The following is a 115,343-nucleotide window of genomic DNA, read 5'->3' on the forward strand; positions in this document are numbered from 1 at the left end:
TGCGTGGCGTTCCATAGCGCTCGAGGTACGCGACAGACGCACAGACGACCATCCGGCATGGTGCAAGCCGTCGCATCACCAGTCCGGGGTCCTGCAGCCGTCCGATCCGGATTGCCACGTCGACACCCATATCCATCAGGTCGACATAGCGGTCTCCGAGCACCACTTCCACATTGACGTGCGGATGATCGTCAAGGTAGCGGGCAACAACCTCGCCCAGGTGCATTGCACCGAACGTAACTGGCGCTGCGACCCGCAGTACGCCGCGTGCCGTCCCTTGTGAATCGCCAGCTTCCCGATTGGCATCGTCGAACGCTTCGAGAATCCGCTTACTGCGCTCGTAGTAAGTCTGGCCGGCATCGGTCAGACTTAGGCGCCGGGTAGTGCGCTGAAGTAGCCGAGTATTCAGCTGGGCCTCGATTGCGCTTACATGCTTGCCGGCCATCGCGGCCGATAGCCCGAAACGGCGCGCCGCGGCTGCGAAACTGCCTTCCTCAACAGCAGCGACGAACACGCCGAGACTCGTCAGCCGGTCCATTTGCTCCTCCGATTCGATAACACGATTATCGACTGAGTAGACCATTCTGGCAATTATCAAGCCGACGACTTGAATCTACCATTCAGACACTACGCAATGATTAGGGAAGGAAAATGGAAATCAGATCGAACGGTACGCGGATTCATGTCGCACAGCGCGGCAGCGGCGAGTTGGCGCTCGTGTTCCTGCACTACTACGGCGGCTCGTCCCGCACATGGGACGGTGTGGCAAGCGAATTGGCCGACCGCTATCGAATTGTTGCCATCGATCACCGAGGCTGGGGCCGTTCCGAAGCGCCCGCTGACGGCTACCGGATCGCCGATCTTGCCGACGACGCCGAAGGTGTCATCCATGAGTTGGGTCTGCAGCGCTACGTTCTGGTCGGCCATTCGATGGGCGGCAAGGTTGCTCAGCTCATCGCATCGCGTCGGCCGGCTGGGCTTGAGGGTCTTGTACTCGTCGCGCCGTCGCCCCCGTCGCCAATGCACCTTTCCGACGAGCAACGTGCGACGTTGACCGGCGCGTATCAGTCGCGTGAGTCGGTCGAATTCGTTATCGATCACGTGCTCACAGCTAAAACACTTGACGCTGCTTGCCGGGAGCAAGTCATCGAGGACAGCCTGAGGGCCGCGCCGCAGGCCAAGGCGGCCTGGCCAAACATCGCCATGCGCGAAGACATCACCGCCGCGGTGGCATCAATCGACGCGCCGACCGTTGTCATCTCCGGTGAGCTTGATCAGGTGGATCGCGTCGCAACGCTGCAGGCGGAACTGATGCCTCGTATTCCGCATGCGCGGATGCATATTCTCCCCGGAATTGGACACCTGTCGCCGCTAGAGGCACCGGCCGAAGTGGCGCAGCTCATTGCGCGATTCGTCACAGCGGTCGAAGACAAGTCCGCCGTGTGCAGCGCGCCTGAGCAGGTCCCGGCCGCTTTCGATACGGCACTGAACGCCGGCGACCTTGACGTACTGCTCGGTTTGTTTAGCAGTAAAGCCACGATGCGAATGACGGACGGCGAGACGACACACGAGGACCCCGCCGGCTTGCGCAGCGGTCTGGCTCAGTTGCTGCAACTGCGCCCGCGCATTCACAACGAAATACGTCGTGTGATAACGAGCGGCGACATAGCACTCGTCCTGCTTGACTGGTCCCTGAGCGTGACGCTACCGGACGGCCACGAACAGGAGCAGCGCGGCACCGCTACGCAGGTTATGAAAAAGGGCCGCGACGGCGGGTGGAGACTGCTGATCTCCAATCCGCTCGGGTTGAACTGAACAGATCTGGGGAATGACGCCATGAACAGCCGACAGGGACACACATCATGAACACACCCTCCATCATTACGATTCTTATCCTGCCGTTCGGCATGGTCCACTGCCACCTGATCATCGGTGAAGCGGGCTGTGTTCTCGTGGACACGGGCACGCCGGGCTCAGAGGACAAGATTGAGCGCGCTTTGGCGAAGCACGGGCGCGGTTTTCGTGATGTCAGCTTGATCGTGGTCACTCATGCGCATACGGACCATGCCGGCGCGGCTGCGCGACTGCGTGAACTGACGGGGGCCCCGATCCTCGCGCATGCCGGAGATCTGGACTACTACGAGCGGCGCAAGGAGATGACATACTGCGTCGCCCATTGGTGGGGACCGCTCTTTCTGCGATCGGGCGTGCCCGGCGAGGCCTACCTGCCCTTCACGCCGGATATCCTGCTGCAAGACAATGCCAGTTTCGATCTCAGTCGCTTTGGAATCGACGGCGTGGCAAGGTACACGCCCGGCCACACGGCTGGCTCCGTATCGGTTGAGCTGGGCAGTGGCGACGCGCTGGTTGGCGACCTCGTCGCCTCCGGAGTATTTCTCGGGGGATTGATCCGCACGAGCCATGCCCTGCGGCCCCCGTTCGAGGATGATCCGCAGGCTGTCAGTGTTGAATTGATGAGCATGGTCAACGCGGGCATGCAGCGTTTTCACATGGGCCACGGCGGTCCGCTGCCCGCAAAAGAAGTGCGCCGGCACGCTCTTTCATTGCGGAATCTGAAGCCAGGACGCAAATACGGGATGCAGACCATCGGATGCGCCTGCTCTGAGCGCAAGCTTGCTGAGGTTGTTGACTAAGGTATGGCTTGCCCTTAGCCCGGAGTCGCCGCCTGAATTCAGGTCTGTTCGGCTTCGCCATCTTTCAGGAGTGGATTGTCATGCCTCTTGTTCATCCGAAATACAAGGTCGCTGTTGTTCAGGCAGCTCCAGTCTGGCTCAATCTTGAAGTCAGCATCGACAAGACGATTGAATTGGTTAATGAGGCCGCCGCCAATGTGAAGCGGTATCCGGCTAGTCGGGGAGATCTCAAATGGTGGCCGCGGTTGGGAACCGTTCCCCAGTCCTCAGGAAGTCTCGGGTTCGGTCCCGCCTAAGTGGTTGTGGCCAGGATGCTGCTCCATCGTCGGCCGGCAACCTGCAAGTGGATAGACGCACCATGATCCATCGCTGTGCCCCTACGACGGGACGTGCCGACGCGCGGCACGCGGCCGCGCCGACCGAAGGGGCGCGGCCGCACGCGCGGACAATCGCGTGCCACTTATTCGCGGCTGCTTATTTGCCGTAGTCGTACACCCCGCGCCCCGTCTTGCGCCCCAGCCGCCCCGCCGTCACCATCTCGCGCAGCAACGGGCACGCGCGATACTTCGGATCACCGAAGTCCTTCTGGAACACGTCCATCACCGCGAGGCACACGTCGAGGCCGACGAGGTCCGCCAGCGCGAGCGGCCCGATCGGATGGTTCGCACCGAGCTTCATCCCAGCATCGATCTCCTCGGCCGACGCGATGCCTTCGGCAAGCACGAAGAACGCCTCGTTGATCATCGGCACGAGGATCCGGTTCACGACGAAGCCCGGCGCGTTTCGCACGCCGATCGGCGACTTGTCGAAACGCTCGGTCAGCGCACGCACCGCGGACGCAGTCGCATCGCTCGTCTGCAGCCCGCGAATGATCTCGACAAGCGGCATCAGCGGCACTGGATTGAAGAAGTGCACGCCGACAAAACGCGACGGATCAGCCAGCAGCGCGGCGAGCGCGGTGATCGAGATCGACGACGTGTTGGTCGCGATGATCGCATCGGGGCGCGCGACGGCCTCGATCTGCTTCAGGATGCGCCCCTTCAGCTCGACGTTTTCGGTCGCGGCTTCGATCACCATGTCGACCGCGGCAAGCTTCGCGTAATCAGTCGACGTATTGATGCGCGCGAGCGCGGCGTCGCGTGCGCCGGCGTCGAGCTTCTCCTTCGACACGAGCCGCTCGAGGCTGCCCTTCAGTGCGGCGACGCCCTTGTCGAGCGCCGCGTCGCTGACGTCGATCATCACGACGTTCAGTCCTGCAACGGCAGCGGTCTGCGCGATACCGTTGCCCATGGTTCCGGCGCCCACGACGCCGACGGTTTGAATGGCCATGACGATTCCTTATGTTCGGTGCTGTGTGTTCGGCTGCTGAGCGGTCGATTATCAGACGTTCTCGAAGATCGCCGCAATCCCCTGGCCGCCGCCGATACACATCGTTACGAGCGCATAACGCCCGCCGATGCGCTTCAGTTCGTACAGCGCCTTCACCGTGATCAGCGCGCCCGTCGCGCCGATCGGGTGGCCGAGCGAAATGCCCGAGCCGTTCGGGTTGACCTTGGCCGGATCGAGGCCGAGCTCCTGCGTGACCGCGCAGGCCTGCGCGGCGAACGCTTCGTTGGCTTCGATCACATCGAGATCCGTGATCTTGAGACCCGCTCGTTCGAGCGCCTTCCGCGTGGCCGGCACCGGGCCGATGCCCATGTAGGCCGGGTCGACGCCCGCGTGCGCATACGCGACGAGCCGCGCGAGCGGCTTCGCGCCCTGCGCGCGCGCGGCGTCCGCGCTCATCATCAACACGGCGGCGGCCGCATCGTTGATGCCCGATGCGTTGCCGGCCGTCACGGTGCCGTCCTCCTTCGCGAACACCGGCTTGAGCTTCGTGAAATCGTCGGAGCCCGCGTCGTGACGCACGTGCTCGTCGGTGTCGAACGCGACCTCGCCTTTCTTCGTGCGAATCGAGATCGGCAGGATCTGATCCTTGAAGCGGCCTTCCGCGATCGCGCGCGCCGCACGACGATGCGATTCGAGCGCGAGCGCATCCTGCGCCTCGCGTGAAATGCCGTATTTCCTCGCGACGTTCTCGGCCGTCACGCCCATGTGGATCGCCTGGAACGGGTCGTGCAGCGCGCCGAGCATCATGTCGACGAGCCTGGCGTCGCCCATGCGCTGGCCAAAGCGTGCGGACGGCACGGTGAACGGCGCACGGCTCATGCTCTCCGCCCCGCCGCCGATCGCGACGTCGGCATCGCCGAGCATGATGGTCTGCGCGGCCGACACGATCGCCTGCAGGCCGGAGCCGCACAGACGGTTCACGGTCAGCGCGGGCGCATGCTGCGCGACGCCGCCGTTGATCGCCGCGACGCGCGCGAGATACATGTCCTTCGGTTCCGTGTTCACGACGTGGCCGAAGACGACGTGCCCGACCGCATCACCCGGCACGTTCGCCCGCGTCAGCACTTCGCTCACGACCTTCGCACCGAGATCTGTCGGCGAGAAATCCTTCAGGCTCCCGCCGAAATCGCCGATCGGGGTACGGACACCGCTCACCACCACGACTTCCTTCGCTGCATTGCTCATCGTCTCACTCCGGTTCGTTCGCGCCCGCAGGCGCAGGATGCGTTTGCGTCACATGTTCGGATAATTCGGCCCGCCGCCACCTTCCGGCGTGACCCACACGATGTTCTGCGTCGGGTCCTTGATATCGCAGGTCTTGCAGTGCACGCAGTTCTGCGCGTTGATCACGAGGCGTTCGCTGCCGTCGTCGTTCTTCACGAACTCATAAACCGCAGCGGGGCAATAGCGCGACTCCGGCCCGGCATACGTCTGCCAGTTCACATTCACCGGCACGGACGGATCTTTCAGCGTCAGGTGAGCCGGCTGATTCTCTTCGTGGTTGGTGTTCGAGATGAACACGGAAGACAACCGGTCGAACGTGAGCTTGCCATCGGGCTTCGGATACACGATCGGCTTGCATTGGGAAGCCGGCTTGAGCATCTCGTGATCCCAATGCTGGTGATGCAGCGTCCAGGGCACATTGCCGCCCAGCAGCTTCTGCTCGATGCCGACCATCAGCGTGCCGAGGTACAGGCCCTTGCTCATCCACTGCTTGAAATTGCGCGCGCGGTGCAGTTCGGTGTGCAGCCACGAAGTCTTGAAACTCTCCGGATACGCGGTGAGTTCATCGCTGGTGCGACCTGCCTGCACGGCTTCAAATGCCGCTTCGGCAGCCAGCATGCCGGTCTTGATCGCCGCATGCGAGCCCTTGATCCGCGACGCGTTCAGGAAACCCGCATCGTCGCCGACCAGCGCGCCGCCCGGGAACACCAGCTTTGGCAGCGACATCAGGCCGCCGGCCGTGATCGCGCGTGCGCCGTACGACACACGTTTGCCACCTTCGAGCACCGCGCGAATCGCCGGATGCGTCTTGTAACGCTGGAATTCCTCGAACGGCGACAGATACGGGTTCGTGTAGCCGAGGCCGACCACGAAGCCCACCACCACCTGGTTGTTGTCCATGTGATACAGGAACGAGCCGCCGTAAGTATCGTTCTCCAGCGGCCAGCCGGCGGTGTGCATCACCAGACCCGGCTTGTGCTTCGAAGGATCGATTTCCCACAGTTCCTTGATGCCGATCCCGTAGACCTGCGGATCGGCGCCTTCGCGCAGCTTGAATTTATCGTTCAGCTGACGGCCCAGATGCCCACGCGCGCCTTCGCAGAAGAGCGTGTACTTCGCGTGCAGCTCCATGCCGAGCTGGAAGTTTTCGGTCGGCTCGCCGTCCTTGCCGATGCCCAGATTGCCGGTCGCGACGCCTTTGACCGAGCCATCGTCGTTATACAGAATCTCCGCCGCCGGAAAACCCGGGAAGATTTCCACGCCCAGCGCCTCGGCCTGCTGACCCAGCCAGCGCGTGACATTCGCGAGGCTGATCACGTAATTGCCGTGATTCTTGAAATTGTCCGGCAACGCCCAGGTCGGCACGCTCTTCGAGCCGGTTTCGGTCAGGAACAGGAATTTGTCTTCGGTCACGTCCACCGTCAGCGGCGCGCCTTTTTCTTTCCAGTCCGGAATCAGTTCGGTGATCGCGCGCGGATCCATCACCGCGCCCGACAGGATATGCGCCCCGATCTCCGAGCCTTTTTCCAGTACGCACACGCCAAGCTCGACGCCTTTTTCCGCTGCCAGCTGCTTCAGGCGGATCGCCGCAGACAGGCCGGCCGGGCCGCCACCGACGATCACGACGTCGTATTCCATCGATTCGCGCGGGCCATATTGCGCCAGCAAGTCCTGTGTGGTCAAAATCCTGTCTCCTCCTGCGCCTCGACCGTGACGGTTAGAACTGGCCTTCCGACAACGCAAGCACGCTGTTGTTGCCCTTTGCGCTGACGATCGACGCTTCGAGCCCGCCTGCCTGCACGAGGACGTGTTCCGCATAGCATTGTGCGATCGCGATCTTCGCATCGAAGAACGCCGTGTCGCTCGCGCGGTTCGCGTGCGCTGCCAGCAGTGCGCGCGCCATCTGCCATCCGCACAGCACGATGCCCGCCAGCTTCAGGTACGGCACACTGCCCGCGAACACCGCGTTCGGGTCCTGTTTCGCGTTCGCGAGCACGTAGTCGATCACCGTCGACAACGAGTGCGCGCCCTTCTCCAGCTGCGCCTTCATCGACGCGGCCGCCGCGCAGTCGACCTTGCCGAGCGCCGCGACCGTGTCGCCGATCTCGGCGATCAGCGCCTTCGCGACCGTGCCGCCGTCGCGCAGCGTCTTGCGGCCGACCAGATCATTGGCCTGAATCGCTGTCGTGCCTTCGTAGATCGCCAGGATCCGCGCGTCACGGTAATACTGCGCGGCGCCGGTTTCCTCGATGAAGCCCATCCCGCCGTGCACCTGCACGCCGAGGCTTGCCACGTCGTTCACCATCTCGGTGTTCCAGCCCTTCACGACCGGCACCAGATATTCGTAGATTGCCTGATGACGTGCCCGCGTCGCCTCGTCCGAATGGTGGTGGGCAATGTCGCTGTGCGCGGCCGCGACATACGCGAGCGAGCGTGCGCCTTCGGTCAGCGCGCGCATCGTGCCGAGCATCCGGCGCACGTCTGGGTGATGGATGATGGTGACTGACTGCCTGGCCGATCCGTCGACCGGGCGGCTCTGCACGCGCTCCCTCGCGAATGCGGCGGCCTTCTGGTATGCACGGTCGGCGACGCCGATCCCCTGCATCCCGACGCCGAAGCGCGCGGCGTTCATCATGATGAACATGTATTCGAGGCCGCGATTCTCTTCGCCGATCAGGTAGCCAATCGCGCCGCCGTGGTCGCCGTATTGCAGCACTGCGGTCGGGCTCGCCTTGATCCCGAGCTTGTGCTCGATCGACACGCAGTGCACGTCGTTGCGTGCGCCGAGCGAGCCGTCTTCGTTGACCAGGAACTTCGGCACGATGAACAGCGAAATGCCCTTCACGCCTTCCGGCGCGGTCGGCGTGCGCGCAAGCACCAGGTGGACGATGTTGTCCGCCATGTCGTGTTCGCCCCACGTGATGAAGATCTTCGTGCCGAACACCTTGTACGTGCCGTCGCCCTGCGGCTCGGCGCGCGAGCGCACCAGCGCGAGATCTGAGCCGGCCTGCGGCTCGGTCAGGTTCATCGTGCCCGTCCATTCGCCCGAGATCAGCTTCGGCACGTAGCGCTGCTTTTGTTCGTCACTGCCGGCCGTCAGCAGCGCCTCGATCGCGCCGTCGGTGAGGAGCGGACACAGCGCGAACGACAGGTTCGATGCGTTCAGCATTTCGATGCACGGCGCCGCGATCAGCTTCGGCAACCCCTGACCGTCGTACTCGGCCGGATGCTGCAATCCCTGCCAGCCGCCCTCGACGAACTTATGGAACGCCTCCTTGAAGCCCGGCGTGGCGGTCACGACGCCGTCCTTCCAGCTGCTCGGATTGCGGTCGCCTTCGACGTTCAGCGGTGCCAGCACCTCGCCGCAAAGTTTCGCCGACTCATCGAGCACAGCATGCGCGGTGTCGTGACCGGCATCCTCGAAGCCCGGAAGCTGCGCAACGGTGTCGATGCCCGCGAGTTCCCTGAGCACGAACAGCATGTCCTTGACGGGGGCGGTATAGCTCATGGTCGATGTTCCAATCAGGCGGTAAATGAAGTGCCTCACAAGGTCCGATACGGCAAAACCGGCCAGATCCAGGAGACGTAGTGACGCATCCTACCGCCGCCGTGACGAATTCCCATTGTCATATCCGGCCCTCATGGTGACAAAACCGGCCACGCGATGCACGGGCGATGCTGAAGGCAGCCGGCCGCGTCGGGTTTCCCCGAATCCGGTCTCTGCGAAAAGACATGCGCACCGTTGTGCCGATCGGCGGGGCGGAAGCGGTGGTGAGATTCGCGGAGGGGCCGGCAACGGAAGCCGGCTGTGGGTCGCATACAGGAGCCGGCCATTGGAGCGGGCGCAGTGAGTCGGCCAGGTGATTCAGCGTCGGAAAAACGGCTGTACCCGCTCCGCGCGCTATGCACGCCGCCGATAAGTCCCCGGTGTGCTGCCTGTCCAGTGCCGGAACGCGCGATGGAACGCGCTTGGATCGTCAAAGCCAATGTCGGCGCCGATCGCCGCGATCGTGTCGGGCGTGTCGGTGAGCCGCTGGATTGCGATATCTCGCCGCAGTTCATCCTTGAGCACCTGGAACGTCGTGCCTTCGGCGGCCAGGTGACGGCTCAAGGTGCGTACGGAGCAATGCAGATGCTCGGCCACCAGATCGATCATTGGCAGGTCGGGCAGCGCCGCCGACAGGTATTGCCGCACGCGATGGCACACAAGCTGCTCGCTGAATGATTCAAAGATCCAGTCGCCTGGCGCGCGAGCGAGGAACTTTTGCAGGTTGCGCTTGCTCTGCCGGATTGGCGCGTCGAGGTAGTCCACGCTGAAGCGCAGAAGCGTGCGCTCGCAGTCGAACTTCACGGACCCGGAGAAGAAGTACAGGTGATCGACCGCATGGCGCGGTCGCGGGCACGCAAGCTCGATCTGCAGCAGCGGGATCTTCTGCCCGATCAGCCATGAACACACGCCGTGAACGAGCTTGAGCATCAGCTCCTGGCCGAGCGGGCTGATTGGGCCCATGGCCGCATCCGGCCGCAGCATTACCTGCACGATGAGACCGTCGTTCCTCGATTCGACGAAGAAGTCGTCGAGCAGGATATGGAAGAACTGGCCGAAACGATGGAGCGCCGTTTTAAGGTTGCGCGCATCGAGCAGGCTCAGGCACAGGTACTTCAGCGTGCCGCCGCGCAGCGGGCGCGAGAAGATGCCGGGCATCTCGTCGTCGAGGTCAATCGCGAGCGTGCGGTACAGCGTCGAGAATTGCTCTTCCGTCACGCGCGAATGCGGCTCGCCGAGCAACTCGATTGCAATGCCGGCTTCATACAGATAGCCTTCGATCACATCGCGCCCCACGCCCGCGCTCGCCAGGAAACCGTTGACGAGCGAGATCGGCACCGTGGCGCCCGGCGACGGCAGTGCGCGCCCGCGCTGGGCGGAACGGGAATGTAAGCCGGTCATCGCGTGCCCGTAGACTAAACCGTTCGGATTGTACAGCGGCCCGGAACGCCCTCGACTTGCAAGCTTCCGGCCCGACCTCCAGAAAAGCGTCGGTGCAATAGGAGAGGTCAATGGAGGTCGGATGAGTTGCGCGAACGCACTTCATCTGTCCTTTGACGATCATGTGCATAACTTCGATGCCTCCCGGCAGGATCAGGACGCATCGAATAGACTTGAATCCCAGCATGGCCCGGATGCGCCGCTTGACCGTCCGATGATCCTGCTCGAACGGGACCGCGACTACAAACCGAGTTCCGCTTTCATCATGCTCAAGTGATCGGCTACACGTCGCGCGTAACCCTTGGCGCCTCCACTGTACCGATATAATGCGTCGTCGAGGTTTCCACCTGACGCTCTTATGTAGTCTTGCAAAATTGCGCACCCGATACGGATGTTTGTGCGCGCGTCTGTCAAATCAGACGTGCGAAGGACACGGTCTGCGTGTTGAGACGGAAGCACCTGCATGAGTCCCATGGCGCCAACCACACTTACCGCGAAACGGTCGAAACTGGATTCGACGGCGATCACTGCAAGCAATAACAGCGGTGAGATTGTGGAACGCTTCGCAGCATTCAGCACCGCGTGACCGATTTGCAACGCATCGTGCAATCCGATGTGAAAGCGGGTACTCACAACAGTTGCGATTTCCTCCGCAGTAGGCATTCCCCCTTGCGGCACGTCGACAGCTTGAGTGGATGTTGGCCAAACTGGAAAATCAGCGCCATAGCACAGTCCCGTTAGCGACCCGAACATCACAACTGCCGCAAAGACATTACCGCGGAGTCGATAAGCAATTGTTCGTGGCTTACCGATACGCTCTTGTTTCGCGTTCGTTAGCATGACTAAGCTCCTTAAATTCACGTAGTCACGAACGGTTCAGGCGGAGTCTTCCCTGGAACGGTCTGACGAAGTTAGATCACAACGACAAAGGTGAAAAAATAGAGTAGAAACAGGATATTCCGTCCTGACCACTCACTCGAAAAAAAACAGAGGCGTACTGTCCAGCAACAACAACAGCATTAACACCGTGGATCAAATTAAAGATTCCGGCGCCCGATTAATGCGGACACCGCACGTTTCGCTCGCGACCAACTCGCGGACGCTGTTGGCAAAGCGCTGAAGAGCTTGCAAGGATCCGTACACGCTCTTGTACTCTTCGCGGCCGATCCGCCCATCCAGCACGACCAGCATGCCCGAATCGCTTGCAATCTTTTCGATGTCCATCGCAATTCCCCTTCAATCCCGACGAATACGCCTGCCTTCCTCATTCGGCCTTCAGCCAGGCTCGCATCGCCGGCCGCTCCGAAGAAGGAGGAAATACACACCACGATCCGTCGTCGTGCTGGAAAAAGATGAGCGCCAAGGAGCCTGACGCCAGAAGAGATTCTGCGCGGACACATCGCGTGGGTCTGGGTGCCGCATAACGGAACCGGGTCAAGCGGACCGGCGAGGCCGGTGTCGGGGCCAACCATTTGTCGATCAGACTCCGCAAAGAAACTACATTGCTGCTCATCTCGCACTCCTTCATCCTCAGCCCCGTAACCATCCTCTCATCAAGCCAATTTGTCCATGTGATGGACCTAGATTTATTTTATTCATGACCTAAGAATAGCTGTGCACCGGCCTAAAATCAAGCTTGGTAAACGCAGGGGAAACACCGACTGGTGTGAACAATTCTCCAGTTACGTGCCGTTCCTCGGCCTCGTGCAAATCCGCCCCTAATTATTCAGACAGGGCGATTGTCACAAATGCGAGCAGGTGTCCGAAACTTGCTTCACCGAGATCGCATCGACGACGCTTTTGCATACCATCGAACCGACCTATAATCTAAAGTAGTTCTATTGAGGAGAGCCGACGTGCAAGAGAGATCGCCGGAGCGAGGAACCTTGGAGAGAGCAAGGCCCGACGGCGGGCCAGTTGCAGGGCGAAACCGGGAACTGCGCATCACGCAGATCATCGTTGCCGCTCGGCAGACGTTTCAGGAAGATGGGTACGCTGGATTCGCGACGCGTCGCGTAGCGCGTCGGGTCGGAATCGCACAAGGAAACCTCCAATACTACTTCCGCACGAAAGATGAATTGCTGCGTACGGCGCTGCGGGCGTATATGCGCCAGACGCTCAACGACTACGCGGAAATCGCAAGCCGGCCCGGCACCAGCGCCGAGCGGCGTTGCTCTGCGCTCGTAGAGCGCATATTTCGCGATATCAACGAAACCGATCTACCGAAGTTCCTGTTTGAAGTCTGGGCTTTCGCTCAGCATGAACCCTATGCTGCGGAACTCCTCGACAATATGTACGCGGAATATCGGGGCATGTTTGTGAAGCTGCTCTCGGAAATCCACCCGGCTTTGACAAACGAAGAGTGCTTCGTGCGTGCATCCGTTCTTATCGCGCAGACCTCCGGAATGATGATTCTCTCCCATCAAGGCGGGGGCTCGGATAAGGACCATACAGAATTTATTCGCGTGACAAAGCGAGCTATAAAATTGATTGTCAGCTTGTCAGGACAGGTGCTCGAATACGGTGGCCCCCTTCACAGCTCGCGCAAACCCCACGCACAGGGTAGCAGCAATACTCACGTCGGCGTCTTTGGGTCCGAAGGGCATATCCAGCACGGATTGCTCGAGTTGAGCACGCGCCAAACAGGAAAGGACGTCCTCGACTACCGGCCAACGCTCCAAGGGAAGCGTCGAGAGATAAAGACCAACGAGATAATCTCTTCTGCCGCTAACCTCCTGGCGTCGGAAGGATATGCGAACTTCACACAGGCGCGAGTTGCGAGGGAACTCGGTATCCTGCCGGCCGCGCTCCAGCACTATTTTCCCACGCACGATGACCTGCTTCACTCGACCATTAGCGCACTGCTGAAGGCCTATCTGGATCGCTATGTAGAAATGGGCAGGCCAAGCGGCAAACCTGCGCTCGAGCGCCTGCGTGAAATCGTCGAGGACGTTTTCGAGGAAGCCTGCGATCCGAGGGTATGTCGATTCGCGGTCGAAATGTTCGCGCTAGCCCAGCACTCAGATGTCACCCGTAAGCTCGTAAGACGAATCTACGCTGCTTATCGGGCGATTTACGCCGACCTGGTGCGCGAGATAGATTCGTCTGCTACCGCGCGTGAATGCCTCGCTCGCGCGACACTCATCGCGGCACAGATGGAGGGCGTAGCGACCCTGATGTTCGGTCTGCCGAAGCAATGGGGGGACATTGACCGCGTTTTCGACCTGATGATGGCCATGGCGATTCGCATTGCGCACGGAAGAATTGACGCCAAGGATGCAGCGTAGGGTCCCGCGCTTGAATTCGTTGATGGTCAGCAGACTTGCGGCGCAGACATCGGCCTGGCGCAATAGTCCCGTCAAGCCTGCTTTAGACGGTTTCTCGCTGGGTAGAAAGGCGTCGTCAGGAATTGCTCCCCGTGCGCCATCAGGGCGTGCGCGTTCCGAGAAAACGTCACGAATCGTGCGCAAGTCGGGGCGCAGTTCCGCCCCGATCTCGCGGCAAGTAAAATGGACAATCAGACCGCCAGCGCGCCAAAGATTTCATTGAGCATCGACTTCGCATCCCCGAACAACATGCGGTTGTTGTCCTTGTAGAACAGCGGATTGTCGACGCCTGCATAGCCGGAGGCCATGCTGCGCTTCATCACGATCGAGGTCTTCGCCTTCCACACTTCCAGCACCGGCATCCCCGCGATCGGGCTCGTCGGATCGTCCTGCGCGGCCGGGTTCACGATGTCGTTCGCGCCGATCACCATCGACACGTCGGCCTCCGGGAAGTCGCCGTTGATCTCGTCCATTTCCAGCACGATGTCGTACGGTACTCTCGCTTCGGCCAGCAGCACGTTCATGTGGCCCGGCATGCGGCCCGCGACCGGGTGAATGGCGAAACGCACGTCGACACCCTTTTCACGCAGCAGCTTCGTGAGTTCGAACACCGTGTGCTGGGCCTGCGCCACGGCCATCCCGTAGCCCGGCACGATGATCACGCGCTTCGCCTCGCGCAGCAGCTCGGCCGTCTCCGCCGCGCTCACCGCCACCGCTTCAGCGGCCGGCTGCGCAGCGCCGCCGCCGGCTGCCGCCGGTGCGCCCACGCCGCTGCCGAAACCGCCGGCGATCACGCTGATGAAGTTGCGGTTCATCGCGCGGCACATGATGTACGACAGGATCGCACCGGACGAGCCGACCAGCGCGCCGATCACGATCAGCAGGTCGTTGCCGAGCATGAAGCCGGTCGCCGCCGCCGCCCACCCGGAGTAGCTGTTGAGCATCGACACCACGACCGGCATGTCCGCGCCGCCGATCGCCATCACCATGTGCACGCCGAACAGCAGCGAGATCACCGTCATCACGACGAGCGGCAGCATGCCGTCCTGAATGCTTTCCGCATGCAGGAACGCGCGGCCGTAGTAGATCACGATCAGCAGCGCGGCCAGGTTCATCCAGTGCCGCGCCGGCAGCAGCAGCGGCTTGCCGCCGATCTTGCCCGACAACTTGCCGAACGCGATGATCGAGCCTGTGAACGTGATTGCACCGATCAGGATGCCGACATAAATCTCGACCTCGTGAATGGCCTTCTCGGCGCCGGTGAACTGCACCGACGTGTCGATATAGCTCGCGAAGCCGACGAGGCAGGCCGCGAGACCGACCAGGCTGTGCATCAGCGCGACCAGTTCCGGCATCTGCGTCATCTGCACTTTCTTCGCGGCGTACAGGCCGCCGGCGCCGCCGACCACGAGCGCGGCGCTCACATACGGAATGCCCGCGGCCGACACGCGCGGGCCGAGCACGGTGGCCAGCACGGCGGTCAGCATGCCGACCATGCCGAACAGGTTGCCGCGACGCGCGGTTTCAGGGTTCGCGAGGCCGCCGAGGCTGAGGATGAACAGGATCGCGGCGCCGATATAGGAGACGGTAGTCAGGTTTGAAGTCATCTTTTTCGTCCCCTTATTTGCGGAACATCGCCAGCATGCGTCGTGTCACCGCGAAGCCGCCGAACATGTTGACGGCCGTGAGCGTGAGTGCGCCCACCGCGAGGCCGAGGATCAGCCCGGACGGACGGTCGCCGGCGTTGGCCAGCTCGCCCAGCGGCGGCGCGACCTGCACGAGCGCGCCGATCGCGATGATCGACGAGATCGCGTTGGTCACGCTCATCAGCGGCGTGTGCAGCGACGGCGTGACGTTCCAGATCACCATGTAGCCGACGAAGCACGCGAGCACGAACACCGTGAAATGCGACAGGAAGCTGGCCGGCGCGAACTGGCCGACGCACAGGAACGCCAGCGCGCCGATCGCGAATACGATCGCGAGCGACTTGGCCGACATCGGCTCGCCGCTGTGACCGTGGCCTTTCGATTTCGCCGGTGCGGCGGCTGCGGGTGCCGCTGCCGCGGGCTTGGGCGCGACGACCGCCTGCTTGATCGGCGGCGGCCACGTGACGTTGCCTTCCTTGATGACGGTGAGGCCGCGGATCGCATCGTCGTCGAAGTCGACGTTGATCGTGCCGTCCTTGCCCTTGCACAGCTCCTCGATCACACGCAGCAGGTTGGTCCCATACAGCGTGGAAGATTGCCGCGACAGGCGCGATGCGAGATCGGTATAGCCGACGATCGTCACGCCGTGGCGCACGACGGCTTCGCCGGGCACCGTGAGTTCGCAGTTGCCGCCCTGTTCGGCGGCCATGTCCACGATCACGCTGCCGGGCTTCATCGACTGCACCATCTCGGCGGTGATGAGCTTCGGCGCCGGCTTGCCGGGGATCAGCGCGGTGGTGATGATGATGTCGGCATCCTTCGCCTGCTGCGCGTACATCGCGCGCTGCGCCTGCTGGAAACCTTCGCTCATCACCTTCGCGTAACCGCCGCCGCCCGAGCCTTCTTCTTCGTAGTCGACCTTGACGAACTCGCCGCCGAGCGACCTGACCTGGTCGGCCACTTCCGCCCGCGTGTCGTTCGCGCGCACGATCGCGCCGAGGCTGGCCGCCGTACCGATCGCGGCCAGACCGGCCACACCGGCGCCGGCGATGAACACCTTGGCCGGGGGGACCTTGCCGGCCGCGGTGACCTGCCCGTTCAGGAAGCGGCCGAACGCATGCGCGGCCTCGATCACTGCACGGTAGCCGCTGATGCCGGCCATTGACGTGAGCGCGTCCATCTTCTGTGCGCGCGACAGCGTGCGCGGCAGCGAATCGATCGCGAGCACGGTGGCACGCTTCGCGGCCAGCTGCTGCATCAGTTCGGGATTCTGCGCGGGCCACACGAAGCCGATCAGCGTGCCGCCTTCGCGCATCAGCGCGACTTCTTCCGTGCTCGGCGGGCGCACCTTGAAAACGATATCGCTGCCCGACCACAGCTCGGCCGCCGTAGCGGCGATGCCCGCACCGGCCGCACGATACGCGTCGTCGTCAAAGTTGGCGCCGGCACCGGCGCCGCTTTGGACGGCGACCAAAAAGCCCAGCTTGATCAGCTTCTCGACCACTTCGGGCACGGTCGCAACGCGCCGTTCGCCGGCGGCAGCTTCTAGAGGAATTCCAATCAATAGTGTCATCGGAAATTCTATTTTTCACATGGCATCGTTTATCCCAGGGATTGCAGGCCCGACGGTAGTGACGAAGTCGGGCCAGCCGAGCGATCCGTCAATCGTCCGCGCAGAAAATCGTCGGAGTGATAGTGGTGAAGTTTTTCACGTCACCCATTACCTCGGCAGTTTTAGCGGAAGAAAGGACCCTATTAATCGCGGCCTGATCGTTGAAACGCAGTATCGCAACGCATGCGAACGGTTGTGCTTTCGTTGATGGAAACAGGACTTCGGCCGATTGCAGACCGAACTCGCTCCACGCCGAGCCGACAAGGGGAGCATGCTTCGAAAGGTAATACTCACGGTCAAAGGTCGCACCTTCCGTGCTTGGGTAGTTCACGATCAGGGTAGTCATATTCAATCCTGTGTTGAGATACGTTTGAGAGTTGGCTTTAGGTGGTCGCTCTAACACCTTGCAAGCGTGCCGGCTGCTTTCGTGCGCGGCCCAGCAACTGCCCACCGAACAACAACATCCACAGAGGCAGAACCAGCACGATGACCACCTCGCTGGCGTTCGAGAGCGCGTCGAGAAGACAGGTCAGCTGCGGTACGGTGTGGGCGATTTCAGCACGGCCCCGCCGCTTTTCGTTCCCTCGATAGCACAATAGCCGTGATAGATCGCCGCCATGAGGTAGGCCCACGAGCACAAAGCAAGGGTGTAGAAATTGAAAAACACGTTCGTTTCGTCGCCCGGGATCTTGTAAAAATCATAAATACCCGCAATGCCGAGTGAAGTCACCAGGCCTAACGCCAAGGCCAGCGCACGGAGCGTCTCACCTATTTCCAGAAGCCTTTTAATGAAGTACGCGAGATAGATCGACAGCAGGATCCACATCGTCAGATAGAAGTAGGGCAAAACCGGAGCGATGAGGTCCGATCCCACGAGGACGAATGTGAGTGCAGCCGGGACGACAAATGCCGCGACGTCCTGGCGAACTGTCGGCTTGTACCCGTGCGTAATCGCCATCAGACCCGCAACGGCGATGATAGGCATGCCGAATCCACGGGAGAACGCGTCAAAGAAATGCGCTACCTCATAGGAAACGGCGTTCCCGGTGGCAAAGTATCCGATAGCGTTCGTCGCGGAGATACCCACAATCCACATCTCCAGCCCGAGAAGAAAGTTGCGTCTTTTGACGAACTTCCAGCCGTGGAAAAATGAACTCCACGCGAGCAACGCACTAGAGAGAACGAGAACGACAGATCTGAGGTCCATGACTAACTCCAAACTCCGGTTGTATCTGATAGGTTAATTTTTCTTCGGGTCAAGGCTTGCCAGATAGATGGCAATGGCCTTGCGGTCTTCTGGCGAAAAACCAGTCGCCAGATTTTTCATGACGCCTGTGGGTTCACTGCGGATGCCGGAAGCGAACTCGTCGAACTGCGCAAGCAGATAGTCGTATCCCTGACCGGCCAACCGCGGAAACTGGTCGTGGCCCATCAGTTGGGCACCATGACATGCGACACAGTTGCCCGCGGCCACCAGGCGCTGTCCCTTCTCGCGCAACCGTGCATCCGGCTTGAAGTAGTGATTCGCGACCGGAGTCACACTTGCGAAATACGCAGCCAGCGATTTGATCTGCGGATCGCTCATCGTCTTAGCGAGAGGTCCCATGTTCGGATTGCGCCGCGCCTCACTCGCGAAATTGTGGAGCTGTGTTTCCAGGTAAGGCGCGGGCTGCCCCGCCAGGCTCGGATATCCCTGATGGAGCGAGTTTCCTTTGACTCCATGGCAGACGGTGCAGGTGTCGACCACGTGCGGCCACGGCCCGCCATCGGCAACGTAAGCGGCCGCCGACGTCGTGACATAGCTCTGAAGTCGATAAAGGCCCAGCAGATCGGAACCAAAAATGGCGAGCAGCAGGACGGCAACCAGAGGAATGCCAAATAATAGAATTTTTTTCATTGATATCCTCCTACGCTCGACGCAGGGAATTCAGCGCCTGAAGTGCGCTATGATGGCCGGAACGCACCGCGCCATCCATGTAACCGGCCCAGATATCTGCCGTCTCCGTTCCCGACCAGATCAGCTTGCCGCACGACGGGCGCAGCGCCTCGCCGTGCGCGCTCCAGAAGCCCGGCGGAATTGCGGAAACGCAGGTAATCGTCCAGGGATCGGCCTTGCTCCAGTCCTGATCGTGATAGGCGATGGGAGAAAGCGCTTCGTCGCCCCATGCCTGCGCGTAGAACTGCTTGTGCATGGCCATTGCAGCGTCCCGCTCGGACGGGACCATCGCATTCCCGACGAACGCGTTGATGACCCCGATCTCCCCACCGGGCGGGGAGTTGTCGAAGGCCCAAAGAATGGGGCCATTGACCTGGAAGATGCTGCCGTTCATGCCCTTGTCGCGCCAGAACGGGCGGCGATAAACCATGGCCGTCTTCCGCGCGGGGGAATGCGCGGGCCAGGCGCCCTGCAGGGCCGCACGCTTTTCGGGCAAGGGCGGATCGAACTGCATCTGATGACACAAGGCCGGATGAATGGCCATGATGACCGTACGCGCCCGTACTTCTTCATGGTCGGTATGCAAAGTGGCGACGTCGCTGTCCCATCCGGAAATCTGGCGAACCGGTGAAGACAAGCGGACCTTGTCGCCGAGTTGCTGGGCCATCTTGATACTGAGGATTTGCGAGCCGCCGATGAAGCGGGTTTCCTGGGCGCTGTGCTTGATGGCGTCGAGTTGAGAATAATCGCAATCCGCCGAATTGATCATCGAAAGGAAATGCAGCAACCCCATCTTTGCCGGCGCCGCGCCACCCGAGAGAATGATGCTGGCATTCCAGCTCACCTGGTCTTCCGGCTTGATATCCTGCTTCGCCAGCCAATCCCCGATCGAAAGCCTGTCCAGTTCGCCGACCTTCGAAGACTTCCACGGCGCACCACCGGGGACGTCGCGCGAGAGCTTGCTGAGCTTGGCCGCGACCGCCTCGTCGGTACCGAAGGTGCCCTTCAGATCGACTGTCACGCGCCCTTCACCGCCCAGAACGACTGTCTTCCCGTCGTAATAGGTTGGAAAAGTTCCGACGCCCAGTTCGCGCGCGAGATCGGCGACGGCAGTCTGGCCCGGACCGATCCATTGTCCGCCGACTTCCGAAACGTACCCACCGGGAATGTTGTAATTGAGCGTTCGCCCTCCCACGCGGTCCCGGGCTTCGAGCACCAGAAAGGACTCGCAGCCCGCCTTACGCAGGTCTCGCGCGGCAGTCAGGCCGGCCAGTCCAGCACCGATGATGGCGACATCGAGAATGCCGTCAGTGCTTCGCGCGCCCGTGGTGACTGCGGCATACGACTGTTGGGCGCTCATGGCGAGCGTGCCCACGGCAGCCGAGGCCCCCGCATATTTGAGCCATTGCCTGCGCTGCAGGTTTGCCGTACTGGTTGGAGAAGATTTTTTTGCCATACAGCCTCTATCTACATGATGACGGCGCCCGCCCTGTGCGGTTCACCGCTTCGGCTTGCCCGCTCAAATTGACGACGTCAGCTCCGGCACGAGCGTGAACAGATCGCCGACGAGGCCATAATCGGCCACGCTGAAGATCGGCGCTTCGGGATCCTTGTTGATCGCGACGATCACCTTCGAATCCTTCATGCCCGCCAGATGCTGGATCGCACCCGAGATGCCGACCGCGATGTACAGCTGCGGCGCGACGATCTTGCCGGTCTGGCCGACCTGGTAGTCGTTCGGCACGTAGCCCGCATCGACCGCGGCACGCGATGCGCCGAGCGCTGCATTCAGTTTGTCCGCCAGCGGTTCGAGGACCTTCGTGTAGTTCTCGCCGCTGCCCAGACCGCGGCCGCCCGACACGATGATGTTGGCCGACGTCAGTTCCGGACGGTCCAGCTTCGTCACTTCACGGCTCACGAACTGCGACTTGCCGGCATCTGCCGCCGCTGCGATCTTGTCGACCGACGCGCTGCCGCCTTCCGCTGCAACCGGATCGAAACCCGTTGCACGCACCGTGATGACCTTAATCGGATCGCTCGACTGCACCGTCGCGATCGCGTTGCCGGCGTAGATCGGGCGCTCGAACGTGTCGGCCGAATCGACCGCCGTGATGTCCGAGACCTGCGCGACGTCCAGCTTCGCGGCGATACGCGGCGCGATGTTCTTGCCATACGCGGTGGCCGGCGCGAGGATGTGCGAATAGTCCTTCGCGATGTTCAACGCTGTCGCTTCGACGTTTTCCGCCAGGCCTGCGGCCAGTTGCGGCGCATCGGCCAGCAGCACCTTCGACACGCCTGCGATCTTCGCTGCCGCGTCGGCCGCCGCTTGCGCGTTGTGGCCCGCGACCAGCACGTGGATGTCACCGCCAATCTTCGCTGCCGCCGCCACCGTGTTCAGCGTCGCGGCCTTGATCGACGCGTTGTCGTGTTCTGCAATCACCAGAATCGTCATTTCTTTCCGTTCCCTCTTACAGCACCTTGGCTTCGGTCTTCAGCTTCTCGACCAGCGTCTTCACGTCCCGCACCTTCACGCCGGCCGCGCGCTTCGGCGGCTCGACCACCTTCAGCGTCTTCAGACGCGGCGCGACATCGACGCCGAGGTCTTCCGGCTTCACCGTTTCCAGCGGCTTCTTCTTCGCCTTCATGATGTTCGGCAGCGTCACGTAACGCGGCTCGTTCAGGCGCAGGTCGGTCGTGACCACGGCCGGCAGCGTCAGGGACAGCGTCTCCGCGCCGCCGTCCACTTCACGCGCAACCGTGGCCTTGCCATCGGCGATCGTCACCTTCGACGCGAACGTCGCTTGCGGGAGACCCGCCAGCGCGGCCAGCATCTGGCCCGTCTGGTTCGAGTCGTCGTCGATCGCCTGCTTGCCGAGGATCACCAGCTGCGGCTGTTCCTTGTCGACCAGCGCTTTCAGAATCTTCGCGACGGCCAGCGGCTCGACGCTGTCGTTCGACTCGACGAGGATCGCGCGATCCGCGCCGATCGCCAGCGCCCCCCGCAATGTCTCCTGGCATGTGCTCGCGCCACACGAAACGACAATCACCTCCGTCGCAACGCCGGCCTCCTTCAGCCGCACCGCCTCCTCGACCGCGATTTCGTCGAATGGATTGATGCTCATCTTCACGTTCGCCAAATCGACTCCCGATCCGTCAGCCTTGACGCGAACTTTCACATTCGCATCAACGACACGCTTCACCGCTACCAGCACTTTCATTTCGTCTCCTGATTCAATCCTCGACGCTGCTTACTGGCTCGCGTCAGGAAGCACTCCGTCGTCTTTCCACGCCTGCTCGAGCCGCAGATATCGCGCGCGATTCCGTGAAATCGTGTCCGCGTTCGGCGGGTAGTCGAAGCCACGCGATGGAAGCATCCCCGCCTCTCCTGCCTGCAGGATTTCCGCCTGCACTTGGGCCCGGGTTTTTCCCGAAACCGGACTGGCGCTTGCCGCCTGAGCCATGTTCACGTTTGCTTTCGCCGTCGCTGCGTCCGATTCGGCCGGATTCTCACTCGACAAAGCCAGCGAATGCGGAATCGATCGGTCAGGACGAGATACTCCGCCTCCGCGGGCGTGGGCAACAACAGCCACGGAAACCAACAGGACCGCCATCGAAACTTGTTTCGAAATACTAATCATATTCACCATGACCTCCTTAATGGAAACGTCACGTTGTGCCATGCTCCATAACTGGGCTCGCCGGGCAAGGCGCTCCACGATTCAAATACAGCGTCGTATTGCACCGGCCTCTCAAACAAATGCGGTCCGAAACGCTCGGCCGCTGCCCGTCGCGGAATCTGGAGATGCGCCGCCCGCTCCAACCCGGGAACGACGGCGCGTCCCGCTTATTCCTTCGTCCAGCCGTTCTGATAGAGCCGGCTTGCGAGCACGCCAAGGCGCATTGTGAGGTGGTAGTTTTCGCCGTCTTCGATCAACGCGGACCGGACGTCGCGGAAGAGCTTCTCGATCGGATACTCGCGCGTGGTCCCGTTGCCGCCGAAGAGCTGGAATGCCTCGTGCGTGATCTTCATGGCTTCCTCTGTCACGCTGACCTTGGCCTGCGCAGTCGCGTAGGGATGGGTTTGCGGCGACATCCGCGCGAACGCGAGACTGCGACGGGCAATGGCACGTGCCATCTCCAGCCGGCGCAGCATGTCGCCCAGGCGCAGTTGCGTCATTTGGTGCTCGATGAGGAAGCCGCCGCCCTGCTTGCGTTCGTGGCAATAGGCCAGCGCCATTTCAAACGCGGCGCGAGCCACGCCGGTAAAGACCTGGCACATATGCGTTCCACCGAATGACCACGTCGAGGTCAGGTTGCCGAGGTATTCATCCTTCATCGCAATGGCGAAACGCTTCGGAACCCTGACGTTGTCGAAGAAGATCTCGCCCTGCGGCAGCGCGCGCTGGCCGATCTTGTCCAGCGGCTTGCCTCGCGAGATGCCTGGCAGATCGAGCGGAATGATCATGCCAATACCGTTCGTTTGGGCAGCGTTCTCGCCGGTACCGTAGAAACCATCCCCATAGTCCGCTGCCATGTAGGCGAGCGCGACCTGTGCCACCGATCCGTTCGACACCCACGACGAGTACTGCCCGTTGATGATGATCTCGTCTGCACCGACCTTGGCGTAGACGTTCCCGACCGGCTGCTTGCCATGCGCGCTGATCTCTTCGCGGTAGAGAATCGCCCCGTCAGAACCGCGATCGGGCTGCGTATTCGCCCAGCAGCCGATCTTGCCGGTACACATGTCGATCAGTTCCTGATTGCCGACCGATTGAGCCATCATCAACGGCATGCCCGCAACACCGAGCGAAACCGCCAGACCGGAATCGCCCCAGCCGAGCTCTTCGCCGATAATCGACTCGATCCGAACACCCATCTCTGGCGGGAATTGCGCAATCAGTTGCGGGTCGAGCCCGAGCTTTGCGCTCTCGATCATGGCCGTCCAGTATGGCGACCCGGGGGCAATCACATCTTCCGGCGTCATGCGGTCGAGCTCCCGGCCAATCGGACGAAGCACGTCGCGCGCAAAGCGGTGGACGCTGCTCTGGATCGCACTTTCCTCTTCACTCAGCGGCGTCTCGAAACCGGTCAGCCCGGCCGCTGGCAACTCCACGTTTTTCTTCAGGCGAATCATTTTGTGCTCCTCCTTTCCTTTTGCAGTTAAAAAGCGCTTGCCTTTATGCCTTGGCGCCTCTCACCTTACTGTTGACCCAGTCGTCCATGATGGCCGCGCCAGCCAGCGCCCCTTTCATGGCACACCATCGAAATGGTTCGGGAAGCGTCGAGGGCGACTCGTGGCGCACCGCCGTGAGCAGCGGCGGCTCGGTACCGAGAATCCGTTGGGCAATCATGTGGCCGACCATGGATTGGGCCGCCACACCATGCCCCGAACACCCGGCGGAGTAGTAAATGTTCTGGTTCGCTCCGGTCGTGCCGACCACCGGGAGCGCATCGTTGGCGAAGCTGATATAGCCGCTCCAACACGCCCGCATCGCAACGTCTTTCAAGGTCGGGAAACGGTCGCGCATGGCGATCCTCAGCTCACGGTACTGATCGTAGTCAGGTACATTCGGCGTCTTCGATCCGTACGGATAGTTGAGTCGCTTGGTGGTCACCAGCAGCGTGTTTTGCGCTGTCACCCGATGGCTTTCCATGACCCAATGTGCAGTCATGATGCCTTCGCGTCGCGCCCAGCCCAACGATTTCAGTTGTGCCGCGGAAAGCGGTTCGGTCTCCATGGCTGATACCCGCAAGGGCACCACCTTGTCCGCAAGCAGGCCGAGCTGCGGGGTATAAGCGTTCGTGGCGAGCATCAGCACTGGAGCACTTGCGCTACCGTGCGGCGTTTTCACCTGAATCAGGGGCCCTTCCGTATAGGACAGCAGCGGCGTGTTCTCGTAGAGCTTCACACCCGCCCGAAGTGCTGCGCGCCGCAAACCCATCACATACTTGCCCGGGTGGAGCGTGCCGCCGCGCGGTGTGTACTCACCAAACAGGAACGCCGGGGGAATGCCCCGTGCCCGCATCTGAGCCTCGTCCAGAAACGCTGACTGGACACCAAACTCCGCGCTCGCCTGTACGCCCTCGCGTACTTTTTTTTCCTGTGACGAATCAATGCCCGCGCGAATCAACCCGGACGGGTTGTAGTCGCAGTCGATGCCGTGCTCCTTGAGCTTGCCTTCAACGAAGGGGACAGCGTCTTCGTAGTAGCGGACAATCTCCTGCGCGCGTTCTTTGCCGACATCCTTGAGGAACAGATCGTATTCAAGCGCAATAGCACCGCCCAGGTAGCCGGCATTGCGCCCGCTTGCGCCAAAGCCTGCAAACTCACGCTCGAGGACAATCACTTTCGCACCCTGCCTGGCAAGTTCCAGTGCAGCGGAAAGGCCTGCGAAGCCAGCACCCACGACGATCACATCCGCGCTGACATCGCCCTCAAGCGCGGATTGCATGTCATCGGGCTTCTCGACCCATCCGCCCAGCGCCCGATATTTTTCAAGGTCGGCCACTTCTTTGGCGTCATCCCGCGGCGCCGTGAGCGCACTCTGCATGGCTGCGGCGGCCGGCACGACAACGGCAGTCGCTACTGCACCTTTTACGAAAGTACGCCTCGTCAGTCCGGATTGACCGGCCTGCTTGGTATCGAGCCCCTTGGTCATCTCAAGCTCCGTCAATCTTTACTCAAAATATGAACGGCAAGCGCTGCTTCTTCGATTCCCTGGAAGCCTCCCCCGTTTTCCTGAATCGCATGCCGCGCGCCGAGCACCTGGCGTGCACCGGCCTCCCCACGCAATTGCGTGACCAGTTCATAGAGTTGACCGATACCGGTCGCGCCGATCGGATGGCCCTTCGATTCGAGACCACCGGACGTATTGATGGGCATACGTCCGCCGATCGTGAAATCGCCTCGTTCGGCAGCGGGGCCACCTTGACCGAGCGCGACCAACCCAAGGTTTTCGGCCTGGATGATTTCGCCCATCGCCGAGGCATCGTGGACCTCGGCTACATCCATGTCCTCGGGGCCCAGTCCGGCCTGCTCGTATGCCTGTAGCGCCGCCAAGCGACCGATGTGTTTTTCCGGCTCTTCGATGCGCCGATGCGTGAAGCTGCGGATCACACTTGCCGCGATCCGGATGCAACGCTTGCGATCGGCACCGATGCGGCGCAGGCCCTCTTCCGTGCAGAGGATGGCCGCGGCAGCCCCGTCCGTCACCGGCGCGCACATCGGCAGTGTGATCGGATAGGTGATCGGCGGCGCCGCGAGTACCTCGTCGATCGTGAACGGCTTGCGGAATTGCGAAAGCGGGTTGTGCACCGAGTGTCCGTGGTTCTTTGCCGAGACCGCAGCGATCTGACGCTGCGTCGTGCCGTAGGTCTTCATGTGATAGCGGCACATCGCCGCGTAGACCGACATGAAGCGGCTGTAGGGCCGGTCTGATTCCGAGCCGGGTGGCGGCTCAACGCCCTCGCCCATCCTCATCAGGTGAGCAAAGTTTTCCTCGACACGCGACACGTCCCACCCGCCCTCGAACAGCGCGAAGGATTTCGCCTTGTCCGGCACGTTCATCTTTTCCGCGCCGATGGCCAATGCCACATCGCATACGCCCGCTTTCAGGCTTTGCGCAGCCAGGTGCACGGCGGTGCTGCCGGACGCACACGCGTTCTCGACGTTGAAAACCGGAATGCCTTCGAGACCGATCTTGCTGAACACAACCTGTCCTGGAATCGACAGTTGACCTTGCAACGGACCATTGGTAATGCCGCCATAGTAGGCCGCACCGATCGCGTCGGCGTTGCAGCCTGCGTCCTGCAGCGCACCGCGCAGCGCGTCGCCAGCGAGGTCGTCGATTGTGCGTTCGAGGTGACGGCCAAACACCGTCATGGCGATGCCGGCAATGTAGATGTTGCTCATTCGTCTATCGCTCGTCTCAGATTTTGCGTTGCTGACCTTGCCAGTACTGCTCGCGCAAGTCTTTCTTCAACACCTTGCCGATCGTGCTGCGCGGCAGTGCGCCGACAAAGTCCACGCTCTTCGGCGCCTTGACCGAACCGAGCTTCTCCTTGCACAAGGCAACGAGTTCCTCGGCGCTTACCGTCTGGCCCACGTTGAGCTCCACGACGGCCTTCACCGCCTCGCCCCACTTGTCGTCGGGCACACCGATCACTGCGCAATCCTGCACCGCCGGATGCGCCCAGATCACCTGCTCGATCTCGCTCGGGTACACGTTGAAGCCGCCGCTGATGATCATGTCCTTCTTGCGGTCGGTGATATGCAGGTAGCCTTCGGCGTCGAGATGGCCGACGTCGCCAGTGTGCAGCCAGCCGCCGACGATGGTCTCGGCGGTCTTGTCCGGTGCCTTGTAATAGCCCTTCATGATGAGGTCACCGCGCACGCAGATTTCGCCGGTCTCGCCTTGCGGCAGCGCCTCGCCCTGGTCGTTCATGATCTCGACGCGGATCAGCGGGTTCGGTCGGCCCACCGACGAGAGCCGTTCATCAGACGCGATCTTGCCGTCGACGAAATGCTCGGCGGGCGCCATGTTAGAGATCGATGCCGCGGCCTCGGTCTGCCCGTAACCACCGGCCATCACCGGACCGAATACTTCGATGGCGCGCTTGAGCTTCTCCACCGACATCGGTGCGGCGCCGTACAGGAAATACTTGAGCGACGAGAAGTCCTGCTGCTCGATGCCGGGGATGTCGAGCAGGCGATAGATAACCGTGGGAGGCAAAAAGAACTCGGTGACGCGATGCCTGGCAATGGCGGCGAGCAGCAGCGCGGGATCCGGCTTCGAGAGCACGACCACCGTGCCTCCGCGTGCGGTACACGGCAGCGACATCATCCCCGCGGTATGCGTCATGGGCGCAGCGGCAAGATTCACCGGGCGCTGCGTTCCATATGGGAACGCGATCATGAATTGCGCGAAGTACGTCTGGAACGCACGGTGCGTGTTCATGACGCCCTTCGGGGCACCCGTGGTACCACCCGTTGCCGACAACGTGACGATATCGTCCATGTCGTACTCCACGCGCGGCATGGTGGTCAGGTGACCGTCGCTCCAGGTGGCGAGCGACGGTGCCCACGGAAGTTCAGCGTCAACGCACACCCACAGCTTGACCTTCGGCAGGCTGGACCGCAGTTCTTCCAGAATCGGTGCACATGCCTGGGTGAAGAACAGCGCTTCACAGTCGAAAGCGTCCAGCACGTATTGGTTCTCGGCCGCCGCGTTGCGCCCGTTGACGGGGATGTACACCATGCCGGCGCGCCACATGCCGAGCGCGCAGCCCCACCCCATTACGTCGTTGTCCGCCCACACCGCTGCCTTGGCTTCCTTTTCGAACCCGGCAGCCAGCAGCCCGTTGGCGATGCGGCACGAAAGCTCGCCGATCTCCTGAAACGAAAAGCTGCGCTCGCCCTGGATATAAGCGATGCCGTGGGGGTTGATGCGCCACCCGCGGTCGAAAAAATCAATGATTGCCATTTTTGTATTCCTCTGGAGCCGTACCAGGTCGATGACGGAACGACACATGCCTGCCGCAAACGGGTCGAAATTGATTTTCGGTGCCGCCCCGAGATCGCATCCGGGGCGTGCTTCGTGTGTCCTGCTACGGCCTGACGTTAAAGTCAGAGTCGCATGACGACTTAACTACAGCTGCGAGATCGTGGCGCGCGCCAAGCCGCGCTGCTCAAGGAAGCCGAGCAGGTAGCGATGCCCGAACGCCTGCGAGCCGGACGCGAACCCGACCTTGGCGGCATCGCCGTCGATCAGCTTGATCGCGCCGGCGGCCTGGATAGCACCCGTCGAGATATACGGCGTGATCCCGTGCACGGTCGCGCGCACCGCAGCGAGCTGACCCCGGCCAATTGCAAAGTCAACGGTACGGTGAGACGACGTGCGCTCGCGCGGCGGCATGATCGGCGTAGTCGAATCGACGAGCTTAGCCAGCACCGTGTCCTGCTGCTCGCGCGACAGGTGCGCGTACTCGGCATCCCACTTTTGGCCGAGCTCATGGACCATTCGCATCGCGTTGTTGTCGTAGAAGCCAACGCTCGAGATGCAACTGCGCACGCGCGAATCGTGCTGGAAGTACACCGGCAGCGAAGTGCCTCCCCACGGCAGAGCGAATACCGGTTGCAGGAAATCGGGGGAGGCGACGGAGAACGAAGCGTGCTTCTCGTGCAGCACCAGCTCCTTTTCCCACAGATAGCAGGATTCCTGACGATAGCTTTCGAAGATGGTGGCGGCGGAGCCCACGCTCACGCCGGCACCAGCGCCACGCAGTCCGCGCGCCAGGGTCGCTGTCTCCAACGCATCGACACCCGGCGTCTCGAGCGCCAGTTCGGCCGCAATTTCAGCGAACGTGTACATGTACGCGTTCGACGGCGACGCCAGCAAGCCGGCCTGACGGAACTGCTCGCCAAACTGATCGCGCACCTGGCGGATGAAGTGCTGCTCGCCGGTGGTATCAAGGTAATGGCACCCTGCCTTGAGTGCCGCCTCCACCGCAACCAGCCCAAAATTGAAGAACGGACCAACGGTGTTGCACACAACCTTTGCGCCGCTGAATGCCTTCGCGAGCGAATCCACGTTGTGTTCCACTTCGAGGATTTCGTATTTGGCCGACTCGAGGCGCACGACACGCTGCGCCATCATCTCCTTCGCCCGGCCTGCGTTGCGCGCGACCGCGGTGAACGGGATGTTCTGATCGATCAGCCAGTCCATGATCAACATGCCGGTGTAACCGCTTGCGCCATAGACGACGACGGGGTGCTTTGCCATGGTTGTCTCCTGATATCTCTGTTGTTGAACATCGGGTTAATCAAATCGATGCGGGAAGCTGCCCTGCGCGTCAGTCGGTCGAAGCCGGTGCGGCATGTCTGCTCGATCTCCAGATCGAGCGATGCGTCCCATTCTGCCTTCGCCACCACATCTCGACGTTTTTATGGCCTACAAACTGAATTTAGTTGGCCCAATATTAACGTTGATACGGCCTACAAGCAAGGTGATCGCGATAGGGAAAACACCGACCAAACGCGGCACAAAAGATGTCGCATCGAGGCAATTTCGCGTTTTGCGGGAGACGGGTGGCGCGGCTGCCGAAGCGTCCGGTACGTGGCTGGTGTGGGCGGAGGGGCGTGCAGGAAGTCCGGCTGTGGTCAACGGCTGTTCTCAGGTAACCGCTATGGACACGCCCAGGCATGGAAAATCGGCGCGGCGTTCCCCCCTTCCGTCGTATCGGCCTATAATTTGGACTGTCTTTTAACGTGATGGGAGAGCCAAAGTGCAAAATGGCGCGGTCAAGCAAAACAACCCTGACCATTCCGAAGAAACCAGGCAGCCGTCAACGCGACGAAATCGGGAACTGCGTATCCGGGAGATCCTTGGTACTGCGCGCCAGGTATTTCAGGAGGATGGCTATGCCGGATTCGCGACACGCCGCGTGGCGGATCGCATGGGCATCACACACGGAAATCTCCAGTACTACTTTCGAACGAAAGATGAATTGCTGAGCACGGCGCTGCGGGCATACATGAGCCAGGTCATGGCGGACTACACCGCGATCGCGAGTCGTCCGGGCACCGGTGCAGCGCAACGTTGCTCTGCGCTGATCAACCATATTTTCCAGACCATCAACGAGACCGATCTGCCGAAGTTCATGGTGGAACTCATGGCGTTCGCCTCACGTGAAGCCTATGCCACTGAACTGCTGCACGAGGTTCAGGTGCGGTTTCGAGGGATCCTTGCGAAGTTATTGTCAGAACTCCATCCGACGCTGACCGGCGAAGAGTGCCTGGTGCGTGCGGCTGTGATCGTCGCGCAGATCGACGGCATGACTATATTCGCCTCCCACGGCGATTACCTCGGAAAGGACTATATCGAGTTCGTTCGTGTGACGAAGCGCACCATCAAAATGGTGGTGAGCGCGCCTACAGAGATGCTGGAAAGCGAAGCGCTCGTTCGTGCCGCTCACGGCAGTGGCGATACCCAGGGCAGCATCTTTGGGGAGGGTGGGCGGTTCCCGCCAGAGTTGCTGGATCTGCGGGCGCAGCACTCGGCTCAGGACGCCTTCCATTACCGACCGACGGCGCAGGGAAAGCGTAGAGAAACCAAGATCAACGAGATCATCTCTACCGCCGGCAACCTGCTAGCGGCAGAAGGCTATGCGAGCTTCTCGTTGGCGCGGGTGGCCAGAGAGCTTGGCATCCTGCCGTCCGCGCTCCAAAACTATTTCCCGACCCACGATGACCTGCTCCGCTCGACCATTGGCGCGCTGACGCAGGCTTATCTGGACCACTACGCGGATGTCGGCAAGCCGAGTGGCAAACCGGCGCTAGAACGTCTGTGCGATATCGCCGCGTCCGTCGCTGCGGAAGCTGCAGACCCTGCGGTGTTTCGACTCTGGGCAGAGATGTTTGCACTAGCCCAGCATTCGGACATCACGCGTGAAATCGTGGGAGGCGTCTATGCCGCCTACCGGGTAAGCTACGCTGATCTCATCCGTGAGATTGATTCGTCGGCGACCGCGCGCGAATGCCTCGCTCGCGCGACACTTATCGCAGCACTGATGGATGGTGCATCGCTTCTGAGGTTTGGCTCGCAAGCCCAAGGTGTGAACATGAACCGCGTAGTGGATCTGATGATAGCGATCACGCCTCGCATCGCACGCGGACACCTTGCCACAAGCGACACGGCATCCGATTGATTGGCGGAACGCCCCATCCAGGTGGCATGCCTGCGGCGCCCTCGCAGGGTACCAGGCGTGAACATCTCAGGCCCTCCCGGCAAATCAGCGAGCAGCGATGCCCTCCCGGACCGGCGACACTCCGGCCAGGTAGTGGGCAACTGCGGAAATGTCTTCGCTCGACAGTGTTGCAGCGATGCTGTTCATGGCGGCGGTCGGGTCCTTGCGTGCGCCCGCCTTGAACTCCGCTAGCTGCTTCGCGAGATAGTCTCGCCCCTGTCCTGCCAAACGCGCCGCCGAGTCCTTGCCCATCAGGTTCGCGCCGTGGCACGCCTGGCAACTTCGGGCTTGGACCAACGCCAGCCCGCGCTTTTCGAGCTTTGCATCGGCCGGGACACCTTCGTTTCGGGCTGGCGTCTGCTGCGCGAAATAGGTTGCGAATGCGTCGATCTGCGCATCGGTGAGGCCCTTCGCGAGCGGCCCCATGTACGGGTTGGGCCGCTGGTCATTGGCAAACGCGTGCAACTGGGCTGCGATATAGGCCTTGGGCTGGCCCGACAGCGCCGGGTACCAGGCGTTGAGCGACTGGCCCCGTGGGCCGTGACAGACGAAGCAAGTCTCCTGCGGCTGCGGCCACGGGCCGGCGTTGGCCTTGCTGGCCTCGCCGATCTGGGACATGGCCTTTTCATAGCGCATGCCATCCGTCAAATCGCGTCCGTAGAGCACGCCCGCGCCGACCGCTGCCGCAACTGCCACGATGGCGACCATGAATAAGGTCCGCTGCATTTACGCCACCTCGCCTTGATGGGCCAGAGCCGCCAGTGCTTGCAACGCGGCCCGGTGGCCGGAACGCACCGCACCGTCCATCGCGCCGGCCCAGATGTCGGCCGTCTCGGTACCCGACCATATCAGCTTGCCGATCGACGGATGAAGGAACTTCCCCCACGTCGTCAGGAAGCGGGGCGGCAAAGGATGAATGCATTGCAGCGTCCACGGATCGACTTTGCCCCAGTCCAGGTCGTGGAACTGCTTCGGCTGCAGCGCCTTGCCTCCAAATGCCTTGGCGTAAATCGCCGACAGCATCTGCTCGGCCGCCTTGGCATGACTTGGCAGCGAAGCCGGCGACACGAATGCGCTGATGATGCCAACCGACAGGTCGGGAGGCGAGTTGTCATAGGCCATGGAAACGGGGCCACCGACCTGGAAGATCTGGCCGTTCAGGCCGTCGTCCCGCCAGAACGGCCTCTCATAGACGTGCACCGTCTTGCGCATCGGCGCGTTCGCCGGCCAGCGCCGCTGCAATTGCGTGCGCCCTTCGGGCAACGGGGGATCGTAGACGACCTGGTTGCACAGCGCCGGATTCATCGCAACGATGACGCGGCGCGCGCGCACCACACCCTGGTCGGTGTGGACCTCGACAACGTCACGATTCCAGCCGGCAATCTTGCGTACCGGGCTGGCCAGTCGGACCTTGTCGCCCAGGCCCTTCGCCATCTTGATGCTGAGGATCTGTGAGCCGCCGACGAAGCGCGTTTCCTGCGCGCCGCCCTTGGTCGATTCGAGCTGGTCCAGGCTGTTGCTTGCGCTGTTGATCATCGACAGATAGAACAGCAGCCCGAGCTGTGCGGGGGCACCGCCCGTCGTCAGCTTCGCGGCCAGGCCCATGAAGTATCCATCCTCATACTTCAAGCCTTGTTTCAACAACCAGTCACCGTATGTCAGCTTGTCGAGCTCGGCCGCATCCTTCGCTTCCCACGGTGCATCGGAAGGCACGCCGCGTGCGAGTTCTCCGAGCTTCGCGCCGATCGCATCGTCGGTGCCGATGCCGCCGTGAAAATCCTGCGCCACCCTGACATCACCAGCCAGCACCGTGGTCTTGCCCGCGTAGAAAGTCGGGAAGGTATCGACTTCAAGCTCGCGTGCCAGATCGGCAATGGCCGTCTGGCCGGGCCCGATCCACTGACCGCCGGCTTCCGACACCACACCGTTTCCAAGGTCATGGTTGTACGTGCGTCCGCCAACGCGGTTGCGCGCCTCCAACACGACGAACGATTCGCACCCGGCGCGCTTCAAGTCACGCGCGGCCGTCAGCCCCGCCAGCCCGGCACCGATGATGGCGACGTCCAGGATGCTTTGATCCGCCGGTGCCGCGACAGCACCTTCAGCCATCGATACCTTGCCAGCCACCAGCGATGCGGCGCCCACAGCCGCCATACGCAGGAGTTGGCGCCGGGTCGGTACATCCGGTTGGTGTTCCGGCATTGCACTCGATGCTATGTCGTCCTTCATTTTCTTTTTCACTCTTCAGGTATGCCCAGGGTGCCTGATGCGTCTGGACCAGAATCAAAAGTCTGCTCAAAGCCCAGTCAGTACACCATCCTGCGAAAACAACATCGGTTTCCCGCGCGCGTCGATCAGCGCGGCGGTGAGCGTCGCGCGATCCGCGCGCTGCGCGACATCGACCGGGCCGCCCGCGACGCGCTGCGTGAACGTCAGCCCGTCGAGCCCGACGCCGACCAGCCCGCCGCCGGTCGCGACCAGATCGGTGATCGAGCTGTGCGCGCCCGTATTCAGCGCGGCCCACGTCGTGCCGCCGTCGCGACTCTCGAACAGGCTGCCGAGCAGGCCGCCGACCACGATCCGGCCATCCGGCATCGCAACGCCCGACCACAACGTGCCCTTGCCGCCGGTCGGCAGATAGGCCCAGTTCGCGCCGGCATCGGCCGACTTGAGCACCATCCCTTGCTCGGACACGATGTAGAGCGCGTGTGCGGAGTCCGCAAACACGTGATAGAGATTGCGGTCGGCCTTGCCGCCGCCGGGCGGCTTCGGCAACGTCGTGCGTGCCCACGTCTTGCCGCCGTCGTGCGTCTGCAGCATCAGCGACCACAGGCCGACGGCAATGCCGTCCCGCGCGCTGGTGAACAGCACCGAGAACAGCGGCTGGTCGACCGACGTATCGAGCCGCTGCGCGACCCACGTGTCGCCGCCGTCGTCGGTCACGAGAATCGCCCCCCACTGGCCGACGGCCCAGCCGTGCTTCGCATCCGCGAACGACACGGCCGACAGCGTCGCCGACACCGGCACGCGTCGCGCCTGCCGCCAGGTCTTGCCGTCGTCGTCGGACAGCAGCACGATGCCGTGCTCGCCGACCGCGACGATCCGCGACCCGGCGCGTGTCGCGTCCATCAGCATCATGTGGGTCGGCGCCGCCCACACGTGCGCCGGCTTCGCCGACCAGGCTGCGATCGTTCCGTCGGGTTCGGCCAAAGCCAACGGGGCTGCGTATACCGTCGCCGCGGCAAGCACGATTCCGGCTACAAGAGTCTTGATCATGGCTATGTCTCTGAAATTGGGGCGCCGACGTCAGTGGATCAGCACGCTGGGCGCATGCGCCGGCTTGCTGCGCGGAAACCAGCGCTCGAGGACCGACGCCAGCGCCGGCAGCACCGTCATCGCCATCACCAGATTCACGAGGAACATGAACGCGAGCAGCTTGCCCATGTCGGCCTGAAACTTCAGCGCGGAAAAGCCCCACGTCGCGACGCCGACCGCCAGCGTGATCGCCGTGAAGATCGTCGCCACGCACTCGAACTCCAGCGCGCGTTCCATCGCCGTCAGCATCGGATCGCCATCGGCCAGGTGCATCTGCAACCGGTTATAGATGTAAAGCGCGTAGTCCACGCCGATCCCCACCGCCAGCACCATCACCGGCAGCGTGGCCACCGTCAGACCGATCCTGAGCTCCTTCATGAACCAGTAGCCGATGAAGGTCGCCACCGACAGCGGCACACAGCAGGCCACCATCGCGCGCCAGTCGCGGTACGCCACGAACACGAGAATGACGATCGCCGCGTACACGTACAGCATCATCGGCAGTTCGCTCTTCTCTACCTCGTCGTTGGTGGCGGCGAGCACGCCCGCGTTGCCCGCCGCGAGGCGGAGGTGGACGCCGGGGAACGGGTGCGACGCGGCGTATTGCTTCAGGTCGGCGAGGATCCGGTTGATCGTCGTCGCCTTGTGATCGGTCAGGAACAGGTGGACGGCGGTCATGCTGCAGTCCGCTTTCATGAAGCCCTTGATGCGCTGGACATCGACCGACACCGCGCCGTAGTTCTCGGCGTCGATTGGCACGACGTTCATCTTCGGGAAGTCTTCGTTGTAGCCCGCGTTGTAGGTGCGCAGCAGTCCCGAGTACGACTGCACCGACACCACGCCCGGCTCGGTGCGCATCGCCGCCGAGAATTCGTCTTCATACTGACCGACCGCCGGGTTGTCGCACGCCTTGCCGTTCGACTCGACCGCCACCGTCAGCCAGTCCAGACCCATGTCGTAGTTGCGGGCGATCGACGTCGCGTCACGGTTGAAGCGCGCATCTTCGCGCAGCTCCGGTGCGCCCGGCTGCAGCGTGCCGATCACGCGGTCGCGGCTCTGCCACACCGCTAGCGCAAACACCACCAGCGTCACGGCCAGCATCGCCTCCGCCACCTTCGGCTGGGCCACCCGCGCGAGCGGGCGCAGCAGCGCCGAGCGCCGCGCCTGACGCTTCTGGGCCTTTTCGGCATACGCCTGGGTGACGTTGAAATAGGACGCCGCGACCGGCAGCAGGATAAGGTTCGTGACGATCTTGTATCCCACGCCCAGCGACGCGGTGATCGCCAGTTCGCGCACCATCGGAATCGGGATCAGCAGCAGCGTGATGAACGACACGAACGCGGTGACGAGCGCCAGCACACCCGGGATCAGCAGGCCGATGAAACTATGGCGCGCCGCATCGAACGAGCTATGTCCGCGTGCGATCTGCCGCACGATGAAGTTGACCTGCTGCACGCCGTGCGAGACCCCGATGGAGAACACCAGGAACGGCACCAGCACCGCGAGCGGGTCGAGCCCGAAACCCAGCAGCTTCAGCGTGCCGAACTGCCAGACCAGCGACGACAGCGAGCAGACGATCAGCAGCACCGTCAGGCGCACCGAGCGGCAATACGTGTAGACCGCGAGCGCGGTCAGCAACAGCGCGATCGCGCAGAAGCCCAGCACGCCGGTCGCCCCGTCGGCGATGTCACCGATCTGCTTCGCGAAGCCGATGATCTGCACTTCGTAGCCGGCATCCTCGAACGCGCGGATCTTCGCTTCGAGCGTATGGTTGAACGCCACGTAGTCGAGCACCTTGCCGGTCGCGTCGCGCTCGTTCAGTTCGGCGGTGATCATCGCGCTGTCTTCGTTGTGCGACACGAGTGTGCCGATATAGCCGCCCGCCGTCGTCGCGTGACGGATCTTCGCGACGATCTCCGGCGTCAGCTGATCCGGCGTGACGTTGCCCGAGATGACCGGTTCCGCACGGAAACCTTCGTCGGTGATTTCGTTGACGAACGCGTTCGGTGTCCATAGTGAGCGCACCCCGACGCGATCGACGTTCGGCAGATAGATGACGGCCTGGGTGACCTTGTACAGGCGCGTCAACCCTTGCGGCGTCCAGATCGAGCCATGCCGCGCGCGCACGACGACCGTGATCCGGTTCGCGCCAAGCAGATCGTTCCGGTATTTCTGGAACGTGCGGATGTATTCATGGCCGATCGGCATCTGCTTTTCGAAGCCGGCATCCATCCGCAGTTGCACGGCAAACACCGCCATCACAGCAGTAAACAGACCGATCACGCCGATCACGAGCGCGCGATGGCCGAAGAAGGCCTTTTCCAGGCGGCTGACTAGACGTTTCAACACGACATTACCCCTTAAATCTCCCGACGACGCACGCGGTGCGCCGTCGGTCGCCAATCGATCCGTCAGAAGTTCCGGGTGACGAACAACCCGACGAAGTTCCGGTCCGAATACGGATTCCCCACGGTGTTATGGCCGCCCCAGAACATCGTGTAGTTGATGCCGGCCTGCCAGGTGGTCGGGTTCTGGTTGAACAGCACGTAGAGGTTCAACGACTTCGCGCCCTGCATGTAGTTCGCGCTGAGCGTTGGCGTGTACCCGTAAAGGCTATCGGCGAAGGTCACGCCCGGCGTAACCTGCCAGCCGTGAATCAGCGTACCGTCGTAAGTCCAGTTGAAGTCGACTGTCGCGCCCACGGAACTCGAGGTGCCCTGCGCCATGCCGATCGGATAGCCGAAACCCGAGTTGTTGTTCAGCCACGGCAGGTAGCCCGCCTGCGGCACCTGCGTCACCCCCTGTCCGTTGATCGTGTGCGTGATGCCGCTCGACCTCAGGCCCGGGTAGTAGATCCACGTCAGTTCCGCGCTCAGCGTCGCTGAATCCGCGCCGATCAGCTTCAGGAACGGATACTCGCTGCGCGTAAGGGCGAGGATGCCGTTGATGTCGTACTGAAACTTCTTCATGTCGGTCCACTGCTGGCAGTTAACACCTGGCACACCATTGGTGTTCAGATCAAGCGGGCCACCAGCGCCATAGCAACTCGACAGCGCCACGGCGTCATGAGGCCGGTACGAGAGCTCCGTGCCGATCGCCCAGTCGCCCAGCCCGAAATTCGCGCTGACGCCGAACAGTTGCCGGTTCTGCAGATACGACCACTGCTCGGTCCCGTTGGCCAGTGACGAAAGCACAGGGGACTTGTCCGTGTAGTTGATGTAGTAGAACGCGAAGTTCGCTCCGAAGGAGCGCGGCGCATAGTTAAACTTGAAGCCGAACTGCGGCTTGTACTTCGACGGCGCCTGCCAGTTGACGGGAAGACCGATATCAAAGAAGGGCGGCCCGGCGAATGCGCCATTGACGAGACCGTTGTTGATTCCGTCGAGCACATTCTGGTTGCCGCTATTCGACCCGGCAATCGTCCCCGCACTGGGACCCGCCGCGTTGAGGTTAGCCGTGCTGATCGTGAGCGGTTGCGTGCCGCGGCCCAAGCTGTTCGTCGTCGACCAGTAAGACCCGACGGGCGGATAGCGGTTTCCGTTCCAATTGAACTGGTAGTAATCCTCAGTACTGAATCCATGCGAAAGATCGGCCGCGAAGCTGACCATCGGCGCGGGAAGCAGCGCCTGCTTGAGTTGCGAACCCGGTACCAGCAGCTTCTGGATGTCGAGCGAATTCGTGGTATTGATGCCGCCCTGTGCGAACAAGCTCTCGCCCCAGTTGATCACCTGATTGCCCAGCCGAACGTGAGCGGACCGCCCGCCGATCGTGAAATCTTTCTGGCCCCACAGGTCGAGCAATTGGGCATCGTAGACGACCTGCGCCGATGCGGTGCTCGACAGTGGCGTTCTCGCTGTGTCTTTCGCGAGGAAGTCGTACATCCCTGTGCCGCGGATCATGAACTTGAGACCGGCGCTCGGCATCTTCATCAGCAGCTCGCTGGTCGCGCTCACGTAGGTACTGAAGGCCTGTCCTTTACGGTAATTCAGGTCACCGTTGTCGCCGAATCCCCATTGATTGGTGTTGGCCGCCGCGCCGCACCCCCCGGAATTGGGATCGCCTGTCAGCGAGCAGCTCGGGCTCTTGGTCCGGATCGCCACGCCTGCCGTCAGGTTGGTCACCCACGAGCCCGTGAGATCGTTGATCCCTGTCGTGAACTCGTAACCGTACGCGCTCGACGCTGCCGCTCCGAACATGGCCAGCGATACCGCAACATATCTGCCGATAATCTTCGTTTTCATGGTTCTGCCCTGCCGTCCTCCTCCAAGCCGGCACACGCGATTCGCGTGCGCCGGACCCTGACCTCCCAGCGAGCGTCAGCGCTCGCTTACCGACCGCAGCGACTCCGCCGAATAGAAGTCAACCTTGAAGCGCGGATCGTTGATCTGCTGGTACCAGTGGATGTCTTTGCCCTGACCGAAGGTGGATGAATCGACCAGGTAACGTCCGTTGGTCAGGTCGTACTGTGCCCAGACCTCGTTGTCGCAGGCGCCACCCAGCTCCCACACCGGGATCGGATAGCTCTCGCGCACCTTCCAGAGCTTGCCCTGCGCGTCATAGTCCTCGCCTACAAGCGCGAGCCAGCTATCCTCGTCCAGGTAAAAGACCTTCTTCGACGCGGCGTGACGCGCCGTCGGCTTGAGCGTCGCCTCGACCACCCAGACGCGGTGCACCTCGTAGCGACGGTGCCCGGATGCGAGGCCATTGGGCGTGGCGGCGTCATGCAGCTTGTCCTTGAAGTTGTACATGCCGAAATCGTCATACGGGACAATCATTTCCTTCTTGCCCGCCAGCTTCCAGTTGAAGCGGTCGATGGAGCCGTTGAACATGTTGAATTCATCGACCAGGTACTGGTTCTCGAAGCCGATCAGCGGCGCGTCGTGCGTGTAGGCCGGCATGCGTCTTACCCGTCGCTGTCCGGGAAAGTAGTAGTAGGTTTCCGAGTCCTTGTCGAAATACTGACGCTGCACGAAGGCCTGTCCGGCCAGCGCCGCGGGCGAATTCATCTGGAAGTAGATGGCGTTGCTGAGCTGGTCGACGTCCTGCGGGGTGGTCTTGCCAACCTTGCCCGACGGGAAGTAGTACACCTGCGGCCCGACAACATCGATCGCTTCGCCGCCACCCGGGCGAGACGAAACGGTAGTTTGATCCGTTGGCCATTCAATGCCTTCGCCCCGGTATCGCGTTTCGTAGTTCAGGATCGCTTCAGCCCCGTTCTTCGGCTGCGGGAATGCGACGCCCGGAAGCGCCGCGGTCTGCAGTTGCTCGCCCGTTGAATCGAGTTTTGCCGCCGTGAGATTCTCCCTGGAGTTCTGCGCAACGAAGTCTGGCACCTGGCATTCGCGATGCGATGGATATACATCCATCCGGTAGCCCTTCTGCTGCTTGAGCAGTGCAATCTGGCCCGGCGTCAGCTGGTCAGCGTATTTATCGACGTTCGATGCGTCAATCGAGTACAACGGCTTCTCGTTCTTGTGCTTCCAGAAATCACCGCGAACCTTGCCCCACTCCCAGCCAGGCTCCGCAGACTGCTTGCCCGTATAGGCCGGCACCGCGCCATCCTTGCTCGCCGCCCGATCGCCGCCTTCGGGCGTAAGGTCGTCCGCAACGGCCGCTCCGGCCATCAGCAGAAAGGCGGCCGCAATGGCGGACAAGGCTCCGATGGTGTGCTTTTTCATCATGACTCTCCTTCCGATCTCACTCTTATATGTAAGACGTGGTATCTGATTCATTCCTGACGCGTCGCGGCCGAACCGCTCAGCCTTCGCCGGACCCCGCCACCGCCACCGCGCGAATCTCGACGCACAGACCGGGAAGGGCCAACTGCGTCACACCCACGGCGGTCCATGACGGATAGCGGCTCGGGAAGTACTGATCCTTGATCGTCGTGAACGCTTCCAATTCGCCGCGCAAATCAGTGTGGAAGGTTGTCAGTTCAACGACGTCAGCCAGGCTCGCACCGGCTTCTTCGAGCACGAGCTTCAGGCACTCGAACGCGATCTGTGCCTGCGCCTGCATGCCTTCAGCGGGCTTTACGTCTGCGTCGACCCCGACCTGACCGGAGACCCAGATCGTGTCGCCCACGCGTGTCGCCGGCGAGAAGTGGTACGCGTCGTAGAACGCCTGAAACGGCGGCGGAACAATCGATTGACGCTTCGTGGTCACTGCCATGATGTGAACCTCTCTACCTGGATGAATTGACGAAAACAGGGGGTGCAAAACCGGCTGCTCCACCCTTCAAATTGAAATCTCGTTGAGAAACAGAGCGGCCGCCACCTTTCCAGCCATCGCCTTTCGCAAGCCCGCCTCAAACCACGTATCATCGGCCTACAAATAACGTCTATATGGCCAAATATTAGCGGCGACCCGGCCCATAAGCAAGGTCGTCACGCTAGGGAGAAACACTGACTGAACGACGCGAAAACGATTTGATTCGGTTACCGAAGCAGTCGCGAGCACGCGAGTTCTGGGTTGTCAAGGCTGACAACTCATTGCCGGGTGTGCGAGTCAAGCATGTTCTTAAGCGATTGGAGAAAGCAGGAGGCTTGTCCACATCCATGAACGTGGACAACGATTCGGAGATCGCCGGCAAGACGCATCGATGCGTGGGTCTACGAAACTGGTGTGACGCTATCGTTCATCCGCTGGCCGACAAGCATTCCATTCGGATTGCTAAAGAGTGATAAAGGAATTGATGCTTTCGCGACCTCGAGGTACACAACGAGCCCGTCTGCAAACTCCTGACGAAGGCGCGCACGAGGAAAAATTCTGCTGTTCAACCTGAAACTGCGTGGCGCGGGTCCGGTTCAGCGATTCGTTGAGCGATCGCCAGGTTCGGTCAACCGCGCATGGGCCCTGCAGCATGGCGCATCGCCAGCGCGCGGACGGTATCGGCCAAGGCTGTCGCGATTCGGTTCTGGAAGTACGTATCGCGACAGTTCATGAACGTTTCCGACCGCGCCCTGGCAGAATAAAGTTAAGTGCCGTGCGAACACGGCATCGAAAATTATGATCGTCGCGCCCGGTTCGATGTCCTGCGGGTCATCGCAGCTGCGTGCAAGAAGACGACCGGTACGGTTCGCCCGGTTCCAGCGACGGATCGTTGAGTTCACTGATGTCATAAGGGAAGTTGCACCCGCGGGTCGGCAGAGGCCGGTAATACACCTTGTCGCCGTAGAACCGGTAGACCAGCGTGTGGCGATCGGGGCAATCCGGGGTCACTGGAGCGCCGCCGTGCAGCATGCCGGAATGAAACACCAGCGCATCGCCAGGCTCCAGATCCCAGGTAAAGACATCCCACGCCGCCGGGTCCTTGGCGCGGTCGGCCTCGATATCGGGGAGCCGGGGCCACTCGCAATCGATCCACAGCGGCGCGGTGTGGTCATTCGCATCGTTGTAGGAAGTGCCGTTGTACTGAACACCGGCGTGCGAACCGCGGACGAATTCGAGTGCGTTATGCCGGGGAATCTTTTCGAAGCTGGTCCAGATGTTGAGCATCTGCGGCCCGCTCACCGGCACGTACGAGTTGTCCTGGTGCCACGGCGACCGACCGGCATTGCCGCCCTTCTTGATGAACAGTTCTTCTCCGACAAACCACAGGTTCTCAGTGTCCCAGAGAGACGCCACGAATTCATCGAGTCCCAATTCCTTGACCGTCGCGACGTGCACATCGCGGTTCTCGACGTTGCCGTAGTCGTTAAAGGTCTCATAGGGCGTCCCCTCATAGGCCAGGCCGTGCAACGGGCTCGGGTGAGCGATCCCATAGTCGAAAGCCTCCCGCATCCGCTTGAGCCGCTCCGGCGAGAACAGACCTCGGACGACGATGGCACCGTCACGCGCCAAGTCCCGCTTCATTTGCTCTGTCACTTGCATGGAAATCTCCTCCTTCCTCTTTGACAACAACGTTTGCAATACATCGGGTGTCGATGTCCGATCTGTTCAACCACGCACATGCTCAACGCCCGATAAGTGCACCGGGTCGCAGCGCAGGCCGCCGCATGATTGCCATCCAGCTTGCGGCCAGCGGCCGCTGCCCTTTCAAATCACCCTTGTCAATATTACGTATTGTCGGCCTATAAATAACGTCTTACCGGCCAAATATTAGCGGCGCATAGGCCTACAATCAAGGTGAATGAGCTAGGGGGAAACACCAACTGAATTGCGCCCAACCGATTGGGTGCGGTCACCGAAGCGCCGGTGCTAGCGCGCGCGAGTTCCCGAGGCGCTGTGCGCGGAATACGCCGATCGAGACGCAACGCCGCGCGTGGAAGTCGACCGGGCGAGACTTCCCACGCATCGCCGAGCACAGCGCCGATGTATTTCCCGTGTGCTGTTCCCGGGATCGATCGGCTCATGCGATCATCCATCACCACCGTGAATGACCACGCATTCAAAAAATAAAGTTCATCAATACCGGCGACGCCCCTAAGCTGCTTCCACCGACTTGAATCGCGGAAGAAGCAATGGCAGAACTCTTTCTGGTGCGGCACGGACAGGCGTCGCTGGGCAGCCAGGACTACGATCGTCTCTCGGATACCGGCAAACAGCAGAGCATCTGGCTCGGTGAGCATTTCGCGCGCAACGGCATCCGATTCGATCGGGTGATGACCGGCTCGCTGCTGCGTCACGCCGAGACGCTCGACGCGATCCGCCTCGCCACATCGGGTGCAGACGTCGAATGCGAGATTCATCCCGGACTCGACGAATACGACTTTCACGCCCTCTTTCGCGCCCTGTGCGATAAAGATCTCCGTCTCGTCGAATCCGCGAAACGCAGCCCGCGTGAATTCTTCAAGGCATTGCGGGCGGTCCTGCATCTCTGGTGTGAATGCGCCCTCGACGATCGCGTGCCCGAAACATGGCGCGCGTTCCAGAAGCGCGTGGCCGCCGCGCGCGCGGCCATTCAGCAATGCGGCGCACGACGCGTCCTGGTGGTCACTTCGGGCGGCGTGATAGGCGCTTTCATGCAGCAGATCTTGCAAGCCCCTGCTGCGATGGCCATCGAACTCAACATGCAGGTCCGCAACAGCAGCGTCACGCATTGCTTCTTCAACCGCGAAGCGATTCAGCTATCGAGCTTCAACGGCATCGCGCATCTCGACGATCCACTGCGTCGCGCGTTTCAAACCTACGGTTAGTCCATCTGTCATGCACGGAAGCATATGAACAGCGAACGATCCAGCTCGTCTCTCGACATCGACCGGCTCACGCCTTATCTCGAGCAACATCTCCCTGGCTTTCGTGGGCCGGTGCATGCGACGAAGTTCGCGGGCGGCCAGTCCAACCCTACGTGGCTACTCGACGCACAAGGCCGCCGCTATGTCCTGCGCCGCCAGCCGCCTGGGACTTTGCTCAAGTCCGCTCACGCAGTCGATCGCGAGTTTCGCGTGCTGAGCGCGCTCGCGCAAACGCCGGTTCCCGTGGCGCGCGTCTGGCATCTCTGTGAAGACCGCGACATCATCGGCAGCCTGTTCTATGTGATGAGCTACGAGCCCGGCCGCATCTTCTGGAACCCTGCCCCGCCCGAAGTCGATCGCGACGCGCGGCGCGACTACTACACATCGATCGTTTCGACACTCGCGGCACTCCATGACGTCGATCCGGAAAGCGTCGGTCTCGGTGACTATGGCCGGCCCGGCAACTACTTTCAGCGACAGGTCGAACTCTGGACGAAGCAGTATCGCGCTTCCGAAACGGAGCGGATCCCGCCGATGGAAGCGCTCATCGACTGGCTGCCGAGCCATTGCCAGACCGATTCGCCACGCCCGGCGCTCGTGCACGGCGATTTCCGCATCGACAACCTCATCTTTGCCGACGTCGCGCCGCGCGTGCGTGCCGTGCTCGACTGGGAACTCTCGACCCTCGGCAATCCGCTCGCGGACCTCGCGTACTTCTGCATGTGCCTGCGCCTGCCGTCGAAGGGGCATATCACCGGGCTTCGCGGTCACGATCGCACTGCGCTGGGCATCCCCGAGGAGGAGGAGATCCTCGCACAGTACTGCGCATTGCGCGGTCTGAGCGACATCGGCAACTGGAACTTCTGTCTCGCATTCAGCTTCTTCCGCCTCGCCTCGATCGCTCAGGGCGTGAAGGCGCGCGCGTTGCAGGGCAATGCATCGAGCGCGGATGCGCACGAGGTCGGCCGCATGGTCGAACCGCTCGCCCGGCTCGCCGAGGACCTGCTCGCGTAGCGGACGATCTTTCTCAACCCGTCAAAAGGAACGACATTGACTACGAAACTCTTCGACCTCACGGGACGCGTCGCCCTCGTGACGGGCGCGAGCCGCGGCATCGGCGAGGCCATCGCGGCGCTGCTGGCCGAACAAGGTGCACATGTCATCGTATCGAGCCGCAAAGTGGAAGATTGCGAATCGGTCGCCGCGCGCATCCGCGTATCGGGCGCCAGCGCTGAAGCGTTCGCATGCCACGTCGGCCGCATGGAAGATATCGCGCTCATGTTCAGCCATATCCGCGAGAAGCACGGCCGGCTCGACATACTCGTCAACAACGCCGCGGCCAATCCGTACTTCGGCCATATCCTCGATACGGACCTCGCCGCCTACAACAAGACCGTCGATGTGAACCTGCGCGGATACTTCTTCATGTCCGTCGAAGCCGGCAAGATGATGAAGGCGCAGGGCCGCGGCAGCATCGTCAACACGGCTTCCGTCAACGCGCTCCAGCCGGGCGACATGCAGGGCATTTACTCGATCACCAAAGCGGCCGTCGTCAACATGACGAAGGCGTTCGCGAAAGAGTGCGGCCCGTTCGGCATCCGCGTGAATGCGATTCTGCCGGGCCTCACCAAAACGAAGTTCGCCGGCGCGCTGTTCGATGACAAGGCGGTCTACGAGCGCTGGATCAACGCGATCCCGCTGCGCCGCCACGGCGAACCCGACGAAATGGCCGGCACCGTGCTCTATCTCGTATCCGATGCGGCGAGCTATACGAACGGCGAATGCATCGTCGTCGATGGCGGCCTGACGATCTAGCCAACCGCGCGAAAGGAACCCATCATGTATTTCGCACATTACCCGAAAGTTGAAGACCTGATGCGCCGCGTGCGCAGTTTCATGGACGAGCATATCGTGCCGCGGCAGCGTCAGTGGCACGAGGAAGTGCACGCGGGGCGCTTCCCCGTTTCGTTCATGGAAGATCTCAAAGCCATGGCCAAGGCAGAGGGCCTGTGGAATCTCTTCCTGCCGCACCTGAAGGACGGCGAGCCCGGCACGCGTCTCACGAACCTCGAATACGCGCCGCTCGCGGAGATCATGGGCCGCGTTTCGTGGGCGTCCGAGGTCTTCAACTGCAATGCGCCCGATACCGGCAACATGGAACTGCTGCACATGTTCGCGACGCCCGCGCAGCGCGAAACATGGCTCGTGCCGCTGCTCGATGGCCGAATCCGCTCCGCGTTCGCGATGACCGAGCCGGATGTGCCCTCCTCCGACGCGACCAACATCACGACCTCCATTCGCCGCGATGGCGACGACTACGTGATCAATGGCCGCAAATGGTTTATCACGAACGCTGCGCATCCGAACTGCAAGCTGTTCATCGTGATGGGCAAGTCCGATCCGGATGCCGAAAGCCATCGTCAGCAGAGCATGATCCTCGTGCCGGCAGGCACGTCCGGCGTGACGGTCGTACGCAATATCCCGGTCATGAATCACATCTCGCCGGAAGGACATTGCGAGATCACGTTCACGAATGTTCGCGTGCCCGCGTCGAATCTGCTCGGCGAAGAAGGCAGCGGATTTGCGCTCGCGCAAGCGCGGCTCGGGCCGGGGCGCATTCACCACTGCATGCGCTCGATCGGCGCGGCCGAGCTCGCGCTCGAACTGATGATCGAGCGCGCTCAGGAACGCAAGACGTTCGGCAAGTATCTGCATCAGCACGGCACGATCGGCGAATGGATCGCGAAATCGCGCATCGAGATCGATCAGGCGCGCTTGCTCGTGCTCAAGACAGCGTGGCTGCTCGACGAGGTCGGCGCGAAAGAGGCGCGCAAGGAAATCTCGATGATCAAGGCGCTGATTCCGCAGGTGCATACGGCGGTGTGCGATCGTGCGATGCAGGTATTCGGCGCGATGGGCGTGAGCCCGGACACGCCGCTCGCCGATCACTGGACCTGGGGACGGGCGTTGCGTTACGCCGACGGTCCCGACGAGGTCCATCTCCAGGCCATCGCGAAAATGGAACTGGCGCAAGGCAAGGAGCGACCCGGTGCAATGGCGGCCTATCTGAACGTGCCGCCGCGTGACTGTCCCTGACGAAATCGAGGCAAACGTACGCATCCTCACAGCGCCTCCCGTTTATGATGATGGGCAAACGGAGACTGTGAGATGCGTTCACCAAAGCTGGATCTGAACCTGTTCGTGGTGCTGGAGTCGATCTACGAGAAGCGCAACCTGACCCGCGCGGCCGAGGCGCTCTTCATCACGCAGGCCGCGGTCAGCAATGCGCTCGCACGCATGCGCAAGGCGTTCGATGATCCGCTGTTCGTCAGCACGTCGTCCGGAATGGTGCCTACGCCGTTCACGGAGAACATCATCGGGCGCGTGCGTGAAGGACTGCAATTGCTCGAGGCGAGCGCGACCGAAGGCGACGTGTTCGCCCCGGCCGCGTCCGAGCGCACCTTTCGCCTCAGCATGCCCGATTTGACCGAAGCAATCCTGCTGCCGACGCTCGGCGAACTGTTGCAACAGCAGGCGCCCGGCATGCGCATCGAGTCTTATTTCACCCCGCGAAGCGAGGTCAGCACCGCGCTCGCCACTGGCAAGATCGACTTCGCCATCGACGCGCCGCTTATCGATGATCCGCAGTTGCATCAGGCGCGCCTCGGCCGCGACCGGTACGCCTGCATGCTGCGCCACGATCATCCGTTCACCGGCGAGACACTCACGATGGACGACTACCTCGCGCTTGGCCATATTCAGGTGTCGAGCCGGCGTCAGGGCAGCGGAATCGTCGACGCCGAGCTCAAGCGGCTAGGCAAGCAGAGGCGCATACAAATGCGCGTGCAGCATTACATGGTCGCGCCGCTCGTCGCCTTGCGAACCGACCTTGCGCTGACCGCGCCGACACAGTTGCTGAAGCGTCACGACGCGCGCATGGTCGATCTGCCGTTTCCGCTCTCCGAGCTGGAATGGCATTTGTACTGGCATCGCAGCAGCGAACAGGACCAGGCGAGCTTGTGGCTTCGGGGAAAGATGATCGAGTTGATGTGCGACAAGCTCATGTGATGCGTCGCGCAGCGGTGTTTTCGCATGTTGAATCCGCTTCTACAAAGACATCTGAGCCGAGTTTCCACGGGCAGCCTTTTTCCCGTGGCCGTCCAGTATGCGTCGAGGCCACTCGGAGTGCCGCATGCGGGTCTCGCCAAGTAGTTCGGTTAAGGCGAGGTGACGAGCACCCAAGTGGATGGACTGCTGACAGACATGCTCTTGTCGCTCGATCTGTGGGGCAGCACGGACGCCGCCGAGTTGTGCATCGCAGACTGGTTGCGTCAACATCCATATTGACACGCCTGCCGTAGCATGCGCCGCGCAGCACCGCTCCGAGCCAATTCCCACTTTGCAATAGCCGGCCGCTATCGCCCTCGCGCCTTGCCTGCGCTGTTGATGCGCCGACCGACGAACGTCATCCTGGAACCGTATCGGCCCTGTCATCGTGCGATAGCGCGGTTGTCGCGGACGTCAAAAACTGCTTCGACTCTGGCATTGCTACATTGCGCGATCGAATCGACCACAACGACGCCCGCGCCCGACAATCCAGGCGTCCAATTCCTGTTTGCCAGGACCATCCGCACCAGCAGCAGTGATATGGGTGCCGTCCTGAACCCATTGGGATTTCAGCAACGCCTCGCGCGATGGCGTAGCGGTCACAATCAGATTTGAATTGATTGCAACGCCTTCTGCGGACTCGTAAGCATGAACCGAGAACCCGAACACCGACATGTCGTCTGCAAAAAATGCAGCCGCCGCTCGGCATTCGGTTCCCAGACATGCACGTCGCGGCACGATGTCACCGCGCGCAGATATTCCAACTGTAGCCGCGCCTGCACACCCGTGCCGGTGATGCCGATCCCGTGAACCTCGCGCGGAGCTAGCGCACGTGCAACTCGTTGGCCCGCGATTGCGGTGCGCACGCAGGTCAGCCAGCCTTCGTCCTGCAGCAATGCGACAGGCGCACCGGTCTTTGCCGAGAAGAGTATGACCAGCCCGTCGTTGCTGGGTAATCCCGCTGCGGGGTTGTTGTAAAAGCCGGACGATACCTTCACCGCGAACGTAGCAGCCCCGTCGACGTACGCTGACTTGATGCAGCATTCGCCGTTGCTCGCCTCGAACCGGAAGTTCTGAATCGGCGGCACCTGGGCCGTTTTGCGGGAATAGGCGATAAGGCCCTGCTCGACCATGCGTACCGCCCGTTCCGTGTCGAAGCGCGCTACGATTTCGTCTTTCGGCTCCAGGCTCCGACGGCCTGGAGAATCTGTATACAAATCATCCCGGAGCGTACCACTACCTTCTCGAGCATGATCGTGACTTCCTCCGCGAACTGGGATTTGATAGTGGAACAAAAAGAAGGAAACGTGGAGACGCGTTGACCTCTGAGACATGCAAAATGCGGATCATCAGGGTCATTAACGATCCGCGCCAGCCAAGCCGCACTGAAATTTGGCGGGCAGATAGGCCAGCGATGTTAAATGCGACCAAACATTGCTACGCATGGCTACAGGAAGTGTTGCCTCCTTCACGACGCAGCGCATGCTCACTCTGACGCAGGATGGCTGACCACAGGGTGCCGGGCCCGCAGGCCTAAATGTTCCATGGTTCGATGGGCACGCAAGTCGGGCGAGGAGAGCCACCACATCTACACTTTGTAACCGATAGCGCGCAACAGATCCTTACGCCATTGAACGTCCTCCTCGTCTTCCACGCCGAGCGGCGGGAACCCGTCAACCACTCCCACGATGCCGCGCCCTTGCTCCGTCTCGGCAACCAGAATCTGCGTGGGATTCGCTGTCGCACAGAATATCCGGCATACCTCCGGCACGGTTTTTATCGCATTCAGAATATTGACGGGGTAAAAGCCGTCGCCGAGAAAAATCACGAAACTATGGCCTGCGCCGATGGCCGTGGCATTCTGGCACGCCAACTCGACCAGGCCGGCGTCGGTGCCAGACCGGCGCACAAGACGCTTACCTGACGCTTCACAAAAGGCCACACCAAACTTGATACCCGGAACGGTACCGACCATTGCCTCGTGCAGATCCTCGACGGACTTGATGAAGTGGCTTTGCCCCAGGATGAAGTTCGTCGCTTCAGGTTTGACGATAGTTACCGTAAGCAGTTGCATATCTGACCTCGTTCTGTGCCGCCAGGAACACTGCGCAGAGGCGGTTTTGGCCAGCAGGCGGATGTTAGTTCATCACGTTTCGCCGGACAGCGACCGTCTTGGCCATAATCAAGCCTAGTACGAACCGGAGACACATGCCTGTGCATTCCTGCACTAGAATGGATTTCTCACAGTACCGGGCAGTGCTGGTGAGTCGTATCAGGCCTGCCAGGTGGATTCGTGTTGGAGAAGTGCATATGCCAACGTACCAATATCGTTGCGAGAAGTGTGGCCATTTGTTCGAGCACGCTGAACATCTCGCCGAACACGAGAGCGCCCATCCGAGTTGCCCGAAGTGCGGAAGCGAGACGTGTCAGCACGTACCCACGCCATTTATCGCCAAGACGTCAAAAAAGAGCTGAAATCTTGGTTCGCGACAACTCGTCCATGGAGCGGATGATTCACTGTCGGCGCTCCCCCTTGGCGTCCGGACGGTGGGTGCCACATGAGCGCAACAGCACAAGGACCTCATGAGTCGTCTAGTCGTCGTTTCAAATCGCACTGCCGATCCTCGCAAGCCTGCAGCCGGCGGACTCGCTGTAGCGGTAAAGGACAGCCTGCTACAGACCGGTGGGCTCTGGTTTGGCTGGAGTGGCAAGATCTGCGAAGCGGCGGATGGTGCAACAGTCGGCCGGGGCGAAGTTCATGTTCAAACGGCGGGCAACGTCACCCTCGCGACACTTGATTTAAGCCGGGAAGACCACGATACGTATTACCTGGGTTACGCCAACAATGTCTTATGGCCGGTATTCCACTACCGGCTGGACCTGGCCAACTTCGACACACGATTCGCTGCAGGCTATCGGAGGGTCAACCAGTTATTCGCGCACAAGTTGCTGTCGCTATTGAAGCCTGACGATCTCATCTGGGTTCATGACTATCATTTGATCCCGCTCGCGGCCGAGTTGCGAGCCATGGGATGTAACAACCGCATCGGCTTCTTCCTGCATATTCCGATGCCGCCGCCGCTAATCATGGCCGCGATTCCGGAACACGAATGGCTCATGCGCTCGCTCTTTGCCTACGATCTGGTGGGCTTTCAAAGCAAAGCCGACCTGACGCATTTCACTCACTACGTCGAATCGGAAGCGCAGGCACAACAGTTGAGCCCGGATCGTCTTCGGGCATTCAATCGAACGTTGCGGGTCGGCGCGTACCCCATCGGTATCGACGTCGACGACTTCATTCGTCTTGCCGACTCGAAGGAAGGGCGCGACATGTTCGTCCGGATGCGCGAGGAGTATTCGCGGCGGCGTTTGCTGGTGGGCGTCGACCGGTTGGACTACTCGAAGGGATTACCGCAACGTGTCCATGCTTTCCGCGAACTGCTGACCTTCTACCCGGAAAACCGCGATAGTGCGACGCTGATCCAGATCGCCTCCCCTAGCCGCGAGGACGTCGACGCCTACGACGATCTGCGGCGTCAGATGGATAGCCTGTGCGGCGCGATCAATGGCGACTTCGGTGAACTGGACTGGATGCCGGTGCGCTACATTCATCGCAACGTGGCCCGAAAGCGTCTGCCGGGTCTCTATCGCGCGAGTCGAGTAGCGCTCGTTACGCCGTTGCGGGACGGCATGAATCTGGTCGCGAAAGAATTCATCGCCGCACAGGACTCCGCCGACCCGGGCATGCTGGTGCTCTCGCGCTTTGCCGGAGCCGCGGAGCAATTGAAGGAAGCGCTGCTGGTCAATCCCTACGACACGCAAGGCACGGCGCAGGCCATCCAGCGGGCGCTAACGATGTCGCTCGATGAACGGATCAACCGGCATGAAGCGCTTCTTCAGCGAATCCGCAAGTTCGATGTGCACTGGTGGAGTTCGACGTTTCTGCAAGCGTTGGAAGATTGCGGGCACCAAGAAGAGGCGGCGAGCGGTATGCACCATCTATCTGGCTGAGCACGGTCGGCAGGCTCGTGCATCAGCGAACTCACACTCCCGACCGTTAAGGAACTTCCGGAATCCCCGGTGCCGGCCATTCAAATGACCATTTGAGGCTGCGCTGGACGCTTTCATGCCGTCTGGCCCGTCAAGTTCTCCGGTCGGACGCGCCCTTTTTTCTGCTGAACTAAAGAGCCGCCGCCGATGGGTCGAGTTTCATTCGACTCGTTGCTCGCTCGTTCTGCTGTCAGTGTCGTCAATCGGAAAGGCCCTTCCGGCGATGGCGTCGGAGCACTATTCTTTTCATCAAGTGGGGTGCGAGGCCAGCCTCGCGAACGAAAGTTCGGTGCGAGGCTTCTTAGGACGGCAGCGCTTCATCGCGCCTGTGCGCGATGGACCAACTATTCAAGGAGGCGGCGTCATGGATGAGTTTGCGATTCAGGGATTTCGCGGAAGGCTGATCGGTCCGTCAGACAAAGACTACGACGAGGCGCGAGCGCTCTACAACGGCATGATCGATAAGCGGCCCAAGGTGATAGCCCGCTGCACCGATGCCGCCGATGTCATGGCGGCGGTCAACTACGCGCGCGAAAACAAACTGCTTCTCGCAATCCGCGGAGGCGGACACAACGGTCCCGGTTTGGGCAGTTGCGACGGTGGGCTGGTCATCGACCTTTCGCAGATGCGCAGCGTGCGCGTCGACCCAGCGAGCCGCACCGTACGTGTCGAACCAGGTTGCACTGCAGCGGATGTCGATCACGCGACCCACGCTTTTGGCCTCGCCGTACCGCTCGGCATCGTCGGCAGCACGGGCGTCGCAGGTCTGACCCTGGGCGGAGGAACCGGCTACCTCACGCGCAAGCACGGCCTCACAGTCGACAATTTGCTCGAGGTGGATGTAGTGCTGGCCGACGGCTCTTTCGTCACCGCTAACAAGGACAAGCACGTCGACCTCTTCTGGGCTGTGCGCGGCGGCGGCGGTAACTTTGGCGTGGTCACAAGTTTTCTATTTCAGGCCCACCCAGCCAGAATGGTGTTCGCCGGTCCGATCTTCTGGGACGCCAAGGATGCCAGGCAAGTTATGGCGATGTACCGCGATTTCATCCCACACGCCCCCGAAGAGCTTGGCCTGTTTGTCGGCCTCAAAACCGTACCTCCAACCGATCCCTTCCCCAAGGAGCACTGGAACAAACGCGCCTGTGCCCTGATCGGTGCCTTCAACGGGCCGACCGCAGAAGGTCAGAAACTCATGGCCTCGCTGCTCGAGAAACTGCCCGTCCCGCTGTTCAACTGGATGGGCGAGATGCCGTGGACCGCCATCAACAGTCTGTTCGACCCGTTTTTCCCTAAAGGCTTGCAGTGGTACTGGAAGGGCGACTTTGTCAAGGCGCTGCCTGACGAGGCAATCGACGTGCACATCGCCAACGCGCTCAAGGCACCGACCCCGTTCTGCCTGATGCATCTTTACCCCATCGACGGCGCCGTTCGGCGGATCCCCAGGGATGCCACGCCGTGGAGCGCGCGGGACGCGTCTTTTTCGATGGTAATTGCCGCAGTCAGCCCGGATCCCAAGGATGCCGAAGCGCTTAAGACCTGGGGTCGTGCCTACTGGGGGGCTATCCACCCGTTCAATCTGGAAGGCGCCTACGTCAACTTCCTGGACGCCGACGAGGCCGAGAACCGAGTCGAACTAAGCTACGGCGAGAACTACACACGCCTTGCGTCGATCAAGGCGAAGTACGATCCCAATAACCTGTTCCGGGTCAACCAGAACATTAAACCGAAAGCGTGAAAATCTACGCGCGCGGCCTCGCGCGCCCGCGCCGCGTGGTGGTGTTCAGCGCGATCACGCTGCAAACATTGCCGTCGTCGTTGCCGGGTGGCTTGCTTGGGCCGCGCACGTTTGAAGAGCGTCCACGTCGCGCGAACTCCGCGGGGTTCACGTTCCCCGCACTCCATTGACTGTGCAGAGGGTTGAGACACGCTGTGCGAATATGCCCGGTCTGCGATCGGTCGTGATCGTCCTTCACCCGGGGCGTTAGCGACATGAGTTCACCGCGTCGGCATGCGAGGCGGGAATCGTGTACCGATTAGCCGCTCTCGCACTCCGGTTTTTATTTGAGGTCGACCGTGACGAAGCTTCGTGCGTGATTGCGCTGGATCAGCAACGCTGCCTTCTTGCCAGCCCTTGCCGCAAGCGATGCCAGTTCATCCTGCGACGCGACCAGTGTGCCGTTCAACGACAGCACGACATCGCCCGGCTTGATGCCGGCAGCGACCGCTGTCCCCGACACGTCGTCGACCATCAGGCCTTGAGGAAGATCCATGCTGCGCCGCTCCTGGTCGGTCAAAGAATGCATCGTGAGGCCAAGATGATCGAGCGCGTGAAACTGCCGCGAGCCTGCGTCAGAGCTTGGGCCTGCAACCCCGCCCGCACCTGCGTTCGCCTCTTGCGACGCTGGCCCGACATTCACCATCACCGTCATCGGCTTGTGATCGCGGATCAACTTCAGCGGGACTTTCGTTCCGGTCTGCAACGCCGGGTTCTGTCCGGTTAGATCGGCCGCATGGTCGATAGGCTTGTCGGCGAGTTGCACGATCACGTCGCCCGTTTTCAGATTGCTCGCCGCCGCCGGACTGCCCGGGTCGACCGACGTCACCAGCGCGCCCGCCGCGCGCGGCAGGCCGAACGCGTTCGCCAGATTCATATCGACGTCCTCTACCTGAATGCCCAGATTGCTGCGCGCATTGTCTTGAGCGCTTGGCTGGCCCTGCTGGGCTTGCTCACCCTGCAACTGCGAGCGCACCTTGTTCGCCATATTGATCGGGATTGCGAACGTCAGGCTCTGCAGGCGATCGCTATCGGCATACACCTGCACGTCGATGCCGACCACTTCGCCCGCGCGGTTGAACACGGGGCCGCCCGAGTTGTCGGGGTTCAGCGACACGTCCGTCTGGAAGAACGGAAACGTGCTGCCATCGGCGAGCGTGCGCGACGTCGCGCTGACGATGCCCGCCGTGACCGTGTTCTGATAGCTGTCTGGCGAACCGATCGTCAGCACCTGCTCGCCGACGCGCACGCGCGCCGAATCGCCGAGCTTGACGGTAGGCAGCTTCGTCGCGTCGATCTGGAGCACGGCGATGTCGCTTTGCGCATCGACAGCCACGATTTTTGCCTTGAACTCGCGCCGGTCGGTCAGGCGCACGGTCACGTCATCCGACTGATCGACGACATGCGCCGTCGTCAGAATGAGACCGTTCGGGCTCACGATGAAGCCCGATCCGACGCCGGACATCACCCGCGGCGTAGCGCCCAGGCCGTTTTGCGATTGTGGCAAGGCCTGCTTGAAGAACGAAAAGATCGGATCGTCACCGTCGACCGCTTCGGCGCTAGGACCAAAAGCGGGCGTCGCGCTCGCGGGCACATTCACCGGCACTGTCACGCGGATATTCACAACAGCCGGCCCATAACGCTCGACGATCGCGGGAAAGTCGATTGGCGCGGGCGTGCTGCCGGTTGCAGCACGTATTTCCTTCGCTCGCGCGGTGGCGGGCGCCGGTGGTGGTGCTGATGCAGGAGCAACCGCGGAAGCGGCTGCCGGAGAAGTGACGACTGCGGCCGCGTCCGCGCAGGAACAACCGGTCAGACATGCCGCTGTTACGGCGGTGTAAAACCAGATGCGAGACAGCGTTGAGTGGGTCGATTTGGTATGGTTAAACACAGCGCACCTCCCATGGTGCCTTGCACTGTGAAGAAATTATTTCGCGCGTCTGATAGCGCCGAGCGCGTTCCATTGCGCTCGCGCGCAGGGATACGATCGACCCGATACATGATCTTCGATGGATCAAAGTCGACTTGAGATTCGGCTGCAGCATGTTTGCCAGCAACGGGCCATCAGGACGCGAACGGTTTGCTCGCTCGTCCTCTTTTATTTATAGGGAAGCAGCGAGCAAATTGCAGCGAGTACAAATCCTGGCGTGCGTCAAAGGGTTGTCGTCGGCACGCGTTTCATGCGGCGATACTCGTCTAGGAACGCAGCTGATCACCGATCTACCGAAGGCGCACCTTGAGCCGCTCCATTCAGCATGCGGTGAGTAATTTGCGATCGAAGCGCCTGCAACTCCCCGCTTGCCCGCATATCCCGAATGACGGCCTCCACCCGGGGCACGAGTTCGCGGTTGCGCTCATTCAGGAAATGGTACATGTCAATATGCTGCAGGGGCGGCAACACCGCTCGCAACTGCCCGTCCAGACCCAGCCTGCGTATGACGAGCATACCGCTGAAGAGATCGTTGACGGCAACATCGATGCGATCGTGGGCAAGCATCAGCATCATTTGATCCATCGTCTCGGTGACTTCAACCTGTGGCATTCCGGCCGTCCCGCGCTCAGACGAACCTACACCGCGTATGATGCCGACGCGGTAAGGACGCAGCGATTCCCAACCGTTGACGTGGAAATTCAACTCCTTCACGAAGGCCGCTGGCTCGATATAGTTGAATGGCTCCCTGACAGCGACGAGCGTCGGATATTCTCTCTGTACATCGAGCACGCGCTGAACCTCGCCATCCAGGCGACCCGAACTCGACTCGATCAATGACCGCTTGGCCGGCACGTCGACAAATTCAACGTGAATGCCGAGCTTGGCATAGACGACCGTGAGAATCTCCGCACCAACCTCCTGGTCCGGAACATTCGCTATACGCGCGATCTGCAACACAGGCTGAGCTGGGACATTTATGCAGGCGAAACCGATCAGGCTGCATGTCAGCAGCCTTAAAACCCTCCCCGGGAGCATTGCAGCTCGGCGAAGCGCCGGACGCCTGGTCGTAAGCATGTCAGATTCCCGGAAAATGCCCAAAGTCTAGCGTTAATGCCGCTCGCTGCTGGCGGACGTCAGGCGAAAGATGGCCTCGTACACGGAAGCTTCCGGCGCGGCGGACGAATGCGTACAGGCGGCGAATTCCAGCCGTTGCCTTACCCAATGCGTCCGACGTTCGAACGACCGCTTTGCGCACCTGATGCGCCCGTGATGGAGAATGAGGCCAGCGCAACGTAAATCAAAGAGATCGTATATCGGCGATTGCGTCAGACAATATCTCGTGCTGCGTTGAGCAGAATTTGATACCTTATGGGCGCGCTCTTAAGCCAAAGCTTCGTAGCATCTCGACACGTCGCTACTCAAGTTCGCCCGCACGCCTATGATTTGGGGCACGGTGGTCCGGTCAAAAGAAGCTATCCCGCTGCGTCGAAATTGAGAAGATCGTCATTGCCATCTTGGCGGCACCATAGCTGAAGAAACGCGCTTTTTGCAGATCCTGATAACCAGAGAAAAGGGAATGCCGTGACCAAGTGCGATCGCAATCACGAGGTTCTTTTCAGCGTAGGCCGACGGCAATTTCTCGGCTACACCGGCGCCGGGATGCTCGCGGCAGTGCTGCCCGGCTGCGGCAACGGCGACATCCAGTCGACGCCCTATCAGCAGACCATTGCGCTCGGTCAACAGATGATCCAGCAAGCCATCAGCGATCCGTCGAATCCCGTCGCCGCGATCTCGATCGCGATGGTCAAGGGCAACACCGTGGTCTGGCAGCAGGCCTTCGGGTTGGCGTCGGTACCGGGGCAGATCAAGGCAACGCCGCAGACGCGCTTTAACATCGGCTCGGTCAGTAAGTTGTTCCCGGCACTGGCGGCGACGATCCTCGTCGATCGCGGTCGGATCACGCTCGACACGCCGATCGTCAAATATCTACCGACCTTCACGATGCTGTCGCCGGAATACGCGCAGATCACCACGCGTCATCTGCTGTCGCATGCATCCGGCCTGCCCGGCACGAATGGGCGCAATCTCTTCACGTTTGAGCCGGTTGCCGGATACGCCGCCGACACTCAAGCCGAACTCGCCAACTCGCACCTGAAGCACCTGCCGGGTGAGCTGGCCGTCTATTGCAACGACGGCTTCACGATGGTCGAGCAGATCGTGCTCGCCATGACGGGTCAGAGCTTCGCGGACTTCGTCCAGTCGGCTATTCTCGCGCCGCTGAAGATGACCCAGTCCAGCTATCTGACGAGCGCGCCGTCCGGAGGATCGTTCTCACTGCCGTACGTGAACGGCACGCAGCACCAGGAATTCGTCAATGCGTACGCGACCGGCGGACTGAGTTCGACGCCCGCCGACATGATGAATCTCGCGCAGATGATCTACGGCGGTGGCGTGTTCCAGGGACAGCGCATTGTGTCTGCAGCGGGCATCGCGCAGATGGGCATGGATCAGACAAAAAACCTGACGATCAACCCGTCCCCGGAATGGCGCTGGGGTCTCGGCTGGGACACTGTGGTGCAGCCGGCGCTCGACGCCGCGGGCGTGCTCGGCTGGGAAAAGGACGGCGGCACTGCGTTCTATTCGACCGAATTTTTCGTGGTGCCCAACTCGCAGTTCGCGCTGCTGGTGACCGGCAATGCGGGCTACAACGCCCGGGCGATTGCCGAAACGCTGGTACTGTCGGCGTTGAAGGAAGACGGCACGATTTCGTCGCTGCCGGCGAAGCTTGGTACCACGGCGCCGCCGGTCGCTTCGGGGCCGGGCATTGCGAGCGGCGCGGGCATCTACGGCAGTTCGGATTTGCCGTATCAAGTGCTCGCCGACGCGGATGGTAGTCTGCAGATCAACCAGTGGGACGCTGCTACGCGAGGCTGGGCGAAGATCGGCGGGTACCAGTACCGCAGCGACGGCTGGTGGTGGAGCGATAGCGATACGGCGTCGTATCGCTTCGCAGTCGTGTCGGGCAACGACAGCGAAGGAAATGCGTTCAACTATCGCTATCTGATGAAGCGGGTCGTGCCGGGCGCGGGCTACGCGTATCTGACGCTGCCGGTCGGCCAGCAACTCGCCCCGCTGGCGGCGCTCGACAGCGCGTGGCAGCAACGCGTCGGCACCCAGTGGACGTTGACCAACGATGCGCCGAGCGCCGTGCCGATTGTCGTGCTTGGCAATCCGCCGGCGTTCTTCGCGACACTCGCCGAACTCCCGGGCTACGTGCTGTACGGCAACGAAGATCTTCGCTATCAACTGATCGTGCCGCTGAGTGATACGCTCGGCGGCATGTCGATCAAGGTGCCGGGCAATTTTGGACGCGACCTCTATGAGATCCGTTTCGCGTCGACCACGGCAACTTCGCTGACGATCGGCAGTTCGATCTACGCGCGGATCTGACGGAGCGAAGGCATCCGCGCCCTACGATTGCATGGCCGCGCCCATCCCGAAGGTGGTGCCGCCGGGGCTCATGCCGACACCTGCTTTCATCTTGACGTTCTCGGTGAGACGAGCGGTTCCGCCCGACGCCACGGCCTGATAGCCACGGAAGCCCGCCGTGCCGATGCCGAATGACAAGGTCTTGTCCTTGTCGACCTCTGGAATCATCGTCAATGCGGTTGCCGCGGCGATGCCGGAATAGGCATTGCGCGCGACCGAATTGATGCCGGATTGCACCGATCCGGCACCCAGCGCAACGCTGTTTGTCATCGTCGCGCTCGCGCCGGCGCCCATTGCGATGGCATCGATGGCGCTGCTTTGCGCCCCCGAGCCGATCGCCACGCCGCCCGGCGCCGTGGCATCGACGACGGCGCCGTTGCCGATGTCCACGCCGTTGTCACCGTTAACTACGGTCGTCGGTCCAACGGCAATAGTGGTGATTGACGTCAGATTGCGATCCGCGCAAGCCAAGCCGCACTGAAATGTGGCCGGCAGATGGGCCAGCGACGTTATATGCGACCAAACATTGCTACGCATGGCTACAGGAAGTGTTGCCTCCTTCACGACGCAGCGGGGTCGCCCAAAAGACGGCGAAACTATTACAAAACCCTAAATCTGGCAAATGATACTGATTTGTTCTGCGAGGCATGAAAATTCGATTTCGTTTCCTGAAACGTTTGCTCCTATCCGGTTAAAACCCATTACGAAATGCAACAACCTCATTTTTCAGGTTAATTGCTCACGCACAGAAGGTGCGCCCCACCACGCGCCATGGCGGAAATTCGTGCGGTGCAGTACAACGGTTAAAACCGCAGCGGCACTTTCGTTTTCCCCTATGAGGTCAACGACTGCTGCGCGACCGCAGCACGGGGGTCAGCATGGCGACGGCAAAAGACATTCCCACGATCGGTCTCGCCCTCCAGGGCGGCGGCGCGCACGCGGCGTTCACGTGGGGCGTGCTCGACCGCCTGCTCGACGAAGTCGGGCGCGGAACGCTGTCGATTCTCGCGATCAGCGGCGCGAGTGGCGGAGCGCTCAACGCCGCGGCCTGCACCTACGGCCTGAGCAGAAGTCCCACCGACGCCAAACGGGCGCTCGAACAACTCTGGACGCTGGTCGGCGGCGCGTCGAAATGGCAGCCGTTCTACAACTTCCCCACGGATCTTCTGAAGTCTCCCGAGCGCTGGAATGTGGATCTCAATCCGGTGGTGCTCGCGCAAAGCATGCTCGAGCCGCTCAGTTCGCCGTACGCCATGCCGTGGCTGACCAATTCGCTCGGCTCCATCATGGAAACGGTCATTCCGGATTTCGGGGTCGTCAATCACCCGAAAGACGCCGTGCCCCAGCTCTTCGTGGCGGCGACCAACGTCAACCTGACCGCGCTGCGCATCTTCGGTCCGGGCGAAATTTCGGCGAAAACGCTGATGGCATCAGCCTGCTTCCCCACACTCTTCGAGGCGGTGAAAATCGATGGCGAGTTCTATTGGGACGGCGGCTACATGGCCAACCCGGCGCTCGCACCGCTCGTCGAGTGGGCCGACGACATCCTGAGCGTTCTCATCGATCCGCTCCGCACGAAGCACGGGCCGCCTGAACGCCCCAGCGAGATCAACAACCGGATCAACGAAATCAGCTTCGGCGCGTCGTGGGTCGCGGAAGTTCGTCAGATCCAGCTGATCAACGAACTCGTCGCCGAAAACCCTGGCCTTCAGCACCACGGAAAGCCGTACTCGACCAAGCGCTTTCACGTGATTCGCGCCGACCGCTTCATGGACGAGATCGGCGCTGCATCGAAGAACACGCCCTCCATCGAATTTTTCCGCGCCTTGCGCGAGGCGGGCCATGCGACGGCCGACATCTGGGTGCGCGATTGCCTGCCGAGCGTCGGCAAGACTTCAACTTTCGATCTCGACAAGCTCGTGAAGAACCGCGTCAAAGGGACGCCCACTGCGATGCGCACCGTTCAGCAGGCCGAGGGTGAAACGCCTTGATGCGCCTTATCTGATCGAGCCGGATGAAGGCGGCTCGTTTTCGCGTCGGAACTTTGCTGCGTAGCGCTGCGAGGAGGCCAAGGTGTGACGGCATAGGCGTCCCGCTTCAGGGCCAGCAAACAAAAGCCGGCGCCGGGTTTGACCCGCGCGCCGGCTTTATCGTCTGTCGATCACCAAGGAAAGTCGCGAACTCAGGTTTCGAGCTTCGCGTCCATCGTGATCGTGGCGTTCAATACTTTCGACACCGGGCAGCCGGCCTTGGCGTCGGCGGTCGCTTTCTCGAAGGCGGCTTTGTCGCCGCCGGGGATTTTCACGGCTACGTCGAGATGCACCGCAGTGATCGCGAAACCGCCGCCGTCCTTGTCGAGCGTGACGGTGGCCGTCGTGCCGATGCGTTCGGGCGTAATGCCGGCCTTGCCCAGTTCCGCCGAAAGCGCCATGGAGAAACACCCCGCATGCGCAGCCGCAATCAGCTCTTCCGGATTCGTGCCGATGCCGTCCGCGAAGCGTGTCGAAAACGAGTATTGGGTCTCCTTGAGGACGCCGCTGTCGGTGGAAATCGAGCCCTTGCCGTCTTGCAGGCCGCCTTGCCAGACTGCTGATGCCTTGCGCTTCATCGCTCTCTCCTGTTTGTGCCAGCTTCGCGCGCTGCACGACCGAATCTGACGCCTGCCGCAACGATCCCGCCCGGGTGGTCTGCGGTTCCGGCATCGGTCGAGAATGTCGCGCGGCGTCGCCGGCGCGGGCGTGGACCGAACTCCATCATAGGCGCTTCCGTGTGCCAGCGTCGTGACGTTGCCGGTAATCGGTCAAACAGATGCCGCCTCAGGAGCCGCCCGCGCCGAAGTTGCCGCTCGCAGCGCGCGCGATTGCACAACGGCGCTGCCATGCCGCCCGCCTATTCGGCGAACGGCAAGCTCTCCTGCCCGAGCGCGCGCATGCCGAATACGTTCAGCGTCATGGCCACCAACGCGTAATAGCCGAGCAGGCCTACCAGGTTGATGACCACCTGATGTCCGAAGCGTTCGACCGCCTTCGCATAGATTGCGTCCGAAACGCGCTTGGTGTCGTACAGCTCGCTCGCGAAGTCGTGGATCAACGCGTCGTCGGCGTCCGCGAAATTCGGGCGCTTTCCTTCGCGAATCGTCTCGGCGTCCGCTTCGGACACGCCCGCCTGCAGCGCGATCGGGTAGTGGATGTACCACTCCGCCTGCGCCTGCCAGCGCGCGGCGGTCACGAGAATCGCCAGCTCCGACAGGCGCAGCGGCAAACCCGTCCGGTAACGGCAGAACGCGCCCAGACGTTGCGCCTGCTGCGCCAGTTCCGGACTATGAATCCAGCCGAGAAACGGCCCGTTCAGATTGCCGCGCGGGCCGGACAGAATTTCGTCGAGCACCGCTTTCTGTTCAGGCGTGGCGGCGGACGGGTCGAAGTGAGGCAAACGCTCGGTCATGATCGCTCTCTTGATTGGTGGCGTCGGAATGCTCAAGCCGCGGCGAGCGCACCGCCGACCGCATCCGTGAACCGGCTGACGATCTCGTCGATGTCGCGCTCGGTGCAGATGAACGGCGGCGCCAGCAGCACATGATCGCCGATCCGGCCGTCGACGGTGCCGCCCATCGGATACACCATCAGACCACGCGCGAACGCCTCACGCCGGATTGCGGCGTGCAGCTTGAGACGGGCGTCGAACGGCGTTTTGCCGACGCGGTCCTTGACCAGCTCGACACCGACGAACAACCCCCGGCCGCGCACGTCGCCGATATGCGGATGCTGCGCGTAATGCTCGCGCAACCGTCCGCGCAACTGATCGCCGCGCGCGAGCACATTCGCCAAGAGATTGTCATCCGCGATCACGCGCTGCACTTCGAGCGCCGCGGCGCACGCGGTGGCGTGACCGATATAGGTATGGCCATGCTGAAAGAACCCCGAGCCGCAGACGATCGTCTGATAGATCCGGTCGCTCACGAGCGTCGCGCCGATGGGCTGATAGCCCGCGCCGAGGCCTTTGGCGATGGTCAGGATGTCCGGCGCCACGCCGTCTTCGTCACAGGCGTACAGGTAGCCGGTGCGGCCCATGCCCGACATGATCTCGTCGAGAATCAGCAGCACGCCGTAGCGATCGCACACCGCGCGAATCTTGCGGAAATACTCGCGCACCGGCGGCACCGCGCCGGCGGTCGCGCCGACCACTGTTTCCGCAACGAAGGCGGCGACCGTATCCGCGCCGAGTTCGAGAATCTTCTGCTCGAGTTCGTCGGCGAGACGCTGCGCGAAGGCCTCTTCAGTTTCGTCCGCGCGCTGCTCGCGGTACGCGTAACACGGACTCACGTGATGCGCTTCGATCAGAATCGGCAGGAACGGCTCGCGTCGCCACGCATTGCCGCCTATCGCCAGCGCGCCGAGCGTGTTGCCGTGATAACTCTGCCGACGCGCGATGAAATGGCGGCGCTGCGGCTCGCCCTTCTCCACGAAGTACTGGCGCGCGAGTTTCAGCGCCGCCTCGATCGCCTCCGAGCCGCCCGAGACGAAATACACGTGTTCGAGCCCCTGCGGCGCGCTCGCCACCAGACGGTCGGCGAGTTCTTCGGCAGGCGCGGTGGTGAAGAACGACGTGTGCGCATACGGCAACTGCTGCGACTGTCGTTTGATCGCGTCGATCACGCGCTGGTTGCTATGACCGAGACAGGAAACGGCGGCGCCGCCGGACGCGTCGATATAGCGCTTGCCGGTGGAATCGATGATCTCGATGCCGTCGCCCGCGACGGCGACCGGCAGCGACTGTTTAGGCGAACGATGAAAAACGGTGGACATGGTGTTCGGTTTCCTGTGATGACGGCGAGCGCTTATGCGCCGGCTCGTGCAGACGCCGCGCGGGCGATGAAGGTGTCGAATGCGCACTGCCCCTGCCGGTAAACTTTCATCGACACACCAGCATCGCCGATGTCGAAGAGCGCGGTGGCGAGTGTGTTCTCGTCGTCCGGATCGCGCGGGTCGTCGCGGTAGATCGGCAGGCCCGAAGGCGCGCGATCGTGCAAGACGTCGAGCAAGGCGGCGGGTTGCAACGAGCGCGCGACGGTGGGCAACAAGGCATCCACGCGCAATTGACGGTCTCGCGACGAATCCGTGACGATTTGCGCTTCGGCCTCGCAGCCTGGATGAATCATGTGGTTCGCGTGGCCGCTGAGATTCGCCACCGGTTGCACGGAACATCGCCGCGCAGTGGCTTCCACGCTGAAGAGGCGCGCGTCGCCTGCACAGCCGAGCGTGTGATGAAAGCCGCTCGCGGCCGGCGTGTGGCGCAGAATGTGCAACGCTTCATCGAGCGAAGCGGCATCGAGTACGGCCCGCGCGAGGATCATGCGCGGCACGCCGGCGACCGGTGTGCGAATGCGCAAATTGTTGATCGCCTGCACGATACCGGCGCGGCTCGCGGCAAAGGTGTGGCCCGGCAGCGATCCGGGGTAATAGAAACTCACGAAGCCGGGTTGGCCAGCCGGCTGCACCTCGACAAGCGCACAGCGCTCGCGCAGAAACGGATCGCCGTCTTCGTTGTGCGCGATGAAGCGCGTGTCGCCAACGGCCGCCGCCAGCGTGGTGCAACCGTCCGGCGCGTTGTGGATCAGTTCGCCGCGGCAGTTCCAGAGAAACACATCTTCCGCCGACCAGCCAAGGGCCGCCGCCATCCCTTCGAGCTCGGCGAGCAGCGCCGGGAAATGCGCCTGCGTTGCATCGCGCAGTGCCTGCGCGAACGCAGTGCCGCGCCAGCGCCGAACCGCCTGCCATGCGCTGCTCTGATTCATGTAGTCGGCGAAAACCGGCCGCGCCAGTTCAGCTAGCCGGTAGCCTATTTCATACGGCTTACCGCTCACCTGCACAAGATTCAAACCCTGCTTCGAGGTCACCATCGCACCCATTCAACAATCGGTACGCATTTATACTTTAAAACAACATTTGTTGTCAAACCAGACCATATTTATCCAGATGGAGCGGTCCCGCATTCACGCGAGACCTGAGCCGGATCAGACAGGAATGTTCAAGGCACGTATGCGCCCTTCGCGTGCAGCGACTGCTCCGCGATGGCGAGCTGTTCGACCGCATCCGCGCCTTCCAGCGCGAGCAGATGCGCGACCAGCGACTCGGCCAGCGCCGTAGCCGCCACCAGCGATGGAAAGAACGAGGGACTCTCGTGCGAAAAGATCAGCACCTTGTCGGCGTTCAAGGCGATCGGCGAGACGGCGCTGTCGGTGATGGCAATCAGCTTGCTGCCCTTTTCCAGCGCAGCTTCGGCTACGCGCGCGGCTTCCACCGAATACGGCGCGAAACTGATCACGATGGTTGCGCTGTCACGTTCGACGGAGCGCAACTGCATTTCCAGCGTGCCGGCCTCGCCGTTGAGCAGAGACACCGAGGACCGAAAGAGCCGGTAACCGTACACGAGACCGAACGCCACCGAGTAACAGGAGCGGAAGCCGGCCACATGCACATGCGGCGCACGCCGCAGCAGACGCGCGGCTTCAACGATCACACGGCCGTTATGCGCGGCGGTGACCTCGAGGTTGTGCTGCTGCGCGACCAGCAGATCGTTCGCCAGCGCGTCTTTCGATTTGACGAGCGAACGCGCACGGCTCGTGAGCGGTTCGGGCCGCGTGCGCACGCGCGCGACGAACAGGTTGCGCAATTCGTTCCAGCCGGGGAAACCGAGTTGCTGCGACAGGCGCACCAGCGAAGCCGGTTGCACCTGCGCTCTTTCCGCCACTTTGCGCATGGAGGAAACCGCGACCTCGTCGGGATGATCGAGCAGGAAACCCGCTCCCATCTGGAACTGCGGACTCAGTTCGGAAAAGCGCGCCCGGATCAGGGCGGCGAGCTGGTCGAAACTGTCTGGCATGCGGAGGTACCGGGCGAACGGTCGATAAGGATGACAACAAATGTTACCACCCGGCACCTCGCATCCAACAGCGGTTCCGTCACGCTTCGCGTGCTTTCAGTGCCTGTTTAAAGAAGCGCGACCACCCGCACGTCGCCCTGCTCCGCCGAGGCCACGACCTTATCGCCGATGCGGCGGAACGTGATCGACACCGAGGCGTCGCCCACCCGCAGGTCGCCCACTTCGAGCCAGTCGATGCCTTCGGGCAGCATGGGCTGCTCGATCACCACTTCGCGCCGCTCGGCGTCGATCGTGATGCCCAGACACGCTTCGAGCATCATGAACGGCGAGCCCGCTGCCCATGCCTGGGGCAGACAGGCGACCGGATACGCGGTGGGCGGCTCGCCGCGCCGCCGTGGGAAGCCGCAGAAGAGTTCAGGCAAGCGCATGTCGAAGTTGACCGCCGCCTGGAACAGCGCCTGCAATAGCCGGACGGCCGCCGCTTTGCCGCCGTAGCGCGACAGGCCGCGCGCGCAGAGCGCGTTGTCATGCGGCCAGACTGAGCCGTTGTGATACGCCATGGGGTTGAAACGCGACTGGCTCGCGGCCAGCGTGCGCACGCCCCAGCCGGTGTGGAACAGCGTGGAGTCGAGCGCGCGCACCACCGCTTCGCCGCGCTCGCGCGAAGGCAAACCGAAGGCCAGCAGGTGTCCCGCATTCGAGGCCATCACACGGCACAGTTCGCCGTGGCCGTCGAGCGCGATGCCGTAGAAGCCGGCCTCTTCCATCCAGTACTTTTCTTCGACGCACTGACGGATTTTCTTCGCGCGCTCGCTGTATTGCGCCGCCGCGTCATGAAGGCCGCGCAGCTTCGCGAAGTGCGCCATGGTGTCGAAGGCGGAACTCGCATAGGCCTGCACTTCGACGAGCGCAATCGGGCCATCGGGGAAGTGGCCGTCGGCGTGAAAGACGGAGTCGTGGCTGTCTTTCCAGCCTTGATTCGCGAGACCGCCGTCGGACTCGCGCTGATAGTCCAGCAGGCCGTAGCGGTTCTTGTCGCACACGCCCATGACCCACTGCGCCGCGCGCTCGAGCGCCGGCCACAATTCGTCGATCAACGCGAGGTCGCCCGTACGGGCGGCATAAGCGCCGGCCAGCACGATGAACAACGGCGTGGTGTCGACCCCGCCGTAATACAACGCGAACGGCACTTCGCCGGTGGCCGCCATTTCGCCTTTGCGCATCTCATGCATGATCTTGCCGGGCGCGGCATCGCGAAACGGCGAGTTCTCGCGCGCCTGATGTTCGGCGAGAAAGCGCAACACGCCCGCGGCCAATTGCGGCTGCAGCCACAGCGTTTGAAGCGACGTGATGACGGCGTCGCGGCCGAACGGCGTGGAAAACCACGGAATGCCGGCGTACGGATACGGGCCGGTCACGAGGTCGGTGGTCAGCAGGCCGAGATCGGCGAGCGAGCGGTCGATCCACGCATTGAAAAGCGGATTGCTCGAACGCACGCGCGCGGTAACGCGGCGACGCTCGCGCATCACGAGGTGGGCGTCGACGAGCGCGGCGCGCACAGCCGCGCGGCCGACGCGCGGACGCTCGGCGTCGATCTGCGACAGATGCGCTTCGCTCATCGCGTGTGTGGGCTGCGAGACGCCGGCAATCGGCTTGTCCGTCTGCGCGACGACCTGCACCGCCACCGACAGATAGATCGACACGCACGCCTGGGCCGGCAGCTTGACGGTGTAATCGGCGCGGTCGGCGAAAAGCTTGTCCGGTTCCGGCGAGAATGCGATCCGCACATTGCGCGCCACGTCGTCGAGGCCGACGTAGCCGAGCAGCACCTCGCCGTGCTCCACGCGCGCCGGTTCGACACGGCCCTGCTTGTCGCGCTTCAGGCCGCGCACTTCGAACATGTCGCGGAAGTCGCTCGCGAACGAGATGGACAGCGGCACCACGGCGTCGCTCGTGCCGTAGTTGGTCAGTTCGATGGCTTCGTTGAGCACGGTGCCCGACAGCACCCGCACGCGCTCGACGTGGATCACGCCCTCAGGCGTGCTATCGCCGCCGAGCGGCGGCAACGGCCGATTGGTCAGATGCGCCGTAAACGACGTGTTGTCGCTGCTCACGCTGCCCGACAACAGCGAAGGCGCGCGTCCGCCGAAAGTGAGGCGCAGTTGCGACAGAACACGGGTGTCGTTGACGAACAGGCCGTCGTCATGGCCGGTGATATCGCCAAGCGGATCGTTGACGATGAACGTGTCGCCCGACTTCAGCACATGCTGAGTGGCGCTCGCCACATTGAGGTTTTCTGTCGGGATGAATGCGCCGTCCGGCTCGGGTTCGCGGTGATCGATTCCGCCCGAAAGGCCGCCGAGGGCTTCTGGCTGCTGCATCAGGGTCACTCCTATGGGTTCGCTGCTGCGTTCACGCTGTTGCGTTCGGTCTACATCCGGCTGCTGTCTGAGTCGCTTCCGATTGTAGAGGGTCTGTCCGCGTCAGACGAACTTATCACAGGAGAGTTGCGGTTTTTTTTCAGTGGCACAGGACGTGCAGGGGAAGGGCGCGGCGCTCCTCGTGAGAGCGCCGCGCGGGCGTGAGGCGGCTGAGCGCCCCGACGCTTTAGCGCCCGGCCAGCGGCGCGGCTTCGCGTTGCGTTTCGCCGACGAAAAGCTGACGCGGACGGCCGATTTTCTGTTCCGGATCGGCGATCATTTCGTTCCACTGCGCAATCCAGCCGACCGTGCGCGCCATCGCGAAGATGCACGTGAACATGGCCGTCGGAATGCCCAGCGCTCGCTGCACGATACCCGAATAGAAGTCGACGTTCGGATACAGCTTGCGCGACACGAAGTATTCATCTTCCAGCGCGATCTTTTCGAGTGCCATGGCGAGCTTGAACAGCGGGTCGTCGTGCAGACCCAGTTCTTCCAGCACTTCGTGGCAGGTTTCGCGCATCAGCTTCGCGCGCGGATCGTAGTTTTTGTAAACACGGTGGCCGAAGCCCATCAGCTTCACGCCGGAATCCTTGTCCTTCACCTTCGCGATGAATTCGGGGATGTTGTCGACCGAGCCGATTTCTTCCAGCATGTTCAGCGCCGCTTCATTCGCGCCGCCATGCGCCGGGCCCCACAAACATGCGATACCGGCCGCGATGCACGCGAACGGGTTCGCGCCCGACGAACCTGCGAGACGCACGGTCGAGGTCGATGCATTCTGCTCGTGGTCCGCGTGCAGGATCAGGATGCGGTCCAGCGCGCGCACCAGCACGTCGTTGACCTTGTACTCTTCCGCGGGGTTCGAGAACATCATGCGCATGAAGTTCGCGCTGTACGACAGGTCGTTCTTCGGATAAACGAACGGTTGACCCACGGTGTACTTGTACGCCATCGCGACCAGCGTCGGCAGCTTCGCGATCATGCGGATCGCGGAGATATCGCGGTGCAGCGGATTGCTGATGTCGAGCGAGTCGTGATAGAACGCCGACAATGCGCCGACCGCGGCGACCAGAATCGCCATGGGGTGCGCGTCGCGACGGAAACCGCGGAAGAAGAAGTGCATCTGGTCGTGCACCATCGTGTGCTGCGTGACGGTCCGGGCGAACTCTTGCTTCTGCTGCGCGTTCGGCAATTCGCCCTTCAGCAGCAGGTAGCAGGTTTCGAGGAAGTCGGCGTTCTGCGCCAGATTGTCGATCGGATAACCGCGGTACAGCAGCTCGCCTTTGTCGCCGTCGATATAGGTGATTTCGGAGTTGCATGCCGCCGTCGACATGAAGCCCGGGTCGTACGTGAACTTGCCGGTCTGGCCGTATAGCTTGCGGATGTCGATCACGTCCGGTCCGAGCGTGCCCTGATAAATCGGCAAATCAATAGTCTGGTCGCTGTCGGAAAAGCTCAGCGTTGCGTGTGTCTTCGAGTTCATCTACACGTTCCTTTTACTTTCACATCGCACACGTGCCGGCATGCTCGATCGTCAGAAGCGAGTTGGCATGCTCAGGCTCCGCTCGGCATTTTAAGGTCCGGCGGCCCTCCGATTGCGACGATCGACCGCAACAATGCATCTCGGCTGGCGCAACATTCGTTGCCGGCGCGTCCTCCTGCAAAGGCTGGATGCCGCGGGGAACCGGCCGCGCCGCCGCCGTACCCGCGCCCACTGCCAGCAAAATGAAAGCTGAGCACTTACTGCAACAATGTTTTGCGGCAGCCAGGCTGCGAAGGCAAGGGGGCATCTGCGATACTGCATTCGTGTTTTGCTTCCCCTGCGAACACATCGCTGTGTTTGGCCCGCCGTCCTGCGGCGGGCTTTTTTAATCAGCCAGAAGAACAGGAAAGACCTTATGAACGCCTCGCTCGAAACGCTGTTTCCGGATCACGTCCACACCGACGCGAACATCGTCACCGCGCTGAATCACCAGGACATCGTCGTCGCGCTCTCAGCAGCGCTGAAAACGCAGGACGTGGCGGTGTTGCATATGCTCTACCCGCGTACCGACGCGCGCACGCATCGCAGCCTCGATGCGCTCGTGGATGTGCTGCACGGACACGGCCTGCATGAAGTCGCGGATCTGATCGCGCAGGAAGCGCACTATCTGCTGTTCAAAGACCCCGTGAAAGCGTGGAAAGCGTTCCACGAAATTCGCAACGACTCGCTCGCGATCGGCGTGCATCTGTACTATCACGGACTCGTTGGCGAGGCGGCGGAACGCGCGCTCGATAAAGACGCGCATCGCAAGGCATGAGGTCGAGCGTTTGAAGTGTTGCCGGGATCGAGCCAGCCCGCGGATCATCGCCGCGAGCGCGAGCCACCCGGCGCGGCGTCGCCGTGCATTGATTGCACGTTTATTACGCGCTCATTGCGGTTATTGCGTACGTTGCCCGCTCACTGACCGAATGAATTCGTCGACGTAGCGATTGAACGCCGATGGGTGCGCGAGGTTCATTCCGTGCGACGCACCGCGCACTGTTGCGCGACGCGCATCCGGCAGCCAGTTTTGCAGCGCGGCCGCCGTGCGGCGAAACATATCGGGACTTTTCTCGCCGTCGATCAACAGCACCGGGCAACGCACCTCGGCGGCCTGCTCGGGAACATAGGCGGGCAGCGGATCGCGGAATTGACGCGCCAGCGTGTGCGCATTGTCGGTCGCCATCCGGCGGAAACCCGGCGTGCTCATCGCCCAGAATCCGGGCCGGCTGACCGAATCGACGAACAGTTGCAGACCGGCTTCGACTTCCCCGCTTTCGATCAGTTGCGCCGCTTTCGCGCGCAACGCATTGACCGTTTCCGGCAGACTCGCGGGCGGCCGTCCGGCAATCTGCAACGGACCGCCCGGGTCGGCGAGCGTCAACGTCCGCACGTGTTCAGGATGGCGCCGCGCGCAATGAAACGCGACGCAACCGCCGCGCGAATGTCCCACCACGTGCGCCGGACCAACGCCGAAGCGCTCGATGAATTCCGCCACTTCGTTCGCGTGCTCGCTCCAGCTGAACGGCAGGCCGGGCGCGGTATCGGCCGCCGGCCAGTAGTGCGTGAGACTCACCGCGACACAACGGTAGTGCGTCGACAGGCCCGAGAGCTGCGGTTGCCAGTAGCGGTAGTCGCACAACGAACCGTGCACGAACAACAGCAACTCACCCTCGCCGGCTTCCACGTAAGGCATGCGCAAACCGCTTCGCAGTTCGATGAAAGATGCCGAAGAAGGCGAAGCGCACACAGATCGATTCACCAGTAGGTAGGGACAGCGCGGCAAGCGCCGCGTGCAAAATCATTCGTAAGCGAATTCGTCCAGCAGACCGGCGGTGGCCGCCGTGCCCGCGCCGCGCACCGCGCAGGTGAGCGGTTCATCGGCGACGCGCACGTCGAGGCCGATTTCGTCCGTCAGGCGGCGGCTCAAATTGCCGAGCAGCGCACCGCCGCCCGTCAGCACGATACCGCTATTGGCGATGTCGGTCACCAGTTCGGCCGGCGCTTCTTCGAGCCCGCGCTTGACCGCGCCGATCATCTGACGCAGCGGTCCCTCGATCGCATCGGCGATATCGTGGTTGCTCAGTTGAACCGTGCGCGGCAAGCCGTCGTCGACACTGCGGCCGGTCGCGTTCATGTGCTCGCGCGGCACATCGCGCATGGCCGAGCCGATGTTTTTCTTGACGTGCTCAGCGGTCTGCTCGCCGAGCAGCACGCCGTACAGATTGCGCACGTAGCTCACGATCGCCATGTCGAAGCTGTCGCCGCCCACGCGGATCGAACCGCTATACGCCATGCCGCCGAGGGCGATCACGCCGACTTCCGTCGTGCCGCCGCCGATATCGACCACCATCGACCCGGTCGCCTCCGACACCGGCAACCCCGCGCCGACCGCCGACGCCAGCGATTCGCCGATCAGACTCACCTTCCACGCGCCGGCCGCCACGGCCGCTTCCTTGATCGCGCGACGCTCGACCTGGGTGGCGCCGGCCGGCACGCACAGCGTGAACGCGGCGCGCCGGCTGAACAGCGGCCGAGGGCGCGCCATCTCGACGAATTGCTTGATCATGTGTTCGGCGGCGGAGAAGTTGGCGATCACGCCGTGACGCATCGGCCGCACCGCTTCGAGATTGGTCGGCGCGCGGCCCAGCATCTGGCGCGCCTGGGTGCCGACCGCGGCGACGCGTTTGGGCCGGTCGGCGGTATCTTTCTGGAAGCATACGACGGACGGCTGATTCAGCACGATGCCGCCGTCGTCGGTATAGATCAGGGTGTTGGCCGTGCCGAGGTCCACCGTCACGGATTGACGGAACAGGCGATCGAAAAGCGGGTAATGCGGCGTCGGTCTGGCCATAGGAAGGCTCTGATGTGTCGTTATCCGCCCGTACCGGGCAGTCTGGAAAATGCGCCCCCGGTCACCCGAGCCGCTTGGGCCGCCCTGTCGGGCGTTCCGCGATCCGCGCAGCGGGGGTGATTTTCATACTTATGAGCAGTTAACGGCAAGCGGTTCAGAATCTTTAGCCGTGCGACAAAGCGCCCAACGCGTGTTCGAGCGCCTCCTGGCCGAGCGCGACGCCGTCGGCGTTGATCGTGTGGCCAATGCCGGGCAGCGCATAGGCGTCGACGGTATAGCCGGCGCCGTTGAAGGCGTCGGCGGCGGATTCGAGTTCCTGTACCGGGATCACTTCGTCGTCCTCGCCGTGGATCAGCGTGAGCGCCGTGCCGTTTTGCGCGACGATCACCGAGGCGAGCCGCCCGGAATACGCGACCACACCGGCCGCGCCTTCGGCGCTGGTCGCCACGTGGTGCATCGCCATGATCGAGCCTTGCGAGAATCCGACCAGCGCCAGCCGCCCGAACGACACCTGCCAGTGCGCGAGTTCGGTTTCGAGCATGCGTCGCAACGCCGGATAGGCCGCGGCGACGCGCGCCTCGCGATTGCCTTCGTTGACGTCGCGCAGGCTGAACCACTGGCGTCCGCCGAAGCCGCCGTCGAAGGCGTCGGTGCCGTCGAGCGACGTGAAGGCCACATCCGGCAGGCTCTCGCTCCAGATGTCCGCCAGCGGCATCAGATCGCGCGCATTGCTGCCGACGCCATGCATCAGCACCACCAGCCCTCTGGCAGGCGCGCTCACCGGCGCGCGCCGCCAGCCGTGTTCGAATTGCTCCCAGACCATATTCGCTCCCTTTCTCTCTTGATTCGTGGATGGTCGTCCCGCATGCGTGAACGCGCGACGGCGTCATGTCATGGATAGCGCCGCCCGCTGCGTGCGGTCTCAGTCGCGAGCATACGCTGCCGGATTTGTTTTCGCCCCCGCCTTTGCACGCGCCGATGACGTCCAAACGTGAATGCAGGTATGCTTTTGCGAGCATTCAGCGGACCTGCGGCCTGGCGCTTCGCGCGGGCATGCAATACGACGTCGCCGCAGCAGTCCGCGGCACACCGATCCGGAGAACCGTTTGAGCCAGCCCACTCCAGCGCCCGCCGCGGCGCCGCCCGCACCACCGCCGCCGCTGAAGGGCGGCCAACTGGTGCTGGCCACGATTGCCGTCGCGCTCGCCACCTTCATGAACGTGCTGGACACGTCGATCGCGAACGTTGCGATTCCAACCATTTCCGGCAACCTCGGCGTTTCGGTCGATGAAGGCACGTGGGTCATCACTGTGTTCGCCGCGGCCAATGCCGTGTCGATTCCCCTTACCGGCTGGCTCACGCAGCGCATCGGCCAGGTGAAGCTGTTCGTCGGCGCGATCCTGATGTTCGTGCTGGCATCGTGGTTGTGCGGCATTGCGCCGACGCTGCCGATCCTGCTGCTCGCGCGGATCTTCCAGGGCGCCGTGGCCGGCCCGCTGATTCCGCTGTCGCAGGCCATTCTGCTCGGCTCGTATCCGAAGGAAAAGTCCTCGACCGCGCTCGCCTTATGGGCGATGACCGCGACCGTCGGCCCGATTGCGGGCCCGGCGCTCGGCGGCTGGATCACGGATAGTTACAGCTGGTCGTGGATCTTCTACATCAACATTCCGGTCGGCATTTTCGCGGCCGGCGTCACGTGGATGATCTACCGCACCCGCGAATCGCCGACCCGCAAGCCGCCCATCGACGTGGTCGGGCTCGGCCTGCTGATCACGTGGGTCGCCTCGCTGCAGATCATGCTGGACAAGGGCAAGGATCTCGACTGGTTCTCGTCGCCGGTGATCGTGATTCTCGGCGTTACCGCGCTCATCAGCTTCGCATTCTTCCTCGTGTGGGAATTGACCGAGGAACATCCGATCGTCGATTTGCGGCTGTTTCAGCAGCGCAATTTTCTCGGCGGCACGATTGCGATTTCGGTCGCGTATGGCGTGTTCTTCGGCAACCTCGTGCTGCTGCCGCAATGGATGCAGGAGTATCTGAATTACCGTTCCATCGACGCCGGTCTCGTGACCGCGCCGCTCGGCATATTCGCGGTGATCCTCGCGCCGGTCATGGGCCGCGTGTTGCCGCGCTCGGATGCGCGCGTGATCGCCACGCTGGCGTTTGTCGGCTTCGCTATCGTGTTTTACATGCGCTCGAAGTATGTGATCGAGATCGACACGTGGCATCTCGTGCTGCCGACTCTGCTGCAAGGCATTCCGATGGCGCTGTTCTTCGTGCCGCTGACCGCGATCATCCTGTCCGGCCAGCCGCCAAACAAGATTCCCGCGGCGGCGGGTCTGTCTAATTTCGCCCGCGTATTTTGCGGCGCGGTGGGCACTTCGATCGCCGGCAACGAATGGAACAACCGCACGGTCCTGCATCACGCGCGGCTTACCGAGCAAGCCTCCATCAACAACCCGACGTTCAATCAGCAGATCGATTCGACCCAATCCCTGCTGCATCTGAATCCGCAATCGGCCCATGCGTTATTCGATTTCAGCGTGAACACGCAGGCGGCCATGATGGGCCTGAACGATATCTTCTTCGTCTCGGCGGTCATCTTCATTCTGATCATTCCGCTGATCTGGATTACGCGGCCGGCCAAGGGCGGCGGTGGCCCGGACGCGGCCGGCGCGCATTGAGCGCGACAGTGTTTTTAACGCCGACCCGCGCACCCTGTTACCGCGGGCGACGGCGATGCGTTAGCGGAAATAACGCGCGGGTGTGTCGCCAAACGCGTCCCGAAACACCGCAATGAACGACGACACGTCGCTGTAGCCCACCTCGAGCGCCACCTGCGTGACGCTCGCGCCGGCGCCCAGGCGTTCCAATGCGACGAGCAGGCGAAGTTGCTGGCGCCACTGTCCGAAGGTTTGTCCCGTTTCCTTGACGAACAGGCGCGCCGCCGTGCGGGCCGTTACGCCGGCGGCTGCGGCCAGATCTTCGAGTACTGCGGCGTCGGCCGGATTGGCGCTCAAAGCGTCGGCGATCCGCTGAGCGCGTTGATCGCGCGGCCAGTTCAACCCTAACGGCGCAGTGCGCAGACCCGGCAGCCGGTCCAGCAACACCTGCACGAGACGCGTGGCCGGTTCATCGAGCGGTTGATCGTGCGGCAGACGGGCCGCGGCGATCAGCAACGCCGTGACCAGCGGGTCGGGCACGACGGCGCCGCTGTACGGCGGAAGCGGCGCGGCGTCCGCCACGACAAAGAGCGAATGAAATTCGACGGGATGGACGGCGGACAAGCGGTGCAGCAAACCCGCGGGCATCCAGACCGCGTGACCCGGCGGTACGACCCAGCGCTCGGTTTCGGTGCGTACGATCAGCACCCCGGCGCTCGCGTGGATCAGCCGCGCGCGACGATAAGCGCCCAAGGGTTCGTCCAGCGTCTCGTACCGCTCGCCGGTCACGAAGACCGGCTGCTCGACGCCGTCTGGATCAAAAGTCTCCCTCATGGAGTCCGTTTTGCCCGGTTGTTGCGAGAAAGGCAGCAAGATTAGCATAGCCGGTCGAGGCGCTCGCCGAACGTCGCTCGTGCCGGATTGCGGCGCACGGCGACGTAACGCACGAGCAATTCGCTCCGGCTTGCCAGTAGAATTGCGGCTCCAACGGTCCGAGCCCAATGAACTACGCATCCATCCTCGAACAGATCCGCGGCGATCTGCAGCCTTATCTGGGCGCCGGCAAGGTGGCCGATTACATTCCCGAACTCGCCACGGTGCCCGCCGACAGTTTCGGCATGGCGATCGTCACGGTATCCGGTGAAGTCTTTCGCACCGGCGACGCCGACACGCGCTTTTCCATTCAGAGCATTTCCAAGCTGTTCGCCTGCACGCTCGCGTTCCAGTTGCTCGGCGACGCGCTGTGGGAACGCGTCGGCCGGGAGCCGTCGGGCACCGCGTTCAATTCGCTCGTCCAGCTTGAAAGCGAGCGCGGCAAGCCGCGCAATCCGTTCATCAACGCGGGCGCGCTGGTCGTGACCGATGTGCTGTGCCGCCGCTTCGTGCAGGCCGAGACGGCGCTAGTCGAATTCATGCGACGGCTGACGGGCGAAACGAGCATCGACTACGATTCGCGCGTCGCTCAGTCGGAGTTGCAGCACGCCCACCGCAACCGCGCGATGGCGCACTTCATGGCGAGCTTCGGCAACATGGAGATGCCGCCGGAAGTGGTGGTCGATGCTTATTGCCGTCAATGCGCGATCTCGATGAGTTGCGTCGAGTTGGCGAAGGCCGCGCTATTCCTGACCAATCACGGCGTGGCGCCGGCCACCGGCGAGCGGATTCTCGACACGAGCTCGGCCAAGCGCCTTTCCGCGCTGATGCTGACCTGCGGCACCTACGACGCGGCGGGCGATTTCGTCTACCGGGTCGGCTTGCCGGCGAAAAGCGGCGTGGGTGGAGGGATCGTCGCCGTGCTGCCGGGCGAGATGGCGGCGTGCGTGTGGTCGCCGGCGCTGGATAGCAACGGCAACTCGGCAGCGGGGGTGCTGGCGCTGGAGTGGTTGACGACTTATACGGGGCAGTCGATTTTTTGAGTGTTGCCGCCGTGGCGGGGCGCGCGGCGCTCGCCACGCCGCCTGTCGCGATCTACCCCACCCGCGCCACCAACTCCGCCAGCACGGTCTCATAAGCGGTCGCCCCAACCACCCGCTCGTTCACCCCATCCTCGAAATCGATCCACCCCGAGTTGAACCCATCGATCATCTCGATACGCGGCTCCGGCCACGCCGTGCCTTGCGCCTGGAACAACGCTTCCCACTGATCGCGCGGCACCGCCTGCGCCTTCACCGACCGCCCCAGCACGCCGCCGAGCAGCGCGGCGATCTCATGCTGCGTGTAGCGCTGCGGACCCTCAATCTCGATCACGCGACGGCCCTGCCACGACTGCGTCAGCGTGCCGGCGATCACGCGGCCGATATCCGCGGTGGCGACCATCGGATACGCGCGCTCGAGCGGTTGCAGAAAGCTCGACATCACACCCGTGTCGCGGGCCGGGGCGATATCCCATAGCGAATTTTCCATGAACCACGCGGGCCGCAGGATCGCCGTCGGAACCGGCAGACCGGCGAGCGCCGCCTCGAGAATATGCACCTGCGTAATCAGGCCGAGGCCGGACTCGCGCTGCCCGCCAATCGACGACAACGCCGCGACGCGTTCCGGCCGCGCCTTCGTCAGCGCCTGCTTCAGCACCGCAGCGGCCTCGTGGGCGTTCGGATAGCCCGGCTGCGGCGCAAAGTTCGGCGCCACCATCACGAAGACACCCGCCGTGCCGCGGAACGCGGCGGTGAGCGCGTCGGCGTCTTCGAACGAGGCAATCGCCACGTCGGCGCCGCGCTTCGCCCACTGCTGCGCCTTGCTCTCGTCGCGCAGTACGGCGCGCACGGCATGCCCCGCGTCCAATAGCGCGCGTGCCGCCGCGCCGCCAACCTGCCCTGTCACACCGGTAATTGCAAACATGTTTGTCGCTCCTCGATTACGGCCCGTGCCGCGCTGAGAGGCATTCTCGGTGTTTCCGATCAATTTCACGAGAGCATGAATGTCATTTATTTAATGACTATTTGGCATGCGATATGGGTTCTTTGAGGAGTGGCGAAAATCACGTCGCGCGGTCCCCGCATTCCACCAGACGCGAAGCAGCCTCGCCGCGTGTCGGCGGAACCGTCGGCCACGCGATTTGCGTTGCCCCCGGGTCAGCCGCTCCGCTGCCGAACAACGCGGCTTCGCTGCGCTTGCGCTTCCTTGAGAAGGCGGTAGGACGCGTAGTACTTATAGATGTTTCGCACATACGTGGTCGTCTCGATGCCGATCTTCTCGGCCACCACGATCTCCACGTTGTTGAACCAGACATCGGGGTTGAGTCCGCGGGCAGCGGCCTCCTTGCGCATCTTCGCGATGTTCCCCGGCCCGGCGTTATAGCTGGCAAAAGCGAATAACGGCCGGTCCACCTCGGAAAAATGGGCATCCTGGAAGTAGCGGGTCATCAATTGATCAAGATACTTCGCGCCAGCCTGAATGTTCCACTGCGTAACCTTGATGTCCCCGACGTTGAGTTCTTTCCCTGTGGCCGGCATTAGTTGCATGATGCCGACCGCGCCCACCCGACTCTTCGCATCCTGATTGAGCTGCGATTCCTGAAACCCTTGAGCAGCGAGCATCAATGGATCGAAATCGTACTGCTGGCCATACTTTTCAAAATATGCCACCGTCTGTCTGAAACGTTTGAGTTCGGCACTTTCCGTGTTGTTGTGAATTTGCTTCGCACCCTGCGCGTATTGTTTGAGGCGGATCTCCGTCACGCTTTGCTTCCTGATGACCTTCTCATAGAAGCCGCCGATCACCGCCTTCAGCTGGGGGCTATTCTTGCGAATGGCCCAGCCGATGACGCCGCCCTCCCGCACCGCCATGTTCTCGTGCACCTTGACGTTCGGCAGCATCTGCGCCCACATGCGCGCCTTCCAGTCATCGACGACCAGGATCTGAAGCAGGCCGACGTTCAGCATCTCCATCGCATCTTCGTCTTCGAGCGCATCCGGTAGCAGCACGATCCGCATCGGTGGCTTGCCGGCCTGCCGGAAGCGGTTGTTCAGTGCAATCAGGCTTTCGTAATAGCTGCTATGGCGGCGAACGTCGACGGTCTTGCCCTTCAGGTCATCGAGCACAGAAAGCGCCGGTGACTTGGGACCAGTCAGAACGAGTTCACGCGTCGGCTTAAGCGCGTGTGCGGTAACAAAGTCGGCCTGCTTCAGGCGGTCCTCAGTTACCGTCAGATTGCCGGCTGCGATATCGCCGATGCCTTCCTTGAGCCCGGGCAGCAGCCGGTCGCGTGTTGTCGGAATCATGATGACCGTGACCGGGCGCTTGCCGAGGCGATCGGCGTACGTCTTGTTGACGAATTGCTCAAAGTCGCGCACGGTGTCCGCGGTCATCCCACGCTCGTGTCCGCGATCATTGAAGTACAGCGTGCGGCTAAAGGGGGCGAGAACTCGAATCATGCGACGCTCGAGCATCGCGTCGAAATCGCCGCGCCAAGGCTTGTTGGTCAGATCGATGCTGCGTGCCGCACTCTCAGGAATCGGCGCGGACGCTGTCAGTGGTGCAGACGCAGATGGCGGCGCGGATGCCGGTTGCAGCGCGGCGCAGTGTGCGCTCAATAAGTAAATCCAAGCTCCAAACAAGCCTGATAGCGGCCATGCACGAGGGAAACGCATCATAAACACCGAAATTTTCGTATTGAGCCTTGCGCCCGGTCCGTTTGGACCGGCATTACACGGACGAAATCATCTGAACTTTCGGGGTTTTGTTGCGTACGCGCCCTGGACTCTTACAGCATAGTTGCGCCTGAAAACGGTTCAAGCCTTCAGCGTGACAGCACGCCTCTGTCGGACGTGTCACCGATCGATAAAGTCGCAGAAATCGCCAGAGACGTTCCTGGGGTGATGTCCGTGACCAACAAACTGCCGCGCGTGGCGTCGCTCCAGGAAACGAGCACGGTGGTATCGGTTTGCCATTCGATGCGCCTGATCGTTGCAACGCCGTATACCGCACGCGCGGCCACTGCGCGACTGCGTCGCTTGCGGCGCGTCCCGAAGCCTGGCGAACCGTCGAAGTGGCCTCATGCCAATGCGAGCTTAGGCGTCCGATAATCTGCGACCACGGGTCGAGTCCACACATCTCCGGTTCTCATGCGATTTTCGGGAGCAGTCGCGTGCATCGCGAATCACGTCTAGCTTTCGAGTCTCATGGCTGCAGCACAGGCGCCCCCATGATTGGTTCAACCTGCTGGCGCAACGGTCCTCACGTTCACACGAAATGCGCGCGAAATTAGGACTTTGCTGCGCCATTCGGCCGCGCAAGCGCGACGACGCTCACGATCCCCTCGCGCGCCATTTTCGCGTACGGACAGAAGCGTTCCGTGTTACGCACGAGTTCCTCCGCAATACAAGGTTCGACGCCCGGCAAGTGAATGCGAACCCGTGCAACCAGATTGAACAGACCATCGACGGGATCGCGGCCGAAATCAACAGTAACTTCCACTTTCGCGTCGGCAATCGCTATCTCCGCCTTCGCGGCGAGCAGGTTCAGAGCGCCGTGAAAACATGCGGCAAAAGCGGCAGCGAACAACTGCTCGGGATTCGTCCCGCCACCCGGCCCGCCGAGTGGCTCCGGTAAGCGCAGTTCGAGGTCGAGTTCGCCGTCGTCCGAGCGGACGATACCCGATGCTCGACCATGATGCGCCTCGCCGCCCGAGACGGTTACGGTCGTCGAATACAGTGGCTGAAAGTCCTGCCCGAAGTACTTGTCGAGCAGGGTGAGCGGCGGTGGAAACAAAGGACTCGTCATGTGTGTGTCTGACAGCTGACAGCCGCTGGCCTACGCTGCGGCTCGTAACCGGCTGAACCGTGCGCGCAAGCTCGCAGTCTCCGAACACGGGATGGCCTGTGCCGCCGGCGTGTTGTCCTCAGGTTGTGCGTTCTGGTTCGGCGCAGACCACTCGCCGACAAGCCCGCTGGCGCTGAGGCCACCGCCGATTGAAACGATCTTCATGGTTTTTTTCTGTGAATGGTGTGCCGGACCGGCCTTGATGGGCCGTCAGCGTATAGGTGGATCGTAGGCGCGCGACGGTTCGTCGGGAAGGCTTGCGCCGCGATGCACTGTGTTGCCTCCAAAGCACCAATCAGCGTGCCGGCACCGCCATCACATTGGTCAGGCATTGCAGATCGAGCGCGCGCGTTTGCGCCGCCATGTAGTCGATGAACACCCGGATTCTGGCTGGCAGATGCTTGCGGCTGAAATAACACAGGTAATGACCGCGATCGTCCGGCGCATATTGGGGCAGACAGGAAATCAGTGTCTCTGAACGGCCCTTTCCCGCTTCCCGCAGACTTTGTTGTCTCCCGATAGACGTATCTGCGAACACTAAAGTCTGCGGGAAAAAATAGCTCAGAGGGCCATCGTTTCGTTAAGGTTACATCTGTGCAGAAACGCTAAAGTTTACGTGAGGACCCCATCAGCCTCTGACTGCGTGGTTTTCGGAAACATAAAGTGTGCGGGAAGCCGGCCCTAGAGGGGTTATGGAGCCACGAACTAAAAGGGCCGGGATAATTCTGTGCTGCATCACAGCAACCTGCTATTAGCGCGGGGAACCAAATCTCGTACCTTTTGGGTGCAAAGAGCGGGAAATCCTGCGCCGCAGCTGCTATCCGTCCCCCGTGAACTCAAATACCAACTCGTGATCGGTCTTCGCGGGAGGTTTGTGTTTTGCGCAGTCTAGTAACAGCAGGTCGCGGCCCCGTCTGGCCATGAGGGCGATATCGCGAATCACCCGCATTTTAGTGTTTGAGAATTATCATGGCCAAGGTTACCAAGGTTGCGATGGAGCCGATCACACCTGCCGCAACGGTTGACAACGCGACCAAGGATTCCTTGCCTTGCTTGCGGGGAAAAAGGTAGTGTGCGATGGCGACGATCATATTGCAGCCCCTTCATCAGTTCGTATTGGGATAACCGATCGCGGGGATCGGATTGCTTCGACATGCCGACCGGCACCGCACCGCTACTGCTCCTCGACCCGAGGCGTCCAGACGTCTGCAGAGCGCGGCAGGTGCAACAGACTTGGAACGACACCGTATTGCTCGGCATGGATCTTCATCTCCCGGAGCGGCTGTCGGCGCTGGCATGCCGAAACCAGACGGGGGCGGGGATTTGCGTGCCTGCCCGATCATGCTTGATGTCGGGATTGGAAGCGAGTGCTCCATGGGGCACAGGAATGACACTCTTGCGCGTTCCGAAGAAAGCGCCTGAACCATTTCAGAATTGCCGCCGTCAGCGACATGCCATAGCGATTGGCGCGGCGCCCGAGCAGGTCCAGATCGACGGTGGACGTGACCTGCCTACGGTAATCGTCGAGCGGCATCAGCAGGTAGGACGCAAACAGGTCAGCTTGCGCCTCGATGTCCTTGTCATCCTTGGACCACTTCAACATGTCGGCATCGCTGCACTGCAACGACTCCCTGAGTTGTCGGTGCAGGATGTAATGCCCAAGCTCATGAGCTTGCGTGAGCCACCCCACATGCCGCCGAAATGCGCCCTGACTGCCTGCTGACTCTCCGCAAGAAAGTTCACGCCAAACGAGACGTCGGCTTTTTCTGATTCGTTAAAGCTTGATTGCTTTCGCACCGAAACGAGAATCAGCGGTGGATCCATCGAGAAGGTTTGCGGATATCTATGTCTATCAGACCGCTGGTGCCGCTTCTCACTTTGGGCTATACGTGCTGACACCTTATGGGGCACGAAGAGGAAGGGAGGAAAGAGAAGGAGAAGGAAGGGAGACGCTCTCCCCCTCCTGTCCATTTATTCTCCTCCTCTCCTCTTCTTCGTCACTTGCTATCTGCATTACAACTTTACAACGTCGATCAATTGTTGAATGCCACCCTTGTAACGATACAAAGAAATAACACTGTTCCTCAAATCACCACGCGAATCAAACTGAATTTTCCCAAGAACCCCGCTATAGTCTGTCGCGGGCATTGCCGCCAATATTCTTGCCGGGTCTATTGAATTTGCACGCTTCATTGCTTCGACAATAATATACACAGCGTCGTAGGAGAACGGTGCGTTCAACTGTACCGCCTGGCCGAACCGGCCATCAAATCGCTTTTCAAAGGCCGCGCCACCTGCCATCTTTTGTAGTGGCTCACCAGCGATCGAACACACGACATTGTCAGCGGCATCGCCAGCGAGCTGTGATAGCGTTGTCGCACACAATCCGTCGCCACCCAATATTTTAGAGGAGATGGCGAGTTGTTCCTCCTGTTTAGCAAAAGGGCCGCCGGTAGCATCCATGCCGCCGTACATGATTACGTCAGGTTTTTCGCCTTTGATCTTGGTCAAAATCGCGCGAAAATCGACCGCTTTATCGTTTGTTGCGTCGTGCGATAACACGCTCATTCCATTCGCCTTCGCACGCTTCTCGAACTCGTTGGCTAACCCTTGCCCATAAGCTGTAGCATCATCGACGATCGCAACCGATCTCGCATGCAATATCTTCGATGCGTAATCCGCCAGAGCGGGCCCTTGCTGTGCGTCGGTCGCAACTACACGGTAAGCGGTCTTGAAACCTTGCTGAGTGTAGACCGGATTAGTCGCCGCTGGGGAAATTTGAACTATTCCAGCATCGCTGTATATTTTTGATGCTGGAATTGAAGTACCAGAAGTCATGTGCCCAACCACAGCGACTACTTTGTCGTCCACGAGTCTTTGCGCGATCTGAGTCGCCTGTCGCGGATCGCCTGCGTCGTCTTGAGGATCAAACTTCAGGAGGACTTTCTGACCACCGATGACCAGTCCTTTTGAGTTGATTTCTTCAATTGCGAGGCGAGCACCGTTTTCCGTATCTTTTCCGAGATGTGCGCTGCCCCCTGTAATGGGTCCTACATGACCTATCTTTGCGATCTCATCGGCATTTACATGGCTAACACCAAATACCAGAAACATCGATAGCGAACTGACACAGATATTGCGATATATGCGGATCAACATAATATAATTCCCCAGACATAAGAAGTACGTGCGATTGATAAGTTCACGATCTACCAGTTTTCGAGGCCACAGTTTCCGCAATATCAGCGGTGATGCGGAGGAAGGCGTCGACGTCTTCTGGCGAATTGCAGTGCAAGGGGGAAATACGGACGGCGCCTCTCAACCCAAATGACTCGAGCATCCGTTTGGAATAGAGACTTGTCGAAACCCTTTCGTAGACAATGACGCCACGCCGTTCGTATTCCCTAACGGCGTCCACCTCTGCGATATCCTCGAATGCCAGCGCGAGAATCAGGTCGCGGCGAGTAAGGTCGCTGTGGTCCATAAGTACCTGCACGCGCGGCAGCATACGAAGCCCGCGTAGCCCCTCAGTTCCGTTAAGTAGCCTCGTAAGAAGAGCTCGCTCATGGAGCCCGATGGCTTTCATGCCTGCGACAAAGCGCTTTCGGCGGTCGGACGACGGTTCGAACTGCTCGCCCAGCCAGCATACATAGTCCACAATCTCACTTACGACCGCAAATTGCGCCGGGGCTGCGCTACCTAAATCCCAGAAATCCGTTGGTTTCGCTGCAAGTTTGTGATGAGGCAGCTTAGCCGCTCGAGGCGAAAGCCATGAAATGCCGGAGCCCCTACACCCGAAAAATTTGTAGGGAGCGAAGTTGATAGCGTCAACGGGCGTCTTTTTTAAATCAATCACTCCATGTGGAGCGTGCTGCACTGCGTCGACAACGATGTACAGATCTGGCTTGATAGCTCGCGCGGCTCGGACGATTCGCTCAAGGTCAAGCTTTGCACCGGTGATGTTCGAAGCGTAGATGACGCTGAGCAGGCACGTCTCGGAATCTATCAAGCTAGTGATTTCCTCCACGTCGACTCCGCCCGTAGCCTGGTTGCTTCTTGCGACGCGAAGCTCTTTACCCAGTTTCTCGGAATACATGGTCATCGCGTCGAACGAACACGGATGCTCCAGCACCGTCGTGACCAAGTTAGTCCCGGGGACGGCTCCTGCTATCGCCTCGACCAATTGGAACATCGCTCCCGAAGCCGTCAAAGAGGCATAAACCGTCCCATCTGATGCATTAAGGATTAGCCGAGCATCTTCCACGCCGCACTTCTGGATAACCTGCAATTTGCGGGAAATCTCGTGTATTCGCTCCGGGTTATCGGGCGTGGAATCAACCTCTGCGAACCGTTCAACGGCCTTCTTTAAGCGGAATGACCCACCTGCGTTGTCAAAGTAGAGCCGCTTGCGCCCCGTGAAGTCGGAATCAACATAATGAAACTTTTCTTTAATCACGCGCATCAGCGCATCGCTGAACAGCTGCCCATCAGCATTCTCCATTGCGTCCTCCCCTGTACTTTTTGTTCGCGAACCACTCTCACGAATGAGCGGACTCACGATAAACTTCCACAAATCGGACGGAAAGCGATTTTTTTCGATGAATTTAAATCTCTTTAATTCATCTTCTAAAGTTGATGCATCGATGCAGGTCGAGTTGACACTACGGAGCATGGCGCGCGCAGGCGAGCGCGACTAAAAATTAGCGAGTACGCTCACGGACCTATCACAACCAGAATGAATGCAGCTGGCGTTCCGGCCAGCGTATGGTGCAACGTGAGCTCTTTTGCCTGCAAGTGTTGGAAGTGAGCAATATCCACGGCAGGTCATCCAAATATCGAGCAGCAGCTTCGGCCAAAGAGCCGTGGCGTCGGCCGTGCGATGGGGGGCTGCAATACCTGATAAAAAGCGATTGAAACACATATAAAAATATCGCTTTTTAACAATTTTTTCGCGTGGAAGAATGGTTAAGGGTAGCTAGGCTTCTATCAGAAAACACCCTAAGAAGCTCTGCACTGACCCGATTCATACTCTTTTGGAGATATCCAGATGAACTGTCCTCATTACATGAATGGGCATGGATACAAAACAGCGAAGATAAGGAGCGGAAAATGCACGTGAAACTCGATCATTGCGTTGTGCACGTTTCAGACTGGGAACGTTCAAATGTCTTCTATCGGGATGTCTTGTTCGCTGAGGTTGTCCCGCATAAGGGCCATTGGGCCTATCGGTTCGAACGTGGGCAACTCAACCTACATGGGCCTGGTGCGACTCCGAGACCTGTGGCACACATACCTGTTGCGCCGGGCGGCAGCGATTTGTGCTTCGAATGGGACGGTCCAATCTCGACCGCGATCAGCCATCTTGGACGCCATGATGTGGAGATCGAATTAGGACCTCTCCCGAGATTTGGATCACGCGGGAACGGAACGAGCATCTATTTTCGAGATCCCGACGGTTCGCTATTGGAGTTCATTTCCTATGCCGAAAACGCATAAGAAGCCTGGTCAGTGCCACATCTGTTGTCGATTTTCGTCAGGCTTTCAATGCACGCGAATGGGACCTGCATTGAAAAGAATCCGTTGCAATTGACCGGCCCTATGGTTTAACGATCGGATTGGATTGCCCCAGCTAGGTACTGGGTGTCTTGGCACCCACTGCCGCCCAGCGGCGCTCTCTCCGGGTCGCGTCTGGCCTCGATGGGCACCAACCTCGTGCCCTATCCAGGGGCATTCAAGGAGGCCGACATTGTCTCCGTCTACCACTCCAATGACGCCCCCTTCCGAAAACCACGCCTTGTTCAGATAATCGATTGCGTCCTGCGCCGTCGCAACGAGGGGTTTCGTCGAAAAGATCGTTGTGCGTTCTGGATCCATCACGTTGAAGAACGCAATGCTCCCTTCCCTGACGAAGTATTTATGACGTTACGTGGAGATCATTTCTGCCATGACGCGCCGCTGATCAACACGAGGCTGAACTCGATATCCTGCTGCAGATACACCGCGGCAAGGCAGCAGCGAAGCGGTTCTCAAGCGCGTGCTTGCCTCATGTGCTGCAGCACCGCGCAAGATCTTGACCGACCCGCTGCGCAGCTATCCGGCGGCGAAAGCCGAGATTCGCGCGCTGGCTCAAATCAGACACGTTTTCGTCAAAGCCAGCGCGCGGATCAATAACCAGGTTGAAAACAGTCATCAGCCGACACCCGAACGCGAGCGGCGGCATGCCTGGGTTCGCGAATGTGAGCTGAGACACGGATCATGCGCCTCGACCGCTCTGCCTTTCCGAAGTCGAGCCAGGAGGCCTACTTTAGAGCTGCACACGCCTGGACAATGCGGCGGCAGCCTTCTCGAATCGCATCTTCGGAGGTCGCAAAAGACAACCTCAGGTATGGTGCGACTCCGTATGCGGTACCGTCGAGCGTCGCGACTCCGGCTTCCTCGGAGAAGTAGCGAACGACGTCAAGGTCAGTCTGAAGTATTGAACCCGCCCGTGTTTTCTTTCCCAATAGACCCGCGACCGAGGGAAACAGATAGAACGCTCCCCGCGGAGGCTCAACAGCCATCCCTCTCGCTCCGCCTAGCAGTTCCGCCATCAGCCGTCCGCGTGCTTCAAAAATTTTCCCGGCCTGGCGGGGTGCATCTTGGCTCTCGGAGAACGCCGCAATCGCAGCAGCCTGACTGACAGAGCTAGGACACGTAGTGGTCTGAGTAATCAGCTTGGTAATCGCTTTGATAAGGGGGACGGGAGCAGCGCCAAAACCGATGCGAAATCCTGTCATGCAATATCCCTTCGACGCTCCGTTGACCACCAGACAGCGCTCCTTGATGCCAGGGATCGCTTGCACCGGCGATACGTGTCGGGCGTCACCGTACACGAAATGCTCGTAGATTTCGTCGGACATCAACCATACGTGCGGGTGCCGCTCGAGTACTTCGCCGATTGCCACGAATTCTTCGGCTGTGTACACCGCACCTGTAGGGTTATTGGGGGAATTCAGGATGAGCCACTTTGTGCGCGGTGTGATTGCCGCCTCCAGCGCCTGAGGGGAAAGCTTGAATCCGTCGCTTGCCTCTCCTGTGACGATGACCGGAATCCCCTCATTCACCATTACGATGTCGGGGTACGAAACCCAAAAAGGCGCGGGGATGATGACTTCATCTCCATGGTTCAGCGTAACGGCCAAAGCGTGGAAGATAATGTGCTTTCCACCGGTGCCCACCACGACATTCTCGGCCGAGTAGTCCAATCCGTTATCGCGGGCAAGCTTCTCGGCAATCGCCTTACGCAGCTGCGGGGTGCCGCTCGAACCTGTGTATTTCGTATCGCCATCGCGCAATGCCGTTACAGCTGCTTCGATGACGTGGGACGGTGTGGCAAGGTCAGGCTCGCCGATGGTGAAGTCGACGATGTCTCGACCTTCCGCCCGCAACTTGTCAACAAGTGCTTTGGCTGCAATGCTAGGCGACGGCTTGATTCGATTGATGCGGTCGGAAAAAAAGTTCATTTTGAAGCCTGTTTGGTTGCGATGAGAGTCAGCCACCGGGATTTACGGCTGCGTACAGTGCCTAGCCATTCCTGTTCGAGTTGCGCCGCCGCTAGTGCCGCTGCGCGCTCTCCTGATTCACAGATGCGGTTGCAGCAAGCCTGAAGCGCCGAACGCAATTGCACTGCGGGTGCGTGCATTGGCTCGCCTGATTGCCGACAACATCGCTCCGTCTGCAATTCTTCGGCCATACCGGCCACCTAATAGAGCAACGATAGATGTAAAATTAACTGAGCAAAAGCGATTTTTTTTAAAGTAATTTAATCTCTTTTATTCATGTTGTGAAAAGATGATGCTTACATTCAAGCAAGTAGAGGCGCTCTTCTGGATAGTCGAGCTCGGTTTCTTCGAAGCAGCGCGAGCAAGCTGTATGCAAGCCGGTCAGCTACTTCGAAACGCATCCAGGAGTTCGAAAGCACCTTCAATCTTGAGGTGTTCGACCGAAGCCGGCGTAGCGCTCGCTCCGAGAAGGGCGAGGAGCTATATGTGTCCGCAAACGAATTGCTGGAACGGCGAGACGAGATTGTCGAACGAGTCAGCGCAAAGGAAGTGTTGGTACGCCGGCTGCGACGGGCGTTACCGAACTGACCGCGCTGACGTGGCTTCCCAAGCTGATAGCGGCAATCAAGCGAGAGTATCCAAAAGCCATCGTTGAAGCTGAAGTGAAGCTGAGTTCGGTTCTTCCTGAGAGACTCGCAGAAGACAGCATCGATTTCATAGTCGTGCCCGGAGCAGCTCTGAGCGAGGCGTATGTATCGAGACATCTGGCGTCGGTTCCAAACTCCTGAATGTGCGCGCCAAAGCTAGTACCCCCGGGTATTCCCATTCCGCTCGCAGAAATCTCTCAGTTTCCGTTGCTCACTCAAGGTAACGCCTCCGGAACTGGGATGGTGTACGGACGCTTTCTGCAAGACCAAGGCGATCACATTCGGAAAGTGTTTTCCAGCAACAAACTGATTGCGCAGATGGGCTGACCGTCTCTGGCCTCGGTATAAGCTACCTCCCCTCCGCGTGCATGCAACAACTCGTTGCAAAGGAAATACTGGGAGTAATACAGACGAATCCGCCCTTGCCGCCCGTGGATTACAACGCCGGCTATCGTTCCGACCACCCTTACTCGCCGACTCGGGAAGTCGCACGCCTCGCAGCAGAATGCTGCGACTTCGGCACCCTGCTCTTTTCTGTCGAACAACCGCGTCGGCGAATGCGATATCTTGAGCGGACATTTCCATGCGAGCGCTGAACGAGTGAACGCCACTGACGGACCGGTACTTATCCTGCAGGACACGACCACATTCTCGTACCAACGGGAGCGTCCCGAACTCATCGGCTACACGGGCAAGGCGAACCTGCGAACGGGAAAGAATGGCGTGGGTCCGCGGCAGCCGCTCACACAGTGCGGCATCCTCAAAGATTCGAGTCTTGCGGTCGCTGCGGATGGACGCCACTTGGGTTGACCGCGGTGAAATTTCTGGACGAGAAAGCAGTTCAACGGGGCTTCTGAGCTTAAGCGCCATATCGATCGCATGCGCGCGCCGATTGAGGAAAAGGAAAGCGGGCGCTGGCTGGAGAATATGCGCCAGTCGACTCAACTTCTCGACGACACTGTGCGCTGCACCGCACGGCGCCCGCTACACGAGCGTTACGCGGGTTCCTCATGTCGAGCAGTGGCAAGGGCCTGCGACAGAAGTTTGTCCACAAGCCCTTACCGGAAGATTCAGCGGGAATGCTACGCGACCACGTTTCGAGGCCGTCCGCTTACGAATGCTTCGATGTTGTCGACGAGTTGGTCCGTCAACGACCGCACGGCTTCATCGCTCGCCCATGCAACGTGAGGTGTAAGGATAAAGTTCGGAGTATCACGGAGCTCCATGAAAGGATGGTCCTCTGGGGGAGGCTCTTGAACTGTTACGTCGAAACCCGCCCCGGAGATCTTCCCCTCTCGCAGCGCCTGCACGAGTGCATGCTCATCGACCAGCCCCCCACGCGCAGTGTTAATGATTAGCGGCTTTCTTTGCATGAGGTCGAATTCTGGTGCTGCAATCATATTGCGAGTCGCCGGGATAAGCGGACAATGCAACGTGATGATATCGCTGTCTCGCAAGACGTCTTCGAATTGAGTGTAGAGCGGCCCCATGTCGCTTCGGCCTTTGTAGGCAGCGAAAAGTACGTTAAGCCCCAACGCGCGCGCCAAGGCTCCGACCGCGCGCCCCAGCAGTCCATCCCCAATGATGCCGATGGTGGAACCCTTCAAATCCTGGATGGGATAGTCAAAGAAGCAGAACTGACGAGAATCCTGCCACCGCCCCCTCCTGACTGCGTTGGAGTACGCGACGAGGCTTCTCCGTAATGCGAATATCAAGGCAAACGTATGCTCAGGTACAGTATTCGTTGCGTAGTTCCTAATGTTAGTTACCACAACATTTCGTGTGGAACAGGCTGCCAGGTCAACTACATCCGTGCCCGTTGCCGCCACTGCTACCATTCGCAACCTCTTGGCCCCAGCGATGGCCTCGGCACCGAGCTTTGTCTTATTTGTGATTACGATATCTGCTTGAGCAATTCGGCTCGCAAGCTCTTGGGGAGATGTTCGTTCGAACACGTCGATTGAATGTTCGAACTGAAATGGCCTCAGCACCGTTTGAGGCGAAATAGTCTCTCTATCGAGAAAAACAACGTGAAGTTTCTCTTGACTCATGGATGCCTACGAAGAGTGTTTCTTTTACAAGAAGTTAGTGTTTCCGAAACGGTTAAAGCGATTCTCAGTGGGCGGCAATGGCTAGCGGCCATCGTTGACAAAGCGAGCTCGTCGATTTCGTGCACCTCATCGTCAGCTCAACCTTGAAAAGCAACGAGCATCACGCCACCAGTGGTGGCGAACGACTCAGGCGAAACCTGCACAGTGATACTGAAGACGGCGAAAATTGGCACCAGCGCGCCAGCTAACGCCCTGACCCGATTGGCGTTTTTAAATACGCGCCGTGCGGACTCCACCTCTGATAGGCAAGGCGCAGCGGAGCTTCCCAGTGTCGGGTTGAACTCTCGCGCAAAGGGGCTGGAGCTGCTTCGTATGCAGGTGGCGATATCGCGAGGTCCCTAATCCTTCGGCATCGCCAACGCGTCCACGGTCGGCCGCCGATTCAATCGTCGCAAACAGTTGCGGCCCGGATTGCACAAGGTCGAGCGCGCGAACGTTTCCCGCCGCAGTACTACACGCCTGCACAGCCCAGCAAACGTAAGCGCTGGTCAATCCAACCAGTATCGAGCCTTCCTTCCCAGATTTCAGTAATTGTAGCTTCCTCGGCGCAATGCTTTGCGCTCGCCGCTTCGTAGATTTCGTCCGCAAGTTGGAATGGCACACAAAGAAGGCCATCGGCATCGCCGATGACCAAGTCGCCGGGCTCGATGCACATGCCGCCAATGGCGACCGTAACGTTGATTTCGCCCGGACCATCCTTATAGGGTCCCCGGTGCGTGACCCCTGCCGCGAAGACCGGAAGACTCCCCTTGCGCAGAGTGTCACTGTCTCGGACGGCGCCGTTGATGACGATGCCAGCGATGCCCTTCCTTGCTGCGTATGCCGTCATCAGTTCGCCGATAATCGCGTTGGTTAGGTCGCCGCCGGCATCAACGACAATCACGTCTCCCGTCACCGCACACTCCAGTGCTTTGTGCACCATCAGATTATCACCGGGACGGCACTTAACTGTGAGAGCCGGCCCTGCCATCGCGGTTCCGTCGTGCATTGGCCGCAGCGAGGCACCGGCCGCAGTAAGTCGCGACATCACGTCGCTTACGTTAGCGACGGGTAGCGACCTGAACTGCTCTGTCAGCTCCGGACTCACGCAGCGTTCCCGGTTTTTGATTTGAAAACCAATCATTTTCCATCCCCAAACTTCAGTTTTAACCCGCCCCAAAAGGTCTCTTGACTGTTGACAACCAGCGCGAATTCGCCCGGTTCAAATGCGTCCTCAGGTAAGAGATGCTATTCCCGTCAATTCCTTACTTACCGCGACCTAAACCGATAGATGAGAAATTCCTATTTGGCATGACAGCGCGCAGCGAAAAGTACGGTTGACTATCAACCTATCAACCGCGCAATCGTGAATCGCCCCGGATTTTTTGGAAGCGCCAACACTATCGAGTAGGACAACTTTCATGGTGGTCCTTCTCAGGCAATTCGCCGGGGAAGCAGCCCCTCGACGGCTTCTGCGATTCCGAGCAGCGCATCATCCTGTCCGCGCAGTCCCATCAACATCATTCCAACAGGTAGGCCATCACGATCGTTGACAGGGAGGGTCACCGCACAACGATCGAGTACGTTTGCGACGCGTGTGTTTCGCATCAGAAGCATGCTGTAACGGTTATAGCCGTCGTCATCGGCAACAGCTCGAATGAACGGTGGCAGTATTGGGCACGTCGGCATCAACAGTGCGTCCCAGCGGCTTGTCTGCTGAGCAGCGCTCTCGACAAGCGAAGCACGCAGCGAGAGCCTGTCGAGCATATCAGCGGCTAAGAGCACACCGCCCTGCTCAATTCGCGAGTACGCGCGCGATGAAATCAGCGAACGCGTTAGCGACCCGCGAGACCTTAGCCACGCGTATAGCTCGGCCATCGAGAAGCCACCTCCTTGATAGACGTCCGGAACGCGGTCGAACGCAGGTAAGTCGATATCCTGCAGCACGGCACCGTGTTTCGACAAAACACTAAGTGTTCGCTCAAAGGCGGCCGCCACTGCGGGTTCGAGGTCATTCAGCACATAATTTTGAGGCACCGCGAACCGAAGCCCTTTAATCGAGCGCGGCACCTGGTCTGGAAAACTCGTTGCAGGATTTTGTGCAAGCGCTTCGTAGACCATGCGACAACATCGAACGGAATGGGCGATTACGCCTACCGAGTCAAGATGCTGCGAAAGCGGAACGACGCCCTCACGCGAAATCTGCGACGCCGTCGGCTTGAAACCGACAAGCCCGCAGAGCGCGGCCGGAATTTGCACCGATCCGCCGGTATCGGTGCCCAGTGCGGCGGAGGCTGCACCGACAGCGACCGACACTGCCGCACCGCATGAGGAACCGCCGGGCACGCGCTCAGGATCGAGCGGATTAGGAAGCTGTCCCGTTGCTTCGATGAGGCCGACGGACGACAACGCGAGTTCCGCCATCGCCGTTTTGCCCAGGATGATCGCCCCTGCCGTGCGCAGGCGCTTGACCACATCGGCATCGGTAGCTGCAGGAGACGCTGTCTCCGCGAGGACGCGCGAGCCCGCCGCTGTGGGCTCGCCCGCCACATCCATGTTGTCCTTGATCGTGATGGGCATTCCCGCGAGCGCAGTCAGCCTTTCGACGCCCTGCGCGCGGCGTGTGTCGACAGTAGCCGCGTGGGCTATTGCAGCTTCCGCATAGATGCGGGTGAACGCTGCGTCGTGCATGCCGACGGCATCCAGCGCGGCTTCGATGTGCGCGCTGCAGGCGTTCCTGTTTTTTGCAAGGCGCACCGCATCATCCTGGCTCTGCGAACGGGCGGTCATGCTACCCCCTCGCTACGCAACCACGGAGTTGAAGGGACGTCGATCATCGACTGCTCCTATTGGGGAAGATCACGTTGAGACTGCCCATAGGCGGGCCAGGCATCGCGGTGAACAGTTCCGCGACGGCGGGTAAAGGGCATGCACGGATGCTGCATATGCCACGCGGTCACGCCTTGATATGCTGCGGCGATGGCCAGCAGTTTCTCTTCTTCAAAGCGTCGCCCGATCAATTGCGCACCGATAGGCAAGCCGCTTGAGGACGAAAAGCCGATACAAAACGACAGCGCCGGGTGACCAGTAACATTGAAAGGCACGCGCATCTGGTTGGCCGACCGATTGATGGCCTCTTCGTCAGCAAGCAACGCGGCCGTGTGCGCGGAGACCCCCGCAATCAGAACGTCCGATGTTTCGAGCACCCGATCGATCTGGTCCGTGAGAATACGTTGTTGCCTTTTTGCTTCCAGGTATTCCTGCCCAGACACCGAAGCACCGTTTAGAAGCGTGTCGCGGCAACGGGCACCATAGCGCTCAGGTGCGTGCGCAAGAAAGTTACGGTGGACCGCATACGCCTCGAAGCGCAGAAGTGTCGAGCCGCACTGCCGAAACGACTCGAGATCGCCAGCGTCGACAGTCTCCACCACAGCACCGAGTTGCGCGAACTCAGAAGCTGCTAAAGCGATCGCGGAACGTGTCTCCTCGCTAGCTACGATATCGCGACTATGGAAATGTGCGAGCAGACCGACCCGGAGACCGCGTAGCGGCATGTTTTCCGCCGCGTGTCCGAGCACTGACCGGCTTGCGCCACACTTTAGTGCGCGAAGCACAAGCGCACAGTCTTCAGCGCTGCGCGTCATCAAGCCGACATGGTCCAGCGATGGTGCGAGCGGAAATACGCCTTCGCGACTGAGCAGATCGTAAGTCGGTTTAAGACCGGTCACGCCACACATCGCGGCGGGATTCCGGACAGAACCCGCTGTGTCGGTGCCGATAGTAAGCGGCACTTGACACGCGGCCAGTGCGACGCCGCAGCCGCTCGACGAGCCGCCGGGCGTGCGTTCGATGTCCCACGGATTACGTGCAGGTGGCCACGGCAACTTATCCGACGGTGAACCGATGCCGAACTCCTCCAGGGTCAACTTCCCGATCAGGATGGCACCCGCACTGCGCAGTTGACGCGTCACGTCAGCGTCCCGCTTTGCAACCTGACCGCGCAAGACGGCGGATTGCGCAGTGGTCGGCTTGCCCTCGACGTCGATCAGATCTTTGACCGCAAACGGCAAACCATGAAGCGGGCCACTAACTTCGCCGCGCGCCATACTCTTGTCCGCTTCACGAGCGGCGGCGAGCGCGTCGTCACGGTAGACCTCCAGAAAGGCGTGCAGCGTGTCATTTTCCGCGCCGATCGCATCCAATGAGTCCACCACGTACTCGAGCGCGGACACCTCCTTTCTGGCGATCAATTGTCGGGCTTCCTTGGCGCTCAGGAAGCGGAGCTTGGCATCTGTCATTGGATATGAGATACGATCGAGCGGGATAATCGCGAAATCAGTTGGGACGCCTTCCGGAGGTCGCTTTTACTTTCGCAATGGCCTAAAGAAAGTACGAATGTCCTCGGCAAGTTGCTCAGGCGCCTCCATCGCCGCGAAATGACCGCCGCGCGGGAGGGTTGTCCAGTGCGTCAGATTGAACGCCCGTTCTACCCAGCTACGCGGCGGCATGGGCAATTCGCGTGGCAGACGCACGATGCCGCACGGAGGCAGTATGCGCTGGCCAGGCTGGAGATGAAGCGGCGCGGAACGTGATTCGTTGTAGAAGCGGAGCGACGAATGAATCGTATTGGTGAGCCAGTAAACCATGACATTCGTAAGCAACTCGTCTTTGCTCAGTACCTCATCGGGCCTCGCGTCACAATCACTCCAGCTCTGGAATTTTTCTATCAACCACGCTGCAAGACCCATGGGCGAGTCGGTCAGCCCATACGCAAGCGTCTGTGGTTTTGTGCTCTGGATCGCGATGTAGGCACCTTCGGCGTCGCGCCACTTCGCAACACGATCCAGATACGCAGTCTCTTCTTCGGTCAGCGACGGCGTGCCCGAACCGAGATCGGGACGAAAGCCGGTGGAAACGTAGTTCAGGTGAATGCCGATCAGACGCTCCGGATGCCGCAAACCCAGCGCGGAACTGATCCACGAGCCCCAGTCGCCACCCTGAGCGCCAAATCGTTCGTAACCGAGAGCCGCCATTAGCTCTGCCCAGAGGTCGGCGACCGCGAACACACTGGTTCCGCGCCGCGACGGCCGTTCAGAAAAGCCATAGCCGGGGATCGATGGTACGACGACCGAAAAGGCGTCTGCCGGGTCACCGCCATGCGTTCCGGGATCGGTAAGCAGCGGAAGTATCTTCAGCATCTCCACGAAGCTGCCTGGCCATCCGTGCGTCATGATCAACGGCAGCGGCGCCGGTCCCTGCCCCGGTTGATGGATGAAATGGATGGCTGGCCCATCACCGCGGTGCTGGTAGTGAGGCAGTGCGTTCAGCCGCTTCTCCTGCGCACGCCAGTCGTACGTCTCACGCCAGTAACCATGGAGTTCCTGCATGAACTGAAGATCGGCACCAAAGCTCCAGCCCGCGTCCTCCAGCTCATCGGGCCAGCGAACCTGATCGAGTTTCGTCCTCAAGGAGGCCAGTTCCACGTCATCTACGTGTATTTGGAATCGATTAATCATGGCTAGTATGACGTTAGATCCGACAGGAAAGCTTTCGCTCTGGCGTGCCGAGGGGCACTAAAAAACTCAGCGGGAGAGCTTTCTTCGAGGATGACGCCCTTATCCATAAACCATACACGGTCGCTCACCTCGCGTGCGAAACCCATTTCGTGCGTCACGCAGACCATGGTCATCCCGTCACGGGCAAGTGATCGCATGACAGTCAAAACTTCACCCACCATTTCAGGATCGAGCGCGCTCGTCGGTTCGTCAAAGAGCATGACGGGCGGGTTCATCGCAAGCGCCCGGGCAATCGCAACGCGTTGCTGCTGACCGCCTGACAATTGATGCGGATAGGCGGACGCCTTGTTTGCAAGACCTACGCGATGAAGCAGCGACATCGCCTGCTCTTTCGCCTCGACGGTTCGTTTCTTCGAGACCCTGACTGGCGCGAGGCACACGTTTTCAAGCACAGACAGATGCGGAAACAGATTGAACGACTGAAACACAAAGCCGATGCCGCCACGGAAATCATTGAGTCGCATCCCGTGAGCATGAATGTCCTGACCGTTCACGTGAATGGTGCCTGACTGGATTTCCTCCAACCGGTTGATCGTGCGAATCAACGTCGATTTTCCCGAGCCTGAAGGGCCACAAACGACGACCACCTCGCCATTGCTAACTTCCGCGGTCACGTCAGCGAGCGCCTGGTACTCCCCGTACCACTTGTTAACCTTCGAGAATCGAATCACTTTCAATGCTCCTTTGCGGCACCGCCTTCGGCGAGCGCTTGCGTGTAACATTGCGCTCCAGATAATTTGCACACTTCGTGAGCACGAAGCAGACCACGAAATAGACGGTGACCAGAATCACAAACACCTGGAACGGGCTTGTCAGCAGGCTGTTGTTGACCTGATTCGCTTCGTATGTCAGTTCCTGTACGCTGATCACGTAGCCAATGGACGTTTCCTTGATGAGCGACACGAACTGGCTGATGATGCTGGGAACCATGTTGTACAAAGCTTGCGGCAGGATGACCCAGAAGTGCGTCTTCCAGTACCCCATCCCCAACGCGCGCGACGCTTCGAATTGCCCTTTCGGGAGCGCTTCGACGCCCGCGCGAATCACTTCCGACAGATAAGCCGACTCATAAACAACCAACGTACAGATCAACGCCGTAAAGGCCGTTACACTGTGCCCAACCAGAATGGGAACAAGAAAGTATCCCCAGAAGACGAACATCACCAGGGGAATGCCCCGCACCACATAGACCAGTACGGTCGAAGTCGCGTAGAAGAGCCTGATCGGCGACATTCTGCACAGCGCGAGTGCAACGCTCAACGGGAAAGACAACGCAAGTCCGAGGACGGAGAGAATCAGCGTGAGCGCGAGTCCTCCAATCGGTCCATTGGGAAATTGCCCGACGAGAAGAAGCAATCCATACTCTTGAACGATTCCGAACATGTGTTTATCTCGCCCTCATCTGGATGCGTTTTCCGATCACGGCGCCCAGTCCCATCAAGCCGAGCGACACAGCCAGATAGAAAGCAGTTGCGACCGCGTAGGCCTCGAAGGTCCTGAACGTCTCGTTCTCGATCTGGCGAATCACATATGTCATCTCCGCCGCGCCAATCGTCATCGCGAGACTGGTGTCCTTGAACATCATCACCGTGTGATTGACGAAAGACGGAAGCGCGCTCCTGACAGCCTGCGGAAATGTCACAAACCGCAGCGTCGCGAAGAAGCCAAGGCCTAGCGATCTCGACGCCTCATACTGACCGTGATGAACCGAACGTAGGCCGCTGCGAATATCTTCCGAAAAGAACGCCGACATACACAGGCCGATCGCAATCGACGCGTAGATCAACTCCCCATCGTGCGCGTTAGCCCAGGATTGCGCTGCATCGGGCAGAAGTGTGGGCATCGCGAAGTACCAGAAAAAAATCTGCGCAAGCAATGGAACGTTCTGGTGGTAAGAAACAAACGCCGCAACTCCTTTCGTCACGATGGATATTCCAGATGCCCGCAAGACGGCCAGGACCGTTCCCAGCCCGATGGCAAGAACCCAGCTTGCCGCTGTCAGCTTTAGTGTGCTGATCGCCGCGGACAGCAACAGATGCGTGAACGTTCCAGCGAACACTGTGCCAAATTCGAGGTGATTGAACACTCTTTACTCCGTCCATCGGCAAGCGCCGCTTAATGGATCAGCGCGGAATAGGCGCGTTAGCGAAGTCCCGTTTCATCTTGTAGGAAGACGCGGCTCCAAGCCACCTGTCGAAGATTTGCTGTGATTGTCCCGACGACTCCATTTTGTCGAGCGCATGGTTGACAGCTTCAAACATTTTTGGCTCGTCCTTTTTCATTCCCAGACCCCAGTATTCGCGTGAAACCGGCGGTGACAGAATGGCAATCGCGTTTGCGTTGGACCCCAACCGTTCGATGAATCGATGCATGATGCTTTCCGACATCACATAGCCGTCGACCTTCTTCTGGGCCAGCGCCATGAATGCTGAAGATGGATCGTCGTAACTCACCAACTGCGCCGTCGGGAGCACATGCTGCACCGTCGGAATATCGCTCGAACCCTTGACAGTGCTGATCCGCTTTCCAGCCAGATCATTGACCGTGTGGTATGGGCTTCCTGCAGACGTCGCGATCACTTCGTTGCTGACGAAGTACATGTTCGAGAAGTCGATTTGCTGCGCACGCTCCGGATTGTAGGTAAGCGTGGCCGTGAGAATGTCTACCCGGCCTTGCGTCAACTCTGGAATGCGCGCTTCGAGCGATAGCACTTTCAGCACCGGTTTGACACCCAGCTGTTTTGCCACGCCTTTGCAGAAATCGACGTCATATCCCACAATTTCACGCGTGTCAGGATCTTGAAATCCAAACGGGGGGTTGTTGCTAACGATGCCACACACCAGCGTGCCGCGCGCCTTGATGTCGGCAAGCCGGTCGGCCTGCGCTGCAGCCGCTCCGGTCATAGATATGACGAATACAGCAGCGCCCATGCAAGCATTGAGACGATTCATCTGCCTATCTCCAAGGTCCTTTAATATAAATACGGTCGGCGCAGCGCTTCGGGTTTGGTGAAACACTGGCTACCGGAAACCCATTGTTCCATGCAAAAAAAATGTCGGAAAACGATATTTTTATATGTGTTGAGATCACTTTTTTACATGTGTTTCGACCGTTGCATCCGTCCGAGTGCAGGCGGCACGAACCGTGCAGTTCGCATACTTGCCGCATCCCCGGGTGCCTCTATACACCCGAATTAAAGTGATGGAAATTCACTAAAAAAATTGGCATTTCTTCCAACTCTCGAGCGCTTATCGTCCGCTGGATATTCGCGAGAGCGGCACGCGAATAAGCGCCCCAAGGAACAAGCAATGGAGAATGCCGACGGCCAACTCTTCGACGATGCATTGATGCGCGTCGTCAGGGAAAAGTTTCACCTTGTCGATTCAGGTTTCACCGGCCGCAAACGACTCTATTTCGACAACGCGGGTGGTTCGTTCCGGTTGAAGAAAGCGCTCTACCGATTCGCGGAGGTCGACTCAGCGTCTGATAACGCCGAGCGAGTGCATGAAATTGCGCGCGAGTTGCAGGCGATCGAACAGCGTGGAGTCGAGGATGCGTACTGCTCGATCATGACGACCTTACCCGACGTGATCTGATCCTCGCAGTGGCATTCGAAGACATCGGCGAAATAGACCCGGTAAGAGAGTACGAACGGCGTGGCGTCATCGGCTACGAGCGCGTTTCGACCAACCGGTATCCAAGACGGATGCTCGAATCATTCGGGCTGAAGGGTGCCGTCCGGATCTCGCCGTTGCATTGCAACTCGCCGGAAGACATCGACGCTTTCCTTCGCATCACGGCGGATGTCGGCAAAGACGCCGTTTTGAAGGCCGGTACGACGAAAGTTTGACAGCGCGAATTTGAGCGAAAAATTATGTTACCGTGACGGATAGCATCTCCTGAAGGCATACATCGGACCGTCATGTTCACTTTCAAGCAAATGGAAGCGCTGTATTGGATCGTCCAGCTAGGCTCGTTCGAAGCCGCCGCCGGCAAATTGAATTCGAGCCAGTCGGCGATATCGAAGCGCATCCACGAACTCGAGTCGACGTTTGACTTCGCGGTGTTCGACAGAACGTCCCGTACCGCGCGGATTACCGAGAAGGGAAACGAACTGTTCGAGTATGCGAAGGAGCTGCTCGGGAGACGCGACGAGATCGTCGAGCGTGTGAGTGCGAATGAGGTGCTGGTGCGGCGCATCCGTATCGGTGTCACCGAACTGACCGCGCTAACCTGGCTGCCACGCCTGATATCGGCTGTCCGGGACGCGTATCCGAAGGTGATTGTCGAGGCAGAGGTGGATCTGAGCATCACGCTAAGAGAACGCCTCGCGGCCGATACCGTTGATCTGATCATCGTGCCTGAGCTGCCTACCAGCGAGCGGTTTGTCAGTGTACCAGTCGGAAAAGCCGAGCACACATGGATGTACTCGCCGTCACGGTATGCGGCGAAGAGCACTATTCCCCTTGGAGAGATTGCTCAATTTCCGCTGCTTCTACAAGGCAATCTGTCAGGATCGGGACTTATCTACACGCGATTTCTCTCCGAAAATGGTGTGAGTCTCGCCAAAGTGCTGACGGTCAATAACCTCGTCGCCCAGGTCGGGTTAACGGTCTCAGGAATGGGGGTAAGTCACTTGCCAAAATCTTGCCTGAACTACATGATTTCGGCGGGCGCACTGAAAGCTATTAGAACCCGGCCCGCTCTCCCACCTATCCACTACGTTGCGCTTCATCGAGGGGAACACAGCTATTCACTGTGCGATCAAATCGCACAACTAGCAGCGAAATACTGCGACTTCAGTGTCAACATTCTAGACCCGCGAGCGATTTCATCTGCCAGCTGATTCTCGACGCCGCTGCGCGATCGACAATCGACCGTCGTCGTGTTGGATTGCGGTAAGAGATTCGCATCGGTCGCATAGGCCCAACAATACCGGTGCTTGGCTTCCGAAATTTTCCCTTGGCGCGCGCGTGCGATGCCATCCGCGAATTCTGCGCCACTCTCGAGCGCTGACGCCGCGCGCAGCCGACATGACGGGCACATACGTTCAACAAGACAGGTCTTTCGAGGACTGTCGTTCATTCGCAAAACCATGACACAAGAATTCCAGCGGTCGTCGATTCCCTTATCGATATCCGGAACGTCAGTGACCATTTCGGCATTGTGCCGCCAAGGTCCGAAAGCGCCAGTCCTGTTGCTGCACGGATTCGGCTCTACCAAAGAGGACTATGCCGACATCGTCCGACACGGCGTATTCGAGGGGCGCGCGTTTGCCGCATACGACGCACCGGGTTGCGGCGAGACCGACTGTGCCGATCTCACGAAGGTCGACATTCCATTTCTCCTCGATACCGCCGCGGCGGTCGCCGGCCATTTCGGGTTTGAACGCTTTCACCTGGTCGGGCATTCGATGGGTGGTCTTACAGCATTGATGCTCTCGTCGCAATTGCCCCAACGCGTCTTGTCTTTTATCAACATCGAGGGAAATATCGCCCCCGAGGACTGCTTCCTCAGCAGGCAGATCGACCAATACCCGTCCGACAGCGCAGAGCAGTTCTTTGCGGAATTCATCGAACGCGCGCTTCACGCGCCTGCATATGCAAGCGCTCTCTATTCGTCCAGTCTGCGCCACAAAGTGCGCGCCGATGCAGTTCCCAGCATTTTCAGATCAATGGTGAGCCTGTCGGACAACGGAGATTTGATGCGGAAGTTTCTTGGGTTCCCATTTCCGCGAATGTTCATGTACGGCGAGCAGAACTCGAACTTGACCTATCTAAGCCATATCGAGAGCAAGGGAGTCGAACTGGCGGAGATTCCCAACTGCGGACACTTCCCGATGTACTCCAATCCGGTGGCGATGTGGAAGGCCATTGGTGATTTCATTGAAAGAGCGGAATCAACTTCCCGCAAAGTCCTCCGTGTAACAACGACACCACGTTGAGGTGCCGTTCTTTTCGCGAACCAGTGCTCGCAAACCCGCAGCTCTTCGATAGATCGGTGTAAGGAGCGTCTGCAGCGTCGAGTCCAAATTGGTTTTGATTTAGACCTGCGGCTACGCTCGCGCACTCGAGTCGATCTGTCGCCAAGTACTTTTCGCCACCTGCCCTCTTTTTTGGCGTCATGGTGCCGTAAGTTGACGACAAGCCCTGCCACATTTCCGACGAAGAGGGGTAAAATCATATGATCGTAAACACCCTTGCTTGCCTGTTTGGATACGCTGAAACTGATCATATTATCAATCTGTTCAAATCCAGAACCGGTTCGTTCCCAAACATTCCATAAATACAATGAAAAGCGAAGACGAGAATTCTCTCCATCCCGAATTTCGGGTGAAAAATTGGCGCAACGCGAGATTCGTTTTTCTGGGGAATAAGCTGACCCTGGCGCTTGCGGAAATGTACGAGGCAGAATTTGATCTCTCACAAACGGAGTGGAGAATTATTGCTGCCGTGGCTGAGCATGCCCCTATGTCCGCCAAAGACCTCGCTGAATTTATCGCCATTGATATTTTTTCGATTACTCGGGCCACATCCGTTCTTGTAAAAAGAGGTCTTCTGACCCGGCGCGTAAACCAAAAAGATAGAAGAAAGATCGAGTTAAGGCTTTCTGTGCGCGGGCGCAAAGTTTATGAGCAGATAGTTCCGGTAGCACTCGGAGTTGAGCGGGCTGTGTTCAGTGTCCTGTCGAAGAAGGAGTCAGATCAACTGGATGTGATTCTTTTGAAACTGGAGGAGCATATCGGCAAACTACTCACTCCAGATCGCTCCTGGAAGTCGTTTTTGGATGATCCAGGGGCTTAATGAACGTAGCGCGCCGCTATTTCCAGTAAGGGTGAGCTGCATTTGGCGTTCCATTGAGAACCCTCTCCACCCAACGCTCCGGAACCATCCGCATGATGCGTTCTGGCAACTCCGGCGAATACTTCAGTGCCGGGTTGCTTTGTACTTCATTTTGGTCTTCAAAGTTTCCACGACTCCGTTCCCCCAGAATCGGAGTCTCAGCGAAATCCCTTGACGACCCGGTGAACGGTGGCAGTTCAAGCGCAGGCAGAGCTGGCTTTTCCGGCTTGCGACTACAGGTCTAAGGTGATTTCTTTCGACTCACTCCATGAGACGCATGTACACATGTATTTCTCGGACTTCTTTTCCTCTTCCGACAAAAACGTGTCGCGATGAAGCGGAGTGCCACTCGTCACCGAGACAGCACATATGCCACATTCGCCGCGCTTGCACCCATAAAGCGGATCTAGCCCATTGCGCACCATGGCATCAACTATAGTTTCTGGCTGCTCTACCACAATGGTCTTGTTTCTCTTTGCAAGATGCACCGTCAACTTCGGGTTGGGAACGCCCCGGATACCACCAAAGTTTTCGGATCGTACTGTGCCGCGATTCCATTGCTGCCGGTCGCAAATTCGCGAAATTGCCCGGATGAACGGCTCAGGACCGCATACGTAGATACGTTGCCGGTCCACCGGGTCGCGTAGCAAATTCTCGAAATCGTAATAGCGCTGTGCCTGTCCCTCATCCGCGTGACATTCAACATCGGCAAAGGCGCTCTGTTTCAAACGTTCGAGAAGCGGGGCATCGTCCAAATCACGTACACAATAAATAACACGATGCTTGATCTTCAATCTGGAAAGTTGACACGATAGCGAGTAAATCGGAGTAATACCGATCCCGCCTGCCACGAGCAGATGACCGGTAGCGCTTGCGTCCAGCGAGAAACCGTTGATTGGCCTGCGTGCCTCCAATATTTCTCCCGCGGATAATACGTCATGCAAGTACCGCGACCCGCCCCGCCCGCTCTCTTCCCGCTTGATCGCAATCTCAAAGGCCGATCGATCGGCTGGATTTCCGATCAGTGAATAGGCATTCCATGCCTGCTGGCCGTCGGGGAGTGTGACTTTGACCTCGATGTGCGCACCCGCTTCATACCGCGGAAGAATTCGGCCGTTCATATCGCGCAGCCGCAATAGCTTCGTGCCGCCAGTCAACGAGACAACTTCGCTGACTGTAAGGCACATCGTATCCACGTCGACCTTGCAGTCGAATCCATTCATCGTTGATATTGACATGTGCTTTCCCCTTTCAACTTGCCTGTTTTTCTGTTCTCGTTTGAATCCCCATGATATCGAGCACCTCCGGAACATGGTCGAAATCCGTCGGATCTTCATGCAACCCGGAATAGCTTTGCACCTTGTATATATCCCCACCTGCACTGGTGCGCGGTAACACGCCTTTCGCAACTTCCCTGGCTGCGCGAAGCATTACATTGCGCATTGCCACAATCGAGGTGTCACTCGAGGCCAGGTGCTCACGCGACCGGTCCACAATAGGGCCGCAACTTTCAGTTACCACCGCATCTTGCCCGCGGACACCATGAATGCCCGTGAACGAAACCTTCTGCTGAACGTTGCGGTCCAGCAGATAATCATTGCTCCTGTTCTCTATCGGCGTAGTCGTTCCTGGGATTACGCTGCGATGAGCAACAACACCTTCTTGCCATAAGCCAAGTTCAGCTGCATCAGGAGGTCCATCTTTGCGGTAGGTCACACATATCGACCAAAGGCTTTCATTGTCACGTGGAATCCATACACGCCACACCCGTGAATTCTGATCGTCACTTGGTGCGATCATGGTGTAAAAGGGCATCAAGAATAAATCTACACGCCAGAAAAATGGCTTGTCATCCTTTACGCGACGGCGTGCCCCACAGGCAAGACCGAAATCAGTTTCCAGGATTTTCCAGCGCGGCGCCTGGTCCTCCTGAAAATATGAGCCGAACAAAGATTCTTTATGTACTTGAGGGTTGTCAAGGCGCCGATGCAAAAAGGCGACGTGTGCTTCGTCTACCTCTCCCTCTAGCGCTTGCAGGAAGTTGCAGTCTTGCTGCCAACGCGACATGTGTCGATGCGATGCCGGATATTCCATCCACTCGAATCGCGGCAATTCGGGTGCGGGTGTTGCGCTGCCCATATATACCCAAGCCAGGCCTACAAATTCGCGAACAGGATAAGACTTGATCTTCATGCACTCCCGGAAGGTGCTTGACGCTGGCTCCGATGGCATGTCGACACAGCTTCCATTGATGTCAAATTTCCAGCCGTGGTAGATACAGCGTATGCCGCTTTCCTCATTGCGGCCATAAAATAAACTCGCGACCCGATGCGGACAGAACTCGTCAATGACGCCCAGCCTGCCCTCACTGTCCCTGAACACAATCAAGTCTTCTCCTAGCAACTTGATGCGCTGCGGTGGAGCGTCAGCCGCTGGCAATTCGCTTTCGCAGAGAAATGGAATCCAATGGCTCCTGATCACTTCTCCCATTGGACTGTCCGCGTCCGTATTCGTAAGCAATACGTTCTCTTGTTTTGTAATCACGGGAGTTACTCCTTACTTTGATTGATGAGTCCACCATCGTGGGACATGCGCTTCGATATTCCGGTATTGGCAGGCTGCGGCGATTCGCTCGTTTGAATGAGCCTAAAAAACCTCATCCGCGATTTCTCCGGGTTGACCAGATAAAGGCCGATCAATCCGGATAACACGAGCAGCGCTCCCAATAGCTCAAATCCTTGCTCGAAGCCCGCGGCGGGACTCAGCGCATCATTGATAACCAAACCCATGACTGCCGGGGCTACCAGGCCGGCCACGGTACCGACCGAGTTGTGTATCCCGAGTAGCGCCCCTCGTTGTCGCGTCGGTACGATTTCACCCAGCATCAGCGGACCGAGCCATCCAATGAGCTGAATCATCGCGCTGCCAGCAGCAAGGCACGCGACCTTCGCTCCCGGACTCCCGATTGAGCCGATACTCCAGAAAATTGCGCCAGCCATGACGATCGGGCCGCCAGCCAGCACTCCTCTTGCCAGTCTGGACGACACACCGCTAGCGAGCAGTTTTTTTGAAACCCATGACAGCGCAATCGCAACCGGAATCTGCGCAGTCACGATCATCGAAAACAGCCACCCCGTAGTTGTCGCCGAATAGCCCAAGCCCAAGCGCAGATAGGCCGGAATCCACGTGAAGCAGAGCGCCACCACGGCGAATGCAGCGAACCACAAGATGAAATTACCGACGACTGTGGGATCGGTCAACAGCGTTCCGTAAGGCACGGTTTCTTGATGGTCTTCCTTCTGCGTTGCTCCATCGGCGTCGACGGTTCCTTCTTTCCCCAACAACAACCACAGCACGATCCACACGATGCCTATCACACCAAGCGCGAGAAATGCCGAATGCCAACCGTAACGTACGATAAAGAACGTCAAGATCGGTCCGGCCAACATCATGCCGACAAAGGGTCCTTGAGCAATGATCGCATTAGGAACACCTCGCTCGCGATCATCGAACCATTTGTAGCAGGCATGTAACGCAATCGGATAGGCCGGACCTTCACCCACCCCAAGCAATATCCGACACGTAATTAACATGGGCAGGCTCACGCTGCCCACCATGGGAAATTGCACGATGGCCCATGTCGCGGCCAGAAAGACCAGGATCCATTGTGTCTTCACACGATTGGCGACGAATCCGAATACGATTCCTGAAACGGAGTACAACAAGAAGAAACTGCTGCCGACTAACCCAAACTGCCTGGGCGTCAGAGACAAATCGTGCATGACGGACACGGCTACTAATCCGATGACCGCTTTGTCGGCATAGTTAATGACCATAAATAGGAACAGCAGGGCCACCACGACCCAAGCCCGCCACTTATCGTTGAATGAAAACATGTCTCCGCCCATTATTTATGTGATTACGATGATTCAATCACTCAAAATTTCGTCGTTTTTCTATTATTTAGACCAATAGCCAAAGCGGTGCGCTTTCTTCTTCCGCCCGCGCTGCTACCCAGCGAAATACACATTCCGCAGGACAACTTACACGTCATGTCGTGGTCCACGTACGGACCCACTCCTGGTCCAGCGAGCAGAATTTCGTTTCCCTGAAGAATTCATCCACTCTCGTTCTCCACGCGAGCACCGACCCGATTGATCAGTACACGCCATCAAGGCACGTGATCAGCATAGTATAAGCAAATTTTAATTATTGCAAATTGCAATTAATTGATGCCGACGGACTGGTGGACCACAGCGCTCCTCGGCCGTGAAGGGATGCGGCCAGATCGGCCTTAGTGATAGCGCCTGGCGCCTATTCGGAGGGGGACGATGCAAGTCAAGGTGGCGGAACACCATGCAGTTGATGCAGATGCGAAACCTCAGCTGGAATGCCAAAACCTGTTCCTGCGCGTAGTTCGCTGAGACATTCGCGGTTACTGACGCCACCCGTGGTCGGGTCGGCAAGGCCCATTCAGACGTCGCCGGGCCGCTGTGGCACAAGAAGTGGTGAACCTATGAGCTCAATACCCAGTTCGTCGGAGCAATCGAATCAGGTTCAGGAAGCCCGGCAGACTCGAATTCTGCTCACTCTTCCGGTACACACAATACACGCTGCTAGTGGGCTTCGGCTTGATTGCTTTCACAAAAGAGACCTCCGGCAGATGAATGCTCATGGCCGAGATCGGTACGAGTGCCAGACCAATCCCGGCAGAGACAAGGGCCAGACAAGCCATCAAATCTTCGGTTTCCTTGACGATATTGGGGGTGAACCCGGCCTCTTCGCAAAACCGTAGCACCTCGTCAGCGAAGCTCGGCCTCGACATGGCGGGGAAAACCACCATGGGTTCATCGCGCAACGCAGTCATTGGCAATCCCGTCCGCCTGGCAATTGGATTCGACGACGCAACGGCGAGAACAACCGGTTCGCACACCACCTCTTCACACTCAACATCCGGTTCCTTGGGGTATTGCCTGCTGAAACCGATGTCTAGCCACCCCTCACGTAGCGCACGAATCTGGCGGTCCTTCGGCAGATTGTGAAGATCCACAGTGACCTGCGACTGCAACTTTCCGAATTCCGTGATCAATTTCGGTAACACGCGAAAGATCGTCGAGCCATAGTACGCGATCTGCAGGTGGCCCAGCTCGCCACGGGCTGCCCTACGAGAACGCTCGACTGCGTCGTTGACGGCACGCAGTGCTCTTCGCGCGTCGTCCAGAAACGCTGCTCCCGCATCAGTCAACTCCACGCCCCTAGCCGTTCGCTCGAATAACTGTGCGCCTACCTGCTCCTCCAGCTGTCCGATCATCCGGGAAAGCGGGGGTTGCGAAATGTGGAGGCGCGCCGCGGCGCGTCGGAAACTATGTTCCTCCGCGACTGCCACGAAGTAGCGAAGATGTCGAAGTTCCAATCTGAGTCCTTGACAGCACGTAGGGGCGATACCTTTTAGGTCTTGGCGATTTCAAAAACAGTATTGGAAGATAGCACCGGTTCTCCCTATAGTCGAGGCGAATTATGAAGCGAACGATTATCAATATCCCCGCCCATCAGCTATAAGGAAACCGGCATGTCGACCCGCTCCGCAGTAGTGATCCACGATATTCTGAAATCTGTCCGTGAGGCGCTGTGGCATCACGACGTGACTTTTGAAGAGTACCGTGCCGCAGTAGGCTTTCTGAGGAAATACGCTCAGAGCGCGGAGTTTGAAATTCCGCTTACATGCGACATGCTGTTCAACGCAACCATCTCGGACATCGAGATGAAGCATCGAAAGGGTTCGGTCAGCAATCTTGAAGGGCCGTATTTCCTCGAAGCCGCACCAACGATCACGGACCGCATCAGTACGCGTGACGAGGAGGGTGACGGACTGATCATCGAGGGCCAGGTAAGAGATCTGTCGGGGAACCCCATTGAAGGTGCTGAGTTGTACATCTGGCACTCCGATTCGCAGGGGCTTTACAGCGGCTTCAGCGGTGATTTTCCGATCGACCTCTACCGTGGCAAGAAAATAATCGGTCCAACAGGTGAGTACAGTGTGCGCACGACGATGCCTGCTCCTTACATGATCCCGCACGACGGACCCAGCGGCGAACTTCTTGGTTTCATGGGACGCCACCCCTGGAGACCCGCCCACGTGCATTTCAAAGTGCGTGCACAGGGCTTTCTTGAATTCACCACTCAAGCTTACTTCGCCGGTGGCGACTGGGTCGACAGCGACTGCGTTGAAGGCGTCCGTGCCCCCCTCGTGCACGATCCGGAAATTCGCGGGAACGCCAAGGTGCTCAAAATGGACTTCGTGCTCGATCCAGCGTAACCAGCCTCAGACGCGGTACGACTACGAACGGCGGACATTACTGTTCTCCGTAAGCCGGGAGCCCCACATTGGCTCCCGCACCGCCCGTTCACGTCACGCGTTGTGCGCCAACTGGAGGCTGAATTTCAGCAGCGCCCACGGGGGCGCTAGCGAACCGGTATTTGGCTTCTAGCCTCATCAGATATGCGGATAGCTGCAGCCTCCCTGCCAAAGCGGTCCAGCGGAGGAAAGTGAATAAAAAAATTGAGAGTTTTGCTGGCGCGATTGTGACAGCGCTGCAAGAAATTGCGCGTGTCGAAAATATCTGCGTCTTTATTGAGCTTGCGCTTACGCGGAGGGGAGCATACACATGAAGATCGATTCCATCGAGGCAGTGATCGTAGATGTGCCGACCAGGCGGCCGATCCAGATGTCGATCACTACGGTGCAACGACAAAGCTACGTCATTGTTCGGGTTTTTTCTGAAGGACTCGTTGGTACCGGCGAAGGAGGAAGCGTTGGTGGTCCTGTCTGGAGTTCGGAGTGTGCCGAGACGATCAAAATTATCGTCGATCAGTATCTCGCACCTCATCTGCTTGGAACCGACGCGTTCAACATTTCCAGTGCGCTGCAAACCATGTCGCGCGCCGTCACCGGAAATGCCTCCGCAAAAGCTGCGGTCGAAATGGCACTCCTCGACCTGAAAGCGCGAGCATTGAACGTATCCATCTCCGAGATACTTGGCGGGCGGCTGCGCAGTTCGATTCCGATTACATGGACATTGGCAAGCGGCGATACCCAGCGCGATATCGATTCTGCTGTCGAGATGATTGAAAGCAGACGACACAATCGTTTCAAGGTCAAGCTTGGCTTCAGATCACCAACAGAAGATCTCATCCATATGGAGGCGTTGTCAAATAGCCTCGGATCAAAGGCTTATCTTCGCGTCGACGTGAATCAGGCGTGGGACGAACAGGTAGCGTCGGTATACATCCCGGAACTGGAATCGCTCGGGGTGGAACTCGTCGAACAGCCGGTCGCTCGCGACAATCCGCATGCTTTGAGACGGCTCTCCCACAATAACCGGGTAGCTATCATGGCCGATGAGAGTCTAAGTACATTGGCCTCGGCATTCGACCTCGCACGCGACCGCAGTGTCGACGTCTTTTCGTTAAAGCTTTGCAATATGGGCGGAATTGCGGCGACGCAAAAGGTCGCTGCGATCGCAGAAGCCAGTGGAATTGCTTCGTATGGCGGAACGATGCTTGACTCGACGATCGGCACTTCGGTTGCACTTCAACTCTATTCGACGGTTCAATCGCTTCCGTTCGGTTGCGAACTGATCGGACCGTTCGTTTTGGCGGACACGCTAAGCCATGAATCGCTCGAGATCCGGGACTATGAACTGCAAGTTCCCTCGGGCATTGGTCACGGTATGACGCTTGACGAGGACAAGATACGCCAGTACGCACGTGTTAGCTAGGCCGGTCACGCACCAGAAGCTGCGGGCCAAAATATGGAATATCGCAAGGGAGACTCAATATGTTAACTAACGGCGTCAAGATCACCTCGAGTTCGGGTGAGGCGATTGGTGCTTACCTCGCAAAGCCGGCGATCGCTTCTGCACCAATCGTCGTGATCGCACAAGAGATCTTCGGGATCACGCCTTTCATCAAAGGGGTCGTGGACTGGCTCGTTGACGCAGGTTTTGGATGTGTGTGTCCTGACCTGTACTGGAGACAGGCGCCGAATATCGAACTTGATGCGAACATACCATCGGAGCGGGAACAGGCGCTTACCTTGTTTCGCAACTTCGACATGGAAGCAGGGGTCGATGACCTTAAATGCACCATCGAACACGCGCGTGCGCTACCTTTCTCGAATGGTCGTGTCGCTGTAGTCGGATACTGCCTGGGGGGTGCACTGGCGTTTGATGTAGCCGCGCTATCGTTGGCCGATTGCGCAGTTGGCTATTACGGCGTGGGGCTTGAAAAAAAGGTCTCACGTGTGCCGGCCATTTCACGACCAGCGATGTTTCATATGGGCACTCAGGATCACTATGTTACGGCGGAATCCTCCAGCATCCTCGACGAACACTTTGGAAAGAATAAGAATGTAAGCCTGCACTGGTATTCAGCGGGACATTCATTTGTACGATCGTCCAGTCCGAATTTCGACCAAACGGCAACAACTTTGGCGAATGCCCGGACGCTCGAACTACTTGCTACGCTGAAAGACGCGACGTGACGAGGTTCAGGTTTGAGTACGTGAGCCCATGAATTATTTCCGGCGAAGGTACTGTGTCTGCAGTGCCTGACGAAACGGAGCGCTTTGACCGCGCGTAAAATCGTCAGGTACTGCTTCTGCATTTCGAAAGCGGTCCGGGGCGCAACGTCAACGAGGCGCAACGCCCTCATACGCGTCCCGGAGAAGAGCGAAGATGGCCTCGCGTTCTACTGGTCGCGGATTCCAGTAGGAGTTGGCAATTGCGATGTCGGCGGCCTTTTCCACGTCTTCCGCCCGCATCCCGATGTCTTTGAGCGCCGTGGGTGCGCCGTTTTTCTTTGCCAACTGATACAGCCCCACCGCGGCATCTTCGGAACCCAGCGCGCGAGCAATCCGCTTCATTGCCTCGGGAGCCGCGTCGCGGTTGTACGCGAGAGCATGTGACAACACAATGGTGTGTGTCTGCGCGTGCGGCAAGTTGAAGCTGCCACCCAATGTGTGGCAAAGCTTGTGATGCAAAGCCATGCCAACGCTGCCGAGCACCGTTCCGCACAACCATGCGCCATAGAGTGCATGCGAGCGGGCTTCGATGTCCGCCGGGTCTGCGACAATTCCAGGAATTGCGCGAACGAGCGCCGCGATGCCCTCCTCTGCCATCAAACTCGTGACTGGATTCGCATCCTTCGAGTAGAGCCCTTCCGCGGCGTGCGCGATTGCGTTGATACCGCTGGTGACCGACATCTCGACCGGAAGGCTCGTCGTCAAGGTCGGGTCGTATATGACGGTCTTCGGAAGCACCCGCAGGTCGACTCCCGTGCGCTTCAGCCCTGCTTCAGTGATTCCAAAAATCGGCGTCATCTCGCTGCCGGCATATGTGGTCGGGATCGCGAGAATGGGGAGGTCTGATTCGAGCGCAATGGCCTTACCGAGGCCGACAGTCGAGCCGCCACCGACAGCGATAGCGCAATCGGCATGCAACTCGCGAGCAAGCGCTCGTGCTTCCTTGGCCAATTCCACCGGAACATGCATGACCGCCCGGTCAAACACTGCCGCAGCACGGCTGCCCAACCGGGCCGCCACGGCTTCGCCAGTTTGCTTCTGTTCCGCGCTACAGAGAATGAGCGCGCGTTCCGACTTCAGATTCAGAACTTCCCGCTCGAGATGCTCCAGGCTGCCGGGGCCGAAAATTACCCGGCCAGCCCGAGCCTGGTAGACGAAGTCAAGCTTTTGCATGAGCGCACTCCCTGATTTGTTCTGTATTGCCTGAAGCTTCGATGGCGTAGTCCACCTGGAAGCGAGCCGTACGCAAGTCACCGAGTTCCTTGCGCACCCGCAGATGCTCGGGGTGCGAGGTATAAGCCTCCAGTGCTTCGGTGGACTCGAACTCGGAGACGAGCACCACGTCGCAGGCGTAGTCGACTTTGCTAGAGTCCAAGCCCACTTCGATGTACTTCATGCCCGGAATCAGACCGCGCAACCCCTCGAAGCTGGCCTTTACCCGATGAGATGCCGTGGCGCGCTCGGCCGGCGTGTCACCACGCATGCGCCACATCACGATATGTCGAATCACGCTTGTGCCTCCTGTTAATTCAGAACAAAGTCATGGGAGTGACGAACGCACACCAGCGACAACATCAGGAGTCTTGCCTTTTTCCGTCGACGCAATGACGCTTGCGTGATGGTGTCTTGGCTGATGTTGCGCATTGCTTGTCCCCGTCCCTCTCCCCACCGCATTGCAGACTCCCGAAGTTACTGGTTCACTCCATGCAGAAAAATGCCCCTCGAGGAAAGCACATTTCCACCTGGTGGAAAACTCCGTGGCTACAAGATGTGACTTCTTCATTCGCGCATGATGTGCGCGCGGCACGGGCTTGCTACCGTCATCCAGCGCTTTTCCAGATGCAGACGCTTCACACGCTCGATGAGAAATTCGGTGAAAACCCTGATCTTCGCCGGCTGATAACGTCTGCTCTGATAAGCCAGGTTGATGGTCAGTGTCGGCAATTGCCAATCCTCCAGAACGGGAATCAGCCGTCCGGAGATAACGTCATCGTGAATGATATAGAGCGGTTGAATCACAATACCCAGGCCGGCACGGCCGGCGGCCACGATGACTTGACCTTCGTTCGAGTCGAGCGCGCTCGTTATTGCGATATGGCGCTGCTCGTCGCCCTGCCGCAAATGTAGGAGATACGGGTCCGCCGCGAGGTTGTAGACAAGCATGCGGTGCTTCGCGACGTCTTCCGGCGCCGTCGGCCGGCCGTATTCCGCAAGATACGAGGGCGACGCAGCCAGGACTCGTCGAGTTTCAGCGAGACGCCGCACGGTAATCCCCGAATCTTCTTCGTGCTCTTTCGTACGGATCGCGATGTCGATACCGGCCTCAATGAAGTTCCGGTATTCATTCGCGGTTGTAATCTGAACCGAGAGGTTTGGGTATCGCTGGAGAAACTCGGGAAGCGCGGGAGCGATGTGCATGGCGGCAAACGATGCTGAGCTTGTGATTCTCAGAACGCCACGCGGACTGACCGCTTCCTCCGACACGATTAATTCGGCTTCCGCCAATTCCGACAGAATAGAACTGCACCGGCGGTGATACTCCTCTCCTACTGCCGTCAGCCACAATCGTCGCGTCGTTCGCTCAATTAGCCGTGCACCGA

General features: G+C 60.2%; 97 protein-coding genes and 4 pseudogenes (2 of these 101 cut by a window edge). 29 read left to right on the forward strand and 72 right to left on the reverse strand.

Features of this window, described 5'->3' with window-relative positions; translation table 11 throughout:
* Positions 1-538: the 5' portion of a LysR family transcriptional regulator gene (locus B0G82_RS20150; protein WP_121308798.1), read on the reverse strand. 377 nt of this gene lie to the left of the window's left edge; 538 of the gene's 915 nt are visible here — the first part of the coding sequence; the start codon lies at positions 536-538; its stop codon lies beyond the left edge, outside the window.
* Between the two features lie 113 nt (positions 539-651).
* Between B0G82_RS20150 and B0G82_RS20155 the strand changes: the two genes are divergently transcribed.
* The 3 genes from B0G82_RS20155 to B0G82_RS41220 all read left to right on the forward strand — a co-directional run bounded on the left by B0G82_RS20155 (position 652) and on the right by B0G82_RS41220 (position 2,950).
* Positions 652-1,815 (forward strand): alpha/beta fold hydrolase, encoded by a 1,164-nt coding sequence (locus B0G82_RS20155; protein WP_116145236.1) that lies wholly within the window; start codon positions 652-654, stop codon positions 1,813-1,815.
* Between the two features lie 47 nt (positions 1,816-1,862).
* On the forward strand, positions 1,863-2,654 hold the full coding sequence (locus tag B0G82_RS20160; RefSeq protein ID WP_116145238.1) for an MBL fold metallo-hydrolase: 792 nt from the start codon (positions 1,863-1,865) through the stop codon (positions 2,652-2,654).
* Between the two features lie 80 nt (positions 2,655-2,734).
* Positions 2,735-2,950 carry a hypothetical protein gene (locus tag B0G82_RS41220; RefSeq protein WP_199730145.1) on the forward strand — a complete coding sequence of 72 codons (216 nt, stop codon included), beginning with the start codon at positions 2,735-2,737 and terminating at the stop codon, positions 2,948-2,950.
* 178 nt (positions 2,951-3,128) lie between these two features.
* On the opposite strand, the gene B0G82_RS20170 is transcribed toward B0G82_RS41220, so the two are convergent.
* The 8 genes and pseudogenes from B0G82_RS20170 to B0G82_RS20205 all read right to left on the reverse strand — a co-directional run bounded on the left by B0G82_RS20170 (position 3,129) and on the right by B0G82_RS20205 (position 11,478).
* A complete protein-coding gene (locus tag B0G82_RS20170) occupies positions 3,129-3,983 on the reverse strand; it encodes a 3-hydroxybutyryl-CoA dehydrogenase (RefSeq protein WP_121308799.1) in 855 nt (284 codons plus the stop codon).
* A 51-nt stretch (positions 3,984-4,034) separates the two neighbouring features.
* Positions 4,035-5,228: a beta-ketothiolase BktB gene (bktB, locus tag B0G82_RS20175; RefSeq protein ID WP_121308800.1), complete on the reverse strand. Its 1,194-nt coding sequence runs from the start codon at positions 5,226-5,228 to the stop codon at positions 4,035-4,037.
* Between the two features lie 48 nt (positions 5,229-5,276).
* Complete coding sequence (locus B0G82_RS20180) at positions 5,277-6,950, reverse strand: electron transfer flavoprotein-ubiquinone oxidoreductase (protein WP_121308801.1); 1,674 nt, start codon at positions 6,948-6,950, stop codon at positions 5,277-5,279.
* Between the two features lie 34 nt (positions 6,951-6,984).
* Complete coding sequence (locus tag B0G82_RS20185) at positions 6,985-8,775, reverse strand: acyl-CoA dehydrogenase (protein WP_121308802.1); 1,791 nt, start codon at positions 8,773-8,775, stop codon at positions 6,985-6,987.
* Positions 8,776-9,168: 393 nt separating this feature from the next.
* Entirely contained in the window at positions 9,169-10,314 is a 1,146-nt protein-coding gene (locus B0G82_RS20190; protein WP_241974983.1) for an AraC family transcriptional regulator, read from the reverse strand.
* A 40-nt stretch (positions 10,315-10,354) separates the two neighbouring features.
* A pseudogene (locus tag B0G82_RS40140) lies at positions 10,355-10,480 on the reverse strand (IS6 family transposase); the annotation flags it as partial.
* 14 nt (positions 10,481-10,494) lie between these two features.
* Complete coding sequence (locus B0G82_RS20200; protein ID WP_121308804.1) at positions 10,495-11,094, reverse strand: lytic transglycosylase domain-containing protein; 600 nt, start codon at positions 11,092-11,094, stop codon at positions 10,495-10,497.
* Between the two features lie 192 nt (positions 11,095-11,286).
* Positions 11,287-11,478, reverse strand: coding sequence for a hypothetical protein (locus tag B0G82_RS20205; protein WP_121308805.1), 192 nt, complete (start codon positions 11,476-11,478; stop codon positions 11,287-11,289).
* Positions 11,479-12,110: 632 nt separating this feature from the next.
* On the opposite strand from B0G82_RS20205, the gene B0G82_RS20215 reads away from it, so the two are divergent.
* On the forward strand, positions 12,111-13,541 hold the full coding sequence (locus B0G82_RS20215) for a TetR/AcrR family transcriptional regulator (RefSeq protein WP_121308806.1): 1,431 nt from the start codon (positions 12,111-12,113) through the stop codon (positions 13,539-13,541).
* 230 nt (positions 13,542-13,771) lie between these two features.
* Here B0G82_RS20215 and pntB read toward each other — a convergent pair whose 3' ends face one another.
* The 14 genes from pntB to B0G82_RS20285 all read right to left on the reverse strand — a co-directional run bounded on the left by pntB (position 13,772) and on the right by B0G82_RS20285 (position 29,555).
* Positions 13,772-15,187 (reverse strand): Re/Si-specific NAD(P)(+) transhydrogenase subunit beta, encoded by a 1,416-nt coding sequence (pntB, locus tag B0G82_RS20220; protein ID WP_121308807.1) that lies wholly within the window; start codon positions 15,185-15,187, stop codon positions 13,772-13,774.
* Positions 15,188-15,200: 13 nt separating this feature from the next.
* Positions 15,201-16,799 (reverse strand): Re/Si-specific NAD(P)(+) transhydrogenase subunit alpha, encoded by a 1,599-nt coding sequence (locus B0G82_RS20225; RefSeq protein WP_121308808.1) that lies wholly within the window; start codon positions 16,797-16,799, stop codon positions 15,201-15,203.
* Positions 16,800-16,887: 88 nt separating this feature from the next.
* Entirely contained in the window at positions 16,888-17,184 is a 297-nt protein-coding gene (locus tag B0G82_RS20230) for an EthD family reductase (protein ID WP_106285734.1), read from the reverse strand.
* Positions 17,185-17,367: 183 nt separating this feature from the next.
* The gene (locus tag B0G82_RS20235) at positions 17,368-18,045 is read right to left on the reverse strand and encodes a hypothetical protein (protein WP_121308809.1); all 678 of its coding nucleotides are present in this window, start codon (positions 18,043-18,045) and stop codon (positions 17,368-17,370) included.
* A 33-nt stretch (positions 18,046-18,078) separates the two neighbouring features.
* Complete coding sequence (locus tag B0G82_RS20240; RefSeq protein WP_116121076.1) at positions 18,079-18,735, reverse strand: c-type cytochrome; 657 nt, start codon at positions 18,733-18,735, stop codon at positions 18,079-18,081.
* 10 nt (positions 18,736-18,745) lie between these two features.
* Entirely contained in the window at positions 18,746-20,230 is a 1,485-nt protein-coding gene (locus tag B0G82_RS20245; RefSeq protein WP_121308810.1) for an FAD-dependent oxidoreductase, read from the reverse strand.
* A 63-nt stretch (positions 20,231-20,293) separates the two neighbouring features.
* Positions 20,294-21,226 carry an electron transfer flavoprotein subunit alpha/FixB family protein gene (locus B0G82_RS20250; RefSeq protein WP_121308811.1) on the reverse strand — a complete coding sequence of 311 codons (933 nt, stop codon included), beginning with the start codon at positions 21,224-21,226 and terminating at the stop codon, positions 20,294-20,296.
* A 16-nt stretch (positions 21,227-21,242) separates the two neighbouring features.
* Positions 21,243-21,992 (reverse strand): electron transfer flavoprotein subunit beta/FixA family protein, encoded by a 750-nt coding sequence (locus B0G82_RS20255; RefSeq protein WP_121308812.1) that lies wholly within the window; start codon positions 21,990-21,992, stop codon positions 21,243-21,245.
* Positions 21,993-22,022: 30 nt separating this feature from the next.
* Positions 22,023-22,421, reverse strand: a complete 399-nt coding sequence (locus B0G82_RS20260) for a DUF4148 domain-containing protein (RefSeq protein WP_158608173.1) — start codon at positions 22,419-22,421, stop codon at positions 22,023-22,025.
* Positions 22,422-22,618: 197 nt separating this feature from the next.
* On the reverse strand, positions 22,619-23,908 hold the full coding sequence (locus B0G82_RS20265) for an acyl-CoA dehydrogenase family protein (RefSeq protein WP_116121069.1): 1,290 nt from the start codon (positions 23,906-23,908) through the stop codon (positions 22,619-22,621).
* Between the two features lie 43 nt (positions 23,909-23,951).
* Complete coding sequence (locus tag B0G82_RS20270) at positions 23,952-25,325, reverse strand: FAD-binding oxidoreductase (RefSeq protein WP_241974984.1); 1,374 nt, start codon at positions 25,323-25,325, stop codon at positions 23,952-23,954.
* Positions 25,326-25,444: 119 nt separating this feature from the next.
* Entirely contained in the window at positions 25,445-26,686 is a 1,242-nt protein-coding gene (locus B0G82_RS20275) for a thiolase family protein (protein WP_106285742.1), read from the reverse strand.
* A gap of 16 nt (positions 26,687-26,702) precedes the next feature.
* The gene (locus B0G82_RS20280) at positions 26,703-28,256 is read right to left on the reverse strand and encodes an AMP-binding protein (RefSeq protein WP_121308815.1); all 1,554 of its coding nucleotides are present in this window, start codon (positions 28,254-28,256) and stop codon (positions 26,703-26,705) included.
* A 165-nt stretch (positions 28,257-28,421) separates the two neighbouring features.
* The gene (locus B0G82_RS20285; RefSeq protein ID WP_121308816.1) at positions 28,422-29,555 is read right to left on the reverse strand and encodes a DUF5938 domain-containing protein; all 1,134 of its coding nucleotides are present in this window, start codon (positions 29,553-29,555) and stop codon (positions 28,422-28,424) included.
* A gap of 502 nt (positions 29,556-30,057) precedes the next feature.
* Between B0G82_RS20285 and B0G82_RS20290 the strand changes: the two genes are divergently transcribed.
* Complete coding sequence (locus B0G82_RS20290; RefSeq protein ID WP_116121061.1) at positions 30,058-31,479, forward strand: TetR/AcrR family transcriptional regulator; 1,422 nt, start codon at positions 30,058-30,060, stop codon at positions 31,477-31,479.
* Between the two features lie 84 nt (positions 31,480-31,563).
* Here B0G82_RS20290 and B0G82_RS20295 read toward each other — a convergent pair whose 3' ends face one another.
* The 8 genes from B0G82_RS20295 to B0G82_RS20330 form a co-directional block, all read right to left on the reverse strand.
* Positions 31,564-32,244 carry a c-type cytochrome gene (locus tag B0G82_RS20295; RefSeq protein ID WP_121308817.1) on the reverse strand — a complete coding sequence of 227 codons (681 nt, stop codon included), beginning with the start codon at positions 32,242-32,244 and terminating at the stop codon, positions 31,564-31,566.
* Positions 32,245-33,747 carry an FAD-dependent oxidoreductase gene (locus tag B0G82_RS20300; RefSeq protein ID WP_241974753.1) on the reverse strand — a complete coding sequence of 501 codons (1,503 nt, stop codon included), beginning with the start codon at positions 33,745-33,747 and terminating at the stop codon, positions 32,245-32,247.
* 66 nt (positions 33,748-33,813) lie between these two features.
* A complete protein-coding gene (locus B0G82_RS20305; RefSeq protein WP_121308818.1) occupies positions 33,814-34,794 on the reverse strand; it encodes a YCF48-related protein in 981 nt (326 codons plus the stop codon).
* 30 nt (positions 34,795-34,824) lie between these two features.
* Positions 34,825-37,182: an efflux RND transporter permease subunit gene (locus tag B0G82_RS20310; RefSeq protein ID WP_121308819.1), complete on the reverse strand. Its 2,358-nt coding sequence runs from the start codon at positions 37,180-37,182 to the stop codon at positions 34,825-34,827.
* A 62-nt stretch (positions 37,183-37,244) separates the two neighbouring features.
* Entirely contained in the window at positions 37,245-39,074 is a 1,830-nt protein-coding gene (locus B0G82_RS20315; protein WP_121308820.1) for a DUF1302 domain-containing protein, read from the reverse strand.
* A 75-nt stretch (positions 39,075-39,149) separates the two neighbouring features.
* A complete protein-coding gene (locus B0G82_RS20320; protein WP_106285751.1) occupies positions 39,150-40,514 on the reverse strand; it encodes a DUF1329 domain-containing protein in 1,365 nt (454 codons plus the stop codon).
* 76 nt (positions 40,515-40,590) lie between these two features.
* Positions 40,591-41,004 carry a RidA family protein gene (locus B0G82_RS20325; RefSeq protein WP_121308821.1) on the reverse strand — a complete coding sequence of 138 codons (414 nt, stop codon included), beginning with the start codon at positions 41,002-41,004 and terminating at the stop codon, positions 40,591-40,593.
* An 870-nt stretch (positions 41,005-41,874) separates the two neighbouring features.
* On the reverse strand, positions 41,875-42,705 hold the full coding sequence (locus B0G82_RS20330; RefSeq protein ID WP_116121050.1) for a phytanoyl-CoA dioxygenase family protein: 831 nt from the start codon (positions 42,703-42,705) through the stop codon (positions 41,875-41,877).
* Between the two features lie 590 nt (positions 42,706-43,295).
* Here B0G82_RS20330 and B0G82_RS20335 point away from each other — a divergent pair.
* The 5 genes from B0G82_RS20335 to B0G82_RS20355 all read left to right on the forward strand — a co-directional run bounded on the left by B0G82_RS20335 (position 43,296) and on the right by B0G82_RS20355 (position 48,077).
* On the forward strand, positions 43,296-43,970 hold the full coding sequence (locus B0G82_RS20335; protein ID WP_121308822.1) for a histidine phosphatase family protein: 675 nt from the start codon (positions 43,296-43,298) through the stop codon (positions 43,968-43,970).
* 24 nt (positions 43,971-43,994) lie between these two features.
* Complete coding sequence (locus B0G82_RS20340) at positions 43,995-45,023, forward strand: phosphotransferase family protein (RefSeq protein WP_121308823.1); 1,029 nt, start codon at positions 43,995-43,997, stop codon at positions 45,021-45,023.
* Positions 45,024-45,059: 36 nt separating this feature from the next.
* Complete coding sequence (locus tag B0G82_RS20345) at positions 45,060-45,824, forward strand: SDR family oxidoreductase (RefSeq protein ID WP_121308824.1); 765 nt, start codon at positions 45,060-45,062, stop codon at positions 45,822-45,824.
* 24 nt (positions 45,825-45,848) lie between these two features.
* Positions 45,849-47,105 carry an acyl-CoA dehydrogenase family protein gene (locus tag B0G82_RS20350; RefSeq protein WP_121308825.1) on the forward strand — a complete coding sequence of 419 codons (1,257 nt, stop codon included), beginning with the start codon at positions 45,849-45,851 and terminating at the stop codon, positions 47,103-47,105.
* 72 nt (positions 47,106-47,177) lie between these two features.
* Complete coding sequence (locus tag B0G82_RS20355) at positions 47,178-48,077, forward strand: LysR family transcriptional regulator (RefSeq protein ID WP_121308826.1); 900 nt, start codon at positions 47,178-47,180, stop codon at positions 48,075-48,077.
* 644 nt (positions 48,078-48,721) lie between these two features.
* Here the strand turns inward: B0G82_RS20355 and B0G82_RS20360 are convergent.
* On the reverse strand, positions 48,722-49,450 hold the full coding sequence (locus B0G82_RS20360) for a hypothetical protein (RefSeq protein WP_277872793.1): 729 nt from the start codon (positions 49,448-49,450) through the stop codon (positions 48,722-48,724).
* 254 nt (positions 49,451-49,704) lie between these two features.
* Entirely contained in the window at positions 49,705-50,190 is a 486-nt protein-coding gene (locus tag B0G82_RS20365; protein WP_121308827.1) for an adenosine-specific kinase, read from the reverse strand.
* Between the two features lie 236 nt (positions 50,191-50,426).
* Between B0G82_RS20365 and B0G82_RS20370 the strand changes: the two genes are divergently transcribed.
* The 4 genes from B0G82_RS20370 (at position 50,427) to B0G82_RS39780 (ending at position 54,071) form a co-directional block, all read left to right on the forward strand.
* The gene (locus tag B0G82_RS20370; protein ID WP_106286471.1) at positions 50,427-50,591 is read left to right on the forward strand and encodes a zinc ribbon domain-containing protein; all 165 of its coding nucleotides are present in this window, start codon (positions 50,427-50,429) and stop codon (positions 50,589-50,591) included.
* A gap of 108 nt (positions 50,592-50,699) precedes the next feature.
* Positions 50,700-52,127: an alpha,alpha-trehalose-phosphate synthase (UDP-forming) gene (gene otsA / locus B0G82_RS20375; protein ID WP_116145255.1), complete on the forward strand. Its 1,428-nt coding sequence runs from the start codon at positions 50,700-50,702 to the stop codon at positions 52,125-52,127.
* A gap of 403 nt (positions 52,128-52,530) precedes the next feature.
* Positions 52,531-53,901: an FAD-binding oxidoreductase gene (locus tag B0G82_RS20380; protein WP_121308828.1), complete on the forward strand. Its 1,371-nt coding sequence runs from the start codon at positions 52,531-52,533 to the stop codon at positions 53,899-53,901.
* Complete coding sequence (locus B0G82_RS39780; protein ID WP_158608174.1) at positions 53,898-54,071, forward strand: hypothetical protein; 174 nt, start codon at positions 53,898-53,900, stop codon at positions 54,069-54,071. Before B0G82_RS20380 ends, B0G82_RS39780 begins: the two co-directional genes overlap by 4 nt.
* Positions 54,072-54,223: 152 nt before the next feature.
* On the opposite strand, the gene B0G82_RS20385 is transcribed toward B0G82_RS39780, so the two are convergent.
* Positions 54,224-55,564, reverse strand: coding sequence for a trypsin-like peptidase domain-containing protein (locus tag B0G82_RS20385; protein WP_121308829.1), 1,341 nt, complete (start codon positions 55,562-55,564; stop codon positions 54,224-54,226).
* A gap of 588 nt (positions 55,565-56,152) precedes the next feature.
* Positions 56,153-56,830 (reverse strand): transporter substrate-binding domain-containing protein, encoded by a 678-nt coding sequence (locus B0G82_RS20390; protein WP_199730149.1) that lies wholly within the window; start codon positions 56,828-56,830, stop codon positions 56,153-56,155.
* A gap of 702 nt (positions 56,831-57,532) precedes the next feature.
* Here B0G82_RS20390 and B0G82_RS20395 point away from each other — a divergent pair.
* Positions 57,533-59,323, forward strand: a complete 1,791-nt coding sequence (locus B0G82_RS20395; protein WP_121310739.1) for a serine hydrolase domain-containing protein — start codon at positions 57,533-57,535, stop codon at positions 59,321-59,323.
* A gap of 21 nt (positions 59,324-59,344) precedes the next feature.
* On the opposite strand, the pseudogene B0G82_RS20400 reads toward B0G82_RS20395, so the two are convergent.
* Positions 59,345-59,773, reverse strand: a pseudogene (locus tag B0G82_RS20400) (YadA-like family protein); the annotation flags it as partial.
* Positions 59,774-60,240: 467 nt separating this feature from the next.
* On the opposite strand from B0G82_RS20400, the gene B0G82_RS20405 reads away from it, so the two are divergent.
* Positions 60,241-61,353, forward strand: a complete 1,113-nt coding sequence (locus tag B0G82_RS20405) for a patatin-like phospholipase family protein (RefSeq protein ID WP_121308831.1) — start codon at positions 60,241-60,243, stop codon at positions 61,351-61,353.
* Positions 61,354-61,544: 191 nt separating this feature from the next.
* On the opposite strand, the gene B0G82_RS20410 is transcribed toward B0G82_RS20405, so the two are convergent.
* The 7 genes from B0G82_RS20410 to gltA form a co-directional block, all read right to left on the reverse strand.
* A complete protein-coding gene (locus B0G82_RS20410) occupies positions 61,545-61,970 on the reverse strand; it encodes an OsmC family protein (RefSeq protein WP_011492126.1) in 426 nt (141 codons plus the stop codon).
* A 281-nt stretch (positions 61,971-62,251) separates the two neighbouring features.
* A complete protein-coding gene (locus B0G82_RS20415) occupies positions 62,252-62,806 on the reverse strand; it encodes a carboxymuconolactone decarboxylase family protein (protein WP_121308832.1) in 555 nt (184 codons plus the stop codon).
* A 32-nt stretch (positions 62,807-62,838) separates the two neighbouring features.
* A complete protein-coding gene (locus tag B0G82_RS20420; RefSeq protein ID WP_121308833.1) occupies positions 62,839-64,167 on the reverse strand; it encodes an aspartate aminotransferase family protein in 1,329 nt (442 codons plus the stop codon).
* A gap of 32 nt (positions 64,168-64,199) precedes the next feature.
* Positions 64,200-65,261: a C45 family peptidase gene (locus B0G82_RS20425; RefSeq protein WP_121308834.1), complete on the reverse strand. Its 1,062-nt coding sequence runs from the start codon at positions 65,259-65,261 to the stop codon at positions 64,200-64,202.
* Positions 65,262-65,389: 128 nt separating this feature from the next.
* Positions 65,390-66,244 carry a MurR/RpiR family transcriptional regulator gene (locus B0G82_RS20430; RefSeq protein ID WP_116145263.1) on the reverse strand — a complete coding sequence of 285 codons (855 nt, stop codon included), beginning with the start codon at positions 66,242-66,244 and terminating at the stop codon, positions 65,390-65,392.
* 107 nt (positions 66,245-66,351) lie between these two features.
* Positions 66,352-68,625 (reverse strand): amylo-alpha-1,6-glucosidase, encoded by a 2,274-nt coding sequence (locus tag B0G82_RS20435; protein ID WP_116145264.1) that lies wholly within the window; start codon positions 68,623-68,625, stop codon positions 66,352-66,354.
* Positions 68,626-68,851: 226 nt separating this feature from the next.
* Positions 68,852-70,150 carry a citrate synthase gene (gene gltA, locus B0G82_RS20440; protein ID WP_116145266.1) on the reverse strand — a complete coding sequence of 433 codons (1,299 nt, stop codon included), beginning with the start codon at positions 70,148-70,150 and terminating at the stop codon, positions 68,852-68,854.
* 415 nt (positions 70,151-70,565) lie between these two features.
* On the opposite strand from gltA, the gene B0G82_RS20445 reads away from it, so the two are divergent.
* A complete protein-coding gene (locus B0G82_RS20445; RefSeq protein ID WP_121308835.1) occupies positions 70,566-70,967 on the forward strand; it encodes a hypothetical protein in 402 nt (133 codons plus the stop codon).
* A 120-nt stretch (positions 70,968-71,087) separates the two neighbouring features.
* Here B0G82_RS20445 and B0G82_RS20450 read toward each other — a convergent pair whose 3' ends face one another.
* From B0G82_RS20450 to B0G82_RS20460, 3 genes are all read right to left on the reverse strand, one after another.
* A complete protein-coding gene (locus B0G82_RS20450) occupies positions 71,088-71,885 on the reverse strand; it encodes an alpha/beta hydrolase (RefSeq protein WP_121308836.1) in 798 nt (265 codons plus the stop codon).
* A gap of 105 nt (positions 71,886-71,990) precedes the next feature.
* Complete coding sequence (locus tag B0G82_RS20455; protein ID WP_106277624.1) at positions 71,991-73,043, reverse strand: rod shape-determining protein; 1,053 nt, start codon at positions 73,041-73,043, stop codon at positions 71,991-71,993.
* A gap of 163 nt (positions 73,044-73,206) precedes the next feature.
* Complete coding sequence (locus B0G82_RS20460; RefSeq protein WP_121308837.1) at positions 73,207-73,866, reverse strand: dienelactone hydrolase family protein; 660 nt, start codon at positions 73,864-73,866, stop codon at positions 73,207-73,209.
* A gap of 283 nt (positions 73,867-74,149) precedes the next feature.
* Between B0G82_RS20460 and B0G82_RS20465 the strand changes: the two genes are divergently transcribed.
* Entirely contained in the window at positions 74,150-75,727 is a 1,578-nt protein-coding gene (locus B0G82_RS20465; protein ID WP_116145272.1) for a DHA2 family efflux MFS transporter permease subunit, read from the forward strand.
* A 60-nt stretch (positions 75,728-75,787) separates the two neighbouring features.
* On the opposite strand, the gene B0G82_RS20470 is transcribed toward B0G82_RS20465, so the two are convergent.
* Positions 75,788-76,540 (reverse strand): helix-turn-helix transcriptional regulator, encoded by a 753-nt coding sequence (locus B0G82_RS20470; protein ID WP_121310741.1) that lies wholly within the window; start codon positions 76,538-76,540, stop codon positions 75,788-75,790.
* Between the two features lie 167 nt (positions 76,541-76,707).
* Between B0G82_RS20470 and B0G82_RS20475 the strand changes: the two genes are divergently transcribed.
* Positions 76,708-77,622: a glutaminase gene (locus B0G82_RS20475; RefSeq protein ID WP_116121007.1), complete on the forward strand. Its 915-nt coding sequence runs from the start codon at positions 76,708-76,710 to the stop codon at positions 77,620-77,622.
* A gap of 52 nt (positions 77,623-77,674) precedes the next feature.
* On the opposite strand, the gene B0G82_RS20480 is transcribed toward B0G82_RS20475, so the two are convergent.
* The 8 genes and pseudogenes from B0G82_RS20480 to B0G82_RS20520 all read right to left on the reverse strand — a co-directional run bounded on the left by B0G82_RS20480 (position 77,675) and on the right by B0G82_RS20520 (position 85,967).
* Positions 77,675-78,544: an NmrA family NAD(P)-binding protein gene (locus B0G82_RS20480; protein WP_116145274.1), complete on the reverse strand. Its 870-nt coding sequence runs from the start codon at positions 78,542-78,544 to the stop codon at positions 77,675-77,677.
* Positions 78,545-78,777: 233 nt separating this feature from the next.
* Positions 78,778-80,298, reverse strand: coding sequence for a transglycosylase SLT domain-containing protein (locus B0G82_RS20485; RefSeq protein ID WP_116145277.1), 1,521 nt, complete (start codon positions 80,296-80,298; stop codon positions 78,778-78,780).
* A 610-nt stretch (positions 80,299-80,908) separates the two neighbouring features.
* Entirely contained in the window at positions 80,909-81,427 is a 519-nt protein-coding gene (locus tag B0G82_RS20495) for an Ohr family peroxiredoxin (protein WP_116145279.1), read from the reverse strand.
* 334 nt (positions 81,428-81,761) lie between these two features.
* A pseudogene (locus B0G82_RS20500) lies at positions 81,762-81,935 on the reverse strand (LysR family transcriptional regulator); the annotation flags it as partial.
* A gap of 481 nt (positions 81,936-82,416) precedes the next feature.
* A complete protein-coding gene (locus B0G82_RS39785) occupies positions 82,417-82,557 on the reverse strand; it encodes a hypothetical protein (protein WP_158608175.1) in 141 nt (46 codons plus the stop codon).
* 248 nt (positions 82,558-82,805) lie between these two features.
* Positions 82,806-83,156, reverse strand: a complete 351-nt coding sequence (locus B0G82_RS20505) for an ImmA/IrrE family metallo-endopeptidase (RefSeq protein ID WP_241974754.1) — start codon at positions 83,154-83,156, stop codon at positions 82,806-82,808.
* A 323-nt stretch (positions 83,157-83,479) separates the two neighbouring features.
* Positions 83,480-84,625 (reverse strand): branched-chain amino acid ABC transporter substrate-binding protein, encoded by a 1,146-nt coding sequence (locus tag B0G82_RS20515; RefSeq protein WP_121308839.1) that lies wholly within the window; start codon positions 84,623-84,625, stop codon positions 83,480-83,482.
* A gap of 43 nt (positions 84,626-84,668) precedes the next feature.
* Positions 84,669-85,967, reverse strand: a complete 1,299-nt coding sequence (locus B0G82_RS20520) for an aminotransferase class V-fold PLP-dependent enzyme (protein ID WP_121310742.1) — start codon at positions 85,965-85,967, stop codon at positions 84,669-84,671.
* A gap of 1,403 nt (positions 85,968-87,370) precedes the next feature.
* On the opposite strand from B0G82_RS20520, the pseudogene B0G82_RS40500 reads away from it, so the two are divergent.
* A pseudogene (locus B0G82_RS40500) lies at positions 87,371-87,683 on the forward strand (DDE-type integrase/transposase/recombinase); the annotation flags it as partial.
* Positions 87,684-87,765: 82 nt separating this feature from the next.
* On the opposite strand, the gene B0G82_RS20535 reads toward B0G82_RS40500, so the two are convergent.
* Positions 87,766-88,968: a pyridoxal phosphate-dependent aminotransferase gene (locus B0G82_RS20535; protein WP_121308841.1), complete on the reverse strand. Its 1,203-nt coding sequence runs from the start codon at positions 88,966-88,968 to the stop codon at positions 87,766-87,768.
* 662 nt (positions 88,969-89,630) lie between these two features.
* Between B0G82_RS20535 and B0G82_RS40505 the strand changes: the two genes are divergently transcribed.
* Positions 89,631-89,795, forward strand: a complete 165-nt coding sequence (locus tag B0G82_RS40505; RefSeq protein WP_241974986.1) for a hypothetical protein — start codon at positions 89,631-89,633, stop codon at positions 89,793-89,795.
* Positions 89,796-90,736: 941 nt separating this feature from the next.
* Here the strand turns inward: B0G82_RS40505 and B0G82_RS20545 are convergent.
* The 9 genes from B0G82_RS20545 to B0G82_RS20585 form a co-directional block, all read right to left on the reverse strand.
* The gene (locus B0G82_RS20545; protein WP_116120992.1) at positions 90,737-91,705 is read right to left on the reverse strand and encodes a D-2-hydroxyacid dehydrogenase; all 969 of its coding nucleotides are present in this window, start codon (positions 91,703-91,705) and stop codon (positions 90,737-90,739) included.
* 511 nt (positions 91,706-92,216) lie between these two features.
* The gene (locus tag B0G82_RS20550; RefSeq protein WP_116120990.1) at positions 92,217-92,888 is read right to left on the reverse strand and encodes an RraA family protein; all 672 of its coding nucleotides are present in this window, start codon (positions 92,886-92,888) and stop codon (positions 92,217-92,219) included.
* Positions 92,889-93,178: 290 nt separating this feature from the next.
* On the reverse strand, positions 93,179-94,534 hold the full coding sequence (locus B0G82_RS20555; protein WP_116120988.1) for an amidase family protein: 1,356 nt from the start codon (positions 94,532-94,534) through the stop codon (positions 93,179-93,181).
* A gap of 56 nt (positions 94,535-94,590) precedes the next feature.
* Positions 94,591-96,042, reverse strand: coding sequence for an amidase (locus B0G82_RS20560; protein ID WP_121308842.1), 1,452 nt, complete (start codon positions 96,040-96,042; stop codon positions 94,591-94,593).
* Positions 96,043-96,108: 66 nt separating this feature from the next.
* Positions 96,109-97,260, reverse strand: coding sequence for an epoxide hydrolase family protein (locus tag B0G82_RS20565; protein ID WP_121308843.1), 1,152 nt, complete (start codon positions 97,258-97,260; stop codon positions 96,109-96,111).
* 2 nt (positions 97,261-97,262) lie between these two features.
* Positions 97,263-97,991, reverse strand: coding sequence for an amino acid ABC transporter ATP-binding protein (locus B0G82_RS20570; RefSeq protein WP_121308844.1), 729 nt, complete (start codon positions 97,989-97,991; stop codon positions 97,263-97,265).
* Complete coding sequence (locus tag B0G82_RS20575) at positions 97,969-98,703, reverse strand: amino acid ABC transporter permease (protein ID WP_121308845.1); 735 nt, start codon at positions 98,701-98,703, stop codon at positions 97,969-97,971. The genes B0G82_RS20570 and B0G82_RS20575 overlap by 23 nt, the downstream gene beginning before the upstream one ends.
* Positions 98,704-98,707: 4 nt before the next feature.
* Positions 98,708-99,352, reverse strand: coding sequence for an amino acid ABC transporter permease (locus B0G82_RS20580; RefSeq protein WP_241974756.1), 645 nt, complete (start codon positions 99,350-99,352; stop codon positions 98,708-98,710).
* Positions 99,353-99,443: 91 nt separating this feature from the next.
* Entirely contained in the window at positions 99,444-100,271 is an 828-nt protein-coding gene (locus B0G82_RS20585; RefSeq protein WP_121308846.1) for an ABC transporter substrate-binding protein, read from the reverse strand.
* A 357-nt stretch (positions 100,272-100,628) separates the two neighbouring features.
* On the opposite strand from B0G82_RS20585, the gene B0G82_RS20590 reads away from it, so the two are divergent.
* From B0G82_RS20590 to B0G82_RS20605, 5 genes are all read left to right on the forward strand, one after another.
* A complete protein-coding gene (locus B0G82_RS20590) occupies positions 100,629-100,916 on the forward strand; it encodes a hypothetical protein (protein ID WP_121308847.1) in 288 nt (95 codons plus the stop codon).
* Positions 100,917-100,924: 8 nt separating this feature from the next.
* Positions 100,925-101,170, forward strand: a complete 246-nt coding sequence (locus B0G82_RS39460; protein WP_147439539.1) for a hypothetical protein — start codon at positions 100,925-100,927, stop codon at positions 101,168-101,170.
* Positions 101,171-101,242: 72 nt separating this feature from the next.
* On the forward strand, positions 101,243-102,166 hold the full coding sequence (locus B0G82_RS20595) for a LysR family transcriptional regulator (RefSeq protein WP_121308848.1): 924 nt from the start codon (positions 101,243-101,245) through the stop codon (positions 102,164-102,166).
* A gap of 249 nt (positions 102,167-102,415) precedes the next feature.
* Positions 102,416-103,264, forward strand: coding sequence for an alpha/beta hydrolase (locus B0G82_RS20600; RefSeq protein WP_121308849.1), 849 nt, complete (start codon positions 102,416-102,418; stop codon positions 103,262-103,264).
* A 346-nt stretch (positions 103,265-103,610) separates the two neighbouring features.
* Entirely contained in the window at positions 103,611-104,123 is a 513-nt protein-coding gene (locus tag B0G82_RS20605) for a MarR family transcriptional regulator (protein WP_116120968.1), read from the forward strand.
* A 272-nt stretch (positions 104,124-104,395) separates the two neighbouring features.
* Here B0G82_RS20605 and B0G82_RS20610 read toward each other — a convergent pair whose 3' ends face one another.
* The 4 genes from B0G82_RS20610 to B0G82_RS20625 all read right to left on the reverse strand — a co-directional run bounded on the left by B0G82_RS20610 (position 104,396) and on the right by B0G82_RS20625 (position 109,575).
* The gene (locus tag B0G82_RS20610) at positions 104,396-105,400 is read right to left on the reverse strand and encodes a PDR/VanB family oxidoreductase (protein ID WP_121308850.1); all 1,005 of its coding nucleotides are present in this window, start codon (positions 105,398-105,400) and stop codon (positions 104,396-104,398) included.
* Positions 105,401-105,413: 13 nt separating this feature from the next.
* A complete protein-coding gene (locus B0G82_RS20615) occupies positions 105,414-106,706 on the reverse strand; it encodes a Rieske 2Fe-2S domain-containing protein (protein WP_121308851.1) in 1,293 nt (430 codons plus the stop codon).
* Positions 106,707-106,711: 5 nt separating this feature from the next.
* Positions 106,712-108,058, reverse strand: a complete 1,347-nt coding sequence (locus B0G82_RS20620) for an MFS transporter (protein WP_121310744.1) — start codon at positions 108,056-108,058, stop codon at positions 106,712-106,714.
* Positions 108,059-108,684: 626 nt separating this feature from the next.
* Positions 108,685-109,575, reverse strand: a complete 891-nt coding sequence (locus tag B0G82_RS20625; RefSeq protein ID WP_121308852.1) for a LysR substrate-binding domain-containing protein — start codon at positions 109,573-109,575, stop codon at positions 108,685-108,687.
* A 156-nt stretch (positions 109,576-109,731) separates the two neighbouring features.
* Between B0G82_RS20625 and B0G82_RS20630 the strand changes: the two genes are divergently transcribed.
* The 3 genes from B0G82_RS20630 (at position 109,732) to B0G82_RS20640 (ending at position 112,704) form a co-directional block, all read left to right on the forward strand.
* Positions 109,732-110,478 (forward strand): dioxygenase, encoded by a 747-nt coding sequence (locus B0G82_RS20630; protein WP_121308853.1) that lies wholly within the window; start codon positions 109,732-109,734, stop codon positions 110,476-110,478.
* A gap of 349 nt (positions 110,479-110,827) precedes the next feature.
* Entirely contained in the window at positions 110,828-111,940 is a 1,113-nt protein-coding gene (locus B0G82_RS20635; protein ID WP_121308854.1) for a muconate cycloisomerase family protein, read from the forward strand.
* 59 nt (positions 111,941-111,999) lie between these two features.
* On the forward strand, positions 112,000-112,704 hold the full coding sequence (locus tag B0G82_RS20640) for a dienelactone hydrolase family protein (protein ID WP_121308855.1): 705 nt from the start codon (positions 112,000-112,002) through the stop codon (positions 112,702-112,704).
* A 147-nt stretch (positions 112,705-112,851) separates the two neighbouring features.
* On the opposite strand, the gene B0G82_RS20645 is transcribed toward B0G82_RS20640, so the two are convergent.
* The 3 genes from B0G82_RS20645 to B0G82_RS20655 form a co-directional block, all read right to left on the reverse strand.
* Positions 112,852-113,916 (reverse strand): maleylacetate reductase, encoded by a 1,065-nt coding sequence (locus B0G82_RS20645; RefSeq protein ID WP_121308856.1) that lies wholly within the window; start codon positions 113,914-113,916, stop codon positions 112,852-112,854.
* Positions 113,903-114,253: a Dabb family protein gene (locus tag B0G82_RS20650; protein WP_199730152.1), complete on the reverse strand. Its 351-nt coding sequence runs from the start codon at positions 114,251-114,253 to the stop codon at positions 113,903-113,905. The genes B0G82_RS20645 and B0G82_RS20650 overlap by 14 nt, the downstream gene beginning before the upstream one ends.
* Positions 114,254-114,522: 269 nt before the next feature.
* Positions 114,523-115,343: the 3' portion of a LysR family transcriptional regulator gene (locus B0G82_RS20655; protein WP_116120952.1), read on the reverse strand. Its footprint extends 130 nt past the window's final position; the window shows 821 of its 951 coding nt (coding positions 131-951); its start codon lies beyond the right edge, outside the window — the gene reads right to left on this strand; the stop codon is at positions 114,523-114,525.

The organism is Paraburkholderia sp. BL17N1, assembly GCF_003634175.1.
Lineage (GTDB): Bacteria > Pseudomonadota > Gammaproteobacteria > Burkholderiales > Burkholderiaceae > Paraburkholderia.

Coding starts and splice junctions, on each gene's coding strand:
- B0G82_RS20155 (WP_116145236.1), top strand. CDS start 652: ATGGAAATCAGATCGAACGGTACGCGGATTCATGTCGCACAGCGCGGC.
- B0G82_RS20160 (WP_116145238.1), top strand. CDS start 1,863: ATGAACACACCCTCCATCATTACGATTCTTATCCTGCCGTTCGGCATG.
- B0G82_RS41220 (WP_199730145.1), top strand. CDS start 2,735: ATGCCTCTTGTTCATCCGAAATACAAGGTCGCTGTTGTTCAGGCAGCT.
- B0G82_RS20170 (WP_121308799.1), bottom strand. CDS start 3,983: ATGGCCATTCAAACCGTCGGCGTCGTGGGCGCCGGAACCATGGGCAAC.
- bktB (WP_121308800.1), bottom strand. CDS start 5,228: ATGAGCAATGCAGCGAAGGAAGTCGTGGTGGTGAGCGGTGTCCGTACC.
- B0G82_RS20185 (WP_121308802.1), bottom strand. CDS start 8,775: ATGAGCTATACCGCCCCCGTCAAGGACATGCTGTTCGTGCTCAGGGAA.
- B0G82_RS20200 (WP_121308804.1), bottom strand. CDS start 11,094: ATGCTAACGAACGCGAAACAAGAGCGTATCGGTAAGCCACGAACAATT.
- B0G82_RS20205 (WP_121308805.1), bottom strand. CDS start 11,478: ATGGACATCGAAAAGATTGCAAGCGATTCGGGCATGCTGGTCGTGCTG.
- pntB (WP_121308807.1), bottom strand. CDS start 15,187: ATGACTTCAAACCTGACTACCGTCTCCTATATCGGCGCCGCGATCCTG.
- B0G82_RS20225 (WP_121308808.1), bottom strand. CDS start 16,799: ATGACACTATTGATTGGAATTCCTCTAGAAGCTGCCGCCGGCGAACGG.
- B0G82_RS20230 (WP_106285734.1), bottom strand. CDS start 17,184: ATGACTACCCTGATCGTGAACTACCCAAGCACGGAAGGTGCGACCTTT.
- B0G82_RS20235 (WP_121308809.1), bottom strand. CDS start 18,045: ATGGACCTCAGATCTGTCGTTCTCGTTCTCTCTAGTGCGTTGCTCGCG.
- B0G82_RS20240 (WP_116121076.1), bottom strand. CDS start 18,735: ATGAAAAAAATTCTATTATTTGGCATTCCTCTGGTTGCCGTCCTGCTG.
- B0G82_RS20245 (WP_121308810.1), bottom strand. CDS start 20,230: ATGGCAAAAAAATCTTCTCCAACCAGTACGGCAAACCTGCAGCGCAGG.
- B0G82_RS20250 (WP_121308811.1), bottom strand. CDS start 21,226: ATGACGATTCTGGTGATTGCAGAACACGACAACGCGTCGATCAAGGCC.
- B0G82_RS20255 (WP_121308812.1), bottom strand. CDS start 21,992: ATGAAAGTGCTGGTAGCGGTGAAGCGTGTCGTTGATGCGAATGTGAAA.
- B0G82_RS20260 (WP_158608173.1), bottom strand. CDS start 22,421: ATGGTGAATATGATTAGTATTTCGAAACAAGTTTCGATGGCGGTCCTG.
- B0G82_RS20265 (WP_116121069.1), bottom strand. CDS start 23,908: ATGATTCGCCTGAAGAAAAACGTGGAGTTGCCAGCGGCCGGGCTGACC.
- B0G82_RS20270 (WP_241974984.1), bottom strand. CDS start 25,325: ATGCAGAGTGCGCTCACGGCGCCGCGGGATGACGCCAAAGAAGTGGCC.
- B0G82_RS20275 (WP_106285742.1), bottom strand. CDS start 26,686: ATGAGCAACATCTACATTGCCGGCATCGCCATGACGGTGTTTGGCCGT.
- B0G82_RS20280 (WP_121308815.1), bottom strand. CDS start 28,256: ATGGCAATCATTGATTTTTTCGACCGCGGGTGGCGCATCAACCCCCAC.
- B0G82_RS20285 (WP_121308816.1), bottom strand. CDS start 29,555: ATGGCAAAGCACCCCGTCGTCGTCTATGGCGCAAGCGGTTACACCGGC.
- B0G82_RS20295 (WP_121308817.1), bottom strand. CDS start 32,244: ATGCAGCGGACCTTATTCATGGTCGCCATCGTGGCAGTTGCGGCAGCG.
- B0G82_RS20300 (WP_241974753.1), bottom strand. CDS start 33,747: ATGAAGGACGACATAGCATCGAGTGCAATGCCGGAACACCAACCGGAT.
- B0G82_RS20305 (WP_121308818.1), bottom strand. CDS start 34,794: ATGATCAAGACTCTTGTAGCCGGAATCGTGCTTGCCGCGGCGACGGTA.
- B0G82_RS20315 (WP_121308820.1), bottom strand. CDS start 39,074: ATGAAAACGAAGATTATCGGCAGATATGTTGCGGTATCGCTGGCCATG.
- B0G82_RS20320 (WP_106285751.1), bottom strand. CDS start 40,514: ATGATGAAAAAGCACACCATCGGAGCCTTGTCCGCCATTGCGGCCGCC.
- B0G82_RS20325 (WP_121308821.1), bottom strand. CDS start 41,004: ATGGCAGTGACCACGAAGCGTCAATCGATTGTTCCGCCGCCGTTTCAG.
- B0G82_RS20330 (WP_116121050.1), bottom strand. CDS start 42,705: ATGCAAGTGACAGAGCAAATGAAGCGGGACTTGGCGCGTGACGGTGCC.
- B0G82_RS20335 (WP_121308822.1), top strand. CDS start 43,296: ATGGCAGAACTCTTTCTGGTGCGGCACGGACAGGCGTCGCTGGGCAGC.
- B0G82_RS20340 (WP_121308823.1), top strand. CDS start 43,995: ATGAACAGCGAACGATCCAGCTCGTCTCTCGACATCGACCGGCTCACG.
- B0G82_RS20350 (WP_121308825.1), top strand. CDS start 45,849: ATGTATTTCGCACATTACCCGAAAGTTGAAGACCTGATGCGCCGCGTG.
- B0G82_RS20355 (WP_121308826.1), top strand. CDS start 47,178: ATGCGTTCACCAAAGCTGGATCTGAACCTGTTCGTGGTGCTGGAGTCG.
- B0G82_RS20360 (WP_277872793.1), bottom strand. CDS start 49,450: ATGTCTCAGAGGTCAACGCGTCTCCACGTTTCCTTCTTTTTGTTCCAC.
- B0G82_RS20365 (WP_121308827.1), bottom strand. CDS start 50,190: ATGCAACTGCTTACGGTAACTATCGTCAAACCTGAAGCGACGAACTTC.
- B0G82_RS20370 (WP_106286471.1), top strand. CDS start 50,427: ATGCCAACGTACCAATATCGTTGCGAGAAGTGTGGCCATTTGTTCGAG.
- otsA (WP_116145255.1), top strand. CDS start 50,700: ATGAGTCGTCTAGTCGTCGTTTCAAATCGCACTGCCGATCCTCGCAAG.
- B0G82_RS20380 (WP_121308828.1), top strand. CDS start 52,531: ATGGATGAGTTTGCGATTCAGGGATTTCGCGGAAGGCTGATCGGTCCG.
- B0G82_RS20395 (WP_121310739.1), top strand. CDS start 57,533: ATGCTCGCGGCAGTGCTGCCCGGCTGCGGCAACGGCGACATCCAGTCG.
- B0G82_RS20405 (WP_121308831.1), top strand. CDS start 60,241: ATGGCGACGGCAAAAGACATTCCCACGATCGGTCTCGCCCTCCAGGGC.
- B0G82_RS20410 (WP_011492126.1), bottom strand. CDS start 61,970: ATGAAGCGCAAGGCATCAGCAGTCTGGCAAGGCGGCCTGCAAGACGGC.
- B0G82_RS20415 (WP_121308832.1), bottom strand. CDS start 62,806: ATGACCGAGCGTTTGCCTCACTTCGACCCGTCCGCCGCCACGCCTGAA.
- B0G82_RS20420 (WP_121308833.1), bottom strand. CDS start 64,167: ATGTCCACCGTTTTTCATCGTTCGCCTAAACAGTCGCTGCCGGTCGCC.
- B0G82_RS20425 (WP_121308834.1), bottom strand. CDS start 65,261: ATGGTGACCTCGAAGCAGGGTTTGAATCTTGTGCAGGTGAGCGGTAAG.
- B0G82_RS20430 (WP_116145263.1), bottom strand. CDS start 66,244: ATGCCAGACAGTTTCGACCAGCTCGCCGCCCTGATCCGGGCGCGCTTT.
- B0G82_RS20435 (WP_116145264.1), bottom strand. CDS start 68,625: ATGCAGCAGCCAGAAGCCCTCGGCGGCCTTTCGGGCGGAATCGATCAC.
- gltA (WP_116145266.1), bottom strand. CDS start 70,150: ATGAACTCGAAGACACACGCAACGCTGAGCTTTTCCGACAGCGACCAG.
- B0G82_RS20445 (WP_121308835.1), top strand. CDS start 70,566: ATGAACGCCTCGCTCGAAACGCTGTTTCCGGATCACGTCCACACCGAC.
- B0G82_RS20450 (WP_121308836.1), bottom strand. CDS start 71,885: ATGCCTTACGTGGAAGCCGGCGAGGGTGAGTTGCTGTTGTTCGTGCAC.
- B0G82_RS20455 (WP_106277624.1), bottom strand. CDS start 73,043: ATGGCCAGACCGACGCCGCATTACCCGCTTTTCGATCGCCTGTTCCGT.
- B0G82_RS20460 (WP_121308837.1), bottom strand. CDS start 73,866: ATGGTCTGGGAGCAATTCGAACACGGCTGGCGGCGCGCGCCGGTGAGC.
- B0G82_RS20470 (WP_121310741.1), bottom strand. CDS start 76,540: ATGAGGGAGACTTTTGATCCAGACGGCGTCGAGCAGCCGGTCTTCGTG.
- B0G82_RS20475 (WP_116121007.1), top strand. CDS start 76,708: ATGAACTACGCATCCATCCTCGAACAGATCCGCGGCGATCTGCAGCCT.
- B0G82_RS20480 (WP_116145274.1), bottom strand. CDS start 78,544: ATGTTTGCAATTACCGGTGTGACAGGGCAGGTTGGCGGCGCGGCGGCA.
- B0G82_RS20485 (WP_116145277.1), bottom strand. CDS start 80,298: ATGATGCGTTTCCCTCGTGCATGGCCGCTATCAGGCTTGTTTGGAGCT.
- B0G82_RS20495 (WP_116145279.1), bottom strand. CDS start 81,427: ATGACGAGTCCTTTGTTTCCACCGCCGCTCACCCTGCTCGACAAGTAC.
- B0G82_RS39785 (WP_158608175.1), bottom strand. CDS start 82,557: ATGATCGTCGCCATCGCACACTACCTTTTTCCCCGCAAGCAAGGCAAG.
- B0G82_RS20515 (WP_121308839.1), bottom strand. CDS start 84,625: ATGTTGATCCGCATATATCGCAATATCTGTGTCAGTTCGCTATCGATG.
- B0G82_RS20520 (WP_121310742.1), bottom strand. CDS start 85,967: ATGGAGAATGCTGATGGGCAGCTGTTCAGCGATGCGCTGATGCGCGTG.
- B0G82_RS20535 (WP_121308841.1), bottom strand. CDS start 88,968: ATGAACTTTTTTTCCGACCGCATCAATCGAATCAAGCCGTCGCCTAGC.
- B0G82_RS20545 (WP_116120992.1), bottom strand. CDS start 91,705: ATGAGTCAAGAGAAACTTCACGTTGTTTTTCTCGATAGAGAGACTATT.
- B0G82_RS20550 (WP_116120990.1), bottom strand. CDS start 92,888: ATGATTGGTTTTCAAATCAAAAACCGGGAACGCTGCGTGAGTCCGGAG.
- B0G82_RS20555 (WP_116120988.1), bottom strand. CDS start 94,534: ATGACCGCCCGTTCGCAGAGCCAGGATGATGCGGTGCGCCTTGCAAAA.
- B0G82_RS20560 (WP_121308842.1), bottom strand. CDS start 96,042: ATGACAGATGCCAAGCTCCGCTTCCTGAGCGCCAAGGAAGCCCGACAA.
- B0G82_RS20565 (WP_121308843.1), bottom strand. CDS start 97,260: ATGATTAATCGATTCCAAATACACGTAGATGACGTGGAACTGGCCTCC.
- B0G82_RS20575 (WP_121308845.1), bottom strand. CDS start 98,703: ATGTTCGGAATCGTTCAAGAGTATGGATTGCTTCTTCTCGTCGGGCAA.
- B0G82_RS20585 (WP_121308846.1), bottom strand. CDS start 100,271: ATGAATCGTCTCAATGCTTGCATGGGCGCTGCTGTATTCGTCATATCT.
- B0G82_RS20590 (WP_121308847.1), top strand. CDS start 100,629: ATGGAGAATGCCGACGGCCAACTCTTCGACGATGCATTGATGCGCGTC.
- B0G82_RS20595 (WP_121308848.1), top strand. CDS start 101,243: ATGTTCACTTTCAAGCAAATGGAAGCGCTGTATTGGATCGTCCAGCTA.
- B0G82_RS20600 (WP_121308849.1), top strand. CDS start 102,416: ATGACACAAGAATTCCAGCGGTCGTCGATTCCCTTATCGATATCCGGA.
- B0G82_RS20605 (WP_116120968.1), top strand. CDS start 103,611: ATGAAAAGCGAAGACGAGAATTCTCTCCATCCCGAATTTCGGGTGAAA.
- B0G82_RS20610 (WP_121308850.1), bottom strand. CDS start 105,400: ATGTCAATATCAACGATGAATGGATTCGACTGCAAGGTCGACGTGGAT.
- B0G82_RS20620 (WP_121310744.1), bottom strand. CDS start 108,058: ATGTTTTCATTCAACGATAAGTGGCGGGCTTGGGTCGTGGTGGCCCTG.
- B0G82_RS20630 (WP_121308853.1), top strand. CDS start 109,732: ATGTCGACCCGCTCCGCAGTAGTGATCCACGATATTCTGAAATCTGTC.
- B0G82_RS20635 (WP_121308854.1), top strand. CDS start 110,828: ATGAAGATCGATTCCATCGAGGCAGTGATCGTAGATGTGCCGACCAGG.
- B0G82_RS20640 (WP_121308855.1), top strand. CDS start 112,000: ATGTTAACTAACGGCGTCAAGATCACCTCGAGTTCGGGTGAGGCGATT.
- B0G82_RS20645 (WP_121308856.1), bottom strand. CDS start 113,916: ATGCAAAAGCTTGACTTCGTCTACCAGGCTCGGGCTGGCCGGGTAATT.